The organism is Pediococcus claussenii ATCC BAA-344, from assembly GCF_000237995.1.
GTDB classification, from domain to species: domain Bacteria; phylum Bacillota; class Bacilli; order Lactobacillales; family Lactobacillaceae; genus Pediococcus; species Pediococcus claussenii.
On record NC_016605.1, the window covers coordinates 1,730,142 to 1,829,111 of the forward strand.

At 36.2% G+C, this 98,970-nt stretch carries 87 protein-coding genes, 1 tRNA gene and 2 riboswitches (1 of these 90 cut by a window edge); of the genes, 29 read left to right on the plus strand and 59 right to left on the minus strand.

The window, feature by feature from the left end; all coding sequences use genetic code 11:
- A protein-coding gene (gene nagE / locus PECL_RS08495; RefSeq protein WP_014216184.1) for an N-acetylglucosamine-specific PTS transporter subunit IIBC crosses the window boundary here: on the plus strand, positions 1 to 708 show its final stretch. Its footprint begins 1,299 nt before the window's first position; the window shows 708 of its 2,007 coding nt (coding positions 1,300-2,007); its start codon lies off the left edge, out of view; the stop codon is at positions 706 to 708.
- Between the two features lie 107 nt (positions 709 to 815).
- Here nagE and PECL_RS08500 read toward each other — a convergent pair whose 3' ends face one another.
- From PECL_RS08500 to larA, 6 genes are read right to left on the minus strand one after another with little or no spacing between them, the layout of a single operon-like run.
- Entirely contained in the window at positions 816 to 1,085 is a 270-nt protein-coding gene (locus PECL_RS08500; RefSeq protein WP_014216185.1) for a hypothetical protein, read from the minus strand.
- Between the two features lie 16 nt (positions 1,086 to 1,101).
- The gene (gene larE, locus PECL_RS08505; RefSeq protein ID WP_014216186.1) at positions 1,102 to 1,932 is read right to left on the minus strand and encodes an ATP-dependent sacrificial sulfur transferase LarE; all 831 of its coding nucleotides are present in this window, start codon (positions 1,930 to 1,932) and stop codon (positions 1,102 to 1,104) included.
- Between the two features lie 27 nt (positions 1,933 to 1,959).
- Positions 1,960 to 2,673 carry a D/L-lactic acid transporter LarD gene (larD, locus tag PECL_RS08510; RefSeq protein WP_014216187.1) on the minus strand — a complete coding sequence of 238 codons (714 nt, stop codon included), beginning with the start codon at positions 2,671 to 2,673 and terminating at the stop codon, positions 1,960 to 1,962.
- 20 nt (positions 2,674 to 2,693) lie between these two features.
- Positions 2,694 to 3,914 carry a nickel pincer cofactor biosynthesis protein LarC gene (gene larC, locus PECL_RS08515; RefSeq protein WP_014216188.1) on the minus strand — a complete coding sequence of 407 codons (1,221 nt, stop codon included), beginning with the start codon at positions 3,912 to 3,914 and terminating at the stop codon, positions 2,694 to 2,696.
- A complete protein-coding gene (gene larB / locus PECL_RS08520) occupies positions 3,914 to 4,660 on the minus strand; it encodes a nickel pincer cofactor biosynthesis protein LarB (RefSeq protein WP_014216189.1) in 747 nt (248 codons plus the stop codon). The genes larC and larB overlap by 1 nt, the downstream gene beginning before the upstream one ends.
- A 3-nt stretch (positions 4,661 to 4,663) precedes the next feature.
- Positions 4,664 to 5,944 carry a nickel-dependent lactate racemase gene (gene larA / locus PECL_RS08525; protein WP_014216190.1) on the minus strand — a complete coding sequence of 427 codons (1,281 nt, stop codon included), beginning with the start codon at positions 5,942 to 5,944 and terminating at the stop codon, positions 4,664 to 4,666.
- A gap of 153 nt (positions 5,945 to 6,097) precedes the next feature.
- Between larA and PECL_RS08530 the strand changes: the two genes are divergently transcribed.
- The 6 genes from PECL_RS08530 (at position 6,098) to PECL_RS08555 (ending at position 13,008) form a co-directional block, all read left to right on the plus strand.
- Positions 6,098 to 6,751 carry a Crp/Fnr family transcriptional regulator gene (locus PECL_RS08530; RefSeq protein ID WP_014216191.1) on the plus strand — a complete coding sequence of 218 codons (654 nt, stop codon included), beginning with the start codon at positions 6,098 to 6,100 and terminating at the stop codon, positions 6,749 to 6,751.
- Positions 6,752 to 6,766: 15 nt separating this feature from the next.
- Positions 6,767 to 7,792 (plus strand): HoxN/HupN/NixA family nickel/cobalt transporter, encoded by a 1,026-nt coding sequence (locus PECL_RS08535; RefSeq protein WP_014216192.1) that lies wholly within the window; start codon positions 6,767 to 6,769, stop codon positions 7,790 to 7,792.
- 308 nt (positions 7,793 to 8,100) lie between these two features.
- Positions 8,101 to 9,156, plus strand: a complete 1,056-nt coding sequence (locus tag PECL_RS08540) for an oxidoreductase (RefSeq protein WP_014216193.1) — start codon at positions 8,101 to 8,103, stop codon at positions 9,154 to 9,156.
- A complete protein-coding gene (locus PECL_RS08545; RefSeq protein ID WP_014216194.1) occupies positions 9,146 to 9,508 on the plus strand; it encodes a VOC family protein in 363 nt (120 codons plus the stop codon). The genes PECL_RS08540 and PECL_RS08545 overlap by 11 nt, the downstream gene beginning before the upstream one ends.
- 142 nt (positions 9,509 to 9,650) lie before the next feature.
- On the plus strand, positions 9,651 to 10,244 hold the full coding sequence (locus PECL_RS08550; protein ID WP_014216195.1) for a TetR/AcrR family transcriptional regulator: 594 nt from the start codon (positions 9,651 to 9,653) through the stop codon (positions 10,242 to 10,244).
- A gap of 118 nt (positions 10,245 to 10,362) precedes the next feature.
- On the plus strand, positions 10,363 to 13,008 hold the full coding sequence (locus tag PECL_RS08555; protein ID WP_014216196.1) for an efflux RND transporter permease subunit: 2,646 nt from the start codon (positions 10,363 to 10,365) through the stop codon (positions 13,006 to 13,008).
- Between the two features lie 173 nt (positions 13,009 to 13,181).
- Here PECL_RS08555 and PECL_RS08560 read toward each other — a convergent pair whose 3' ends face one another.
- Complete coding sequence (locus tag PECL_RS08560; protein WP_014216197.1) at positions 13,182 to 15,455, minus strand: HAD-IC family P-type ATPase; 2,274 nt, start codon at positions 15,453 to 15,455, stop codon at positions 13,182 to 13,184.
- Positions 15,456 to 15,503: 48 nt separating this feature from the next.
- A riboswitch (Fluoride riboswitch) is annotated at positions 15,504 to 15,565 on the minus strand.
- A 49-nt stretch (positions 15,566 to 15,614) separates the two neighbouring features.
- The gene (locus tag PECL_RS08565; protein WP_041534669.1) at positions 15,615 to 16,238 is read right to left on the minus strand and encodes an endonuclease III domain-containing protein; all 624 of its coding nucleotides are present in this window, start codon (positions 16,236 to 16,238) and stop codon (positions 15,615 to 15,617) included.
- A 131-nt stretch (positions 16,239 to 16,369) separates the two neighbouring features.
- Here PECL_RS08565 and PECL_RS08570 point away from each other — a divergent pair, with 131 nt between their 5' ends.
- The 3 genes from PECL_RS08570 (at position 16,370) to PECL_RS08580 (ending at position 19,167) form a co-directional block, all read left to right on the plus strand.
- Complete coding sequence (locus tag PECL_RS08570; protein ID WP_014216199.1) at positions 16,370 to 17,791, plus strand: C69 family dipeptidase; 1,422 nt, start codon at positions 16,370 to 16,372, stop codon at positions 17,789 to 17,791.
- A 212-nt stretch (positions 17,792 to 18,003) separates the two neighbouring features.
- Positions 18,004 to 18,732, plus strand: a complete 729-nt coding sequence (locus PECL_RS08575) for an SDR family NAD(P)-dependent oxidoreductase (RefSeq protein ID WP_014216200.1) — start codon at positions 18,004 to 18,006, stop codon at positions 18,730 to 18,732.
- Between the two features lie 15 nt (positions 18,733 to 18,747).
- Positions 18,748 to 19,167 carry a MarR family winged helix-turn-helix transcriptional regulator gene (locus PECL_RS08580; RefSeq protein ID WP_014216201.1) on the plus strand — a complete coding sequence of 140 codons (420 nt, stop codon included), beginning with the start codon at positions 18,748 to 18,750 and terminating at the stop codon, positions 19,165 to 19,167.
- 265 nt (positions 19,168 to 19,432) lie between these two features.
- On the opposite strand, the gene PECL_RS08585 is transcribed toward PECL_RS08580, so the two are convergent.
- Positions 19,433 to 19,744 carry a helix-turn-helix domain-containing protein gene (locus tag PECL_RS08585; RefSeq protein ID WP_014216202.1) on the minus strand — a complete coding sequence of 104 codons (312 nt, stop codon included), beginning with the start codon at positions 19,742 to 19,744 and terminating at the stop codon, positions 19,433 to 19,435.
- A gap of 360 nt (positions 19,745 to 20,104) precedes the next feature.
- On the opposite strand from PECL_RS08585, the gene PECL_RS08590 reads away from it, so the two are divergent.
- Positions 20,105 to 23,032, plus strand: coding sequence for a SpaA isopeptide-forming pilin-related protein (locus tag PECL_RS08590; RefSeq protein WP_014216203.1), 2,928 nt, complete (start codon positions 20,105 to 20,107; stop codon positions 23,030 to 23,032).
- A 92-nt stretch (positions 23,033 to 23,124) separates the two neighbouring features.
- Here the strand turns inward: PECL_RS08590 and PECL_RS08595 are convergent, their stop codons facing one another.
- Both PECL_RS08595 and PECL_RS08600 read right to left on the minus strand, forming a co-directional pair.
- On the minus strand, positions 23,125 to 23,367 hold the full coding sequence (locus PECL_RS08595) for a DUF2922 domain-containing protein (protein ID WP_014216204.1): 243 nt from the start codon (positions 23,365 to 23,367) through the stop codon (positions 23,125 to 23,127).
- A gap of 18 nt (positions 23,368 to 23,385) precedes the next feature.
- Positions 23,386 to 23,604: a hypothetical protein gene (locus PECL_RS08600; protein WP_014216205.1), complete on the minus strand. Its 219-nt coding sequence runs from the start codon at positions 23,602 to 23,604 to the stop codon at positions 23,386 to 23,388.
- A 149-nt stretch (positions 23,605 to 23,753) separates the two neighbouring features.
- Between PECL_RS08600 and PECL_RS08605 the strand changes: the two genes are divergently transcribed.
- Positions 23,754 to 24,758 carry a TMEM175 family protein gene (locus PECL_RS08605; RefSeq protein ID WP_014216206.1) on the plus strand — a complete coding sequence of 335 codons (1,005 nt, stop codon included), beginning with the start codon at positions 23,754 to 23,756 and terminating at the stop codon, positions 24,756 to 24,758.
- Between the two features lie 130 nt (positions 24,759 to 24,888).
- Here the strand turns inward: PECL_RS08605 and PECL_RS08610 are convergent, their stop codons facing one another.
- The 6 genes from PECL_RS08610 to PECL_RS08635 all read right to left on the minus strand — a co-directional run bounded on the left by PECL_RS08610 (position 24,889) and on the right by PECL_RS08635 (position 30,815).
- Entirely contained in the window at positions 24,889 to 25,584 is a 696-nt protein-coding gene (locus PECL_RS08610) for an SDR family NAD(P)-dependent oxidoreductase (RefSeq protein ID WP_014216207.1), read from the minus strand.
- 120 nt (positions 25,585 to 25,704) lie between these two features.
- On the minus strand, positions 25,705 to 26,511 hold the full coding sequence (locus PECL_RS08615; RefSeq protein WP_014216208.1) for a PHP domain-containing protein: 807 nt from the start codon (positions 26,509 to 26,511) through the stop codon (positions 25,705 to 25,707).
- A 78-nt stretch (positions 26,512 to 26,589) separates the two neighbouring features.
- Positions 26,590 to 27,504, minus strand: coding sequence for an ROK family protein (locus PECL_RS08620; RefSeq protein ID WP_014216209.1), 915 nt, complete (start codon positions 27,502 to 27,504; stop codon positions 26,590 to 26,592).
- Positions 27,504 to 28,946, minus strand: a complete 1,443-nt coding sequence (locus PECL_RS08625) for a 6-phospho-beta-glucosidase (protein WP_014216210.1) — start codon at positions 28,944 to 28,946, stop codon at positions 27,504 to 27,506. The genes PECL_RS08620 and PECL_RS08625 overlap by 1 nt, the downstream gene beginning before the upstream one ends.
- Positions 28,947 to 29,029: 83 nt before the next feature.
- Positions 29,030 to 30,409 carry a PTS sugar transporter subunit IIC gene (locus PECL_RS08630; protein WP_014216211.1) on the minus strand — a complete coding sequence of 460 codons (1,380 nt, stop codon included), beginning with the start codon at positions 30,407 to 30,409 and terminating at the stop codon, positions 29,030 to 29,032.
- Between the two features lie 208 nt (positions 30,410 to 30,617).
- Positions 30,618 to 30,815 carry a hypothetical protein gene (locus tag PECL_RS08635; protein ID WP_014216212.1) on the minus strand — a complete coding sequence of 66 codons (198 nt, stop codon included), beginning with the start codon at positions 30,813 to 30,815 and terminating at the stop codon, positions 30,618 to 30,620.
- Positions 30,816 to 30,989: 174 nt separating this feature from the next.
- Here PECL_RS08635 and PECL_RS08640 point away from each other — a divergent pair, with 174 nt between their 5' ends.
- Positions 30,990 to 32,069, plus strand: a complete 1,080-nt coding sequence (locus PECL_RS08640; protein ID WP_014216213.1) for a hypothetical protein — start codon at positions 30,990 to 30,992, stop codon at positions 32,067 to 32,069.
- Positions 32,070 to 32,128: 59 nt separating this feature from the next.
- On the opposite strand, the gene PECL_RS08645 is transcribed toward PECL_RS08640, so the two are convergent.
- The 6 genes from PECL_RS08645 to PECL_RS08670 all read right to left on the minus strand — a co-directional run bounded on the left by PECL_RS08645 (position 32,129) and on the right by PECL_RS08670 (position 38,773).
- The gene (locus PECL_RS08645) at positions 32,129 to 32,530 is read right to left on the minus strand and encodes a DUF805 domain-containing protein (RefSeq protein ID WP_014216214.1); all 402 of its coding nucleotides are present in this window, start codon (positions 32,528 to 32,530) and stop codon (positions 32,129 to 32,131) included.
- Positions 32,531 to 32,631: 101 nt separating this feature from the next.
- A complete protein-coding gene (locus PECL_RS08650) occupies positions 32,632 to 36,222 on the minus strand; it encodes a YhgE/Pip domain-containing protein (protein WP_014216215.1) in 3,591 nt (1,196 codons plus the stop codon).
- A 76-nt stretch (positions 36,223 to 36,298) separates the two neighbouring features.
- Entirely contained in the window at positions 36,299 to 36,628 is a 330-nt protein-coding gene (locus PECL_RS08655; RefSeq protein WP_014216216.1) for an ArsR/SmtB family transcription factor, read from the minus strand.
- A 91-nt stretch (positions 36,629 to 36,719) separates the two neighbouring features.
- Positions 36,720 to 37,580: a DegV family protein gene (locus PECL_RS08660; protein ID WP_014216217.1), complete on the minus strand. Its 861-nt coding sequence runs from the start codon at positions 37,578 to 37,580 to the stop codon at positions 36,720 to 36,722.
- A 297-nt stretch (positions 37,581 to 37,877) separates the two neighbouring features.
- Positions 37,878 to 38,195, minus strand: coding sequence for an HIT family protein (locus PECL_RS08665; RefSeq protein WP_014216218.1), 318 nt, complete (start codon positions 38,193 to 38,195; stop codon positions 37,878 to 37,880).
- Positions 38,196 to 38,212: 17 nt separating this feature from the next.
- Positions 38,213 to 38,773 (minus strand): TetR/AcrR family transcriptional regulator, encoded by a 561-nt coding sequence (locus tag PECL_RS08670; protein ID WP_014216219.1) that lies wholly within the window; start codon positions 38,771 to 38,773, stop codon positions 38,213 to 38,215.
- 81 nt (positions 38,774 to 38,854) lie between these two features.
- On the opposite strand from PECL_RS08670, the gene PECL_RS08675 reads away from it, so the two are divergent.
- Both PECL_RS08675 and PECL_RS08680 read left to right on the plus strand, forming a co-directional pair.
- Positions 38,855 to 39,397 carry a YbhB/YbcL family Raf kinase inhibitor-like protein gene (locus tag PECL_RS08675; protein ID WP_014216220.1) on the plus strand — a complete coding sequence of 181 codons (543 nt, stop codon included), beginning with the start codon at positions 38,855 to 38,857 and terminating at the stop codon, positions 39,395 to 39,397.
- 5 nt (positions 39,398 to 39,402) lie between these two features.
- Positions 39,403 to 40,155: a sulfite exporter TauE/SafE family protein gene (locus PECL_RS08680; protein WP_014216221.1), complete on the plus strand. Its 753-nt coding sequence runs from the start codon at positions 39,403 to 39,405 to the stop codon at positions 40,153 to 40,155.
- 108 nt (positions 40,156 to 40,263) lie between these two features.
- On the opposite strand, the gene PECL_RS08685 is transcribed toward PECL_RS08680, so the two are convergent.
- Complete coding sequence (locus tag PECL_RS08685; protein WP_014216222.1) at positions 40,264 to 40,593, minus strand: nuclear transport factor 2 family protein; 330 nt, start codon at positions 40,591 to 40,593, stop codon at positions 40,264 to 40,266.
- A gap of 265 nt (positions 40,594 to 40,858) precedes the next feature.
- Between PECL_RS08685 and yaaA the strand changes: the two genes are divergently transcribed.
- Positions 40,859 to 41,602 (plus strand): peroxide stress protein YaaA, encoded by a 744-nt coding sequence (gene yaaA, locus PECL_RS08690; protein WP_014216223.1) that lies wholly within the window; start codon positions 40,859 to 40,861, stop codon positions 41,600 to 41,602.
- Here yaaA and PECL_RS08695 read toward each other — a convergent pair.
- From PECL_RS08695 to PECL_RS08710, 4 genes are all read right to left on the minus strand, one after another.
- A complete protein-coding gene (locus PECL_RS08695) occupies positions 41,599 to 42,261 on the minus strand; it encodes an SDR family NAD(P)-dependent oxidoreductase (RefSeq protein ID WP_014216224.1) in 663 nt (220 codons plus the stop codon). The genes yaaA and PECL_RS08695 overlap by 4 nt on opposite strands.
- A gap of 151 nt (positions 42,262 to 42,412) precedes the next feature.
- On the minus strand, positions 42,413 to 42,982 hold the full coding sequence (locus PECL_RS08700; RefSeq protein WP_014216225.1) for a histidine phosphatase family protein: 570 nt from the start codon (positions 42,980 to 42,982) through the stop codon (positions 42,413 to 42,415).
- 767 nt (positions 42,983 to 43,749) lie between these two features.
- Positions 43,750 to 45,315 (minus strand): BCCT family transporter, encoded by a 1,566-nt coding sequence (locus PECL_RS08705; RefSeq protein WP_014216227.1) that lies wholly within the window; start codon positions 45,313 to 45,315, stop codon positions 43,750 to 43,752.
- Positions 45,316 to 45,526: 211 nt separating this feature from the next.
- Positions 45,527 to 46,090 carry a sugar O-acetyltransferase gene (locus PECL_RS08710; RefSeq protein ID WP_014216228.1) on the minus strand — a complete coding sequence of 188 codons (564 nt, stop codon included), beginning with the start codon at positions 46,088 to 46,090 and terminating at the stop codon, positions 45,527 to 45,529.
- A gap of 266 nt (positions 46,091 to 46,356) precedes the next feature.
- On the opposite strand from PECL_RS08710, the gene PECL_RS08715 reads away from it, so the two are divergent.
- Complete coding sequence (locus PECL_RS08715; RefSeq protein WP_014216229.1) at positions 46,357 to 47,202, plus strand: chitosanase; 846 nt, start codon at positions 46,357 to 46,359, stop codon at positions 47,200 to 47,202.
- Positions 47,203 to 47,317: 115 nt separating this feature from the next.
- On the opposite strand, the gene PECL_RS08720 is transcribed toward PECL_RS08715, so the two are convergent.
- From PECL_RS08720 to PECL_RS08760, 9 genes are all read right to left on the minus strand, one after another.
- A complete protein-coding gene (locus PECL_RS08720; protein ID WP_041534670.1) occupies positions 47,318 to 49,711 on the minus strand; it encodes a sigma factor-like helix-turn-helix DNA-binding protein in 2,394 nt (797 codons plus the stop codon).
- A gap of 68 nt (positions 49,712 to 49,779) precedes the next feature.
- Positions 49,780 to 50,259, minus strand: a complete 480-nt coding sequence (gene rlmH / locus PECL_RS08725) for a 23S rRNA (pseudouridine(1915)-N(3))-methyltransferase RlmH (protein WP_014216231.1) — start codon at positions 50,257 to 50,259, stop codon at positions 49,780 to 49,782.
- Positions 50,260 to 50,814: 555 nt separating this feature from the next.
- Positions 50,815 to 52,068, minus strand: a complete 1,254-nt coding sequence (locus PECL_RS08730; RefSeq protein WP_014216232.1) for a S1C family serine protease — start codon at positions 52,066 to 52,068, stop codon at positions 50,815 to 50,817.
- A gap of 93 nt (positions 52,069 to 52,161) precedes the next feature.
- Positions 52,162 to 52,968 (minus strand): MBL fold metallo-hydrolase, encoded by an 807-nt coding sequence (locus PECL_RS08735; protein ID WP_014216233.1) that lies wholly within the window; start codon positions 52,966 to 52,968, stop codon positions 52,162 to 52,164.
- A gap of 64 nt (positions 52,969 to 53,032) precedes the next feature.
- Positions 53,033 to 53,995 (minus strand): two-component system regulatory protein YycI, encoded by a 963-nt coding sequence (locus PECL_RS08740; protein WP_014216234.1) that lies wholly within the window; start codon positions 53,993 to 53,995, stop codon positions 53,033 to 53,035.
- 17 nt (positions 53,996 to 54,012) lie between these two features.
- The gene (locus PECL_RS08745; RefSeq protein ID WP_014216235.1) at positions 54,013 to 55,314 is read right to left on the minus strand and encodes a YycH family regulatory protein; all 1,302 of its coding nucleotides are present in this window, start codon (positions 55,312 to 55,314) and stop codon (positions 54,013 to 54,015) included.
- Complete coding sequence (gene walK / locus PECL_RS08750) at positions 55,311 to 57,158, minus strand: cell wall metabolism sensor histidine kinase WalK (RefSeq protein WP_014216236.1); 1,848 nt, start codon at positions 57,156 to 57,158, stop codon at positions 55,311 to 55,313. The genes PECL_RS08745 and walK overlap by 4 nt, the downstream gene beginning before the upstream one ends.
- A gap of 39 nt (positions 57,159 to 57,197) precedes the next feature.
- The gene (gene yycF / locus PECL_RS08755; RefSeq protein ID WP_014216237.1) at positions 57,198 to 57,896 is read right to left on the minus strand and encodes a response regulator YycF; all 699 of its coding nucleotides are present in this window, start codon (positions 57,894 to 57,896) and stop codon (positions 57,198 to 57,200) included.
- Positions 57,897 to 58,132: 236 nt separating this feature from the next.
- Positions 58,133 to 60,670 (minus strand): M1 family metallopeptidase, encoded by a 2,538-nt coding sequence (locus tag PECL_RS08760; protein WP_014216238.1) that lies wholly within the window; start codon positions 60,668 to 60,670, stop codon positions 58,133 to 58,135.
- A gap of 196 nt (positions 60,671 to 60,866) precedes the next feature.
- On the opposite strand from PECL_RS08760, the gene PECL_RS08765 reads away from it, so the two are divergent.
- Positions 60,867 to 60,939 (plus strand) — tRNA-Lys (locus PECL_RS08765).
- Between the two features lie 213 nt (positions 60,940 to 61,152).
- Here PECL_RS08765 and PECL_RS08770 read toward each other — a convergent pair.
- Positions 61,153 to 61,965 carry a fumarylacetoacetate hydrolase family protein gene (locus PECL_RS08770; protein ID WP_014216239.1) on the minus strand — a complete coding sequence of 271 codons (813 nt, stop codon included), beginning with the start codon at positions 61,963 to 61,965 and terminating at the stop codon, positions 61,153 to 61,155.
- 378 nt (positions 61,966 to 62,343) lie between these two features.
- On the opposite strand from PECL_RS08770, the gene PECL_RS08775 reads away from it, so the two are divergent.
- Complete coding sequence (locus tag PECL_RS08775) at positions 62,344 to 62,700, plus strand: YxeA family protein (protein ID WP_014216241.1); 357 nt, start codon at positions 62,344 to 62,346, stop codon at positions 62,698 to 62,700.
- 108 nt (positions 62,701 to 62,808) lie between these two features.
- Here the strand turns inward: PECL_RS08775 and PECL_RS08780 are convergent, their stop codons facing one another.
- Genes PECL_RS08780 through PECL_RS08795 form a run of 4 tightly spaced genes read right to left on the minus strand, consistent with a single transcriptional unit; the run spans position 62,809 to position 67,554 of the window.
- Positions 62,809 to 64,719, minus strand: a complete 1,911-nt coding sequence (locus PECL_RS08780) for a CDP-glycerol glycerophosphotransferase family protein (RefSeq protein WP_014216242.1) — start codon at positions 64,717 to 64,719, stop codon at positions 62,809 to 62,811.
- A 15-nt stretch (positions 64,720 to 64,734) separates the two neighbouring features.
- Positions 64,735 to 65,838 (minus strand): CDP-glycerol glycerophosphotransferase family protein, encoded by a 1,104-nt coding sequence (locus PECL_RS08785; RefSeq protein ID WP_041534672.1) that lies wholly within the window; start codon positions 65,836 to 65,838, stop codon positions 64,735 to 64,737.
- Positions 65,826 to 66,851 (minus strand): ribitol-5-phosphate dehydrogenase, encoded by a 1,026-nt coding sequence (locus PECL_RS08790; protein ID WP_014216244.1) that lies wholly within the window; start codon positions 66,849 to 66,851, stop codon positions 65,826 to 65,828. Before PECL_RS08790 ends, PECL_RS08785 begins: the two co-directional genes overlap by 13 nt.
- A gap of 1 nt (position 66,852) precedes the next feature.
- On the minus strand, positions 66,853 to 67,554 hold the full coding sequence (locus PECL_RS08795) for an IspD/TarI family cytidylyltransferase (protein ID WP_014216245.1): 702 nt from the start codon (positions 67,552 to 67,554) through the stop codon (positions 66,853 to 66,855).
- 189 nt (positions 67,555 to 67,743) lie between these two features.
- Here PECL_RS08795 and PECL_RS08800 point away from each other — a divergent pair, with 189 nt between their 5' ends.
- From PECL_RS08800 to PECL_RS08820, 6 genes are all read left to right on the plus strand, one after another.
- Positions 67,744 to 68,304, plus strand: coding sequence for a cysteine hydrolase family protein (locus PECL_RS08800; RefSeq protein WP_014216246.1), 561 nt, complete (start codon positions 67,744 to 67,746; stop codon positions 68,302 to 68,304).
- A 105-nt stretch (positions 68,305 to 68,409) separates the two neighbouring features.
- Complete coding sequence (locus tag PECL_RS08805) at positions 68,410 to 68,862, plus strand: GNAT family N-acetyltransferase (RefSeq protein ID WP_014216247.1); 453 nt, start codon at positions 68,410 to 68,412, stop codon at positions 68,860 to 68,862.
- 78 nt (positions 68,863 to 68,940) lie between these two features.
- Positions 68,941 to 69,468 carry a CvpA family protein gene (locus PECL_RS08810; RefSeq protein WP_014216248.1) on the plus strand — a complete coding sequence of 176 codons (528 nt, stop codon included), beginning with the start codon at positions 68,941 to 68,943 and terminating at the stop codon, positions 69,466 to 69,468.
- A gap of 11 nt (positions 69,469 to 69,479) precedes the next feature.
- A complete protein-coding gene (locus PECL_RS08815; RefSeq protein ID WP_014216249.1) occupies positions 69,480 to 69,719 on the plus strand; it encodes a hypothetical protein in 240 nt (79 codons plus the stop codon).
- 10 nt (positions 69,720 to 69,729) lie between these two features.
- Positions 69,730 to 69,885 carry a hypothetical protein gene (locus tag PECL_RS10180; protein WP_014216250.1) on the plus strand — a complete coding sequence of 52 codons (156 nt, stop codon included), beginning with the start codon at positions 69,730 to 69,732 and terminating at the stop codon, positions 69,883 to 69,885.
- 279 nt (positions 69,886 to 70,164) lie between these two features.
- Positions 70,165 to 71,961 (plus strand): glycerophosphoryl diester phosphodiesterase membrane domain-containing protein, encoded by a 1,797-nt coding sequence (locus PECL_RS08820; protein ID WP_014216251.1) that lies wholly within the window; start codon positions 70,165 to 70,167, stop codon positions 71,959 to 71,961.
- Positions 71,962 to 72,107: 146 nt separating this feature from the next.
- On the opposite strand, the gene PECL_RS08825 is transcribed toward PECL_RS08820, so the two are convergent.
- Positions 72,108 to 72,944, minus strand: a complete 837-nt coding sequence (locus PECL_RS08825) for an alpha/beta hydrolase (RefSeq protein WP_014216252.1) — start codon at positions 72,942 to 72,944, stop codon at positions 72,108 to 72,110.
- 127 nt (positions 72,945 to 73,071) lie between these two features.
- Between PECL_RS08825 and PECL_RS08830 the strand changes: the two genes are divergently transcribed.
- On the plus strand, positions 73,072 to 73,605 hold the full coding sequence (locus tag PECL_RS08830) for a GNAT family N-acetyltransferase (protein ID WP_014216253.1): 534 nt from the start codon (positions 73,072 to 73,074) through the stop codon (positions 73,603 to 73,605).
- A gap of 87 nt (positions 73,606 to 73,692) precedes the next feature.
- On the opposite strand, the gene addA is transcribed toward PECL_RS08830, so the two are convergent.
- Genes addA through PECL_RS08845 form a run of 3 tightly spaced genes read right to left on the minus strand, consistent with a single transcriptional unit; the run spans position 73,693 to position 81,477 of the window.
- On the minus strand, positions 73,693 to 77,394 hold the full coding sequence (gene addA / locus PECL_RS08835; RefSeq protein WP_014216254.1) for a helicase-exonuclease AddAB subunit AddA: 3,702 nt from the start codon (positions 77,392 to 77,394) through the stop codon (positions 73,693 to 73,695).
- The gene (locus tag PECL_RS08840) at positions 77,387 to 80,935 is read right to left on the minus strand and encodes a PD-(D/E)XK nuclease family protein (RefSeq protein WP_014216255.1); all 3,549 of its coding nucleotides are present in this window, start codon (positions 80,933 to 80,935) and stop codon (positions 77,387 to 77,389) included. Before PECL_RS08840 ends, addA begins: the two co-directional genes overlap by 8 nt.
- Positions 80,936 to 80,943: 8 nt before the next feature.
- Positions 80,944 to 81,477, minus strand: a complete 534-nt coding sequence (locus PECL_RS08845; protein ID WP_014216256.1) for an NAD(P)H-binding protein — start codon at positions 81,475 to 81,477, stop codon at positions 80,944 to 80,946.
- 101 nt (positions 81,478 to 81,578) lie between these two features.
- Positions 81,579 to 81,677, plus strand: a riboswitch (purine riboswitch).
- 70 nt (positions 81,678 to 81,747) lie between these two features.
- On the opposite strand from PECL_RS08845, the gene PECL_RS08850 reads away from it, so the two are divergent.
- From PECL_RS08850 to PECL_RS08860, 3 genes are all read left to right on the plus strand, one after another.
- Positions 81,748 to 83,064, plus strand: a complete 1,317-nt coding sequence (locus PECL_RS08850; protein WP_014216257.1) for a nucleobase:cation symporter-2 family protein — start codon at positions 81,748 to 81,750, stop codon at positions 83,062 to 83,064.
- 99 nt (positions 83,065 to 83,163) lie between these two features.
- Positions 83,164 to 83,733 carry a DNA-3-methyladenine glycosylase I gene (locus PECL_RS08855; RefSeq protein WP_014216258.1) on the plus strand — a complete coding sequence of 190 codons (570 nt, stop codon included), beginning with the start codon at positions 83,164 to 83,166 and terminating at the stop codon, positions 83,731 to 83,733.
- 11 nt (positions 83,734 to 83,744) lie between these two features.
- Positions 83,745 to 84,719, plus strand: coding sequence for an SGNH/GDSL hydrolase family protein (locus tag PECL_RS08860; RefSeq protein ID WP_014216259.1), 975 nt, complete (start codon positions 83,745 to 83,747; stop codon positions 84,717 to 84,719).
- An 86-nt stretch (positions 84,720 to 84,805) separates the two neighbouring features.
- On the opposite strand, the gene PECL_RS08865 is transcribed toward PECL_RS08860, so the two are convergent.
- The 13 genes from PECL_RS08865 to rnpA form a co-directional block, all read right to left on the minus strand.
- A complete protein-coding gene (locus PECL_RS08865) occupies positions 84,806 to 85,363 on the minus strand; it encodes a GNAT family N-acetyltransferase (protein WP_014216260.1) in 558 nt (185 codons plus the stop codon).
- Between the two features lie 91 nt (positions 85,364 to 85,454).
- Positions 85,455 to 86,834, minus strand: coding sequence for a Na+/H+ antiporter NhaC (gene nhaC, locus PECL_RS08870; protein ID WP_014216261.1), 1,380 nt, complete (start codon positions 86,832 to 86,834; stop codon positions 85,455 to 85,457).
- Positions 86,835 to 87,231: 397 nt separating this feature from the next.
- Entirely contained in the window at positions 87,232 to 88,689 is a 1,458-nt protein-coding gene (gene cls / locus PECL_RS08875) for a cardiolipin synthase (RefSeq protein ID WP_014216262.1), read from the minus strand.
- 335 nt (positions 88,690 to 89,024) lie between these two features.
- The gene (locus tag PECL_RS08880; protein WP_014216263.1) at positions 89,025 to 89,534 is read right to left on the minus strand and encodes a hypothetical protein; all 510 of its coding nucleotides are present in this window, start codon (positions 89,532 to 89,534) and stop codon (positions 89,025 to 89,027) included.
- Positions 89,535 to 89,537: 3 nt separating this feature from the next.
- Complete coding sequence (locus PECL_RS08885) at positions 89,538 to 89,933, minus strand: HIT family protein (RefSeq protein WP_014216264.1); 396 nt, start codon at positions 89,931 to 89,933, stop codon at positions 89,538 to 89,540.
- An 11-nt stretch (positions 89,934 to 89,944) separates the two neighbouring features.
- On the minus strand, positions 89,945 to 91,261 hold the full coding sequence (locus PECL_RS08890; protein ID WP_014216265.1) for a C1 family peptidase: 1,317 nt from the start codon (positions 91,259 to 91,261) through the stop codon (positions 89,945 to 89,947).
- Between the two features lie 157 nt (positions 91,262 to 91,418).
- Positions 91,419 to 92,006 carry a signal peptidase I gene (lepB, locus tag PECL_RS08895; protein WP_014216266.1) on the minus strand — a complete coding sequence of 196 codons (588 nt, stop codon included), beginning with the start codon at positions 92,004 to 92,006 and terminating at the stop codon, positions 91,419 to 91,421.
- Between the two features lie 176 nt (positions 92,007 to 92,182).
- Entirely contained in the window at positions 92,183 to 93,142 is a 960-nt protein-coding gene (locus tag PECL_RS08900) for a DMT family transporter (protein ID WP_014216267.1), read from the minus strand.
- A gap of 55 nt (positions 93,143 to 93,197) precedes the next feature.
- On the minus strand, positions 93,198 to 93,752 hold the full coding sequence (locus PECL_RS08905) for a TMEM175 family protein (RefSeq protein WP_014216268.1): 555 nt from the start codon (positions 93,750 to 93,752) through the stop codon (positions 93,198 to 93,200).
- Positions 93,753 to 94,271: 519 nt separating this feature from the next.
- On the minus strand, positions 94,272 to 96,179 hold the full coding sequence (gene mnmG / locus PECL_RS08910) for a tRNA uridine-5-carboxymethylaminomethyl(34) synthesis enzyme MnmG (protein WP_014216269.1): 1,908 nt from the start codon (positions 96,177 to 96,179) through the stop codon (positions 94,272 to 94,274).
- Positions 96,180 to 96,194: 15 nt separating this feature from the next.
- Positions 96,195 to 97,589 (minus strand): tRNA uridine-5-carboxymethylaminomethyl(34) synthesis GTPase MnmE, encoded by a 1,395-nt coding sequence (mnmE, locus tag PECL_RS08915; protein WP_014216270.1) that lies wholly within the window; start codon positions 97,587 to 97,589, stop codon positions 96,195 to 96,197.
- Positions 97,590 to 97,775: 186 nt separating this feature from the next.
- Positions 97,776 to 98,609 (minus strand): membrane protein insertase YidC, encoded by an 834-nt coding sequence (gene yidC / locus PECL_RS08920; RefSeq protein ID WP_014216271.1) that lies wholly within the window; start codon positions 98,607 to 98,609, stop codon positions 97,776 to 97,778.
- 1 nt (position 98,610) lies between these two features.
- Positions 98,611 to 98,970, minus strand: coding sequence for a ribonuclease P protein component (rnpA, locus tag PECL_RS08925; protein WP_014216272.1), 360 nt, complete (start codon positions 98,968 to 98,970; stop codon positions 98,611 to 98,613).

Consider the following 98,970-nt stretch of genomic DNA (forward strand, 5'->3'; position numbering starts at 1 on the left):
ACTCGTCTTCGTTTGACTTTGAAAGATACAGATAAGATCAACGAAAATGCCATCAAACGAAGTGGTGCTGCAGGTCTCAATAAGATTGATAAGTCTAATCTCCAAATCATTATTGGTACCGAAGTTCAATTCGTTGCTGATGCCCTTTCGAAGTTAGAAGATTCAAAGGCTCCTCTTGCAACTGCTAAACAAGAAACGACTGAAGAAAAGGAAACAACTCCAGTTGACTCCGACATTGAAAGTGGCGTAACTAGCCAATTTTATAGCGTTGCTGAAGGTCAATACATGGATATTGAAGATGTCCCAGACACCGCATTTGCACAAAAAATGTTGGGCGATGGATTTGCTATTGATCCAGCAAACGGAACGATTACTGCTCCAGTTGATGGAACAATTTCCACTGTATTTCCAACGAAACATGCCATTGGATTCAAAACTAAGAGTGGACTTGAGATTCTCCTTCATATGGGCATTGATACCGTTCAATTAAAAGGTGAAGGATTCGATATTAAGGTTACTGAAGGTCAAGAAGTTAAACATGGCGATATCGTCGCTAACGTTGACTTGGATTCATTAAAGAATGCAGGAAAACAGACACCAATGATTGTTATTATTACAAACATGGATGCTGTTAGCATGTTGAAGTTCAAAGCCGTTAACGGCAAAGTTCAACCAACTACAGAAGTTTTGGAAGCAACTACAAAATAATTGTTGCGTCCTAAAAAGCTCCCGAAATCAAAAATGATTTCAGGGAGCTTTTATTATGCCTTTTTAAAACAAGCTACTATTGATATAGTTATTACATAATCATAATATCAATCACATGATTGCATATCCTTAATAAGTTCTTCAATAACTGCTCGATATTCCATTTGTTTTGTATTAAATCTATTATCAGATAACTCAATTAAGTCTTTATTAACTGAATAAAAACGCTCTAGTAACTTTTTTTCTGAATCCTTTTTTAAGCTGGGTCGGATTGAAAGACTCTCTTGATAAGCCTGAATTAGAAATGCTCGGCACTGTGCTCCATCATAAATAACCCGACTAGCATTTTGAAGTTGTTCGATTAAATATTTAAACATCTTTCATCCTCGATTTTTAACTTAGGGCTACTTTTTCTTTAACATCCAACACTTTATTCATACGTCCTGATTCAAAACCATCAATATCAATTGTCACGTAATTAAATCCAATACTCTTTAGGAAGGAAGACATTTCATCCTTTCGAGCTAGAAGTTCAATGATTTTTCCCTCAGGAACCTCAACACGGGCTAAGTCTCCATGAACTCGTACTCTGACAACTGGAAATCCGGCATTACGTAACCATTTTTCTCCCTCAAAAACTTCGTTAACTGCTGCCATTGTCAGTTTAGTTCCGTAGGGGAAACGAGAAGCCACACTACACGAAGCAACCTTGTTCCAGTTTGAGATGCTTCTTAACTTAGCAAGCTCGCGTATTTCCTTTTTATACAATTCTACTTCTTGCAATGGGCTTATAACATTCTCTTCGGTGCGTGCTTTTAGTCCTGGTCTGAAATCATCATTATCATCTGCAATCATTCCATCAAGAATTGTTTCAAATCCTTTATCCGTTGCAGCTGATCTAATCGTTTTATAAAGTAGCTTTTTACTGTAATACCAACTCTTAGGAGTATTGGCTGCAATTCTTGCATCAGCCAATTCTTGCATTTGAACTCCTACTGCATTGGCATCCAATTCTTTAGCTAATTTCAACGCTTTACGATATTCTTCATCAGAAAACAATTCTGAATTTACAACCACCGCTAAAACATTTTCTTTTCCTAACTCGTCAATAGCAACTTTAAGTAAATATGTACTATCAATACCACCAGAATATGCAATAGCAACCTTTTTTTCGCTCTCTAAAACGTTAATTAATTTATTTTCTTTTTCTTCTGCACTAGTCATTATATTTTTCTCCCTAATTAAATGTTTTTAATAAATGTGTAAATAAAATCGAACAAAAGCTGCAGCTAGAATCGCTCCAACAAAGGGTGATGTTCCTGGTACAATAAGACCATATTGCCAATCGTTATTAGCTTTATTTTTTATTGGTAACAATTGAAAAGCCAGTCGTGGGCCCAAATCACGAGCCTGATTCATTGCAAATCCGGTGGTTCCACCTAAACCCATACCTACTGCCCAAACCAACAGGCCAACACCCACAGGAGTGATTGCCGCATATGTATGAACAATAGCCAAAATCCCCGTCAAAAAAATAAACGTGGCAAATGTTTCCACAAAATAATTTCTAGGTAAGTTTCGCAAATTAGGGTTGGTAGAAAAAATATTTCTGATTGCTATTGGATCGACTTTTCCGTCAGATGCTTTAAAATGATCGGCATACATTACGTAAATAATCATTGCCCCTACCATTCCGCCGGCAACCTCAGCAATTGAATAGGGTATAAAATAGCTCCATGGTATCATCCCTAAAATTGCCTGCGTCAGTGCCATGGCGGGATTAATACAAACACCTCCAAAAATAAATAAAACCACGCTAATTCCAAAAGCCCAGGTTGTAATCGCAAATAGATGCCCCGCAGCTTCATATTTTGTTTTTTTCAAAACATCATCACAATGAACCCCGACACCAAACATAATCATAAGAGCAGTACCCATAAATTCTGCTAGCAAGTGATTTAACATAAAACAAAACTCCCCTTAATTTAAAATAAATTCTGTAATTTTTTATATGTGCTATACAAAGACCAACCACGTTTTTCCGCAACACTTGCACAATCCTCGTATTCCAACTTTCTTCTTGTAATGTCTTTGTACTTATATTCTTTGGCACGAACAACATCATGTTCAAATTCAACAGATTTAAATTCTCGTTTCATAACCTCACGTTTCATTGTTTGGTATCGAAATCCCGCCGTATTAGTATGCTTGAATACGAGATACGCAATTTTATTAAAGTTTGTAGTTTTTAATAAAACCGTCATCAAAACTCCCGGCCTATTTTTCTTCATTTGAATTGGTGTACAAAATACGTCTAACGCACCATTTTCAAATAGTTTATCTACTGCAAATCCAATTTGTTCCGCAGTCTGATCATCAATATTCACTTCAATTTTGATAACCTCGTCGTTATTGGATCTAACTTCCTGTTTACTATGCTTTGAAGTCAGCAATGAGCCCCGTAAAGCATTAAACTTACCTGTATTTCTTTTTCCAAATCCATATCCCACCTTACTAACATACATATCGGTAGGACTAATAAATATCGGAGCGATTTCTTTAAAAAGAGCCAGACCCGTGGGCGTTACCAATTCAGTTTTTACTTCAAAATCTTGAATTATTTTTAAAGGGTAGTTCTTACGTAATTGCATAACTGCTGGAACCGGCACTGGCATCTCTCCGTGTGCAACATGGATTGTTCCACTGCCTTCTGTAATAGGAGTTGAATAAACCTTATCAATATCAAGTTGTTCCCAAAGAATAAAAAAACTAACAATATCAACAATAGAATCAATTGCACCTATTTCATGAAAATGAATTTCTTTCATTCCAACGTTATGAACAGTTGCTTCGGCTTTTGCAATGTCGTTAAACACATTAATGCTATGTTCTTTAACCGTTCCCGACAGTCCACTACCATTGATCATATTGACGATTTCTACTAATCCCCTACTTTCATGATGGTGGTGATGTGCAAAATCATTCTTTATTCCGGTATCTTTACCATGATTTTTTATGCATACGTCAAAATCAATTCCGTAGATACTACTTTTTTCTGTACGTTCAACATTAACTTTGTATTCTCCAATCGAAAAATCCTGCAATGCCAATCTTAGTTTGTCCGCATCCCCACCAAGATCTATTAGTAAACCGTTCAGCATGTCCCCACTCAAACCAGAAAACGGTTCTAGAAATAATGATGTCATCAGCCACGTACCTCACTTTTGATGCGATTAATCATACTAGCGTTGTATGCTGCGCCAAAACCGTTATCGATATTAACCACACTAACTCCAGAAGAGCAGCTGTTTAGCATACTGAACAAAGCTGTAATCCCTTCTAGGTTAGTGCCATATCCAACACTTGTTGGGACAGCAATTACAGGTTTATCAACCAATCCACCAATCACACTGACTAGTGCGCCTTCCATCCCTGCTATTGCGATAATCACGGATGCGTTTTTAATAACATCTATATTCGCAAATAACCTATGAATTCCGGCGACTCCCACATCGTATATTCGTTCGACTTTATTCCCATACGTTTCAGCTGTAACTGCCGCCTCTTCAGCAACATCAATATCAGATGTTCCAGCCGTAACAACTGCAATATATTCATCAGAATTAGTTTTAATGGGATTTATCACAAAGCATCTTGCTTCCTCATGATATACGCCAAAAGGAAACTTCAACATTAAATCCTTAGCCTTAACAGTAGAAACTCTGGTAGCCAAAATCGTTCTTTTATCAGTGTATAGATCTTCTATAATAGAAATGATTTGCTTAGAATTTTTGCCTTCCCCATAGATCACTTCGGGATATCCATTTCGTGCTTTGCGTTGTGTATCAACCTTTGCAAATCCTAACTCCGAGAAACCAACCAGTTGTTTCTTTGCTTCACTAATTGAAACTCTATTATCCTTAACGTCTTGAAGTATTCTTTTTACATCCATTTGTTAACCTTCTTCAACAATTACTGATAATCCATCTCGAATAACCGTTACCTTCGCATTTTCGTTTTCAATTTCAAACGCTCTATGCAAGGCCTCGTCAAAAGTAGTTGCAAGTTCCATATGCATATCGCGAATTAAAGCAGGCTCTACTAAATCTGAAACAAAAATAACATGATGATGAACCAAGATACGAGCTAAAATTTGAGAAGTCCATTGATCGGGAACAGTTTTTGACCTAGGTGTATTGATCGCTTTTTCTAAAAATTCTTTTGGATCGCTAACATCAGCCAAATTATGATAAAATCCTTCACCACCATGTCCGTCACTGGCACCAGCAACCATAATAATTACCCCACCATCTTTGTTAGTTGCTTCAGCCGCTGTCATACCTTTAACAGCTTGATATATGTTTTGGTCTAGCGGAAACCCTCCGTTAGTTGAAATTGCAATATCACTAGGTATTTCCTTTACACTAGCCAACTGCTTAACAAATTTGCATCCAACCTCATGAGCCTCTTCAACATCTCCAGCAAACGAACCAATGATTTTTTTATCCCCGTCCAGAACAACATTAACAATAAAAGCGAGTTTTGCTGTCCGAGCCGCATAAACCATATCCTTATGAATTGGATTATGCATTAAATTACCTGTACGAGCTTTATTTGAATTAATGAATTCTCCTGAATGGTTGGCCATAATTGTTTTGTACGAGGCAACACCTGGTAAAACGGCTTTTCTTCCGCCAGAAAATCCTGCAAAAAAGTGTGATTCAATAAATCCCTCTGCCAACAATAAATCAGCTTCTGCAGCAACTTTATTAATTATGCAATCGCCACCTGATGGCAATTGCCCAATCTTAACCATTGAATTGTCATCTGTAGAAACGTGCATAACAATCTCTTCGTTTTCCACAATTTCAGATCCGTATTTATTAATTAGCTCTTCCTTTGTGGATGGTCGGTGAAACCCAGTGGCTACTAAAATTCGAATTCTTGCTTCAGGAGCAACCGAACGAATCCGTTTTAAAATTATCGGCGTAATAATGTGAGAAGGAACCGGTCTAGTATGATCAGAACTAATTAGAACAATGTTCTTTTTTCCTTTGGCCAATTCCTCTAAACTTGGACTTCCAATTGGGTTATCCAAGGACTTTTCTACCGTTTCTTCTTCACTCAGCGGATTACGAAAACTCTCTGCCTTTGATTCTAATATCCCCGCAAAATTTTTATCCGGAATACTAGCCTTGATACTTCTTTTATCATATGGCAAATTAATTTCTACCATGACTCTCATCACTCTCCTATTTCTTGGCGCTATACAACATGTTAGGAAAGATAAGTGGTCGTGGATACAACAATTAGGTGTAACATTTGTTACAGTGCGCGTATCGGAATTTAAAGATAATAAAACACATAAGTGCAGGGGGATTATATAAAAATGGGTACAAGCTATTTGATAGATTTTTTAGAAAAAAAGCATGTCTCTACTGTAAAAAAAGCAAAGCATACTTATTTGACTTATCACGGATTGGAGGAGGGATATACGTACGTTCTAAAAGAAGGCATCGTTAAAACTAGTATGATTTTAAAGGATGGTCGCGAATTCAATCTTTCATACATAAATACCACCGATATAATTTCTCTTTTAAGAGACGAAATATCAGCATATACAGCCTCCCCTCTCAATGTACGAATTGAATCCGAAGACGCAATTTTTTACCGCATTCCACGCAAAACATTTTGGGGATATGTTAACAGTGATGCAAACCTACAGGATTATGTAAAGGACTATTATCGAATTAAACTCACCCAAAACATTAAATCACTGCAATGGATGACTATGAATGGAAAGAAAGGAGCAGTTTGCGCTTTTATTTATAAGTTGATCAGTATTTTTGGAAATCACGGTGCCACTGGCATACTAATTGATTTTCCAATAACCAATGAAGATATAGCTAATTTTTGTGGAATATCTACTAGAAACAGTGTTAACCGTATTATTCATTCTCTGAAAGAAGACAAAATAATTGATATCAAAAATCAACGTATATTTATCTATGATGTGAGTTATTTACAATCATTTACCATATAGAAGGGAATTTTATTCTTGAAGAAAAAATTATTTTTGGGATCTTTACCATATTATTCAGCAAGTATCTTGATGCATCTCTGTGGTTTAATACTTGTACTAATTACAGTACCAAAGTATCCTAGTTTTTGGGCTTTAAGCTTTCTTGCGTACACATTAGGCATGCGTCATGCTTTTGATGCCGATCATATTGCGGCAATTGATAACACAGTTCGCTTGTTAGTTCATCAAAAAAAATCTTCATACGGCGTTGGATTCTTCTTTTCGTTAGGACATTCCACTGTCGTATTTTTAATGGCAATTGTTGTCGGAATTTCTGCAAAGTGGGCCAAAGTAAAATTACCATTATTAGAAAAAATCGGTGGTCACGTTGGTACATTAGTGTCGGGTGTATTTCTGATTGGAATAGCAATTTTCAATCTCCTAATATTGATTAAGTTGTATCGTTCTTTTAAAGCAAACAAAAAGGAAATTAGCGAAAAGCAGTTAGATAAATTACTATTATCGCGTGGAATAATCACCAAATTCACGGCTCCACTGTTCAGAGGCATTAATCGTTCTTGGCAAATGTACCCAATTGGTTTTTTATTCGGTTTAGGTTTTGATACAGCCACTGAAATTGCTTTGATTGCTCTATCGGCAACAACTGCGCAAACAGGTACTCCCCTAATTGGCATCATTGCACTACCTATTTTGTTTGCTGCTGGCATGAATATCATGGATACGACTGATTCTGTCATGATGTCTGGAGCTTATTCATGGGCTTTTGATACTCCCAAGAGAAAGGCTTACTACAATATTGTGGTAACTACAATCTCCGTAATTGCTGCATTCTCAATTGGAATAATTGAATTGAGTAACATTTTATCTGATCTTCTCAATCAAAAATCTGGATTTATTAATTGGATTCAGTCTATTGATTTAAACTATTTAGGCTACGGATTAGTTATTACCTTTGTATTATTATGGACAATAACCTATATATTTGAGCAAGTTAAAAACAAACGAAATACATTATTTCAATATGAAGAAAAGCACCAATAAATAGGCGATCTAGCTTCCTAATAAAAAAGGAATCTAAATCGTCTATTTTTATACATTTAAATGTATAATTTTTAGTTACTTGTCTGGAAATAGGTCTCTATGTATTCTTAAAATGCATCGAAGCCTTGGTGCTATTAGGAATTTTAACATTCAATAATACCTTTAAACATGCCTGATTATTTGGCCATTTACTAAAACTGCCATTTTAAAATGAATACTTATCTTTATTTTAAAACTTGCTTTATTTGCATTATCACTAGTAACTTCCATATAATGGAAGCGGATTCATTATATTGAGGAGGAAACATATGACATTTAAAATGGCAATCATTGGATTTGGTAAAAGTGCTAATCGTTATCATATTCCATACATTAAACAACGAGATATTCAAATCAAGTATATTCAGTATCGGACTCGCAAGCCTGAATTAGAAGCATCTTTTTATGACCAAAACACAATTTTCACAACTGATTTACAGGAGGTTTTGAACGACAATGAAGTTAAACTTGTCACGCTTTGCACTCCACCAAGTACTCACTTCGAATTAGGTAAACAAGTACTGAATAGTGGCAAAAATGTTTTAATCGAAAAACCTTTTGTAAATGACGTTGCCGAGGCAAAAGAGTTATTTCAACTTGCTAACCAAAAGGGATTAATTGCAATGCCATACCAAAATCGCCGTTTTGATAGTGATTTTTTGACATTAAAAAAAGTTCTTAGTCGTGGTTACGTGGGTAAACCTCTTTTTCTTGAATCACACTTCGATAAATACCGTCCAGATTCATCCGTCCATACAGGAAAAGCAATCGATGGTAGCTTTTTCGGCCTTGGTGTTCATCTAATCGATCAAATGATCGCCTTGTTTGGTCTTCCAAGTAAAGCTGGATATGATATTCGTCCAATTCAAAATAGTCAAAGTACTCTTGATGACTATTCTGAAACCGATCTATTTTATTCGGGCTTTAAGGCAACAGTGACAACTCATCCCCTAGCAGCAACACCATATCCACGATTCGTTTTACACGGAACACAGGGATCATACGTTAAATTCGACATTGATCAACAAGAAAATGATTTGAAGCTTGGTATTATGCCTGATGATCCTGACTTTGGTCATGACACACCTGATCAATTTGGTATCGTCAAGTACCGTAATCAAAATAACGATTGGATAGAGAGACAGATACCAACTGTTAATGGGGATTACGGATTAGTTTACGACTCCTTGATTGACTCCATCGAAAACGATCAACCCAAGCTTGTCAGTGATACAGAGGCCATTGCCAATATACAAATTTTAGAAAATGGAATTGCAATCGGTGGACCGCATATTTCAGATTTGGAGCAAACCAATGATAAATAAAACCAGAATTATGCTTTACGTCGATAACGTAAAAGAAATTAGCCGCTTTTGGCAGGATAACGTTGATGCTGAAATTACCGAAGATAATCGTTTAGACAAAGGTTTTCAAAATCTCGTTCTTGAGATCTCGCCAGAGGTTGAGCTTTCATTATTTCCCAAGGAATTCATTAAAGAGTTTTCACCCGAGGTCCTAGGCTCCACACCGTCTATCATGTTCTTTTCAAATAAATTTGAGGAATTACATGTTCGCCTTAATCCCACGACCGCTGTTACCAACGTTAACGGAACCAAAACCTTTAATTTTCCCGATCCAGAAGGGAACTACTTTGTGGTTGCAAAATCCGAGGATTAGCCGCAGGCAGCGAGTGCCACATGCTAAAGTTCATCGAAAATTTACAGGTGTTTTCTCCATGTGTTAAAGCAGTGGTTCACCTTGTGAAATGCTATCCATATGTTCTATAATCAATCTTCAGAACGTTGAAATGGAGATATAAATGGGTACTCAAATTAAATTAAAACGAACTCAAATGGATCTGGTACGGGCATTATGGTCTCTCCTTAACCATAAAACTCTAGAAAAAATAACAATTGATGACTTATGCCAAGAAGCAATGATACACCGCAGCACTTTTTATCGCTACTACCATAGTAAGTATGACCTTGTTCGTGATATGCTCGCCTATATGACCTTTAAACATTTTAAATCTAACGAAAACATCAAAGATGATCGCGATATTATCCAAGGATTAATTTCTCTGGTTACATCTGATCCAGTCGCACTTCGGAACATCACTATCAACAATGAATATTACGATTCTTACACGACTCTTGTGGATATCGTTAGTAGCATCGTTCAAGAAGAATTGCTGGAAAGTGACCATTCAGATGAAGCTTTGACTGACTTTCCAATGTTTAAGTCTATGGTGCATTCACCCAATCCCGTTTTGGCAATTCATATTTTTAGTGGAGCAATTTTGACGGTAATTGTTGAATGGCTCAAGATTGAAAATACTAGTACCAAAGAATTGAATGACATGGTTCATGATGTTATGTGTCAATTCAATATCGTTGAAGAAGAGGAATCGTAAAAAGACATTTTATTAAAAATGTCTTTTTTTGGTACAAACGCCTTAAATTAATTCTTCAAAAAAACTTTATTCTGTTCTATACTCAATCAGCATATTAGATAAATTTGTGCATAGGAGAGTGAGTATTTTGCAAAAGTTATTCAGCAAAATTGGACGAGCAATTCATGACCATGCTATGTTGAGCATTATTATCACAATGGTGTTAACCGTGGTTATTGGCTTTGGGTTGCCTAAGATTAAGATGGACATGAGTAATGCCATGTTTGTTGATAAAAATTCAACACTTTACAAAAACTCTGACGAATACCAAAAGAATTTTGGTGGTCAGGCGTTTATTGTTTCGGTCAAGAGTAAAAATGGAGACGTTGCCAATAAGGAAACTTTCCAGAAGATTAATGATTTTACCAACGATATTAACAAGAACGGCAAGGTCTATACCACAACAAGTATTGTTAATATTTTGAACCAACAGCTTGATAAAGCTAAGTCATCAAACAGCAGTTCATCTAGCAATAGTTTTGGTAATAACGCCGATCTTCAAAAGGCGATTAATAATCAGTTAAGCAACTCTCAAAAGAGGGACATTCAAACTGATGTACAGAATTCCTTTACTAAGGGACAAAAGGCTAAAATTCAAAGTTATAGTCAAAGTATTTTAACTGATCAGCAAAAAATGCAGGCACAACAAGCAATGCAGGCTGCAGTTGCTAAGGGTGCTAATCCTGCAGAATTGCAAGCTCATCCAGAAGCTTTAATGAGTAAGATTAAACTTTCTGATGATCAAAACAAAAAGATTCAAGCATACTCTATGAGTCTGTTAACTAGCGACCAAAAGGCCGCAGTATCAAAAGACACTTTAAAGATGCTCCCAGATGTTCAAAATATGAACAATGAATTAATTCATCAGTTAGTATATAGCGATCATGGTCGCATTAATAAGGCTATGAAACAGTTATTGCCAAAAGATGGTAAATACATGATTGTTTCCGTTACATCCGCTAATGGTGCAACTATGAACGACTATCAAAGCCTTTACAAGGCAATTAACCATGATTTAAACAAACACAACTTAAAGACTGGTAACTACCAAACTAAACTAGCTGGTATGCCTGCAGTTTCAGGTACAGTCGGTGGTGAAATGCAACACAGTATGATGGTCATGCTTGGTATTGCAGTCATCATCATGATTCTAATTTTGGCCCTTATTTTTCCAGTTCGTCGTCGTTTACTTCCGCTATTATTCGTTCTCTTTGGTTTGATTTGGACCTTTGGTTTAATGGGATGGATGGGAATTAGTCTTACTATGGCTACTATGGCTACATTGCCTATCATTGTTGGTTTAGGAACCGACTTTGGTGTCCAATTCTTGAATCGATATGAAGAAGAATTTAGACAAGATCACGATGTCATGAGAGCTACGACTGAAACCATCACCCATACTGGTCCTGCCGTTGGAACAGCCGTTATAGTTATGATTTTCAGTTTCTTAACAATGTATCTAGCAAAGGCTCCAATGATGCACTTCTTTGGCTTAACCCTTGCAATCGGTGTATTTGTTAGTTACATCGTTGAATTAGTCTTAATGTTTAGTGTATTAGCGTTGCGCGATAGAAAAGCAGATGAATCAAAACTCAATAAGATTAATTCAAATGCTTCTGCCCTTTCTCGTTTCCTTACAAAATACGCTACATGGGTTGCACATCATGCTGTACCCGTACTTATTATTGGTGTAATTTTAGGAGCTCTCGGTTTTTACGTTGAAGGTTCAATTCCAGTTGAAACTGACATGATTAAAATGATCCCTCAAGATATGACTGCCGTTAAGGATAATAAGAGTGTCCAAAAACAAGTTGGCTCAACAACCAGCCTAACTTATCTCGTGCGCAGTGATCACAAGTTGACACCAAGCGATGTAAAATACATTGATAGGTTTGGCAAGGATGAAAAGAGCAAATATTCAAGTAAGATTCTCTCCACAACAAGTGTTGCAACAACGCTTCGTGATACAAGTGGAAACGATTCATTACCAAGTAAGGAATCCGATATTAATAGTTCTGTAAATAATCTGCCAAAGATTATGAAACAAACTTTAATCACAGATAATCAAAAATACTCAACAATTTCATTTAAATTAGATCCCGATTTAGGTTCAAACACTTCGTACAACTTGATGAATGACATTAATAAGGACGTTAAAAACGCCCCTAAAGGTGTCAGCATTGTTGCTGCCGGTGACCAAGCCATGGCTCTTCAAGGTGTTAAGAACATGACTGCAAATCGTGGCTTAATTATTATTGCTGGTTTGGCAATTATCTTCGTAGTTCTACTACTGGTATACCGTAATCTACGTGACGCCTTCTATCCATTAATGCCAATCGTCGTCGTTCTTGGTTTATCACCATTGACATTAAAACTGTTGAACACTTCATATAACCCAGTTACGATTGCACTAAGTTCACTAGTTCTTGGTATTGGTACTGAATTTACAATCTTAATTTTGGAACGTTTTATGGAAGAAGAACGCAAGAACATGGATACCTTAACTGCTATCCAGACCGCTATTGGATCAGTTGGACAGGCTATTACTGTTTCTGGTTTGACCGTTGTTGGTGGGTTCTCTGCACTGTTATTCATTTCATTTCCAGTTCTACGTTCATTTGGGATGATTACCGTGCTTGATACCTTGTACTCACTGATCTGTGCATTAACGATTTTGCCAGCTATGATGTACTTGTTTAGAAAGAGAAGCACAGATAAAAAATAGGTTACCGATAATACTAATGCTTTAATTACCATGTTTATAGCCAAAATAAAATTCTGAATTTGCGTTGAACTAAACATTGTTCATGTTAGCGCAATTCGGAATTTTTTTATGCAATAAATTTATATTTTAAAATGCACACCGCTACACAGCCAAATTAAGAGCTCAATAAATATTTAAATGGAATTTTCTACCAATTGATAAATTAAATCTAAAACAGCACTGGTAATTACAACTAGTATTCCTATTTCGCTAACCGTTAATAACGGAATTGCAGCAACTCCAATCCCTGAAAGCGATAAAACAATAGTCAATACAACATTTCCACTGGTTGCCGACAAAATCAACGTACTAGCCCTACTTTGCCAAAAGTTTCTACTAGTTCTAGTAATAAAAATTGTCATCATTGCGCTGAAAATTAAATAATTATACAAAATAGTACTAATTTGGTTAACTGAAAATCCATTTTGTACCGACACCGTCAACAATCCCAATCCTACGAGTGTCCATCCAAATGCCAATATACCAGCCATTTTGCCTAACTTTAGAATGTTCCATCTTTCTGGTTGCTTAGTTATCACTGTATTATCCGTTCCAAGTACTAAAGTTACCATGTCATTTAAAATCGCTACTAAAATCATGGCATTGATCGTCAGCGGAATAACATGGAAGAATAAATATCCAATGGTCAATAATAAGGTTAATTCCGACGTCCTTGATAACTTAGTAATTGTCCACGTCATCATTCGCTGATAAACTCGATGCCCACTATCCAAAACTTGGACAATCGGAGCCAACCCTTCGGTCATTAAAACTATTTTAGCGGACCTCTTAGCTAAATCAGTTGCATTTTGGACTGCAATACCAACATCCGCCTGTTTCAAAGCTGACGCATCATTCACACCGTCTCCTGTCATTCCAACAATGTACCCATTCTTTTGAAAATGTTCTACAATCTCTAATTTATTTTCTGGACGAACATTTGCAACTCCTGCTGTTTTTGTTAAATCATTATGCCCAATCAACTTCTCCAAACTAACAAAATCACCAGATAGTCCAACCTGTTTTGCAATTGCAGCAGCGGTCAGTTGATTATCACCAGTTAGCATAATCACCTTTACACCACGCTTTTGAATTTCCTGCAACGCTTTCAAACTATCACTTCTTGGTTGATCCTGTAGTATGAATATTCCAATTAGTTGATCTCCAAGAGATAGTGCTACTGAACGCCCTAATTCAAAATTAACATCACTTAAATCAACCACATTGCTTGTCAAACTATTTAATCGATCAAACGAACCTAATTTAACTTCAGCTTTGCCACTGTCAGAGTTAACCCAGTTAGCCGAATACCCCTGTTCTGGCGAAAAAGGTGTAAAGTCATTGTCATTTTTGGGTTCAACTGTTTTCTGCTCATAGTTTTGAATTGCCCTGTCTATCACACTTGGACTTTGAAAGTCGGTCGCGTGTACTGCCCAATCAACCACAATTTGATCAGGATACTTCGATAAATTTTTAAACAACACCACCTCTGGCTTATTAGTTGTTATCGTACCAGTTTTATCCACCAATAATAAATTCACGTTTGCAGCTTCCTGAATACCTACCAAATCGCTGACAAGTATTGCATGCTTACTGAGTTCCTTTGCTTCAACGGAATTTGCCACAGCAAAGCTCGATGGCATTGCAATTGGAATGGTGGCAATAAATAACATTGCCAGAAATGGTAGCATTTCAATTATATTTTCGTGTCGAAGTATTGCCATTACAATCAAAATCACTGCTAGAACGGCATCAAGAATCGCTAAATATCCAATAACTTTTCCTAATAAAACCTGTAAATGTCCGGGTGCGCTCGAACGCTTAATTAGTGAAACAGTCTTTCCGTATCTACTGTTGCTACCCACAGCTGTAACGATTGCAAATGAATGACCACTAATAACCTCTGTTCCAGCAGAAACGACTTGCCCAACTTCATAATGAACTTCCTTGGACTCACCGGTAACCGAGCTCTCATCCAAATCAAGCATTTCTGATATCAGCTGAGCATCTGCCGGAACTAGGTCACCCTGCTTTAAGTTTATCAAATCACCAACCACCAGCTCTTTAGAGGAAATTTGTTGCCAACAATTATCCCGTTTAACGGAAACGATTGGTTCTAGTTGCTCTGATAATGATCCCAACACGATGTTAGCCCTTCTGGACTGAATAGCGCCATTAATAGCTGCAAAGAGTAACATTAGTACAATAAAGCCTGCTTGGACACCTTTCCCTAAAAAAAATTCGATTAATAAAGCCGCTTCTAAAACCCAGGCTGACGGTTCCCATAAACGCTTTCCAATAGCATTCCAAAACTTAAATATTGGTAATTTAACCTCGTTCAATCCATTTTGATCCAATAGTTTCTGAGCCTCTTTTTGTGATAGCCCTGTATTTTTAATACTTTTCACCCTTTCCACTCTCCTTAACTAAAAAAACGTCTACCATAAGCCGTTATGCTTGTGGTAGACGTCATCAATTAAATTATAATTTTGTGGCGAACGTCATCGCCGATTCGATTGCCTTCATTTTACAACCAGGAATCGTCATTTTCAACTTCTAGAATCACTTTATTCAATACCCATGAATTCTTGAAAATCTTGAACCTCTTTCCATTGCTTGCCCGCATTCACGATTAAAGCGTGAAACTCCTTCCACTCATTTTCAGATAAATACACGCTGCTTTCAACACTTGTTTTAATATCATCATATTTAGTTCCAACTGCAATCCCCATCCATTCAAAAATCCGTCTTGAATATTTGTCTGCAATAAATCCAGGCATGTCAAAAGCGTACATCAACACATAGTCAGCGGTTTCGGGCCCAATCCCACTCAAATTCAAAAGTTCCGATCGAATCTTCGCTTGATTACTAGACTTGATTTCAGCTACGGAAAAATGGTGACCGGCCGCCCATTCACTTACATTACGCAGTGTCTGTGCCTTACGGGTGTAAAACCCACTTGGGCGCACCAAATTTTGAAGTTCAATTGTAGTTAGTTGCAATAGTTTATTTGGATCAAATCCAGTTCTTTCTTTTAAATTATTTAAACTTGGTTCAACATTCCGCCAAGTAGTGTTCTGAACCAGCACCCCTCCAAATACGATCTCCCAAGGGGACTCTCTCCAGTCCTCTAACCAAGGCTGGGGCCCCATCTTCGTTTCCATTAAATTAAATGCTTCTCCAACTTTCATTTTTCTACTCCCAAACATTTATTATCCATAATCTATTTTAAAGTTTTTTCTGATTTTTGACCAAAAATAACCATTAAGAGTTAGAATTAACTCTACGGCATTTGAAATATTTATACTAAGGAGTCTCAAACATGTTAATTGAAAAAGCTTGTACAACTGTTTTAGTCGGAAAAAAAGCTTCTATCGACGGATCAACCATGATCGCTCGCAATGATGATACTTTTTTGCCATTAGCTCCACATCGCTTCTACATGCATCAAGCAGAACAAAATATTGATGAAACTATCACTTCTTCTCAAAATGGATTTACTGCTAAACTACCGGCCAATGGTTACCGTCATAGTGCTGTACCAAATATCAATCCTGATAAAGACGGTATCTACGACGAAAGTGGATTTAACGAAAAAAACGTTGCCATGAGTGCAACCGAAAGTGTTTATGGTAATCCCAAGGCCTTAGCCTATGATCCTCTAGTTCCTAACGGCTTAGCAGAAGATACGATGCCAACAATGGTTTTGCCTTACATTGATTCTGCACAAGATGGTGTTAAATATCTTGGTAAGTTAATTGCTAAATATGGCTCACCCGAGGGTAACGGCGTTATTTTTAGTGATAAAAACGACGTTTGGTACATGGAAATTGTCACTGGTCACCACTGGGTTGCACAGCGAATTCCTGATGATAGTTACGCCGTTATCGCCAACCAATCAGCAATTCAACAAGTTGATTTTGATGATCCTATCAACTTTATGTGGTCAGACGGAATTCAAGACTTTGTGGCAAAACATCATTTAAACTCTGCTAATGAAGGCTGGGATTTTCGGCGCATCTTTGGAACTGATACTGAAAAAGACCGCCATTACAATACACCTCGTGTTTGGTTCGGTCAGCGTTATCTGAATCCAGAGATTAAACAAGATCCTCAATCATCAGATTTACCGTTCGTTCGTAAAGCTAGTCGTAAAATCTCGGTTGAAGATGTTGAATACATTTTAAGTTCACATTACAATGAAACACAGTACGATCCCTTTGGCCATGCTGCTGATGAAGATCGCTTGAAGTTCAGACCTATTTCAATGAATCGAACGCAGAACTCACACGTTCTTCAAGTAAGAAATGATGTTCCTGCTGCCCAATCTGCTATCTTCTGGTTAAATTTTGGGGTTCCAGCATTCAGCCCATATGTTCCATTTTTTGCAAACGCAACTGATACTGACCCAAGTTATAGCAATACTAAGCCAATGATGAACCTCGATGACGCATATTGGATGTATCGTGCCGTTGGCTCCGTTGTTGAAGGCCACTATAGTCAATTCGTGCAATCAAATACCGACTACATTACTTCTTCACAGGAATATTTACGCGGAAGAGTAGCCGAAATTGATAACGCAGCTCATGACTTAACAGATGACGATTTAACAAATTATCTAACAGACGCAAATCACTCGACCGTAAAAGCAATGCGAGTTCGAACGATGGACCATTTTAATAGCTTACTAGCAACAGGATTAACACTATCGAAGTTAACATTTAACATGGATAAAAATTTATAGGAAATGCTCCAGTACCATTCAATTTAATATTTGCCCTTTAAAAATAGGGACTCATACCCTCAGAAGATAAGTTTAAAACATTAGCTTCTAGGGTATTTTTATGTGAAAATTTCACCCCCTTCAAATAACAAGTAAAATATTTTCACTTTAGTTGTATGTACAATCAATTTAAAAGATGATACCATGTAGTCAAAAGAAAGAGGAATAAACATATGAAAAATATTTTAATCACTGGCGGTACTTCTGGAATTGGATTAGCAACTGCTTTAGAAATGAATAACCCCACTACAAACGTAATTGTGGTTGGTCGCAATCCCGAAAAAAATGCTACGGTACAGGCAAAATATCCTGCTTTAACAGTTTTACCAGCCGACCTTTCCAATAACGATGATATAAAAAAATTAATTTGCGAGATTAAATCTCGTTTTGGAACAATTGACACATTATTTTCAAATGCCGGTTATGGTATTTTCAAGCCATTTACAGATATTACAGAGCAAGACTTTGACAACATGGTTAATACAAACTACAAAGGAACTTTTTTTATGATTCAAAACGCCCTTTCGATTTTAAAAGACGGCGGTAACATTGTTATTAATACTTCTTGGACGTATAGACGTGGCCTTGCCGATTCTAGTTTGTACTCGTCAACCAAGGCCGCACTTGCCTATCTTGTAAAATCACTGTCTTTAGAATTATCAACTAGAAATATTCGTGTAAATGCGGTCAGTCCGGGTTATACTAATACAGAACAATTTAACGAAAACCAAATTGAGAATACTCATTTAGAACATATGCTTCACACTGTACCACTGCATCGTTTTGCAAATGCTAGTGAAATTGCAAAGGTGGTTTCGTTCTTATCTTCTGAAGCATCTAGTTATGTTAATGGGCAAGATATTCTAATTGATGGTGGCCTAACAAGTGTTCAAACTGACTAATAGTGGGGAACTCCAATGAATACAATTAACTTTTCAGAATGTTTGTATTTCTCAAGTGCACGATTTAACCGTGTTATTGCTCAAATTAGTGATACACAATTCAAAAAAATTGGTTTATCTTCAACTGCCGCATTTATACTGATGAAACTTGATGAAGACGACATGCTAAATCCATCGCAAATTGCAGACGACCTTTCGCTAGATCGCTCTACGATTACTCGTTTTTTAGACAAACTTGAACGTGATGAAATGATTACACGAACCCCAAAAGGACGATCTGTTCAAGTTCAATTAAGTTCAGCCGGAAAGCGACTACAGCCTAAATTAAAACAAATCTGGTTCAACTTAAATAAAACGTATCAAACCGTTTTAGGAAAAAAATTTGAAAATGAACTTCGAGAAAACCTAAACAAAGCGTTCGAGGAAACTAAATAGCAGGTATTTGAATCGCGCTTCAAAAATAAAAAAAGGAACATAAGTAAGTATGTGATACAAGCATTACATGTAAAACCTAAGTGGTACGTTTAAGTTTTGCATCTAAGCAGCGTCACTGACTTTATGTTCCTTTTTTTTATTATCCCGAAATCATTCTGGAAACCAGAATTCCTTCCTTTAAGTATTTATATGGTCACATTAAAATCCACTTAATCCGCTAATGTACTTATCAAGTATCTTTAAAAAACCGTATGCCAAAAAAGCATCATTTGTTTAATTCAAGAATTTCAAGAAAAATAGTAGCATATTGTCTTTGGTTAGTCTCATTCATTTGCAAAAATTTTGTTACGAACTTATCGCTTATATCGTCTAACTTACTACGACCAAAAATATCGCCCAATTCCAAATTAAAGGCGTTCATTATTTTTTCTAATCGAACAACAGAAATGTCATTCCTGTCTCCTCGTTCCAATCGAGAAATTAAATCAACGGAAACATTGGCTTTCTCAGCAAGCTCCTCAATTGTCAAATTTTGTTCATTTCTTAAAGCTCTTATAAAATCAAATCGATTTGTCATGTAGCTTACCACCTTTCAAACTCAAAACTACATGGCTGAGTATTATATTAACATGGCTGTTTAACTATATTTTCATATAAAACATTGCTAAACAGTAATACTTGTTTTATCATTTAATCGAGTAGTACACCTTTACTTCTGTAGGCAAAACGACGGCTTGTCTTAATGAATTTATATTAATTACTTAGCCCCTTGTTGTATCTCTCAGAATTAATACGATTTGCACTACTTTATATACCTTAATTGGGTTTCTTGACTTACACATGTGGTTCTTCAGGTTACTCAAGTTCTATATTTTGAAAATGGAGGGAGGCCTTAATTCTTAAGGATTAATAATTTTGTACAAAGGAGGAGAAAAGAATGGATATTACTTTACCCAAAAAAGCCAACTGGTTATTTACTGTTTTAACTGTTTTACTTGCTAGTTTTATTGCACTGTTCATTTTTAGTGGAACTGCTTCCGCTGACACATCGACCACTGCAAATAGCCAAACTACTGTTGTAAATTCAAATGTTGGTACCAACAGCACTACTACCTCTAGTAGTGTTCAATCAACAAGTACCAATCCTAGCAGTAGTACTAGCCAAGCTACAGTAGATAAAAAAGCTACTAGTTCCTCAGATAACTCAAATAAATCCGAAGTATCTGACGTAACAGAACCTGCTACTTCAAATGCTAACCAACAGGTTAGTTCATCGTCAGCTACTAGTTCTGAAACAAAACCTTCTAACAACACGGCCGTTACTACTACCTCTCAGGGGGCAGCTATGAATAGCTCAAGTAATAGCAATGTAAAATCTACTGCAACAAGCACGCCACAACCGAAATTATCCATGGCAAAGGCACTCGTTTCAACGCAATCTAACTCTGTTTCAGTTTCTGGATTAGATGCAAATAGTGCTGTTATCAAGGACGATCAAGGCAACGTTGTTAGTAATTCTTCAACGTTAAGTGCCTATAACAGTTACGTCGTTAACTATAATTGGTCTATTCCCGACGGAAGTAACATCAAGTCTGGTGACACTACAACAGTCACTTTACCAAGTAACGTTAAGTTCAATACAGATACCAGTTTTCCTGTCACTAATAGTGTAGGAGATACGATTGGTACATTTACTGCCAGCCAAGATGCACAGTCCGGATTACTAACATTCAGTAATTATTTTGAAAATAATACTATTAACCGTTCCGGAACTTTGAGTTTTAACGTTTCTGGCACACAAACTTCAACGGGTGATAATAATCGGGACTGGCTTTCAAATAAGATCGGCTGGTGGACTAATTCAAACATGGTAGATGGGCATCCAGCTTCCGCAACTTGGAACATTGCCTTTAACCCAAACAACCAAACGCTAAGCAAGGTTGTTCTTGTTGATACTATTGGCGCTAACCAAACCTTTAACAACGACATTGTCGCTAATACTGGCTCTTACGATGATAATGGCAAGTTTAATTCAAATGGTACCATTACACCCGTTGTAAGTATTAATGGGCAAGTTGTAACCATGACCTTTACAAACGTCACACAAGCCGTCAACTTAACATACACCACTACAATCACTGGTATCAATAGTGGAAATATCTACACGAATGGCGTTAGTTATTCTGGAACTGGCACAAACGGCGAAGGTAATGCTGAAGTTAACACCAGCAACAATACCGCAAAATTAACCTTTGGGGGAACTGGTAACGGTGATGGGACAATTGGTTCTGTTACACTTACCAAAGAAAACGCTGATGGCTCAGTAAAGTTAGCCGGTGCAGTATTCAAATTAGTTGATGCTAATGGTTCTTTAGTTGAAAGTAACCTAGTTACAGACGCCAACGGAAACATTACTGTCAATAATTTAGGAGCTGGGTCTTACCAATTTATAGAAACTTCAGCACCTACTGGATATATTTTAAATAATAATCCAATCAACTTTACAATTAGTAACAGTAATGTTAATGCGACTGTTTCTGCTGTCAATACGGCTATTGCTAAAACCAATATTAAAGTTGTTAAGACTTGGGATGGTGTTCCTACGAACGTAAAGACCCCTGCTATCACCGTTGTTTTAAATGCCAATGGTCAACCAACTGGTCAATCATTGACTTTAGACAGCTCAAACAATTACCAAGCTTCATTTACTGGATTAGATCAAACTGATTCAAATGGTAATCCAATTAATTACACAGTAACTGAGAACATTCCCGCAGGTTATACTAGTTCTACAGCTGGTGCACAGTCACCAAACAATGGAACAGTTAACTTGGTTAATAATTACATCCCAGTTCCTGGATCCGTTACTTTAACTAAAGAAGATTCTAAAACTGCTACAAAGTTGGCTGGTGCAACATTTAAATTAGTTGCAGCTAACGGAGAAGTTGTAAAAGATAATTTAATTACAGATGCTAACGGTACAATTGAAGTTGCAGATTTAAACCAGGGAACTTATCAATTTATTGAAACAGCAGCACCAAATGGTTACGTTTTAAACAGTTCACCAATTAACTTTACAATAGATGGAACCGGAACTAACGTAAATGTTTCAGCTATCAACACAGCTATTGCTAAAACTAATATTAAAGTTATCAAAACTTGGGATGGTGTTCCTACGAACGTAAAGACCCCTGCTATCACCGTTGTTTTAAATGCCAATGGTCAACCAACTGGTCAATCATTGACTTTAGACAGCTCAAACAATTACCAAGCTTCATTTACTGGATTAGATCAAACTGATTCAAATGGTAATCCAATTAATTACACAGTAACTGAGAATATGCCTGCAGGTTACACTAGTTCTACAGCTGGTGCACAGATGCCAAATGTTAATGGAATTGTAAACTTAGTAAATACGTATATTCCAGCGACACCTGGTAAACCAGTTACACCCGGTAAACCAGTTACACCTAGCAAGCCAGTCACACCTAGCAAGCCAGTTACGCCTAGCAAACCAGTTACACCTAGCAAGCCAGTTACGCCTAGCAAACCAGTTACACCTAGCAAACCAGTTACACCTAGCAAACCAGTTACGCCTAGCAAGCCAGTTACACCTAGCAAGCCAGTTACACCTAGCAAGCCAAATGTTCCTACTAAAACAGTGGTTCCTGACAAGCCAGTTGTTCCAGACAAATCAACAGAACCTGCTAAAGCTAACTCGAAAAAGGTCACATACAGTAATAAGGCAAAGATCTTGCCCCAAACTGGTGAAACTGAAAATAGTTTACTAATTTTGTTAGGATTATTATTAATGGGATTTGTTGTATTAATTGTTTTCACAAGAGTACGTAAGAACAATTATTAATATCCATTTTATTATGGATACTATATGTACAATTTAATATGTTCCAAAAAGGAGGTCGAGCATTTTGCTCGGCCTCCTTTTCACTTAAGTTATTAAACTTCGGTTACTTTTTCTGCCTTATCTTCAAAAATAGACTGATGAATTGTTTCAACATAACGCGCTGCAATGGGCTTCGCATACATTTCAATATCATCTTTTTCAAACAGTTTCAATCCTGACAAATCGGTCATTGCGTTGCGCACAGTTTCCTCTACCAAGTTTTCATTTACATATTTTAATTTAATGTGCTGAACCTTGCCAGCACCACTTAAAAATTCTAAATCTAATTGTTTCATATTTTTTCCTCCAATTTTTTACTTTGATTGATTTTCAACTTTTTCAGTTGTTGTCACAGTTCCATTGCTGAACTTCCCATCTGAAATACTTTCCAAAATTTTACCAAGTCCCTCTACCTGCTCAGCAGACACGTTTTTTACTGCATTAGTAAATCCTCTGCGTAAAACCTTTTCTCCTTCTGCAGTTTGGACCGTCATTTTAATATTAATTCCAGTTTTAACCCAAGTTTTTAACATCTAAGATCTTCCTCTTTTCATTATTTTGTAAGGTCGCGACTGCTTACATAATTAATAACGATCCTTAACCTTAAATGTAAACCTACTTTTTATTCTTCTTTTTTCGAGATATAATATAGAAAGCACAAAAGAAAGGTACCTTATTAATTATGATGGATAAACTAAAAACACGCTTAGATGCGTTTAGTGACGCTATTATCGCAATTATTATTACTATTATTGTTTTGGAACTTCCAATTCCACTTCATAACTCTATTTCAGAATATCTCCAGTTTGGAAAAGGCATTGGCATTTACTTTATTAGTTTTATTTTTGTGGCTAATATCTGGTATCAACATTCCAATCTATTTAATGATGCCGAAACTATGAATGAACGGGTTTTCATTATGGAGTTCATATTTCTAGCCTTTCTCTCGTTAGTCCCACTTTTCACTCGAATGGTTACGCAAGATACTAACCGTTGGACTGTTATGGCATATGGTATTCTAACCCTTATCGTTAACATTCTATTCATCATTTTATGTAATATTGTCATTAAATTAAAATATACTGAACACAAAGATATCCAACGAATCTTCACTCGAGTTTATGGCAGCCAGAATAATCTAATTACTGGTACCAGTATCGCCCTAATTATTCTAGCTTATTTTCAACCTAACTGGGCTCTGATTTTCTATTTAGCACTTCCAATTATCTCTTTTCTTAGGACGGATGATCAAGCTGACTTGGACGATATTACACAACTTTCAACCACAGAACAAAGTGATTATTTCAAGCTTTCACCAACTGACATGCGAACATTTCGTAAACAACAAGACGAAATTCGTAACAAGTATGTTCAGCAACGTAAAACTAATCCTAATTGGAAACAAGATATGCGCAATGAGATGGGGGATCTTCTAAAAGATGGCATTACAACCGCAGATGGCCAAAAAATTGATGGATCTACCATTCGTAATTTTTACAATAGATTTCACCAACAACAAGACGAACGCAAACAAAATAATCATCAACGTTGGCAAGATCATACCCAATATGTCCAAAACACTTCTCATAATAGACGTAAAGACATTAATACCAACGAAAGGCCCAATCGCACCTCAAATAACGCCAACCACAAAGTTGAAAATACAAAAAAAGAAAATAGGAAATAGTTTGTTAGGCAACAAATACTAAAAAGGCATCCCAATTGATGATCTACTCACCGTTTGAGATGCTTTTTTATTTAATATAGAATTCACAGAACAGCCCATTCTCTACGTTTCTACTATTTTAATTTTCACTCTAAAATAATTCGCCATATATCTCTAACATTTCACCTTGATGTGATTTTCCATCGTTAATGATTGTTACTATTTTCTCCGCAACGTCATCTGCTGTATGAAAACCTTCACCCTCCATATTTCCATTTAAATCAGTTGTAGTAGGACCTGGATGAATGCTAAAAATCTCAACGTTACGGGACTCTTTTTCAAAATCAATTGCTAGCGAGCTCATCATAACGTTCTGTGCCGCCTTAGACGATTTATACGACAACGGATTCCAATTTGGATTGGGTCCAGTTGGAATCGTAATGTTGATAATCCTGCCATGACTTTTTTCCAATAGAGGAACTAATCCTTGAGTCAGCTGAAAAGTACCAAAGAAATTTACATCCATGGTGGCTCGTAAGTCATCAACGGTCTCCTCCAAGTTTGGTCCAAAAGCTCCTGGAACCCCAGCGTTATTAATCAACAAATTTAGCTGTGAAAACCTTTGACCAATATCACCAGTCGCACGATCAATCATTTCAGGAATACTTAGATCAATCTGTACAAAATCAGTTTTCTTTACGCCTGCATCTTTTAACTTTTGTATAGCTTCAAGCCCACGTTCTTCATTTCTAGCCCCAATTAAAATGTGCCATCCCTGTTTTCCTAGCGCCAAGGCAGTTGAATATCCAATTCCTTTATTACCACCTGTAATCAATACTGTTTTCATGTTGCTGTCAACCTTCTTCTCTTTTGAGGTATTATATTATAAATCAGAAGAGGCTGTAACGATGTGGGGCAATCCACACTATTACAGCCTCTACAGCACTGGAATCAGTGCCTGTAAATATTAATATTTAATTCGTTCATCCACATCATCTAAAGGTACAATTGTCATTGAATTTTTCCTAAATACATTTACATGGTGAATATCATGTGCCTGTAAAAATGCAATTGCATCACTAAAATGATTTTCAAATTGGTCAACTTTATGTGCATCTGAGCCAATTGTGTATCGTTTTCCACCGAGTTGTTTATAAATTTCAATTGCGTAATCATACAAGCCAATATTATGGTAACGGTACATACTCTTCGTATTAACCTCAAAAGCAAGGTCATAGCGAATAGCCAATTTAAAAATATTAGTTAGCAGAACACCAGCCGTTGTTGCAAATTGACCAGAAGTTAAATTTAATTGTCGTACACCGTAATCAAAATGGGCTAGTACATCACCATCATGAAATGCATTAATTTCTTTCCACATATTACGATAATATAAATCTGTAACTTCAACTGGGTCCATATGTTTAACCTTATCATCCATGAAGTCGAACTGACCATTTTGATGAAAACTCAGCAATTTAATATCAAATTCATGGTTACTTAAATACTCTCGAATCTTGTCTTCCTGTCCAAGCGATACGCCGACTTCAACACCCTTGTAAATTCGTTTACCAGTTACTGATTTCAATCGGTCAATTTCACGTGTATAAGCATCGTAATCTAGTAATGAATCCTGATCCTTTTCGTCCGGATTATGAAATTCTAAATGTTCCGTTGTAACGAAGTCATCACCGGCTAACCTCATATAGTGTTCCATTTTTTCTTGCGAATCAAATGAAAAATCGGTATGCACGTGCTGATCATAATATTTCATTACTGATTACCCCCAGTTAAATTTTATACATTAATACTAACACAGATTGGTTAATTTTAAATGAGTGAGCTAAAGGCACTATTCAGCGTTTGCTTCTTGTAACGCTCTGTACGTTGCACCAATAATACCTGCGTCATTTCGTAATTCGGCAGCTTCAACTGGTGGAAAAGTTAAATCTTTCAAATCATTATTAATCTGTTTTAACTCGGCAATCTTTTGATTTAATCCATTGATAAATTGCTCATTAGCGGAGATTCCACCACCAATTAATATTTTTTCAGGATCCAAAGAAACAATTAAATTCATAATGCCACGCGCCAGAGCCGTATAAAAGAAATCCAAACTTTCTAATGCAAGGTAATCTTGTTTAGAGGCTAGATCATATATTACACGTGCATCTTCCAACTTTTCACCATTATGATGTTCATTATAAAAACGCAATAAACCACCAACTGTTGCTGCGGTAAAGCTCATAGTGTCACGTTCAATATCTTCTTCAAAATGCCGATCCATGACCGACATCATTCCTAATTCACCGGCCATTCCGTGTCCACCACGATATATCCGATCATTAATTATGATTCCGCCACCGATACCTGTTCCAACAACCATACAAAGATAATTGTGGAGTCCTTGCGCGTTCCCCTTCCATTTCTCAGCGTAGGCTGCCGCGTTAGCATCATTTTCAATTGTAGTAGTTATTCCTGTAAGCTTTTCGATTTTTTCTTTTAAATTAATTCCATAGAAATCACGAATCGCCCCACCAGTTGTCATAAAACCATTTTGTTGTACAATTCCAGGTGCACTTACTCCAATACTTAAAATTGGTTGTTCTTTCTGATATTGTTCCACAATTTTACGAATATTTTCTAAAATTTCACTTCCGACAATACCGGTCTTAACGCTTCCCTTTTGCAGAATCGTACCGTTTTCATCTACCAATCCATGTTTTATTGTTGTTCCACCTATATCAATACCAACAAAATATGTCATTATTCTTCACCTAAATCTTCACCATTAGTCTTAATCACTTCTTGATACCATTCAAAGGAATCTTTCTTGGAACGTTTCAAAGTTCCGTTACCGTCATCATCTTTATCAACGTAAATAAATCCATAACGTTTCGACATTTGACCCGTTCCGGCGGAAACAAGATCAATAAATCCCCATGGTGTGTATCCCATTAAGTTAACGCCGTCCAAATCAACGGCTTTCTCCATTTCCTCAATGTGCGCTCTAAGATAAGCAACTCGATATGGGTCATGAATACTGCCGTCACTTTCAACCTTGTCATAGGCGCCTAACCCATTTTCAACGATAAACAATGGCAAATGATAACGGTCATTCAACCAGTTCAGTGAGAAACGTAGTCCAGTTGGATCAATTGGCCAGTCCCAATCACTGACCTTAACATATGGATTTTGTACTACTAATTCATCAGGTTGTAGGTCGCCATCAATACTTTCTCCGTCTGGAAGGGCAACAGTCATTGAGTTATAATAGCTGAACCCCACGTAGTCAACCGTACCTTCTTTTAAAGCTACACGGTCCTCATCAGTAATATCTTTACGGAACCCCTTTCGGATAACGTATTTTTCAATATTTTCTGGATAAACACCGTTTACATGAACATCAGAGAACCAGTATCGACGTTGCATCAAACGTTCTGAAAGCATGACGTTATCTGGTGCGGAATTCAATGGATACAGCGGGGTAAAGTTAATCATGCAACCAATTTTAAAATCTGGATTAATCTCATGTCCTAACTTCACAGCTTTGGCACTTGCCACTAGTTCATAATGTGCTGCTTGGTACATTGCTGCTTCACGATCTTCATCATCATGGAAAATCAAGCCTGAGTTAGTCGCCATTAAAAAATCATTATCGTACGAACTCTGATTATCAATCTCGTTAAATGTCATCCAGTATTTAACTTTATCCTTATACCGTCTGAAGCAAACTTCGGCGAAGCGAACAAAATAGTCGATCACTTTACGATCAGAAAAACCATTATATTTTTTCACCAAATTATATGGCATTTCAAAATGAGCAAGCGTAATGACTGGTTCAATTCCATACTTTAAGCATTCATCAAATAAGTCATCATAGAATTTTAATCCCTCTTCATTTGGTTCTGCATCATCGCCATTTGGAAAGATACGTGTCCATGCAATTGAGGTTCTAAAACACTTTAAGCCAAGTTCAGCGAATAACTTAACATCCTCTTTATAATGATGGTAAAAATCAATTGCATCATGGTTAGGGTAATTCTTACCAGGAAGAACACCATCTGTTATTTCACGTTCAACTCCGTTTGCACCAGCAGTCATAATGTCAGCTACACTAACACCTTTCCCACCTTCTTGCCATCCTCCTTCTAATTGATGTGCAGCAACAGCGCCACCCCACAAAAAGTTTTTTGGTAATTTTGACATAATATATTTCCTCCTTTTACATTAAAAGAGCACCAGAATCAAACGTTGAAGTTCAATTCCAGCCCCCTTTATAGTTTTAAATATTAAACAGTAGCATTTTCGTTTGATGCAGCAGCTTCTGCTTCTTTAGCATGTTCTGCATTCCCAGCTTCTTGTTCTGCCTTGTACAAGATTTGGTCTTGTGCACGAGCAAAGAAGAAGTATACAAAGAATGAAAGAATAATCATTAAAGCCTGCCAAATCATTATCTTCCATCCACCTACTAAGAACCCTGAAAGGATAGGCGGAGTTGTCCAAGGAACTTGAACACCTGTTAGATAAGGTAGAACACCCAACTTTATGAGTAAATATGTTGAACCCATTGAAAACATTGGCATAATCATAAATGGAATAACCATCAGTGGATTCAAAACCACAGGAACTCCAAACAAGACTGGTTCATTAATGTTAAATATTCCTGGTAAAAATGCCAATCGACCAATACTCTTCATTTGAACCGACTTAGCAAAGAATGCCATAAATACAACTAATCCAAGTGTCATACCTGATCCAGTGACAGTACCAAATTGATCCATTAATGATTGTGTAAAGATATGTCCACCATTTGCAGCAGTTACAACACCATGTGCTTTATAAATTGCAGCATTTTGAAGTGCATTAGCACCTAAGATAGGTCCCATGATACCGCCGACAATAACAGCACCGTGAACACCGAAGAACCAGAAGAATGGTACCAAGAGTGCAATAATAATAACTCCACCAAATGAATCTGTTATACCTTGTAATGGTGTTTGAATAACTTTGTAGATCCATTCAACCATTGTGACATGAGCACTTGCATCAAATCCCATGTAAACAATTAACCAACCGGTTACAATTGCAGCCGCTGGTACAAGAGCCGTAAATGAACCCGCAACTGCAGGAGGAACTTGTTCAGGAAGTTTGATAGTAATCTTATTACGAACAAAGTATGTGTAAGCCCAACCAGTAATTAAGCCAATAATGATGGCAGCAATCATACCTTGCCCACCGAGCCAAGTACGGTCAATAAAACCACCTAAAAGTTGTGGTGCCTTACCAGCAGCAATAACGGTTTTTGTTCCATTCATTACGGCTGTTGAAGGGCGGATTACAACAAAGAAACTTACCAATGATGTTAATCCAGCTGGTAACGGATCAAATCCATCATTCTTTACCCAACTATAGGCAATTCCAATTACTGCAAAAATAGCCATAACACCCATTGAAGCATTATATGCTTGCGTCCAATAAGGAGTTAATCCCACTTTTAACATCCATGCTGCCCATGAAGGCACGGGCAACGCACTCAAAAGCAAGAACACCGAACCAATCATGATGAACGGTAATCCAAAAAGCATACCATCACGTAATGCAACAATCGCTTTTGTATTAACGAACTTCATAATAGGAGGTAAAATCTTGTTATTAATGAAATCATTCATAAAATTCACCCCGTTAAAATTTTGAAAAATAATTGCTAATCAACAAAAAATATGTTCCATCTTCGGCCAAAGAAGAATTTTGATTTCCTGAAAGCGTATCAAGAAATCGCTTACAAATTGATTATGCTACATATATTTAAATTTGTACAGACGAATTTTAAATAAAAAACATGTTCAAAAAATGGTTCAAAATACTCATTATTATATTTTAAAATCCACCCCTAAGAGCCATGACACCCAGTAATAAGAAGATGATACCAATAAAAGCTCCAAACCAAATTGCATATAACATAAATGGGTTAGCATTTTTTGAACCTGACTCCTTATATCCATTAAAAGATTTATACGCAGCCCTAATTTGCCAAAGCCCTATGCCAATCGCACCCAGTCCAATTAATAATGACATTTTTCCTCCCTCATAAAAGCGTTTCCTTAAAATACTCACATCGTAACACAGAAATAGTTCCATAAATATTGCGCGAAGCAAAAGTTACTGGAATAATTTGTATTCAAAAAGCTTCCTCAGGGTATTTCATTCATGCTAAAATGAAGCTTAGATGAGTTGTTCGGGGGGATTTATATGAAAAAAATCACAAAATGGTTTCACCATATTTTTACTAGCATAAGGGATTATTTAAATCCAAATGAGGCAAATCCCCATGACGGCTATGTGGATGATGAACTTTATCAAAATAGAAGATCCGTTCGTCGCCGTCAGAGTACCTTACGTGAATCCCATTACATTATATTTGGGACAAGCGTTGTTGGAATTCTAATCGTCTTTTTTGGCCTTTTGTCTCTGGGACACTATACTGTTAATTCTGTAAGGAACGCCAATGCGGCTACACAAGTTAATCAACTATTTACCAGTGATACACGTTCAAACGTTAAGTCTTCAACAACCTCTACAAAGGTTGCACAAACAAGGGTAACCGTTAAAAAGTTACACACTAGTTCTGATAAAAAACGAATGCTAGTTGATTTGAATAATGCAGACCATATGATTAGCATTCGCCAAAAATATGCAGCTTTTTATAACTCAAAAGGTCTATTAAACTCAAACATTTCAGTTAAGAAAATTGATACATTAAAATCATCCCTCAATAAATATAAATTACCTAGGGAATTTAACAGTAAATATCAGCGTTACTTAAAAAACACCAAAGTAATTGCAAAAAAAGCTGATAGCTATGACAAACAATTTAAAGCAATTAAGAAAAATCAATTACTCGGTATTCCTGTATCCTCAGAATCTGTAGCAAAACTTATTAAAAAAATGGACAATAATTCCAAATCACAAAAGACTGTTACCCAACAAAAGCAGTTAATAAAATTGAAAAAAGCACTTATTCTGGAGGAAAAAGCCCAACAAGCTGCCCTCGTTGCTCAACAACAAGCAGAACAGGAAGAGATTGCTGCTGCTCAACAACAAAAAGCCGCAAAAAAGGCTGCTAATGAAGCAAAAAAGCAACAAGAGGCTGAAAAAAAGGCTCAGGAACAGCAAGCCCAAGCAGATGCTGCGAGTGAGAGTCAAGCAGAAGCAGAGTCCCAACAGGAAGCTAATTCTGCTGCTCAACAGCAAGCAGATCAGAATCAACAAGCCGGTGAACCTGGTTCATCTACAAATCCTTCGGATAGTACCGGAGGATATGACCAATAGAATCAATCAAAAAAGCATTTTGGATTTTTCCAAAATGCTTTTAATTTGCAAAACAACCATTAAAACTCTGACTGATTTCTTGTCCAACGACTATTCGGATTACTTGGTAAAACTGTAAATATAAATATCACTATGTAGCCAACTACAGGAATAAATTCCAAAATAATCCACCAGTTACTCCGATTCACATCATGCAAGCGTCGCGCCGTTAAAGTAAAAGTAGCAACATAATATAAAAGCATAAAAATTGAAAATACCACGGAACCCGTTGATATATTATTAGTTAAAACCGTACCTTGGCTTAATAGAATTGACTTTAATTGATTTACTTGGCCCGTTGCAGCAGACACTAAAAATAAAACAACTGCATTAATTAAGACTGGCCACCAATACTGCGCCCTCGTTGCAGTGGCATTCCATGTAAATATGTTTCGCCAAAACTCTTGATATATCTCAATCATATTAATTCCCCCAAACAACTAACTTATCATTTAAACAAGTATATCATTATTACAAATAAAAAAGGGCCAGCCCCATTGATTAGGAAGCTAAACCCCTATAATTATTTTTCTACTGCCTGTAGTTCTTGGTTATTATCAAGTTGTGACTTACCCTGCATATGCTTATTCTGCAACATTACCATACTAATCCAAAGTAATCCTAATGCTAATATCGAGAAACCAGCTAAGGCCGCCATTGATTGTGTGAACGTTACTGAACCAAGACCTGAAGAAATTGCTTCACGGAATGACATGATTGAGTAAGTTAACGGCAAGAATGGATGAATAGCATTATAGAAACCATTGGTAATTTGCATTGGGAACGTACCACCTGAACCACCAAGTTGCAACATTAACAGAATCATCGCAATAAAGCGCCCAGGATTATCAAACGCCATTGATAAGAACATGACTATATACATTGATGCTAACGCAATCATAATCGATGTAACGTAATATTGGCCAACATGATCTGGGTGAATTCCAGCCCACATCATAATAGTTGCTTCAATAATTGCCATCGCAACAGCAACGGCCGTACCAACTGATACTTTACTCAAGAACCATTGTGTAGCGGATTTACCACGTTCTGCAATCTTACGAATAGGATATGCAAAGTTGAAGACGATTGCTCCTACGTAAAGCGCTAATGACAAGACATAAGGCGCTAATGCATGCCCATAATTTGGAACGTAACTATAACTACTATGACTTAACTTAGTAGGTGCTGCAAACATATTAGCATTTGCATTATCCAAATGCTGTCCGTCAACTTTTTCTGCACCCGCTTCAAGTTTTGTACCAAGTTCGCTATTTCCCTTAGCAAGCTGATTGGCACCATCTTCAATTTCGCCAGACTTAGAATCAAGTTGAGCTGCACCATCATTAAGTTGGTTTACCCCAGATACTAGTGCCGGCACCTTGCTGTTTAAGGTTTGAATTCCACCGTTAAGTTGATGTGCTCCATTATCTAGCTGGCTTACTCCAGAAACTAATGCTGGAATTTGCGATTGCATTTGTGCCAAACCAGCATCCAATCGTTGCGCACCACTAGTTACCTGTGAAGAGCCACTATAGAGTTGTCCAAGTCCTGAGCTTAAGGCACTGTTTCCACTACTTACTTGGTTAGCACCATTGGTTACTTGTGAAGAACCGTTATAAAGTTTTTGAACTCCAGCCGTCAATTGTGGCATTTGGCCCTGCATTTGGCTTAAACCACCACTCACTTGTTGAGCTCCGTTAGTTACTTTAGATGAACCACCCGTTAATAGTTGGACTCCACCAACGAATTGTGGCATTTGTGATTGCATTTGGCCTAAACCGTTAGACAAATCACTTGCTCCACCATTCAAAACAGGGCCGTTATTAGATAACTGACTTCCACCCTGGGCAATTTGACTCATACCACTTTGTAATTCAGGCATTTGTGATTGCATCTGTGACAATCCCGTATTTAATTGAGCGGCACCTGTATTAATTTTATTGGAGTTTTGGTTCAGTGCATTAGTTCCAACGGCCAAAGCATTAGCCCCATCCACTGCCGAAGTAACTCCAGTTGTCAGCGCAGATGCCTTCCCGGAAAAATCATTAATTTGGGTAGATAACGTGTTCGAACCTGCCGCAAGTTGCTGAATACTACTTGTAATTTTTTGAGAACCTGCCGATAATTCTTTTACAGTCTCTGCTAGCTCAGTATTTTGTGATCCCATGCTACCAACACCATTTTGTACGGAACTTAATTGTTGACTCAAGCTATTTAGCTTTTGATTTAAATCTGATTGCTGTTTTGAGATTGATCCTATTTTATCAACTTCACCTTGAGCCGTTGAGATATCGTTCTGTAACTGACTCAGCTTGCTTTGATCAACAGTCGTTGAAGTATTGCTTGCCTGTGTTGCGGAGGAAGATGTGCTGTCAGCCACTCCGGCTAATGCAGCTTTCGCCTTTTGAGCATCTTCAGCACTTAACCCAGCCGCATCAATTTTACTGTTAATTTCAGCTTGGCTAATTGCAGCTTTACTTGTTGTTGGTGTAGAAGAAGTTGTCGTTTTAGTTGTAGTTAGATCACTGGCTTCACTCTTTATTGTCGCCAATTGTGAAGATAAATCACTAGTACTTACATCTCCACCAGTTGATTTAGCTAAATCAGATAATTGAGTGCTAATACTTCCCATTTGATCCTGTAACTGCTTTACCTCACTAGCTGTCTTGGAATCACCAAGCGAGTTATATAAATTATTTAATCCAGCAGTCAGGGTTTGACTAGGTTCTGTCAACTGACTCAAACCATTATTAATAGCCTTTGCACCGTTATTTAATGCAGCAGTACCATCTTGTAGCGGATCTGTTTGTTCTTTTAACTCTTTTAGCCCAGCAGCTAAATTATTACTACCCGCTCCTGCCTTGGCAACTCCAGCTGTGTATTCGTGCACTCCATTATTTAACTCAGCAGCGCCAGCAGACAATTGTGTTACACCACCAATTAACGAACCAGTTTTTCCATTAATAAGTTGAATACCATCGTTTACTTTGTAAACACCGTCAACGTATTGGGCAGTCTTAACTTTTAATTGAATTGAACCGTTTGATAGTTTAGTGATTCCGGTTACAATTGCATTGGATTTATTCTGTAACTGTTCTAATCCTTTTGTAACCGCGTCCGACCCGGTAGCCACTTGCGAAGCGCCACTGGACAATTGATTTACCCCACTAGCCAATGTACCTGCTTTTCCATTAAGCACACCTAATCCTGCGGTGACTTGTCCAGAACCGCCCGCTACTTGTGAGGCTCCATTTGCTAACTTGGCAGCACTACTTTGGGCAGTGCCTAATCCATTGGTTACTTTACTTGAGCCACCTGCCAACTGTGAGGCTCCATTAGCAAGTTGGTTTACTCCGCCCGCTAATTGACCAGTTTTTCCATTCAAAGTGTCAAGTCCATTAGCAAGTTGACCTGAGCCACTCGCTAACTGTGCAACACCAGCCTGCAAAGGTTGAACTTGAACCGCCATTGTTGCGATTCCGTTATGTAGCTTAGAAACGCCCGCTGTATACTGTTTCAAGCCATCATCAAGTTTAAACGCACCATCTGATAGTTTTGTAGCACCGTCTGCTGCCTTCTTTACGTCCTTACCAGTCGACTTGATAGTGTCAAACATTGTTGTTGCATATGCCTTAGTTACACTAGCCCGAACCTGTGACAATAGTTTATCTGTTCCAACTTCACTGATAACTTTACCAATATAGTTTAACGAATCATTTGTTTTATATTTAATTTGCATCTGTTTTGGATCAGATGAAGTTACCGTTGAGGCATTTTTAGAAAAGTTTTTAGGAATCGTGACAATCGTGTAATACTTCTTGTCCTTCATACCTTCCATTGCTTTATCTTTTGATACAAAATGCCACCCAAGTTGCTTGTTGTGCTTCAAATTCTTGATCATCTGATTACCGACATCAAAGGTCTTCCCCTGATATTTAACCGATTGATCTTCATTAACAACCGCCACTGGTAAATTTTTGGTATCCCCATATGGATCCCAGACTGATTTTAGAAAGAAAATACTATATAGGAAAGGAATAAAAATAATAGCTAAAACGGACATTAAAATCAATCTGTTATGCCCAATAAACTTCCACTCTTTACGAATCATAAAAAATAAAACTCCTTTATAAACTTTAGAATCTATTCATTCGAATACATAAATAAATACGCAAAAAAACAAAAGACTACTCCCTTGTTAATTTTTTGTCTTCCCGAAGTACATTGATCAAACGTTGCACTTGATCCAACGCATCCCCAATTGTCAAACGATAAATATTACTTGTCCCGCGTCGTTCAACTGATACTAAACTTAAGTCCTTAAGCTGTTTGAGGTGATGGGAAATGGCTGGTTGCGAAAGATTCATCATATTTGTCAGTTCTCCAACCGTTAACCCTTCGTCACTTTCGCCTAAGAAAATTATCATCTGTTGGCGACGCTCATCGGATAACACATCTAATAACGGAATATTTTTTTTAAACTCCGTTAACACAGCAGTCTTACTATCTGTATCCATGGCAAACTCCTTTTAAATTCTAGCATTCGAATAATTAAATACATCAAACATATTACTACATTTGAAATTAATATCAAGTGTAGTACTCTTGCTAATCCAGTACCTGAACCCCGACCCCAATTAAGCCTGGACCTGTATGAACTCCCAAAGCAGGCGAAATGTCTCCTTTAAATATATTCTTAAAGCCATCAAAGCTCTCTTTGAATTCTTCATACACATTTTCCATTAAAGTTGGGTTGCTACCGTGAACTACTGCTAAATTATAATTTTTAGATTCTCCAATTAATTCACTTATTGTTCTTTTAATTTTCGAAATTGCAGATTTTTCACTACGAGCCTTTGCTACTGGATAATAAACACCATCAGAATCACAAGAGATAATTGGTTTGATTTTTAGAATTGATCCAACCATTCCAGAAACACGGCCTATCCTGCCACCTGCAATTAAATAATCAAGTGTTGGTACATAGAAAAACACCTTCGTTTTCAGTGCCGACCTTTCAAGCTCAGTGATTAATTCTTCAAAATTTATTCCATTGTCAATCAATTGTGAAGCATAAACAGCTGTAAGTCCGCTTCCAATTCCAATGTTTTTAGTGTTAATAACATTAGTAATTATATCAGGGAATTCTTCAGAAATAATTGAAACCTGCTGTGCCGTGCCAGATAATGCACTGGATATACAGATTGCAATAATTTGATTATATCCGCGATCAATCAAGCTTTGAAATGCACTGTGGATACTTTCTCCCGTGGGACTCGAAGTTGAAGGCAACTTATTCGCTTTTTTTAAACGTTCATAGAATTCATCTGGTTCAATGTCCACACGATCTCGTAAACTTTCTTGTCCAAAGTAAACTTCCATTGGAATCATTTCTATATAATCTTTTTCCATTATCGCTGCTGGTACATCCGAACACGAATCTACAAGTATAGCTATTTTATTATCCATTTCATAACCTCAACCTTTGTTATACAAACCTTAAAGTACCACATACATGGCTTAAATACTACTGTTAAGCTTAAAGTATAGTATAATTCCGATATCAAAAAGTAGAAATTATTATGAATTTCGTTCCATTTTTTAACCTTCAATGGGCAAGTAGAAGCTACACTGTTGTTCTATCAAGGTATTTTGGGCAACAAATTACATATTCAATGAACAAAAGAACTTTTTTAAGATGTTACAAATACGAATATTGGTAACCTCATTATCCACAACGTTTGGGGCATCAACCGTAAATAATGATTAATACGCCGGAACTAAATGCCAATGTGCGTGCATTACCTTTTGTCCAGCGCGCTTTCCAACATGTACAAAAATGTTATATCCAGCTGGATGATACATTTCATCCAGCATTTTTTTGGCTTCTACTAATAATTTATCCATCGCTCTCTTTTGTTGGTCCGATAAATCAAAAAACGTTTCTTCATGATCCTTCGGTATTATTAATAAGTGTCCTTTTGTCATCGGATGAATATCCCAAAACGCCACTGCTAAATCATTTTCCAATAAATATTCTTGTGAGTTTTTTTCACAAAAAACGCACCCAACTTTTTTACCCACATTCTTACTCCTTATTTTTAATTTACATTCATGATCTGCCTTAGGTTCCACGTGAAACTATCATCTTGCGTGATCATCGGATTCTTAAACCAGCCAACACTCTCATTAATTACTTCACCAAGAATTAGATCTCGAACCCCTCTAGCGATAACTAATATTTCTCGTTCGTCTTTAACGAAATCTCCGATATATTTTTTTAAAGTATTGGAAATTTCTTTAAAAATCAGCTCTGTTTCTGGATCTTCAGTAATCTTAGGTATCCTGAAGACTGCCACACCAACATTCTTGTGCTTAAGCGAAAAATCTTTAATCGTCAAAGCTAATTCAATAATCGCTTCATCGCCAATTAATCCCACACAACTTCGCCCTATTTCTGCATTCATTTCCTTAAAATAAGTTTGGGCAACCCCAATCAACAAGTCGCGATTATTTTTAAAATAAAAATATAGCGCCTGCGTTTTACACTCTAAAACGTCTGCAATGTTCCGAAAGGTTGCGGCTTCTGCTCCCCTTTTCTCAATTATTTTAATCGTTGCTTGAATTATTTTTTCTGATGATAGATCTCGCTTTTGCTTCAAAATAAGCACCTCCACATTTGACATTTTACAACTTGTAAAATATAATCTCCATATTGTTTTGAAAGGACGAAACGCTAAACTATGAACGTAACTACAACATTTAATAACAATATTATACCTGATCAATTCGGCATGAATACGGATACTCAAAATCTCACAAATGGTATAAACCAACATTCATTTCCATTTAATATTTCAAACTTAGGTTCTGAAACACACTATTTAGCTTGGACATTGATTGATTACGACACTATTCCATTAATTGGCTTTGCTTGGATCCATTGGCAACTCGCCAACTATCCTGTTACTTACGATGAAGTTCAAATTGAAGCGGATTTAAGTTTAAAAGTGGATTATCCTCAAGGAAAAAACAGTCTTATTTCCATTATTCAACGAATTCGCAAACCTCTTTGGAAGTTAAAATCAACTCACGAAAATTTAGAATCGCACTATCAAGGTCCCAGACCCCGTTCTGGAATTCATCACTACCGTTTAACAGTTTACGGTTTACGACATCCACTTGTCATTCAAAAGGGGTTTTACCAATCTGATTTAATGAATCAACTTGACACAAGCGTTGTAACCGAATCAGTATCTAAAAACTTACTCTATGAAAGAAAGTGATTTAAATGTCTCAAATTCTTTTAATTCTAATTGGCTTTCTCGTTGGTTTTATCGTAATTGCAATGGGAGGTGGCGGTGCCGCTATATATCTTGGTATCCTAACCAGTGGATTTGGACTTTCCGCAGTTTCTGCTGCCGCAACCTCATTATTTACTGCTATTCCAGCTTTAATTGTAGGTGCTTACAGTCAATATCGATCCGGTAATATTAACTTTAAAATTGGTAATCGTATGCTACTGTCCGCACTTCCCGCCACAATTGTTGGTTCACTAATTTCACACTACATCCCTGCGAATATTTATACTTGGATTGTGGCACTTATTTTAATACTATTAGGCGCCCAAGTTTTATGGCAAACACATTCGTCTAAAAATGATGAAACACAGGATAGGTCCTCTTCAACTGGCAAAGCAATTTTCTTTGGTATTTTAAGCGGCTTAATGGTTGGTATTGCCGGATTAAGTGGTGGAGGACCGATTGTAGCTGGTCTTTTACTAATGGGGTTAGATATGATTCAGGCGGCCGCAACTTCTGCATATGTTTTAGTTTTTAATACCTTAGTAGGGTTACTGTTTCATATGTCAGCGGGAAATATTAATTGGAACTTTGGAATTTACTTAATGATCGGTTCTGTTATTGGCGCAGCGTTTACACCTTTTCTATTAAAGAAAATGAGTACTCCTGGAAGAACTAATAGTATTTTACGTCCTCTTATGGGAATTATATTAATCTTCATGGGAGCCAAAATGTTATTCTAACCATGGGTTATTAAAAAATAAAAAAACGAGATATAAGCTATTACGATGAGCGTCAATGCCTACCAGTCCTAACTTATACCTCGCCTTTTATTTCAATTTGAACTTCAATTAATCTGGTGAAATCACCATTGATTTAATCTTTGCGCCTTCAATTTCAAATGTAAATGGACTCGTTCCGTTAAACCCATTCCCCGTAACCTTCAAATTTACAAGCCATTTATTAGCACCTTGATCTTTAAAATTAACTAATTCAAAGTGGGATTGTTTTCCAATGTTATCAGTTTGGTTCCAACGAGCAATTCTATCAGTTCCGTCATACTCGTTTCCCCAATCATTGATTGAACCATCAGTCGTAAATACTGACACAAATCCCTCTGAATCAGCATTATTAGTTGTATCAATAAACTTTTGAATTGCAGTTGGTAATTGTTCAGCCATAATATAATTGCCTCCATTAATTATTCATACATGCAATATGACACTATGCAGATTGCTTGTCAAAAATAACTCACACCTAAATTTATGATTATGAATCGAACCACTCACAATCGTGACAACCTGGACTGATAAATTCAGCATAATTAAAATGACATTCAATAAGTTTTATTCTAAGGCGTATCACAAAACATTAGTATTTCATCGTTTTTTACTTTTCAATAATCACTTGTATAATATATGCATAAATATTTTTGAAAGGCCTACTATGAAAATCATTATTTCTCCAGCTAAAAAAATGCAAGTTGATACCGATAGCTTTTCTAATAATGCGTTACCTCAATATTTAGATGAAGCCAATCAAATTTTAGACGTATTAACCCAAAAAAGTTACACCGAATTGAAAAATCTTTGGAATTGTAGTGATAAAATCGCACAAGAAAACTACTTGATTTTACAAAAAACGGACCTTTATCAAAATTTAACGCCAGCAATCATCGCATATTCCGGAATTCAGTATCAATACATGGCTCCCGATCTTTTTACATCAAAAGCACTGAACTATGTACAGAGTAATCTTCGTATCTTGTCTGGATTTTATGGGATCTTACGTCCTTTTGATGGTGTAGTGCCCTACCGTTTAGAAATGCAAGCACCTCTTAAGATGGGTAATAACAATAATCTGTATGAATTTTGGGGAGATAAATTATATACAGCCCTCGATAATTCGGATCAATCCATTATCAACCTCGCATCCCAAGAATACTCTAAAATTATCCGGCGTTATTTAAATAACCAAAATCAACTTGTTGACATCGTATTTGGACAAATAATTGACGGTAAAATAAAAACGCGAGCCACTTTAGCAAAAATGGCTCGCGGTGAAATGGTCCGATTTATGGCGGAAAATAACGTTCATGAACTGACAGGGCTAACTAAATTTAACCGTTTAAATTATCATTATGTGTCAGAACTATCTACAGATTCAAAACTCACCTTTTTAAAGAGCTAATTTGATTTTCCATACACAAACTCAACTTCATCCCGTTTTTGTACTAAATCATAATATGCTTGGGCAATATTAAGTGGATTCTGTTTTCCAAGTTTCCCTTCACGAATATAAGTCCAAATATTCACTAATCCAGCAAAAACTCCATCCTTTTTCAAGTCCTTATTGAGTGACAGTGCGAAGTTGTGGACTGCTGCTTTTCCAATTGATTGCGATGTATCAGTTGTACCAGGTTTTGATGCCACTACACTGTTAGTAAATAAAATAGCACCCTTATTCTGTTTTAAGATGGGAATTGTTTGACTGGCAATTTCCACGGCGCTACCCAGGTTCACTGCCATATCCTCCATTATTTCATCACCAGTAAACGTGCTTGGGCGACCTTTTCTCCTTACCGTTGCGTTAAATACCACTGTATCTAAGTCGCCCAACTTAGAGATAGCTCTAACAGAATCATCAACGCTCTTAAAATCTGCTAAATCAACAGGAATCGATTCAGTTTTAATCCCATCTTTTTCCAGATTAGCTTTAACTTGATTCAAATGATCTTGATTTCGCTCCAGCAAAGCAATTGTGTAACCATTTTTACCAAAAACTGAACCTAATGCCTCTCCCAATCCAGATTTTCCAACCCCATACACTGCCAATATTTTTTCAGCCATGCCATCACCTCATTAGATATTTTGAGGTAATTGTAAGTCCTTATAGTATAAAAAGGAATTAATTCTACTCGCAAACCCTATTTCAAATACTTGCTAACTAGAAAGTAATTGTAATTCTGCGCATCCAGAAGTTTTCATTAATAAAAGTAGGTCAAAAATCGTGGTTAATAACCTCTAATAATTGAAAATCAGTTCCATCGAAAGAATATTTTAAAATAGCACAATTCCCCAAATGTTCCTCTTGGTATACATCACTAGTGTGACGCCAAACGCGCATAAACTGGCGAAGCGCTCCAGCATGCGAAACCATCAAAATCGTATTCGCATCAGTATTACTTACAATATCTAAAATAGTTTTAGACATTCTTCTTTGCAGATCTATTTCCGATTCACCACCATAAGGTACAAAAAACTCGCCATATGGCTTGGCAGGATTTAATGTTTCGGATTCTCCCTCAAATACTCCAAAATTCCATTCCTTCAACCCTTTAACCCTTGTATAAGGTGTATCAGTCACTAATTCCAATGTATCACTTGCACGCTCAGAAGTTGAAGAAAAAGCGGCATCAAATTGGATATTATGTTCTTTAAAATATTTACCTGCGATCTGTGCTTGTTGTCTACCAAACTCAGTTAAAGGCGAATCACACCAACCTTGAATTTTATGCTGTTTGTTAAATTCTGTTTCACCGTGTCGCATAAGATATAGTATCTGTGTCATATTTTTCATCCTCGTCTTCGCAAGTTATAACTTTAAATTTCTAAGAGCATTAAATAATTCCAACAATATTTTACACCTTATCAGTGTGTCTAATTGCACAAATTTTAAAAACATGATATTTGCTCAAATCCATACAAAAAGGAGCTGTAACATAACTAAAATCTAAATTTATTTTCCAAACTAAATAGCAAAAACGTAAGAAATAGGTCAGATAATTCCGCTGTTCACGAGCTAGTGCCAGTTCCTATGTGGCGCTCTTGGCCCATAGGAATGGACAACGTATGAGTATCTACGTTTTGTGGAACAAAACATCTACTATTCACGAACTAGTGCCAGTTCCTATGTGGCGTTCTTGGCCCATAGGAATGGACAACGTATGAGTATCTACGTTTTGTGGAACAAAACATCTACTATTCACGAACTAGTGCCAGTTCCTATGTGGCGTTCTTGGCCCATAGGAATGGACAACGTATGAGTATCTACGTTTTGTGGAACAAAACATCTACTATTCACGAACTAGTGCCAGTTCCTATGTGGCAACCTTTCCCGACTTATGTCTCGCCTTCATTTGACGCTCTTTTCCTAAATGAGGACCCTAAGTTCCAGAAAGCTTGATCGATTTTAACTTCATCTTCAGCCTGACCAAAAAATCCAGTAAGATTCAAATTTAATTGAATCTTACTGGATCTAATTTTAAATTGTTTAATTTACATAAGTTGACCGCTTAAATTCACTTTGAACCTTAAGAAGTATAGTTTGTAATCCAGCTAGTTATTTTCATTATAACCATTGAAAACACCAAACGTTCGTGAAAGCATCATAAAAATTCGACTGCTCAATCTTGGTAATTGTAATAAGTCCAAGGCTGGAACCCGAAGATCGCTTTGTTCTGTTATTTCTTGGAAAATTGAATAAAGCAATAACATGCAAACAAAAATCAGGGGAAATCCCGCGATTGTACAAATCGCCTGAATTGTTTCAAATCCACCTACGATAACAATTCCTAATGAAAATAAAATGAATACAAAAACCCATGCCATACGGTTCCAACGGCTAGGCTGTCTATTACCAGATAAATCCAAACTCGTAAACGATGAGACAATAAACGCCGATGATGATATTGTTGTTGCTAAAAATACAAAGCATGATACACAAAAAATAATTAACATCAACTTACTCATTGGGAGTGTTGTAATCAGGGCTGCTAGAACTGCAGCTTGTCCCTGTGTATTTAGAATATGGACTAAGTTAACAACACCTGATTGTTGTAACCAAAGCGCATATCCTCCTAGGACGGCGTAGAATGCTAAACAGCCTCCAACTCCATAAGTCATCATTCCAAGAACAACCTGTCGAATTGTTTTTCCATGCGAAATTCTGGCAATAAATAATCCCATTACAGGCATGTATGATAACCACCAGCCCCAGTAAAACAGAGTTTGATGTTGGGCATAACTGTTAGACCCCGCACTAGCTTTATTAAAGGATAAACTAACAAAGTTTTTAAACATTCCACCCAAAGTCTGTACTTCGCCACCGATAAGTCTAAATGTGGGTCCAATTAATAGCACAATTAACAAAAAACCAATTGCCAAGTAAATGTGCCAAGCCGATATTTTCTTTATTCCTTTGTTTAGACCCGCATAAACTGTTAAAGAAAATAAAACTAGTAAAACCATAAAAAGAGCTAATTTTAAATATATAGTATCCGGAACACCAAGAATCAAGCTCAATACCTTAGCTATAACTGGAATCTCCATCCCGATGGATGAACCAATTCCTCCCATAATTCCAAAAATGACGAGAAAATCAATTATTTGTCGTATAAACTTCTTATCCCATCTTTTTCCCTGAATTATTGGAATAACCGTACTTAATCGTTTAACAGGAACTTTTTTAACATACATCGTATAAGCAATCGCAATAGTCGCAGTCGCAAACATCATCCAAGCCATTGGTCCCCAATTAAATTCTCCACAAATGTTGGCATATATGTATGCTGCTTTCGAAAGAGGACGTGCTCCAAATGCTGGATGTTGTAAATAAAGTAATGGATCAGTGGCACTTAACATTAGAATACTAGCATCAATTCCCGTTGCAAAAACCATGCTGCCCCACTGAAAACTACTAAAATCCCTTTTCTTATCTGGAGTTCCAAAACGAATTTTACCAAACTTACTCATAATCAGAACTATGAAAAAGATAAAATTAAGGACATAAACCAAAACATACAACCACTCATACTTAGTTGTAATGAATGACAACAACGCGTTCATAAATTGCTGAACGGCTGGACCGCCAATAATTAAAACTGCTGAAACTATCCCAAACAAAGTTACCGTTGGAATAAATACGGCCCGATCGACATTCTTACTGTGTAAGATAAAAAATTCCTCCCATGTGTTCTCTCTTATATTCAGGCAATAAAAAAAGCAACGTATGCTGGTTTAACACCTGCATAGCGTCGCTTAATCAATGTTTTTATTGAAAAACGTCATACCTGTCACTACTAATCATATACTTAATTAACGATTTGTTAAGTCATTATTTTGATGAAAGCGGTATCTTTTTTATTACTCTGGCGGGGTTCCCCACAATCACGACATTATCACCAAAACTTTTAGTAACTACTGATCCTGCTCCAACCACAACATTATTTCCTAGAGTAACACCAGGCAAAACAGTCACTCTTCCACCAAACCAACAACTGTTACCAATACTAATAGGTGCTCCCATCTCTACATCAGCATTTCGTTGCATAGGATCGAGAGGATGGATAGGGGTATATAAACCAACATTGGGACCAAAATAACAATGCTCGCCAATCGTGATCGGACAAGTATCTAAAAAAGTCATGTCATAGTTCCCATAAAAATGATCTCCAATATGAATATTCCATCCATAATCAAATTTAAAGTTACTCTCCACAAAAAAGTTTTCACCAACTTCATCTAGTAAATGCTTTATTCCATTATTTCTCTCATCATTATCAGATTTGTTATTCCAGATTAATAATTGTTCTCGAATGTACTTTCGTCGCTCTATTAGTTCCTTATCAAATTGCTGATACGGTTCCCCGCTGGTCATTATTTCTCTTTGTGTTTTCATATCTTTATGTTAGCACTGATTGTGTTCAAATAAGATTACAAAATATAATGCATATAAATCGCTTTGCATTTGGCACTTCATAAACAGGACTACACATTATTTGAAGGTACTTTGTTCATCATTTATCCGAACAACCGAATGAATTTATTCTAAGGGTATTATGATATGCTTAGTCTAGACATGGTTTGTTGCAAAACGTAAAAGTTTACTTGATACTGATAAATTATGCCCTTTATCCTTAATATTTATGAATTGGAGTACTTACAATGAAACACTACATTAAATTATTCTCCACTATTTTATTATTAGGATTGATTCTTGCCGGCTGTATGTCTAACGATAACCAATCCAAAGACAAGATGGGTACGATTAAGACGGGAATAGCTCGTTCAACTGTATTTGCTTTAGTTTCAAGTGCAGAAAATTCAACAACTGATTATACAAAACAGTACTCCTATATTGAAGATATTGGCGACGGACGAGGCTATACTGGTGGTATTATTGGCTTCACCTCTGGAACTGGAGATATGTTAGCAGTCGTTAAAAAATATACCCACCTGCGCCCAAGGAATAATATTTTAGCAAAGTATCTACTCGCTCTGAAAAAAGTTAACGGTTCAGCTTCCCACAAAGGTTTGGGTAAAAACTTTATAGTTGCATGGAAAAAGGCCGCTGATGATTCAAGGTTTATTAAAGCTCAAGATGCTATTTTAAATGAACAATATATGCAGCCCGCACTAAAGTATTCAAAAAAAGACCATTTAGGTCAATTAGGCCAATATATTTATTATGATGCACTTGTTGTACATGGCCCAGGCACTCCCAAGGAAAAGAATACTTTCCAAGGAATTCGACACCAAGCACTTAAATATGCAAAGTCCCCCAGTGAAGGTGGTTCTCAGCATGCATATTTATTGGCCTTTCTTAGAGCCAGAAAACCCATAATGCGTGAAGAACAAGCACATCATGACTTATCTCGATTAAATACACAGCGTCAATTTATTGAAGACAAAAATTATTCTTTAAAGCTTCCATTGAAGTGGAAAATGTACGGTGACACTTACTCATTAACAAAAAAACAGGCCGCCGATTTTTTGCAAAAAACACAATAGACATACTAGTTTAGTCTTAAAAATAAGGCCGTCATTATATACACAACCCAAAATAAGCCTCTGATATTGGATCAATATCCAAATCAGAAGTCTATTCTTGTTAACAATTCCCCATCTACTTTAAATTAAATTGGCTATCGTTAACCATAATTGACTTATCACGATAAATTAAATCTAGTTGCGGAGAATATATAGTTCCGCCAATTTGATTTACTTTTCCTAGTAATTTTTCACGGCTAAACTTGAGTCCATAATAATTTCGAAGTACTTGCAGTAGATCATCGACGAACATTACATCTTCGGGCATTGCTTGTACTAAAAAATCGCTAATCCTAGTTCTAACAGTACTGTTAGAACTTAGTTTAATAAAAAGCGGTTCTCTAGTGATGATTTTAGTGAATTCTCCAGTTGAAAATAAAATATTCTGGTAAAATTCATTTTTTAAATTTAGGTCACTTAATGGTGACTCAAATCCGTCATTCTTCAAAGATGTCCAGCTAAAAAATTGATTCAAATTTACTTTTTCATTCACTTGATCTAAAAATTCTTGAATCGTTGCTTTTGTGATCCCGACCTTTTCTAACTGATCTATTCGCTTAAAATGCTCATTATCTACCAAAACTAATTGGTGCGTTCGTTCCAATTCACGTAATCGGACATTAACTGCCAGGTTATTCAGTGATTTAACTTCTGAAACACTAATTTGGGCCTGATCTAACATTGCATCAATAGCTTCACCTTGTTTTGAGTATTGTTCCTTAACATATAATATTTCACGTTGAATATACCCTAATTGAATAGCCAATCTAGGGTTTAACCGCGCCTGCTCATCAATACGCCTAATTATCTGAGTAAATTTTTCTTCACTATAGATTGGTTGCTTTAATTCACGCCGAACTCGATCAAAGAAAACCGGATTTTGAGGTTCCCAATACTCATTGACAACAACATTATCTTTGAAAAATAACCGATAATCTCTTAATAAAGTCGTTCGAGTCGTACTTGAACTAAACGCATACTCATCACTAAAATAATCTACAACCTCATCTAATGTTTTGCCGGATAATTGTTGTAAAGCATTGATATAAAAGTCGTCTTGATGCCCAATACCTATCCACACCTGAGATTGACGAACAATTTTGAAAATATGTGGAAATTTAGAAATTCCCAGTTGCTTAATCACATTAGCAAGTTCTGTTCCATTATGAATATCCAATAATTCCATTAAATCTGGATTTAACTTATAGAAATAATTCACACCATAAATACCCGGAAACACATCAAATAATTGATCTAATTCCTCAATAAAATCTTTAGCATCATCAATTTGATATTGTCGAAAATGGCCATGACCACGATAAACAACTGGTAAACGCTGAATTGCAGCTTCTAACGCATGACTCTTTGATATCAAATATTCCGACGGTAAATTTTTTGTTTTAACATACTCATTTACACTTGTTATAAATTCTGTCTCAGATACAGTTTTATTTGCAAGTAGGTTCAAAACATCTTCATAAATTGCCCGACTACTTAAGGCTTGAACCGTACCATTACTTGCTAACAATAATTTATGTTCAACCGCATACTGCTGCTTTTCCGCTTCTGAAATATCACTAGCACCAGAAATGAATTCATAACTGGTTCGACCTTCACCTGCTCCATCAAGTAACCGAATATATCTAAATATATAGCCTGGTTTTTTAGTAAACCATTCGAAATCTTCTAAACTAAAGTCATAGTGGGCTAATAGGTTTCGATATGGTTGTACATCTTCAAAGACAGGCAATTTTTTTATGATTTTTGTCGTAATTTGGCGGACTCTTTCACGCGATAGGTCGTTTTTTTCGCCAATTTCTTGTAAAGTACACCCGTTTAAACGATCCACAAAGAGCTTTTTTTGGTAAAAATCCTGTTTTATAAATTCTGATAATGTACTTGGAATCTTTTTAACCTTTAAAAGTTTAAGTGTTTTTTGTTTCTGTTTTTCTTCGGGTGTTACAACATCTTGTTCAGTTAATCTTTTCCACTGTTTTCTCAAAATTTCGGCACGTTCAATTAACTTATCATCATCAGGCGTAAAAGTTTTTATTGCATCCTCAGTATTTTGCCAATCTGTCCATTTTTCGACTATTTCCGTAATTTCTTCACTTCGTTGGTCAAAAATTGTTGGGTCATTCTGAAACGCTTTTTTAATCATTAAAATATCAAAACCTTCAGGCATTTTTTTACGAAGTGCATTCATACCAACTGCTGTTAATCCAAAACCAAATAGTAATTGGGCGTCAGTAACCTTAAGGTCCTTAAGGTTCAACTGTTTTGCTTTCTGTATCTGAGTAATTAATCGGTTGGCCTTCCTTGCGGGTGACACGAGTGCCGCTAATTGTTCCGCGTCTATCAACGGATTTAAAATATCAATCAATGCTAGATTAGATTCTGAAAAACGTTCTATGTCTCGCTCCTTAATTTGTACATTTAATAGTTCATACAATGATGGATCTTTAATCATCCAAATCTCCTCCAATAGAATCCTCATAATTCCTTTTTACAATGTTTCAGTTATTTGAATAAACTGCATCACTTATGATAAGTGCTTCCTGCGTTAATCATATTCGCACGGTAAATTTGTTCCGTTAACACCAAACGCATTAATTGATGCGGCAAAGTGAATTTTCCGAATGAAATATGCGCATCTGCCCTTTTAATAACCTCTTTACTCAATCCCAATGATCCGCCAATCACAAACGTAATATCAGAGTGCCCGTATGTAGTTAAATTAGCAATCTCCTTTGCCAATTCTTCTGATGTTCGCTCTTTTCCTAAGATCTCCAAAGTATAAACATACTCTCGTTCTTTGATATGATCTAAAATTCGTTTTCCCTCACGAATTTTTACCTCGTTCATCTCTGCATCACTGAGTTTCTCTGGAGCTTTTTCATCACTTACTTCTACTATCTCAAATTTGCAGAAACGTTGTAGCCTTTTGGAATATTCTGCGATTCCCAGCTTTAAATATTTCTCTTTTAACTTTCCCACACCAATAATCTTAATATTCAAATTATCCACACCTCATTTGAGTTATTCACAAAGTTATCCACAGGTTATACCCAGTTATGAACACCCTGATTTTTTAAAATCCCATTTTAATGGGCTTCCTTTTTCTGTTAAAATGTCAATAGTTTTTTAGTTATCCACAATTTTTTCTCAAATATTTTGTTTCAATCCACAAGCAACTATCGCCTATATATCAGCATTTATGAACTTAAATTTCAGTTAGCAATTTTTTTATCCACACAATTCACACCAACCTGTGGATAACTTATTAAGAAGTTCTTAAGGGCGACATAACAGTATTTGTGAATAACTCCTGAACACTTGTTCAAGTTATCCACAAAGTTATCCACAGATTGGCAAAAAATTGTAAACTGAGCTTCAATCTCTTAAAAAGTTATCCACTCTATAACCCTCTCCTCAGATTATAAAATAAATTTATGGCTAACCGCAGACAGTGACATCTTTTTTCTTTTATAAATCCCATTATATCAGTATATGCCAAAATAAAAATCCACTTTATATAGTAAAGTGGATTTGACAAATTAAATTAAATTGAAGCTATTTCGCTTGTTCAGTTAACTTATTTGAAGTTTCAGTCAAGGTCACATTAGCGGTTTTATAGTTACCATTACGATAGTATCCAACCGTGATCTTATCCCCAACCTTATATTTATACAACGTATCCCTTAAACCTGATAAACCAGATATTTTGTGGTTATCAACCTTAGTCACAACATCATATTTCTTTAATCCCGCATTTGATGCAGGAGAACTGCCAAATACTTGCATTATCACGGCGCCATCTTGAATATTTGATGGTAATTTTAATACCGATTTTTGTTGACTAGCTGAAACCTGAGTTAAATCAACGGTTGCAACTCCCAGAGCTGGGCGCGTAATTTTACCATTCTTAACTAACTGATCAATAATTGAAACAACCTCATTGGAAGGAATTGCAAATCCCATTCCTTCGACACTAGTTCCACTACTATCACCAGTACTAGCCAATTTCATGGAATTTATTCCAACTACCTGCCCAGCTAAATTAATCAAAGGTCCACCTGAGTTACCGGGATTAATGGCTGCGTCTGTTTGAATAACAGTAGCCTCGCCAGCAGCTTGCCCATCCTCTGCTGCAGTTGAAACAGTTCTCTTCTTTGCAGAGATAATTCCTTGTGTGAGTGAAGTAGCATATTCTGATCCCAGCGGTGAACCAATTGCAAGTGCAGTCTCACCAACCTTAATATCGTCAGAATCACCAAAACTTGCGACCTTTTGCACATCAGAAGCATTGATCTTTAAAACTGCTAAATCAGTAATTGAATCTTTACCAACTAACTCAGCGGGAAGTTTCTTTCCATCACTCATAATGATTTCCAACGAATTAGATCCAGAAACAACATGGTTATTAGTTACAATATAAGCAGTATTCCCGTTCTTTTTATAGATTACACCAGAGCCCTCCGAAGCGGTCTCAAGTTGACTTGAATCGCTCTTACTTTGCGATTTAGATCCACTACCAAATATTGATCCAATTACGCCTTGACCCGATGATGAATTTGATGCTTTTTGTAAATTAATAACAGAAACAACCGAATCTTTAATTGTATTAAAAGCTTTTTCGGACTGCGTATCAACGTTAACCTTGACGTCACTAACCTTTGTGGTACCACCCGAATTAGAACCAGTTGGAACTGCAGTAGAGCTATCATCAATTCTTTGTTGCACAAAACTGGCTCCACCAAATGCAACTCCACCACCGATTAATCCAGCAATTGCTGCCGTTAAAATTAGCTTATTGTTTTTGTTCATTGATCTACATTCCCTTCCGAGCTTTATTATCAAAATAATACACTTTAAATTCGAACAAATTATGAAAAAGTAACACAATTAAATACATGTTGTTTAAATAAGTGTTAATTTATCTGCTTTTTCGTGGTCAGTGTCCAAAACCTCAAAATCATGTCCCACACCTAAATCATTATTTTGCATCATTGAAGTAACAGTTAGGTGCGCCAACTCTTTCATATTGTTATGTAAACTTAAATGTCCAAGATAGATTTTTTTGGTCCGATTTCCCATCACATTCATCAAGGCATTAGCACCATCTTCATTAGATAAATGACCATGACCTCCCAAAATACGTTGCTTTAATGGCCATGGATACTCACCCATTCGCAACATTTCCATATCATGATTAACCTCAAATAAGTAACCATCGGCGTTGTTAATTGTTCCCGCAACCCGATCGGATACGTAGCCAGTATCAGTTAGAATTACAAAAGATTTTCCATCATGATGAAATTCATAGAACTGCGGTTCAGCAGCGTCATGAGAAACTGAAAAACTTTCGACATCCAAATCACCTAGTGTTTTTACCGTATTGGCATCAAAAATAAATTTTTGTGCATTATCTAATTTTCCGATCTTACTACCAATTGCAGCCCAAGTACCCTTATTGGCATAAACATTCAAATTATATTTGCGAGCAAGGACACCAGCCCCCTTGATATGGTCCGTATGCTCATGTGTAATAAATAGAGAATCGACATCATTTAAATCTCGGCCGATACTATCCATCAACCCAGCAATCTTCTTTCCGCTCAATCCTGCATCCACCAATACCTTGTGTTCTGGTGTCTCAATATACGTAACGTTTCCCGTACTACCACTAGCAAGTACACTAACTTTTAATCCCTTATCTGATGACAAAATATTACTCCCCATACTATTAAATTTAACTTCATTTAATAAACTGCTTAACTTAAAATGAAACTCAGCGAACGCTATTCATTCGTTCACTCCGGCTTCTCACAACAGTATTCGACGACGATGTAGCGTTATCCGAAGCAACCGTTGAAGTTGCTGAAGATCCGGCCGGCGCTCCAATTGTCTCTGTCACATCTGACGCTGCTGAATTTTCGTTCTCAGAATCAGTAACAGTTGTCTGACTATCATGTTTCATAATCATACCTGTGAATGCATCAATACGTTTAATTTGGACATTGGGATTATTCTTACTTTTAACACCAATCACCCATGTTGGGACATATACTAAACCATTATTACCATCAAGTAAATGAGTATACCCTAGGTCTGCCCATTCAATTTTAGAATCATTTGGAATTTCGTTATACTGATAAAGCCATGTAACAGCTCGTGCTTGACTAATTAAATCTGATTCTTCCCTCAGAGGTGCTACATTAGATATATATCCCTGGGTGTAACCCGTGACTAATCCATTATTATTAACATTGAAAACTAGCTCACCAAAATGGGAATAGACTGAATGACCATCGACATGTTGCGTATAAACAACCTGACTTCCATTTGAAAGATGACTGTTATATCGATATTTCGAACCAAGAATAATATTACTTGGATTATCAACAAAGTCATCTAGGGTCTGACTCGGGTTTTTAATCGAAATTGATATTGGAGTTGATAAATTACTCGTCAAAATACCGTTTGAAACACGTGTTGTTTGTCCTGCTAATTGTTTAGTATCACGAAATACATTATCAATTTCTCCACTAGCATAGTAACCCCTTAACGTTTTATTAGAAAGAGGGGAAAATGAAATTTGGTCATTCCGCATTTCGCTTAGAATTGTAGCATTTTTATCAGAGTTCGATGAAGTTCTAATTCCTGACTCATTTTGCCAAAAAGAAAACACCAAAAATGCATCCAAAAATGCAAAAACAATGATAAAGATTATTTCAATCCTTTTAAAATTCATTTCCTACTCCCCTCCTCTTAGTTATTTGAATTTTGTACTACTACCCACTTATTCTTATAGTGTACGTACCAACTCGGAACTAAATTAACGCTAGAGTCGGTCTTTACATTGCCTTCCCATGTATATCCAATTTGAATACCATCTACCTCATCCATGTCAAATCCACTTGCCTGTAACTGGTTCAATGTTGTCTTAGTATCTGGTAGGCTAACACTCTTTTTCTGCGCTGGCATTGGTATTTCTAGGTTATATATTGAAAAATCGGTTTGGCGATCATTATTATTTCCACTAACTCTCACCGTACCAAGGTCGTCTTTATTAAAAATAGGGTATCCTTCTACAAAGCTTCGAAAAACTATTTGGTTATCGTTGCTAATATAATTAAAATATCTCATGTTATCCAATGGTACTCCCAATTCCCGTAACTGAGAAAAACTGTTCTCAATTCGTGTGCGCAAATCATTGGAGGAATTAGTTCCCCGAGTTGAGTCGTTAAACTGAACTGTTCCATTATCTCTTATAACTAATCGTTTACTGTTTCTACCGTCAGTATAAACTGTTCCCTCTTTTGTTTTCTTACTGTTAGTTGAACCTGAATCAGCAGCCGATAACAAGTTTGAAACGAATAAATTACTATTCAACTTATTCAACTGATAACTATAATAAGGAGCGTCCACTGTATCTTGGTACATGGTAATCAAACTATGATTTAATATCTCTTCTTTAACATTGTTTCGAATATTTGCCTTTTTTACCAATGACTTAATCGAAGTTAAATCTTGATTGGTAACATCAATTTGATAAACATTGTAGTTTTCATCGTTCAATAAATAAATCTGTCCCCCTCTATCAAGCGGGATTAATATCCTACCAAACTGGTCTGACATTTTTAAACTTTGATTAAATGTTTCATTAAAAATATCGCCAGTAATGTTGTCTTCATACTTAAGCATCACACTTTTCGCATCAGTTGCATAATCCAAATAACGTTCTTTGTTGCCCTTAACCACCAAACGAATATTTTTCATTTTCCAGGTTCCAACTTTACTGGCAATCATATGTGATAAATTAATTTTTGTATTACTAACTGTACTCTGTTTTTGTTCACCATTGGAATACACCACTTGTGTTGGAGTTACCACATCGCTCATTTCACGCGTTGCTTGATCAGATTGTACTTTCTCGCTAGTAACTTGTTGATGTGATCTCTCATAACGTGCTGGATTAGTCCATATTAGCCATGAAAGGGCCATACTTGCCAGTGCTAATACCGTTAAAAAAGCATGTCTAAAGAATACCCTAAATCTAGTTCTTCTCATTCCCAAGCATCCCCTTCCTCAAACGGTTCATATGGTAATGAAATATAGAAGGTAGATCCAACCTCTTCTTTACTCTCAACCCAGATTCTACCACCATGCATCTGAATAACCTCTTTTGAAATAGCTAGCCCTAAACCGGTTCCTCCCTGAGCACGAGAACGTGCCTTATCAACACGGTAGAATCGATCAAATACGTGTGGCAAGGCATCCTTTGGTATTCCAAGTCCTTGATCTGAAATACTCAAAATAACGTGATTATGGGTTTCAAGGAGTCGACATGTTATGACACCACCATCGGGAGAATACTTGATTGCGTTATTCATTATATTATCAAGAACCTGTTGAATCTTATCCGTATCTACTTCAACCCAAATATCGCGCTTAGTAAAGTCACGCTTAATTGAATACATTTTCTCCGGCTTATCGCTACTCTTTAGAATCATATCGAAGCGATCTAAAATATGACTAAATAATTCATTTAGGTTAACAAACTCCAAATCTAACTTAGCGGTACCTGAATCCATACGTGATAAATTCAGTAAGTCATTAATCATTCGCATCATTCGATCGGTTTCATCTTGCGTAACTTTCAAAAAATTAGGAGCAACTTCAGGATCTTTCCAAGCACCATCAACAAGCGCTTCAATGTAGCTCTTCATGCTAGTTAAAGGTGTACGTAATTCGTGTGAAACATTGGAAACAAATTGCTTTCGATCTTCATCAATCTTTTGCTGTTCAGTAACATCATGTAACACACAAACCAATCCACTAATAAACCCAGACTCACGTTGAATCAAAGCAAATGATGCATGCAAAATAAGATCTTTTCCTTCTTCAGAAAGATCTAATACTTCTTGTTCTTGATTTTCAAATAAGTCTCGCAAATTGTATTTATCACGTAACTTTAAAACATCCAAAATAGACTGACCTATTACTTGATCGGCATTGACATCTAGAAAATCCGTTGCCATCTCATTAACAATTGTTATTTTGCCACGACGATCAGCTGCAATAACACCATCAGTCATATAACCCAATACTGAGTCTAATCTTCGCCGCTCTGATTCAGTAGACTCTTGCGCCTCTTCAACTCGAACAGAAAGATTATTAACTGCCTCAGCCAATTGACCTAATTCATCGTCACCATAAATTTGAACGTGACCTGAATAATCACCTCGAGCAATTTGCATCGTCCTCTGTCGCATTTCTTCAATTGGTCGGGTAATCGCTCCAGCAATTAAGATTGCTAAAATCAAACCAACAGTAATCGCAATCAATGCAGCTACCACAAAAATAAGGGTAATGTTATTAACATTTTGATATACAGATTCCAAATGAGCGCGCAAATAAACAACACCTACTAAATTATTTGTCGTACCCTGCGTATTAATTAGTGGGACGATTGAAATAAAGTAACGGGTATTATTGGCGCGATTATACGAAACTTGTTGGTAAGTTCTCGTATTATAAATTACACTTTTGACATTTCGATCAGTTGATTTTTGCCCAACAATTGCCTGATCATTGGCATCACTCGTACCACGAATAATTCCTTTATTATCAATAACTCTTATTTCTGAAATATTTTGATTATTTCCACTACTAATAATTTGTTGAATTTGATGGTTAGCTTTACCAGTATTACTGCGTTCAAGCTGGTCAATGATCGCATTATCAACATATGGTTGTAACTGTACTTGGCTTTTAAACTGATTTAAATTTTGAGTTTCAAGTTGGCGCACAAAAATAACCCCAAAGACTTCCAACGTTACAACTAATAACATTGCAAACACTAGAGCTATTTTAAAATTAATTGACTTAAAAAATGGTGTTCTTTTTTTCATTGACGCTACAAAGCTCCCAAACGTATTTCAAATTTGAAATTAAGCATTATCAGGGTTTCTTAGGTAATAACCAACTCCACGTCGTGTGACCAAGATTTGGGGATTACCTGGTGTCTCTTCAATTTTTTCACGTAATCTTCGAACCGTAACATCGACTGTACGAACATCACCAAAATAATCATATCCCCACACAGTCTGAAGTAGATGCTCTCGTGTCATTACTTGACCAATATGTTTTGCCAAATAATGCAATAACTCAAACTCACGATGCGTTAAATCTAATTGGTTGCCATCCCGCGTAACAGAATACGAATCGGCGTTGATTAATAATGGGCCAATTTTCAAATTGTTATTTTCAGTTTGCTCAGTTTGCAGTTGGTCTTGGCGACGTAAATTGGCCTTTACTCGAGCAACCAGTTCACGATTTGAAAATGGTTTAGTAACGTAATCATCGGCACCGAGTTCCAGTCCAACAACTTTATCTAATTCTGAATCCTTTGCCGTTACCATAATGATTGGAATGTTATGTTTTGCTCGAACCTGACGAGCAACCTCAAGCCCATCTATTTTAGGTAACATTAAATCTAATAAAATCAAATCTGGTTTTTCACTTTCAACTAAAGCGAGCGCTTCTTCACCATCGTAAGCGGTCACAACATCATAACCTTCTTTGGTTAAATTAAATTTAACAATATCTGAAATAGGTTTTTCATCATCTACTACTAAAATCTTTGGCATATTTGTCCTCCTCTGGAGACGGTCTAAACTTTTTCGGCATAAATAAAGCTTAATGTCGATGTTAATTCATGCTGAAACAATTATACCACATGCGGTCTAATTGCAATTTTACGTAAATTTAAAACCATTAATTGCACGAGGTTAACTGAACTTCATTTTGGTTAACATTGAAGCCTCTAACAAAAAACTTGTCTATCATTCAGTTAAGATAGACAAGTTTTAGTATTTTTAATATATTATTTTGCGGTTATCCGTCGAATCGCAGCATTAACAGCCTGTTTTTCTGCCTCTACAAGGGCTACTCGGCTTTCAATTACGCGAATATCCATTGTGATTTCACGGGTTAATCCTGGTACATTCAATCTAGGTTCAAAGAATGCTTTGAATTCGGCAAGGCGTTTTGAGGTGTTAAAAATACCAGTGATAACCGTAATGAAAGTTGTAAATTCCATATCACCACCAACTGTATCTTCCAACCATTGCCAATCATTTCGAATCCAGTCCCAAGCAGCTTGTTCACCATATTCATTAGCTAGTGTACCTCTAAACCATGATCTTAAATCCTGTGGTTTAATTGTGCCAGCATCCTCGAATTTAGTAATTAAAGTTGCAATCAATTCAGGATCCTTAGTACTTGTCAAAGCGCTACTTATATCAGATTTAAAGCTTGCATCAGAAGTCTTTCTGTATTCTGATAACAAACTCTCAAACAAATCGGACGTACCAAAGTTTTTAACTTCGTTGACCAAAACATATACGCGAATATCAGCAGGTAAACTTGCTAGATTATTGTTGTTAGCGGTGAACAACTTATGAGCTGCAGCAATTGCGTCAGAATTTTCAGCATACAACGCTGCATTTAGGACATACGGCCGTGTTAACTGATCATCGTTTGATTCGTTTTCAGTTGGTATCCATCCCAAACGTTCAACCTGTTTAACACTTAGTTGATTAAATAATGCCTTTAATTCTTTTTCTTCATCTGAATTTGCCGAAACAAACTTTTTCAGGTTATTTGCAACTCTATACAATGCAGCATTAACCACATTTGATTTACTGTCTGCAAATTTTGATAACAATGGCACTACGCTTGCATACGAAATTTGACGTCCTTCAGCTAATAGTCGTAGATCCTGCAATAGTTGCAATTGAGCAATTGGATTTAAAGTACTGATATTATTTAAAATATCATTTAGAAGTTCATCATCATATTTAACAATGAAATGTGATTCATTTCCCACATTAACTTGAAAAGGAGTTCCATTTTCAGAACGTAAATCAGCGTAATTTCCAAGCGTTACAGTTTTATCCTTCAAAATCTTTGGTGCAATTGCATAATTACTGTTAAGTGGAATTTGCCATTCACGTCCCACTTCTTTCCCATCACCAATAAAGAATTGTTGTTGAGTTAATTTTAATTGACCATTTTCAACTTGAGCACTTACTACTGGATAGCCGGGTTGTTCCAACCATGAATTCATAATTGAGCCTACATCGAGGCCAGAAGCATCTCCAAGTGCTTTCCATAAATCAGCGCCAGTAGCGTTCCCATATTTATGCGCTTTAAAATAGGCCTTAAGTCCCTTTTGAAGAGCTTGATCACCGATTAAGGAGCGAACCATAACCAGCATTCTTGAACCTTTAGCGTACACGATTGCACTATCGAACAACGCATCAATTTCGGCTGGATTGGAAACCTGAACATGGACAGATTGAACACCATCAGTTGCATCACGCTGTAGAGCCGCTGCAGCTTCTGACGTTTGGAATAATTCCCAAATGTGCCAACTTGGTTCGATTGCATCGATTGCTACATATTCCATCATGTTAGCAAAGCTTTCGTTTAGCCATAAATCATCCCACCACTTCATAGTTACCAGGTCGCCGAACCATTGGTGTGCCAATTCATGTGCAATCACAGTTGCAACTAACTGTTTTGTATCTAAAGATGTGTTTTCTGGATCTAAAAGTAAGTATGCTTCACGATATGTGACAAGTCCCCAATTCTCCATTGCCCCAGCAGAAAAATCAGGTAATGCTAACTGCCATGAATGTGGTAGTGGATATGGTGTCTGATAGAAATCTTCGTAGAATTCAATAGATCTTTTAGCAATATCTACCGCGAAATCAAGTTCATTTGCTTTATGGGCTTTAGTAGCATAAACACCGACCTCAACTCCACTTTTAGTTTTTGCATGCTTACTTTGCAAATCCCCAAACGCGAACGCAATAAGGTAAGTTGACATACGCACGGTTGTATCAAAATAATGAACACCATTCTCAACTCGCACTTCGGGCATATTACTTAAAACAGTTTCCCCAGGTTGTTCATCAAACTTAATTGCTAAATCAAAAGTTGCCTTTGCTTCGGGTTCATCGATGCTTGGAAAGGCTTGTCGAGCAAAGTTAGTTTCAAATTGCGTTCCAATAATTTGCTTCTTCACACCATCAACTTCGTAATATGAAGGGTAAATGCCCATCATGCTATCAGTGAGTGGTGCGCTGTACTCGATCGTTAATTGTGTTTTCCCGGTGCTTTCAAGAGTGACTTTAAGTTCATCATTATTTCCATCTAGTTCAAAAGGAACATTAGTCCCATTTGCCTTAACTGATGTTACATCTAAATATTTTTGATGAATACTAATCGAAGCCGATGCTGCGACTCCTTCAATTGTTGTTTTTCCCTTAATCAACTTGGATTGGCGATTAATATCCAAAAAAACGTCATAGTGTTCTGGTTGAAATGTCTCAAAAAATCTTTTAATCTCTGCCATGCTACATTCCTCACTTTATTTTAATATTTTTAATTATACGACATTTAAACCCTTATTGTATAAATAAGTTACTAAATTTATTTTCTAATATTAATCTGTATTCAAAAAAAAATTCCATCTTTTTTAAACTTTTTACCCAAAACCTGTTGTCAGACCTCGTTTTTCATGGTACTATATTTTAGTCGATTGATCACATGGGTGGTTAGCTCAGCTGGCAGAGCAACGGACTCTTAATCCGTGGGTCCAGGGTTCGATCCCCTGACCACCCATCATATAGACGCCACTAATCAGTAGTTACGATGCTTAAACGCCGTGATTGCTGATTTTTTTGTTTTTTAATTACTCAGTGTCTATCCTCAAAATTCCGCATTAATAATCATTAAATTTAATAATAAACTTATCATAATTAGACTTATCGTTTCCCCTTAATCAACACAATATAAAAAACGGAAACCTAAATGCCAGTTTCCATTCTCAATATTTTATTCAGTTATTTCAATATGCAATTGACCAAGACCTTCTATTTCACTTATTAGATCATCCCCCGACCGCAAGAACACTTTAGGATCCCTTCCAAGTCCGACACCACTTGGCGTTCCGGTGAAAATAATATCTCCAGACTTTAATTCAACAATTGAAGACAGATAACTTACCAACGTCGGAGTATCAAAAATCATATTTTTCAGTTGCGAATGTTGCATCACGATTCCATTAACCCTAGTTTCAATCTCTAGGTCCCCTAAATCTTTAATATCATCTGGGGTTGTTAACCATGGACCAACTGGACCATATTTTTCAAATGACTTTCCCATTGAAAATTGAGGCGCATCTGTATTCTCAAGTTGGACAAAACGGTCGGATAAATCTTGCCCTACCATGTATCCTGCAATAAACTGATCAACATTTTCTTTGGCAATATTACGACCATCTTTGCCAATAACAATAACTAATTCTGTTTCCCAATCCGTTTGATTCCCATGCTTTTTTACTGTTACATTTGGATCTGTCAAACTGCTTTGGAACTTTGTAAAGATACTTGGTACCTTTGGAAGTGCGATATTAATTTCACGGGAATGATCTGTATAGTTCATCCCAACCGCGAAAACTTGCCTAGGTTCAGGAACTGGCATTTGAAGTTCTTTTTGATTCACTTCAAATTTTTCTGACAATTCTAGATTTGATCTATTTGAAATCGCATCAAAAATTGTATCAGTATTTCGAACCATCTGTCCCAGCAAATGATCATCTTGTCTTGTTAAAAGTGTCACTTGATTATTCACAATTCCTAACTTCATAACCAATATCCTCCAAATTTAATTTTTGAATATTCACGTATTATAATTCTAACAAGTTGCCATAAACAGATACAATTTAAAAACTGTTACATTAAATTTAAAACCGGTATAAAATTATAATGAAAACACACCATCAATCCGCGTTAACTGAAGTTCAACGTTCTTCCGCAATTAATGGCATAATGGATGCGTTATTGATAATTGATTTTGAAATAGTCCTGCGACCACAAGCACATGAATACTGTCACTAATTGGTTTCGTGTTTTTACACGACTAAGAATGTTAACTTATTAAAACTAGTTTAAACACCACTTGCACTTTAACATCTTATATTTTAAACTTATTGTCAGTAAAGTCGTTCACAATGGGGAGATTATAATGGAATATATTACTAAAAAATGGACCGAACTAAGCATTCTTTTGCTTTTAGTATTATTTATTATCGGTAATGTTGGCTGGTTTGTTTACAGATATTCAGGGGAACATTACTATATGAGAATTACAAAATCAGTCAGTACTCATCCAGTCACATTAGCTGTAAGTATACCTAGTAATGGCTATACTTACCAAGGAGAGGCCCGCACAGCTTCTGGCAAAGAAAAATTTCTAACTTTAAAAACAACCTCAGCAAATCCAGGGCCCTTTAAAAAGGGTCAAATTGTTCGCGTCACTGTTAACCAAAATTTTGGAAATACTAATTACAAGGTAGTTAGCAGTATGCCTAATACAAAATAACACTTTTTACTAGACATTTAGATTATTATTCAATTAACTTATTTTCAACCAACCTATTTAAAAAGCCTTTGAAAATTGAAATTTTCAAAGGCTTTTTTAGTTAAATAATTATTTTCTAGATTGTTCGGCTTTTTTACCCCATTCAGGAATATATTTACCATCTTCGGAATATCTTTCATCCTCTAAATCAAGCTTATCGTCTTCACCAAAGTTTGACTTAAGTGCATGCACAAATCGTTGCGTCGACTTTCCATCAAGATCATCAAAGAAATAATCCACAAATGCATCCAATTTAGGTTTATCAACCTTTGGATTCTCCAATTGATAAAGCAGTTCATCCATACTTTCTGCCAATTGTCCGGGAATAAAATCAAAATAGTCATAGTAAAAACTACGGCTCTTCATATATTCAGCCAAGTCCGGTGCAAAGAATACCATTGGTCGTTTCAATAAAGCGTACTCGAAACAAACGGATGAATAATCAGTAATCAATTGATCTGCTATCAGTAATAAATCGTTAATCTCACGATAATCAGAAACATCATAGAAGAAATCCGTGTATTCATAAGGAATAGTTGGCTTATTCTGAACAAAAGGATGGATCTTTAACAAGAACACATAATCCTCATGTAAACTATCATATAACTTCTTGAAGTTCAAAGTTTCAAAAGGATAGTCAGCAGATTGTTGTCCGTTTCCACGGAACGTTGGAGCAAACAAAATTACTTTTTTTCCATTTATGAAGGGTAGTTCTTCCTTTAAGCGCGTTTTAATCGAATCTTGTTTAGCAGTGTCAAAGAAAATATCTGTTCGTGGAATTCCCAATGGCAACACGTTCTCAGGATCAATACCAAATCCTTCAGCATATTTAGGCGCAATACTGGTAGCCGAAACTAAGACTTTAGTATAATTTCTGTGGTTCAGTGAAGTTAATTTAGGGCCACCAGGCATTCCCACTCGGCTATATCCAAATGTTTTAAATGCACCAACAGCATGCCAAACCTGTATTAAATCCGCATTATCTCTAATTTTTAACGGATAAATCAATGGGTAAAAATCATCCAAAATAATAAAACGACTTGTCGCCAATGCTTTGGCTAAAGTGCGCACCTCATGCCAACTCTTTTTAGCCTTGATATTTGGCTTAAGGTAAAAGCTAGCTTGTAACTCTGGTGCCTCTTTTTGCATATCTTCATAGATAAACTCAAAATTGCCTGATATTGAGGTACGACTATCTGAAACAAAAGAAACCTTATTAGATTTGATTGGTCGTAAGCTGTACCAACGATACCACCAGTGTAATGCCGTTCGTTTCAAACGCCTGCCAACTGCTGAATCAAGTTCATAATCACTTGTAAATTCATTTTCAAGTGGATTTATATCACTTAATTTATGCGAACTAACGTGCATAGATTGCTCTGCAAGATTATACTCAAAAATTAAACTATATGTTTTGTTGCTTTGGGCAGAATAACTAGTCATCTTCGTTGTGTAATTCAGATTCTTATGAGTATTTTTAATTTGTCCCAAAGAAGTTTGCCGAATTAGCCATCCTTGACTCAAATATTGGCGCATACGTAGTCTGATCTCATAACGTCCAGGATCCAGCGGACCACCATTGTTAATCTTAGAAAAATTGATTGAACCGTAATACCCTGCTTGTGGATAGCCCGGTAAATCTACCTTACTATTATTTAAAGCAATAACAGTCTCTCTACCATCCTCATTAATCAACACCAAACTTTTCACAATCTTTTCAGGATCTTTCTCTGGAAAGCTTTCAAACCAAGCCATTCCTTCAATTGAAAAGTAGGAATTATTAAAATCAATATTGGTTACTTGCCGTTTAATCAATGAATCAACATCCATCGCAAGATGTGGCGTACTAATCACTTGTTGGATTGGATCAACAATGATTTCTTTATTATTCTCACCTACTACCGCTGTTTTTTGGGGTCTGTTTTTCCTACGAAAAGCATTCCTTACACGACGCGCTGTGCGTCTTAAACCTTGCAACATAAACTTCTTCCTCGTTTATTCTAATTTATTTAAAAAATCAAAAACCCGTTGGCTATTTTTTCCGTCCTGAAATGGAAATGTATTAGTTTTAAGCTTTTTTACATATTTCAAATCCATGGTTTCCAAATTTTGATTAATATCAAAAATAACTTGATCAGCTGTATCAAAATGAGGAGCCCCTAAATATTGATAATAATTAACGTAAAAGCCATTTTGATCTACATATTGCTTATAGTCCGGCGTAAACAACAAGATTGGTCGTTCAAAATAGCTAAAATTCAGCGATAAAGACGAGTAATCCGTTATAAAGACGTCCACTCCTGGCAGTAGTGTTTTAACTTTTTCAGCATCTTGAAAAATATGAACATTACTTGGTAAATCCTTGAAATCCGGCAATTTTAAATAAGGATGCAGTGAAATGTATATTTCCCATTTGCCAGTAAGACTATGACTGGATTTTATCATATCATTTACCAAACTTAAAACTAGTTTTGGATTTCCAGCTCTATATGTAGGAGAGTACAACATCCACTGTACTCCTGTATGAGTTGGAATTTGAGCTGTCATTAACTCATCCATCATAGGCTCCCCAAATGCTAAAATATGACTGGGTTCAACATCAAACGCTTCTTCGTATGCCGGCTTGTCGATTTCAGCATTAATAAAAACCCAATCATAGTTTGTATGTGGCTTAATTACGCTCTTAGCGGCACTTGGTAAACTAAGTCCGAACTGTTTTAAAGATCCAATTGCATGCCACAATTGTACAACTGTATTTTCACTATGCTTATTAATCGCATACAATGGGAAATAATAATCGTCAATAATAAATAGCTCCGCAGTTGCCATGTAATACAACGAACGCCATGATGTCCATAAAAACCGTAGTTTACTGGTAAGAGTACGATCATAATGAAACAATAATAATTTGATTTCATATGATCCATCTTTTTCAAATTCCTTATATAAAAATTTGAGATTATCTGCCAGTTTGTCATTTCTCATACTCGCAAAAACGACCCGTCTTTTACGAGGGCCGATTAAGTGAAAAATTATTTGATATACCACATTGAAAGTAACTCGAAGAATATTGAGTCGTAATACTTTTACACCTTCCAATGCATCACCGCCTTACCCCAACTGTTGGCAAGGTCCATATCAAAGAAATCGATAATTTCTGGAATTGTAGTTACTGTTTTAGTGATACCAATCAAATTTTGTAAATATGACTGTGCTTCAGGACTAGCTGACAGAATTTCAATGGCCTTTTCAAAATCTTCACGACCACTTCTACTTGTTCCCTGCAAAATTAATCCCTTAGCAAGAACGTCCCTTGTATTGATATCGACAGGTTCCTCTGTAACGCCCATTAGAATAGCTGTTCCCATAGGCTTTATGTGATTAATAATCTGATCAATAGCAATTGCACTTCCAGCGCCACCAGTACATTCAATGGCCTGACTAATTGTTAAGTCGTCCGGAATACTATCAACAACGTACGTTTCATCCGCAAATGAGAAATATGCTAGTTTCTCCTGATGACGCCCAAAAATGTACAACTTCGTATCAGGAAATATTGACTTAGCAAGAACAGCGGTAATATAGCCTAAATTACCGTCACCCCAAATGCCTAAACTTTGGTCATCGGCATCCATCGTTTCTTTCAATTGCATTAAAGCACGAACACCAACCGATACCATTTCAAGGAATGCTGACATCTCAAGATTAAAATCGTCAGGAACCTTAACAGCACGATCACGCCGCAAATACACGTACTCCTGCATGAAACCATCATAGCCACTAGAACGGAACTTCGTGGTTGGTAGGTAGTTCTCACGTATAATTGGATCCTTTTCAAAAGGTGTATCCGGAATCATAGCAACCGTATCACCAACTTTAAAGATTCCCTGAGGATCGCGAACCACCGTACCAATTGCTTCATGAATCAATGCCATCGGTAATTTTTTGCTTAACACTTGGGGTGGTCGTTGCCCCGTAAAATAACGTTGATCAGCATGACATACTGACAAATAGGTTGGACGGACAATAATGTCATCTGTACCTAAATTCTCGTTTACAGTTTGCGTTTCAATCTGACGCGGACTCACTAAGCGATAAACTTGATTTAACATCTTATTCTCCTATTTCTACTAAAGCATTAGCCATCTTCAAGTCGTATGGTGTTGTGATTTTAAAGTTAAAGCTTTCTCCCCGAACCATTTTAACTTTCTCACCAGCTAGTAAACAAATTTTAGCTGAGTCCGATAGAATTGCCTTTTGGTCTTCTGTTAACTGATTGTAAGCACTCATTAGCGCCTTGATATTAAAACTTTGTGGTGTTTGGCCTTGATACATCTTGTCGCGTACAGGAATATCTTCAACTTCTTCATTTTCACCTTGAACAATCGTATCAATAGCTGGAATAACAGTATCAACAGCCTTATTTTTTAATGCTGCTTCAATATTGTCGCTTATAATTCTTTCTGTAATAAATGGACGTACAGCATCATGTGTAACGACGATATCGTCATCGTTCAATCCGAAGTTATCCTGAATATATTCGATTCCCTTCATCAAGGTTTCATTACGTTCGCTACCACCAACCACTACTTTCACGCGTTCATCAGCAATGTAACGATCAATAAGCGTTTGGGTATGACTTACCCAGTCAGAAGGACAAACTACTAGAATCGCATCAAACCGATTCTCAAGCACAAACTTTTCAACAGTATGAATTAGAATTGGTTTGTCAGCCAATGAAAGGAACTGTTTTGGCATTTTAACATTACCCATTCGAGTACCTTTTCCACCAGCTAAGATCTGTGCATAAATCATATTTACTTACCTCATTATTCTTTTTAAGCTTAATTATACCGTCTTATCATTATATTTGTAAAAATAATTAACATTTTTGCAACAATTCTTTCCTAATAATTAATGAATTAATTTACATCCCATAGCATTTTTAACGCTAATCAACCAATTTATTATATAATCAAATCAACACAAAAGGGAGATGAGCTTATGGCTATAAATGAAGCGCTTTTAATTATTGACTATACAAACGATTTTGTTGATGAAAAGGGAGCATTGACCTGCGGAGAACCTGGTCAGCTAATCGAACCAGCAATTATTCACTATGCAAATGAAGCTTTAAAAGACGACAGTTGGGTATTACTTCCAACTGATGTTCACGTACCGAATGACCCTTATCATCCTGAAACAAAACTATTCCCACCACATAATGTTCGTGGAACTTGGGGACGCAAATATTACGGCGAACTTGAGGGCTGGTATAACGAGCAAGAATCCAACCCACATGTTTGGGCTTTCGACAAAACGCGATACAGCTCGTTTGCTGGTACTGATTTAGATATTCGGCTACGTGAGCGACATATTGATACCTTACATTTAGTTGGTGTATGCACAGATATTTGCGTTCTCCATACTGCCGTGGATGCTTATAATTTAGGATATAACCTTGTGATTCATAAAAATGGAGTCGCAACTTTTACTGAACATGGACAAGAATGGGCCTTAGATCACTTTAAAAACAGTTTAGGAGCCAAAATAGTTACCAATTAAGCACCCGTGAAATGAGGTTAACTAACTATCAAAATTAAACTTATAACTGCTGAAAATCAGAACGCGCTTAATTTAAAAAACGAACCATTTGAATTAATTGGAAGAATGATTGTCACCCGATCGCTTAATACTTGGGAACACACAGAAGATCTCCTTTTAAAATCACAAATTATAAAACAAACTTTTCCTGACGAGCATTATTGCTTAGATAAAATCAATACGTCAGGCTTTGCAGTTGCTGCGTTTACCAATGACAACTTGCCAATTGGCTTAGCGATTTTTGAAAATCAAATGTTTAAATACATGATGCTTGTAGATTTAAAAGTTAACCAAAAATATCGTGGTATGCATATTGCCTCTCAAATGTTGGACTTTGCTGAACCACTGATCAAGCAGCGTAATTACTTGGGAATTTGCGTCCTTTGTCAAGATAACAATTTACACGCCTGTCGTTTTTATTTAAATAATAGGTTTGAGATTGGTGGCTTAAACACGAATAACTATAATTTCACTTCCCAAATGGGGAAGCAAGATATTTATTTTTATAGGGATATTTAAAGAATTTCGAAAAAGTTTGCCCTTCCCATTTTGCAACTGTAGAATTGACTACAACTTTACAGGGGGAATTCTAATTTTATGTTACTTTCAATTATTATAGTTCTAATTTTATTATCCGCAATTTTTAGAGGTTATCGTCGTGGTTTTATTCTTGAACTTCTCTACACAATTGGATATATTGCCGTATTCATTTTTGCACGTTTTTATACCACACCACTGTCTACTTTTTTGACTAACTCATTTGGTGGTTGGACCAAAGACGCACTCGAAAATCTGACAATAATGCATTCTCTTTCATTCATTATTCTAATGTCTTTTGGATGGATTATCATTCGTGCAATTGGTCGTGCTTCAAAAATGATTACCTGGTTACCTGTAATTAAACAAGTTAATGGCTTGGCTGGAGGAGCTGTAGCTTTCATTATTAGTTACGCAGTTGTTTTTATTATACTGTCTGTAAGTCAGTTTATTCCTAACAATTTTTACCAATCTCAGCTTTCAGAATCACCCATTGCGCAAGGGATTATAAGTAAAACTCCAGGAATATCATCCCAGATTTTAAATGATTATGTTCTCCATACTAACCAAACTAAAAAAGCCCTTTAGGAGCAACTCCAATGAACTTCAAATTAATTAAAATATATATCGCTTCACATCTTGCAAGTGCAAACACAAGGCTTGAGGAAGTTAACGAACCTCAACCTGGATTATTAGTTACCATTGACGATGAAACTAGTTTCTTTTATGCTAGTTCTGAGAACAGGAACGAATTTTGGGAGAAGTATGATGGAAAAGTTTTCTATCATACTTTCAATCCCACTGATCGGACCTTTGAATCAAAGGAAATTTCTCACTAAGGAGAATATAATGGACCAATTTTATACAGTCACACTTTTTATAACTCGCTGGATTTTTATTTTATTTACTATCTCAGCCATTTGTGGAGGCCTGTTTGTTGCCGTAAAAATTTTAACAGATCATCCACAAACTAAAAACGACAGTAAACCAACCTCAAATAAGTAGTTAACTGAATTCATATTTGAATATGTCTTTTAGTTTTTCGCATACTAAGACACTCCACTATGAATGACTTGAAATATACTATAAAAAGTAAGTCGGGTAATTCACTTAAAAACGAAGGGCAAATGATTTTAAGCTTAAAATCATTTGTCCTTCGTTACTTTTCTATGGTGATCAACATCACACTTAACTACAAACTTATAATTTTAAATCATACAAAATAGCTTAGTCCTACACTTTTTCATATTAAATGTTCATAATATAGATCAGGGGGAGCTTATTATGTTTCATAAAAGTATCACTTTTTTTAGACAAATTATGCGCCATATCTTCAGCTACATCATGCTTTTTGTAATTAGTAACATAGCTATTCAGTTCATTTTGATTCCTATTTTTACTTTAATTGGGGCTATCTTACTCCGCATAAACGGAGTTCAATACTTGTCAAATACTAATCTCATTCAAACCATTATTTCAAAGCCACTATTGGACATAGAAATATTAATTCTAATAGCACTAATTATTCTTGCAATTTACTGGCAGGTCACTTTTTTGATTTTAGGTATTCTTCAGATTAATTCTGGACAACGCCTAACTATTGATACCCTATTCAAACGTTCATCTCAAAGAGTACGCCATACCTTCTTACAAACTGTGTGGTTTCTACTTATTTATACTATCCTGATTTTACCTTTTGGTGGGATAGGTTTTTCAACTCCGCTCTTAAATAAAATTAAAATTCCTAGTTTTTTGATTGATTATGTTTTTCATGATCATCCTTTACTACTTTTAACCTTAATTAGTATTTATTTGATCACATTTTACTTTGGAATTCGCTTTTTACTCGTGATACCTCTCGTTATTATAAATAGATTACCTATCCGACAGGCTATCAAAAAAAGTTGGTCGATGACTCATTCAAATATTAAAAATCTATTTTTACTTTTAGTTTTTACATTCGCCACAATTTTCATTACCGTAGCCATTGTCATCATACTGTTAGTCTTTGAACAGACCCTGGTTGACAGCATTTCTGCAACATGGATTCCATATACCAATGCCGTATTTATGCTTTTGTTAATCGAAGGAACATTATTATTTTCCAACATAGCCATTGGTGCATCGTCCATCATGATTATGCTTGACTTACTAAAATCCGATCAAGATTTTAGTGTCCATCATGATCAACTTGTTTCAGAATTAATCCGATTAAGTAATGTACCAAAAAATCACGTTCTAACTCGGGTGGGAGTCGTTGTTGTCATACTTGGCGCTGTGGTGTTTAACGTGCTTTATCTTAACGGAGTATTCAATTCTCAGCCCATTACTGTCTCACATCGTGGTGTAAATGATGCCAATGGTGTTCAAAATACAATTCCCTCACTTGAAAATACTAGTCGCTTAAAACCCGATTACGTTGAAATGGATATCCATGAAACCAAGGATCGCAAATTTGTTGTAATGCATGACGAAAATTTAAAGATCCTTACTGGGGTCAATAAAGCTCCCTATCAACTGACATTAAAACAGTTAACACGTTTAACTGCTCGCGAAAATGGATCAAGTGCTAAAGTCGCTAGCTTCGATGACTACTTCAAAACTGCTCATAAGCTCCACCAAAAATTAATCATTGAAATAAAAACAACTTCACATGATGATCCACGACTTGTTGAACGATTCAATCAAAAATATAGTGCTAGGATACTAAAATATCATGACATGATTCATACATTAAATTTTAACGTTGTACAAAAGCTAAAAACTATTAATCCGAAACTAACGGTCGGTTATATTTTACCGTTTAATTTCGTTGGTGTTCCTCAATCCAAAGCCAATTTCTATACAATGGAGTACTCAACCCTAAATCATTCTTTCTTGCTCACAGCACAATTAACGGGCAAAAAAGTGTTTGCTTGGACCGTAAATGACGATGATCAAATGTCAAAAATGATTTTTATGGGAGTTAACGGAATTATCACTGATAACCTTGCAACTTTGCAAAATACAGAAAAGCAAATGAACAACCACCCCAGCTTCAGCCAGCGATTAATTAACTTCACGACAGAAGCTCCGTTTTAGTTATTAATCTTCTGCTATGCGAATAAAAACTAAATAACGAGGATACAACGCCTTATTAAAAAAGCTTCTGAATTTATTATTCAGAAGCTTTTTCTTACTATTTGCTCTCTGTTTCACAATTTAAAATGAAGTTAAATTAAATACAATTATTTATTTCTCCACAAAAAATCAATTATCATATCATCAATCCGTTCATTTTCATGCATCTCAAAATGAGATAAATCTTCCACTAAGGCTTCACGATATTCCTTTACCGTATCGCGCACCAAATATGCTAATGATTGCGACGAAACATTAGGCACACTGCCATCTGTTTTTCTGTTTTTCCTATTACTATAAACATTTAAAATTTGCGCAGTCTCGGGAAAATACTTTCGATTAATCTCCATAAATTTAAAAGAACTATCACCCTTTTGTGAACTTCCATCAGGATTTAAGTGGTTCCATTTATGTAATGCGTTATTAATTGGTGCTGCAAGTAATACAAACTTATTAATCTCGGGAACATCCTTATCCTGTCCATTTGCAAACCCCATGTAAACCAGCGAACCGCTTCCCCATGAATGGGCAACAGCATTATACTTTTCTACTCCAAATTTGAACTTCAAAACATGTAGTATCTGATTTATCCATTCGGCCTCCCTCTTATAAGAGACACCTATATTCCGTTCAAAAATCACTTGAATAAGAGGATTGTTATCTAACCTCGCATCCCAATCACCAATAAATCGTAATTTACCGGTAAAAGTTACAATTACCAGTAATACTTTTTCTCCCGCAAACTTTGCATTAAGCCGTTTTAGCATGTTATTAAAGGAAAGTGCCCCACCCATCGAGCCATGAATAAACAAGGTTGGAATATTTGAATATTTCAAATCACTTCGACGTGCTTCCAATCGTTTACATGATACATCATGAATTAAAATTCCTTCTAAAAACCTTTTTCGCTTTGCCATATTAATTGGAAATTGTATTTGATCCATTGCCGTGCCCTCTCCATCATTGTCGTAGTTATTATAGACCATTTGCCTAACTTCAAAAAACATTAGACATCGAAATTTATATGCGGTAAAATACAACTTTATTTCGAAAGTATAGGAGAACAGAGAAATGACAACATCATATTTGCGCAAGGCTACTAAGGCTGATTTACCAGCAATTTTAGCTATTATTGGTGAAGCCAAAGAATATCTTAAGGAACAGGGAATTGATCAGTGGCAGGCCGGCTATCCAACCAACGATGATATCGAAAAAGATATTGACAACAAAATCAGTTACGTCTTAATGGTCGATGGTAAAATAGCTGCTACAGCTGCCTTATGGCCTGGACAGGATATCAACTATAAAAATATGGTAGAAGGAAGTTGGCGTGGTAATCCTGAGGACCAGTATACTTCAATTCACAGAATTGCGATGTCTTCCAAGTTTCGAGGTCAGCGGTTGTCTGAGAAAATGATTTCTGGGCTACTAACAATTTCCACTGAAACTGGATTTAATGAAGTTCGCGTGGATACTCATCCAGAAAATATTGCTATGCAAAAAGTTATCTTAAACAATGGTTTTGAATATCGAGGTATTATCGACTTTGAAGACCCAAACGAATCTACTACGACTCGTTACGCCTACCAGCTATATTTGGATTAAAAATATTTTTAAACTAAAAAACCATAAATTGTGATTATTTAAAATCATAATTTATGGTTTTACTTTTAACCAACATCAATAATTCCATTAATTAACTGAAACAAGTTGACCTGTAGAAAGCAAATAAATATATTTCTCATTAACTTTCATTTTTAAAATATCCTGTAATGCAATTCCATACATATTGATTTGACCTCGATACTTATCAACAATTGAAGCAACCCCATGATCTGGACTCCCTGGTAAAATAAAATCAGTTTTATAGTCCAAAACAATCACTCGTCCCTCAATCACAATGTATGCATCAATAATTCCGTGAATTAATAACTTTTGATCACCTTTAACCTGACTAAAAATCCGTTTAGCTGGAATTAATAATGAAAATGGTTCTTCTCGATGTACCTGACTAGCATGCCCTAACATTAAACGACCTAACTCTGTGTCGAAAAAGTTCAAAATTGATTTAATTTTAATTTTTTGTGCGATTTCAGAACTTAAAATTCGATTTTCAACTAAATCTGCAATCAACTCTTCAATCGATTCTTGAGTGACAGGCCGGTTTAGGTCAATCTTCTGTAAAACTAAATGAGTTGCCGTTCCGATTTCACTTGCTACTGGCTGCTTCGTATCTTGCAAAAATTTAGGCTTGGCTAACTCTGTATTCAAATAACGATTAACCGATTTAAATTGCTGGTTTTCTTCAACTTCACTGAAGTTCATCAAAAGCTTATCAGGATCATCAAATTGTCTTTTAACTTCTGATACTGACTGGTAAGCAGCCGTTGTCGTTGCACCTTGATCATGATACTCAAAATCCAGAACATCGGAAATCCATTGTAAATCTTTACTTGATGCAACTTGTTTATTAACAACACTCTGTGCCTTTGGTTTGTTAACCACCACTGAACCTTCGTTCCCCAACTCTTCATCGCTAAAAATTTGCAAGGAAACATTTGCTTTTCGACTAACCCCTGGTGCTAAATTAACATCATATTTTTCAGCAACTTGTTCATCTCTTAAAATTGCGGGACCAATCCAATCCATAAACGATTTTGCAAGAGCACGTGTTTTTTCATCTAGAAGTTCATTTCTTCCACTTGCCACCGCTTTCCAATTTTCAATCATTTTTTCAGCATTATCAGTTGAACCAGTAATAATGAGTTTTTGTTGAGCACGTGTTAACGCCACGTACAAAACCCTCATTTCTTCAGCAAGCGATTCAGTTAATTTGCTTCTTTGGATGATCATTTTTTGGGGAGTATCAATTAATAGATGCCGAGTAAGATCCTTCAATGTAATTCCAATACCCAAACTCCGATCTAAAACTGTACCACTATTGACGTCTCGCAAATTAAACCTATGCGTTGCATCAATTAAAAACACTATAGGAAACTCCAACCCCTTGCTTCCATGTATCGTCATGACTGCAACAGCCTCATCATCAGTTTTTACCGGATTCTCAGATAAATCGTCATCCCTTTGACGCATCTTTTCAACAAATCTAACAAACTGGAACAATCCTTTAAAACTACTTTGTTCATAGTCACGAGCACGCTCATACAATGCATGTAAATTATTTTGTCTCTGAGGCCCATCTGGCATCCCACCGACATAATCCAAGTACCCCGTGTCATTGAAAATAGTCCACAGAAGATTTGAAACACTATCTGTTCGTGCCAACATTCGTAATTTTTCAAGTTCCGTAATAAACATTACAACTTTGTTTTTTAACTTCATTTTAAATTCATTATTAACTTCATTTTGAGGTTCATTGTAAAACTTCAAAACCGCCTCGTAGTAATTTCCATTCTTTTTCCCAATCCTAAGAAATGCCAATTCATTTTCATTTAATCCAACTATTGGTGATCGTAAAACGGCTGCAAGTGGAATATCTTGATACGGATTATCAATAACTTTCAAGAAGTCCATTACAATTGAAATTTCAGTTGTTTGAAAATAATCGTTCGCATCCCCGACATCAATTGGAATTCCATATTCTTTAAATATTTCTACTAGTTTCAAATTTAGATTACGATTAGACTCTAATAGCGCTATATCGCTATATCGGATGGATCTCATATCTTGAGAACCCTTATCGTACACTTGAGTATCATCTTGAATCATTTTCTGAATTTTTTCAGCAATCATTCGAATTTGGGAATCAGCTTTATCAACTACTTGTCCGCTATTAGTATTTTTTTCATAAATAAGTACCTCTGTTGAGTTTTTGAAATTTTCTGGATAATATGCTGCACCATACTTAAGCTGAGCATCTTCGTCATACTCAATTTGTCCAACCTTTTCGTCCATAATTTGGTTAAAGACAAAGTTTGTAAACATATCAATGTTTTGCATAGATCGAAAGTTTTCAGCTAAAATTATTCGTTGGTTAGGATTATCATCCTCTTTAAATTGATTATTCTTTTTCAGAAATAGTCCTGGTTCAGCCATCCGAAAAGCGTAAATTGACTGTTTTACATCCCCGACCATAAACATGTTTCCAGGCTCAGGTCGTGAAACGGTTGTTAAAATTGTCTCTTGGAGAGGATTAATGTCCTGATATTCATCAACAATAACTTCATTAAATTTATTTTGAAAACTTTCGCGGACCATCCGACTATTGTCATTATCACTAGTAAGAATTTGTAATGCAAAATGTTCAAAATCACTGAACTCAAGTACATGTCTTCTCTTTTTCTCTTCAGCAAATTTAGTCATAAAAATCTTTACCACGCTAACTAGCTCCGCTACGATTGATTGGCTGTCCTTCAAAACATCAATTAGTTCTTCTTCATTAAACTTTATAAATCCGCCCTTTAATTGATTAAATGAATCTCGATAACCATTCTTAAAATCACCAGTGCCACCCCTTAAGGGCTTCACTTCTTGATTGAACGTTTTAGTTATTTCATCTTTTTTTTGTGACAATCGACCACTAAAATCCACATTTTCCATTGCGGCCTTAAAAGAATTCCAATTCTGATTCATGTTACTGAGAACTGCTTCAACACTATCTTTTTCTGCTTGAATTACATTGCGACTCTTTTCTAGAATTGCTCCACCTTCGTTGGCTAAGTCTAATGCGTCTTGAATCTGGTTCAACATTAAATGAAGTTCATGTTCAAAAAAAGGAATAACTTTATTTTTAATAAAAGGCGAATTCATAACATCATTTTCAACCACTTCATAATTCTTACTAAGTTGATTTAACCATTCAATCGGGTCAGGATTAGCATCTGCAAAATTAATTAATTCCATTACTAAATCTTCCATACCTTGATCTGAACGATCATTCGAGAAATTTCTTGTGATTCTTGAAAAGGTTTCTTGCCTGGACTGATAAAAATTCTCACGTAAATCTTCCCAAACTGTTTCTTTTAATAATTCACTCTCCGTTTGATCTGACATAACCCTAAAAGCTGGGTCCAGATCAATTACGTAGTAGTACGTTTGAATAATGGACAAACAAAATGAATGTAAAGTACTAATGCTAGCGTTAGCCAGGTTATCCAGCTGTTGTAGCAGATGCTGTCTTTGCTCCATGTCGGTTGCAACGTTGATTTGATCTGTTATTGCCTTCCGAATTCGGTCCTTCATTTCTTTGGCAGCTGCATCGGTAAATGTAACCACTAATAACCGATCTACATCTTCGCCTTTTAATACTTTTTGAATAACTCTTTCAACTAGCACTGAGGTTTTCCCGGATCCAGCAGATGCAGACACCAAAATATTTCTTCCGTCATCTTCAATTGCGTGTTGCTGACTTTCAGTATACTGTCTTTTATTCATCTTCTTCATCCTTTAACTTATTCAAAACGTCTTTTTTATTCATATTGGGAATATCTCTATAGGAGTTTTCTGGTAACATTGCGTCAAATTGCATGATATCCTTGTACGGCGTGTATGACAGTGCAGTGTCTTTATCCCCCAAACGGACTGGGTTCAAGTTAACTTCACCAGAAAAAATACGTTTTCCAGCCTCAATTACCCGTTTTTCTGCATTTCTAATCAGCCGATCTATGTCTTCTTCGGACGTGATTGCCTCTGCATTTTTATTTGGTGCACCAGCCTTAGTTAACTTAATAGGAAATATTTCCGAACTTAAATGACCTTCATCAATTGATGGATCTATCTCTTCCAATAAATCTAAATCATCTAGAATAATCCCCTTAAGTCCGTACTCACTAAAGACCAACTGGTTAATTTTTTCTTCTTCAAGAGTTGTAACTTTTTTGTCCTTTGCGCGTAAAAGTGGGTTTTGGATATGCATATATAATGCATCGGAAATACCTACTTGCTGTCCTGGTAAAATTATTGAACTATTTCGCCGTACCACGTCCAAATATAATAACATTTGCATAGTCAGACCATAATATGCTTCTTTGAAACTAAATTTCGCCTTATTAGCGCTAGATTTATAGTCAACAATTCCTAAATAAGTCCCTTTATTAGCATCAATTCGATCAATCCGGTCTATTTTTCCTCTAACTTGGACACTTTGGGTGTCACTTATATTAAATACCAAAGGTGGTAACCCACTGCTACCCCCTTCAATTTGACCAAACATTTGCTCAGAAACGATCGGTCGCATTTTGGTTCTCATCATCTGTATCAAAACTGCTCGTGTCATTTCCTTAATAGTATTATCCAATTCATTTCTGAGATATTGTAAACGATTTGTCCTCGTAAAGGTACTAAATTGGTTGTCAGCTTCTAACTTTCGAATAACTATTTGTTGCATATTTTTAATTTCATTTGAAGTTAAATTTTCAAAATCAATCTTCTTATCGGTAATTTCCTTAATTAAAGTATCAAAGGCTGCGTGAAAATAAACACCCGTGTCTGCTGGTGTTAAATCTGCTGTTTCTCGCTCACGTAGTCTTAATCCAAATTCCAAAAAATATGCATATTCATTTTGAAAGAATTTTTCCAACTTAGAAACCGAGGCCAGTATTGTATTGCCGTACAGTCCTTGTACTATCTCAGGTCGTAACTGCGTTGGCGTGTTTTTATAGTTCAAACTTTCAAGTAGTTGATTTACTAAATCACCATACTGACTGTTATTTAATATTGAATAAATATACTGCCATTCTTCAAGGTTTTCATCCATACCGGAACGTTTCAAATCACGAGCATATTGTACTAGATGACTTAGGGTATTGCGTTTTGATCCCACGAATCGACTGATTTCACTTTCTCCAACACTTGGTCGACTTTCAACTTGTTCAATACTAATATTGAAATGCTCAGCAATCCTTTTTACATACGGGGAAAGTTCATGTAGCGTTCCAGCGTGATCAGAAGTGGCATATGAAAAGTGAAGTTCATCTGAGCCCATCAAAAAATTTAAATAGTTTAAAAAAGGTTGCTCTTTCATCTGCCTCTGTAAGCTAGTAGATAAATATTGATCATCTTCTAAATTTTTCTCGATCTCAGTTTGACCATCAACATCAAAAAATGAATTACTATCTGGTTGAGTGGGAAGCTTTTGGTCATCCGCTCCAATAATATAAACAAATTTTTTATCAGCCATCTGAACCATGCCACTTTCTGAAATCAAAACTTGATCTAAAGTAGATGGTACTTGTGAAAATTGTGCTGAAGAAAATCCAACTTCAATTAAACCAATAAAATCCTCTAGTTTAAATTCAGAATCCCCCAAAACATCAACAAATTCATCTAATAATTGCATTAACGTTTGCCATGTTTGACTCATCTCTGCGGCTGAACTTAGCTTTCCAGCTGCAGTTAGGTTTGCTATTTCTTTTTTAATTTTCGTATCAATTCTTTGTTGAATCAAAAAATCGTAAACCTTTGAAACTGCTTCACGTCCCGTAACGGCTTCATCTAAGCTTTTAAAAATTGGGACTAACGTTGACGCTACAAAATCCTTAATTAAATTGACTTGATCTTCTTTTACTTTATCAACTTCACTCAGTTCGCCGTCATTTCCAAAAGTTGGTGTTATTCTCCAACGCTTTTTAGAGATCCAATCTCTACCAAGCACCCCTTCTTTAATGACATAGTTCTCAGTTATATCAAGCGCATCAAAAAAATTTTCACTGTCAACATCATCAGGTATTAAATATCCGAGTTTTAGTAAACGCATAACATTTTCATACTGAAAGTAACTTGTTTTAACATCAAATAATGCTCGTAAAAATTCAACAAAAGAATGATCTTTCATCATAATCTGCAAATCACAAAAATATGGTGTTTTAAACTGCTCAAATAGCGGACGAATAACCATATCGTAATCGCTTAATTGACTAGTTAAAATTGCAAAGTCACTAAACCTTAACTTCGAGTTTTTAGCCATCTTTTGTCGTATTTCAGTTAATATGCTTTCAACTTCTGAGAAACGACTATTCATTTGTTTTATATCCACACCATTTAAGGCGTAGCTATTTGTTTCAAAACGTCCCCCTTTACCGGAAGATTCAAGCCAGTAATTTTCCAGAGATAATAAATCATCTTTAACCCTAACTTGGTGTAGCTTAACTTCAGATTTAAGTTCAATATGATTATCTTCAGCTTGCTTTTTTAGTTGTTGAGCTAACTTTTTTGTCTCATAAAAAAAATCGTTCACATCTATATCCGCAGTGAGAGAGTCCGTCACTAAATCAATCGTAATTGAGGCATTAGATTTAATCAACGTTTCAACTAAACGTAACTCCTCCGCACTAAAAGAAGAAAAGCCACTGAAAACAAATGCGTCTTCGGATAACTCTGAATCAGTCAGAATTTCGTTTAAATTACGTAAAATATCACTGTTATCAATAAACCGAGACTGAACTTCATTTTCAAATGCTGCGTAAATGATATTTAAATCGTGAGTCTTAGCTTTTAAGTCCATACTTATGTCAGATCTTTCACTGAATCTGCTGCTTAATTCTTCTAAATTATCAGGAGATATGTTTCCACGTTTAAACACAGTAAGCTGAGAGGCAATTTTGCTTACTAATCCAAACTGATTATCAATATCTTTAAATAAAGTCAACTCATCGATATGTTCCTTAATAATCTTATACAAAATCATACTAGTACTTGAAGTAGTTAAACGAGGATACTGATAAATATTTGAGTCTTTTAAATAAAACCATGCCAATCGTGAAATCGAAAGAACCTGAACTTGACTCTCTGCATTAAATTCGTTATTTACATCACTTATCTTTGATAATAATTGAATTTCAGATTGAAACTTAATATGGTTGGGAACTATATAATAGATATGTTTATATTTGTTCTCATTTTTTAGGTCTAATATTCTTTGTGCAACTCCTTGAAGATGATCAGCACTAGCTAATCCCGTTATGAATTTTAATGCCATGGGGCCTCCTAGTTAGATATACCAATTGAAGTATTATCGAATTTATTTTCAAAAATTGCTTGGTTAATCACTTCCAGCAACCCATTTCTACCGATCGTTTGTGTTTTCATTTTTGTCCCTTCTGAACTTAATTTAATTTCACTGTTGTTCCCATCCACAATTTTAACCGGCCTTAAGATGACGTATGGGATCTCTAACTCATCAATTAATTTATTAAAATACCTTGACTCTAATAATAGCTCTCCTCTTTCTTTTTCGCTTGTACCAATCCATTTTGGTGTGATTTCTTGATCAATTCCAGCTGTTGAAATAACTACAATTTTTTTAGTACTTATATCCCCAGACTGGATTGAATCTGCCAGACGATTTCCAAAATCATCCATTCCCGATTTCATAATGTCCGTTACAATTACGTCGTAAGAGCCATTAAACTCACTTAAATTAAATGTCGGATCTAATAATTTAGCAGTCGTCACCTTTTTCCCATCTCCAAAAATTTTATTTTCAATTTCTCTACTGTTCCCTAATTCTAAAATACGCATTTTATCTACCCTTTTCTTTTAATCATTATAAGACATCTACTTGTTTAACATCATTTTAAAAGTAAATTTGTTTTATTACTATAATTATGCTAAAATTTGCAACACATTCAAATATTTTCGCCTATATAATGTCAAAATGTGGTTGACGAGTATCTACCCAACGCCGTAAACGTTGGACTATAGGATTCTTTTAATCGACACTATAGTAGGCCTTTCGTTTTTGACGAGGGTCTTTTTTGCACATCTATATTTGGTGAACAGGAGGTAATTATGGAAAGTACTAACCGTTCTGATTCCCCAATCTCAGTTGAGCCTAAATTAACACATGGTAAGGCCGCCATTCTTGGTTTCCAGCATCTCCTCGCTATGTACTCAGGTGATGTGATTGTTCCATTACTAATTGGAGCATATTTACATTTTACAGCCATGCAAATGACCTATCTAGTTTCTGTCGATATATTCATGTGTGGTATTGCAACCTTGCTTCAAGTTAAAAGAACTCCACTAACAGGTGTCGGTTTGCCTGTCGTACTTGGTTGTGCTATTCAAGCCGTCCAGCACCTTCAACAAATTGGTGGTACTTTGGGAATTGCCTCTATGTACGGTGCTATTATCTCCTCTGGTATCTTTGTGCTTTTGATTAGTAGCCTTTTCGCTAAAATTCGTGGACTTTTTCCTCCTGTAGTTACTGGATCTATCATTGCCATTATTGGATTCACACTTGTACCTGTTGCATTTGAAAATATGGGTGGTGGCAACCTCGCCTCTAAAAATTTTGGAGATCCCAAAGCACTTATCGTTGCATTTTCAACAGTTGCTATCATTGTGGCCGTTAACGTGTGGGGACGTGGATTTATTCATTCTATTGCAATTTTAATCGGTATTCTTGCTGGAACAATCATCGCTAGTCTATTAGGTTTAGTGTCACTTACACCAGTCTCCGAAGCCAGCTGGTTCCGAATTCCACAACCTTTTTACTTCGGTGTTCCTACTTTTCATTGGTCCGCTATCCTAACAATGATCATGGTTACATTAACTACCATGATTGAATCAACTGGTGTCTTTTTTGCCCTTGGTGATTTAGTAGGCAAGAGCATCTCACAAGACGATTTAAAACGTGGTTACCGTTCTGAAGGTATTGCCGCTATTCTTGGTGGGATCTTTAACACATTCCCATATTCTACTTTCTCTGAAAATGTTGGTGTTTTACAATTATCAGGTGTAAAAAGCCGTAAGCCAATATACTATGCTGCAGGTTTCTTAATTTTTCTAGGTTTATTACCAAAAGTCGGTGCACTTGCAACGGTTATTCCCTCCAGTGTACTTGGTGGAGCCATGCTAGTTATGTTTGGTATTGTTGGCGTACAAGGTGTTCGTGTTCTTCAACAAGTTGATTTTAATCAGAACAAAAATATTCTAATTGCCACAATTTCAATTGGAATGGGGCTTGGATCAACGGTTTACCCTCAGCTATTCCATACGTTACCACAAGTTATTAGGATGTTATGTACTAACGGTATCGTTATCGCCAGTATTTCTGCTGTCATACTAAATTTCTTGTTCAATGGTTATAACCACGAACTATAAGTATCAATATGAATCCATATTTTAGCAGTTTTGTTATACTACAAAACTGCTTTTTTGATATGATTAGAATAACTTTAAATTGAACAAGGGGAAGTCATTATGTTAAGGCAAAATTTTATTTGCACATGGGCACAAAACACCAGTCCATTAATGCAGGAGTATCATGCTAAAGAATGGTGTCAAGTTAGTCATGCAGATCAGTATATTTTTGAAATGCTTTGTTTGGAAGGATACCAGGCTGGATTAAGTTGGAACACAATCATTGAAAAAAGGGCCGCTTTTCGGGAAGATTTTTATAACTACGATGTTGAACGAGTTTCTGCCATGACATCAGATGATATTGAAAAACTAATGGGTGATGAACGAATCATCCGTCATCGTGGTAAATTAATGGCCACTGTATCAAATTCCAAATCATTCATTGAAGTTCAGAATGAATTTGGTAGTTTTGATAAATATATTTGGTCTTTCGTGAATAATCGTCAAATCAATGATCATATTCGAATTCCCGAGGAGATTCATGCTAAAACACCACTTTCTGAAAAAATATCCAATGACCTCAAAAAACGTGGTTTCAAATTTGTTGGTCCAGTTATAGTATACTCATTCATGCAAGCTATTGGTCTCGTCAATGATCATGAAATTGACTGCATGTACAATCCTGGATAGGGGGTTCTTTTATGGATTCGCGCTACGTAGTAACCGCATCTAACTCTAATCTTATTAATGCCTATTTTATGGGACGCTGGGTCGAAAAAAGTATTGGCCAAAAATCGGCCATGTATACCACCAATCTCGGGGCCCAAATTATTTTTGAACTTCATTCCGCTTCTGCTTTTACAATTGAAGTTCAAAGAACTCTACCTAAAACCTTCATCCCCCAAACACTAAATGTATATATCGATGATCAATTAAAATCGATTCAACTATCTAAAAATACTTTCGATTTTAAAATTACACCTGAAGAAAAACATGTTGTTCGTATCTTTTTTGCCAGAAATACTGATAAAGATGAGGTTTGGCAGGCACAACAGGGCTTAGCTATTACAAAAATCAATAGTAATGGAGTGATGCAGCCTATTAAACCTTCTGGTAAAACAATCGCTTTTATTGGCGACTCTATTACGGCAGGTTGCTGGTTAAGAAGTTCAGCGCTACCTTCAATTGGTTATGGAGCTGACATTAACTATGCCTCCCTAACTGCACAACGTCTAAATGCTATCGATTATAGAATCGCGTATAGCGCAACAGGCATTATTCGTTTCGGAACGGGTGGTGTTCCAGCTGCACCAAGATTCTTAAACTTTATTGATATAAACACATCGGCGCCCACTATCAAACCCGACGTACTTATTATTAATCTGGGAACTAATGATTCAAAATTTGATCAAGACGTTTTTGAATTCTACCTATCCAATTTCATTTCGGAACTAAAAACCAAATTTGACTCTATCCCAATAGTAATAATGGTTCCTTTTAACCAAACCTTTGCAGACGTTTTTCGAACCTTACCTGTTAATGATAAACAAATAAAGGTCGTCGAAACTAAAAACTGGAACATAACCTCAACTGATGGAACACATCCTGATGCTCGAGGATCTGTTATAGCTGCTGATCATCTGATAAAGTTTTTAACAACAAATAACATCATATAAAGACATATAACAAAAAGTAGGAAATAAGAAGATGACTTAATATTAAACGATATCATCAAACATCTTATTTCCTACTTTTTAGTATTTTATTTTTCTTTCCTAAGCTGCTCATCCGTTACAGAAAACGAACCAACTCTGAACTTCAGCCCATCATGCTCATGGTTCATAACCTCTGAATCTGCAATCATTCCCATCTTTTTCATTGCACGACCTGAACGTGGATTTTTATCAAATTCATAATGTCCAACAATTCGTGTAAAACCGAAATGGTCAAACGCATAACCGATTAACTTCTTTCCAACTTCTGTCATAATTCCATATCCCCAAAAATCAGAGTCAAGTATATACGTAATAGTTGCCTCATCCTCAATTTCTTCAGCATTATGAAATTCAAAAAAACCGATCAGCCTACCACCATCCTTATTTTCGATACCAAATGCCATTGAGTTATCAATAAAATTTTGCTTAATAAACTCTTTTGTATCTTCAAGTGTTTTAGGGATACTATAGCGTAGATACCTCATCGCCTCAGAATTCTTCATAATTTGATTTAGATCAACTGTATCAGTCTCTTGTATTGGTCTTAGAATAGTTCTTTCCGTCATTATCTCAGTCATACCAATTATTTTTCTCCAGCTAGCCATCTGAGAAGCATCCTAATCTAATATCCAGCTGCTTCTGTTTTATTTAAACCACAAAGAGGATTGTAAAACTTAAATGAATGAAATTCAAAAACTATGATTCCGGCTTCACGTGTTTTATCCCCCAGCCAGTAAATCCACTGATAATTGAAAAAATGGGTGATAGTAAACTAAAGAAAACAAATGGCAAGAAATGCAAAGTTGGAACATGGAATGTATTAGCAGCAAAAACACCAGCTACACCCCATGGAACTAAGTAATTAATAACCGTTCCACCATCTTCCAAAGCCCTACTTAACGCTACGTTGGCCAGCCCAGCTTCAGCAAATGTTTTCTTAAATGCTTTCCCTGGTAAAATTACTGATAAAAATTGTTCCCCTATAAAAATGTTAACCCCAATTGCACTTAAAACTACAGCTGTAATTAGTTTACCGTCACTATTTAATCGTTTAGCCAAGGGCTCCATCACCGTATCAATTAATCCTAAATGTACCAAAAGGCCACCCAAAGACAGTGTTAGTACTATCAAGGACACGGTCCCCATCATACTTGCAATCCCACCACGGCTCAACAGTAAATCAACATTTTGATTACCTGTTTTTGACACAAATCCAGTTTCGATAACACCAGCAATCTGCTTAATAGAAGTACTAGGATGCTCTATAAATATCATAACTACTGAAACACCAATATTAAAAAATAAAGTTGGAATAGCTGGAATTCTGCGCCACGCACAGACAAACATTAATAAGATTGGAATGATCGCCCAAAATGATACATTAAATTGATGTTCAAGTATATCCACGGTTTGGTTTATTTTTCCTAAATTAGCAGTTACCGCCTCGTTGTGACCAAAGAAACCAAATAGGATAAGAGAGACAACAAACGCCGGAATTGTTGACCACATTAAATTCTTTATATGATCAAACAAATCCGCGTCAACTACTGCAGATGCAAGGTTTGTTGATTCTGAGAGTGGTGAACACTTGTCTCCAAATATTGCTCCAGAAATAATTGCACCAGCTACAAGAGCAGGATTAATATTCATTGTCATTCCCATTCCAAAAAACGCGATACCAACTGTTGACATAACTGTGAATGCGGATCCAACGGAGGTCCCAACAAGTGCACACACAATAAATACCGATGGAACAAACCACTGTACACTAATTAATTTAAAGCCAACTACCATTAAAGAAGGAATGATACCTGCTGCAATCCAAGTACTAATTAATGCACCAACTAGAATAAATATAAAAATTGGAATAATTCCAGTTTCAATTCCATCCTTAATTCCTTTATTGATATCTTCCCACTGAAACCCACGCATTCGTGCCCAAATAGTAATAATCCCCATCACTAACATAACTGGTGTTTGAGGAGAAATTCCAAAGTGAATAACTCCTAAACCCATCACGATTAACATTACAATCAATACAATACTTGCTTCTAATAAACTTACTTTTTTACGCATACTTCCCACCTCAAATTAAGTTAATTTTTTGCTCTAGCTAACTTAATTTGATATCGTGCTTTTCCGCCGTTTGACGTTTTCATAGTCTCCAACTTCTTTCCATAAAAAAATCCCTGCTGTATATAAAATACAACAGGGACGACATTTAGACCGTGGTACCACCCAGCTTAGGACTATCCAAATAACGCAAAAATCCTCACTCACTAGATGGTAACGGCTCTAGTTATTATCCGTTCATTAGAAACTATTCCACGGTATTTCACTAAATTATCCTGATCGGTTCGCAGCAACCACCGACTTCCTGACTCCCAAATAATTTGCTACTTAGTGTGAAAGTTAAAATGCTTTAATTAATTGTTCATAACAATATCATGCAAAAAATAATTAGTCAACTAAATTATAAAATGGGTGATAATAATCTCGAAAAAATTTGTTTGAATTTCAGCCAACTTGATTGCTTTTCAAACATTTCAGCTGTTTGTAAAGTAGACTCTAAAATGTCACGTCGGTAAATTTTTTCCAATCGATGAGCAATATTGGCATCATACATAAATGAATTAACTTCAAAGTTAAGTTTGAAGCTTCGGAAATCCATATTAGCTGAACCGACTGAAGATATTTTACCATCAACTACCATGGTTTTAGCATGGAGAAATCCGTTGTTGTAGTAATATACTTTAATACCCCATTTAGCACATTGCCATGCATAATATTGAGTAGCACGATAAACAAATGCATGATCTGGCATATGGGGTACCATTATTCGCACATCCACTCCGGATGCTGCGGCAATTCTTAAAGCATCCAAAACACTATCATCAGGGATAAGATATGGGCTTTGAATCCAAATTGATCTCTTAGCAGCATTAATCATTTTTAAATATCCCATTTTAATCTTTTGGACATCTGAATCTGGACCACTGCTTACTACCTGCAGACTAGTATTACCTTTACCTTCAATGAAAGGAAAATACTTTGAACCTGGTTCAAATATTTCATCAATTTGATCAACTTTACTTGTTGCATTCCAATCTAAAACAAACCGCGATTGTAACCCATAAACTCCAGGGCCTTTAATTCTAATATGTGTGTCCCGCCAATTTCCAAATTTTTTCTTTCTTCCTAGGTACTGATCACCAACATTAAATCCACCAACATAACCGACCTTACCATCAATCACCACGATTTTCCGGTGATCTCTGAAGTTCAAGCGAAAGTCAGTTAAGGCGGATCTAGTTCCCAAGAAAGGGTATGCTTGTCCACCTAATTCAATTAAACGATTGAAAAAACTTCGCCTAGTCCCCAAGGACCCCCACGAATCCCAGATAACTTTAACTTCAATGCCTTCTGATGCCTTCTGTTCAAGTAACTTAATCAGCTCATTTCCGATTGAATCATTATAAATTGTGTAAAATTCAATATGAACATGGTGTTTAGCCCGTTTTATTGATTCAAACATATTTGTAAATAATTCATTACCATCAGTAATAATTTCAACTTCATTTCTTCGAGTCAAAAAAGCATGATCCGCATTACCAAAAAAGCGAACCATTCCCTCCGCACCTTCAGCAATGATATCCGAAGAAGTTCGTTCATCATATAATTCCTTAGATTGCTGAGCAATGATTTGATTTAATTCAAGCCTTGTCTTTTGTTTCAGGGGGAATAGTTTATTTTCAGGTAACTTTCTTCCCACAAAAGCATAAGCAATAAAACCCACAATTGGCAAAAAATATAATACTAGAAGCCATGCCCACGTTGCAGCAATATCTCTTCGTTGCCTAAAAACAGTGATAGACGCTCCAATGATATTAATAATTAATATCATTTCAAAAATAAACTTAACCCAATTCATCGCTCTCTCCTCCGTATATCAACTATCATACTTTAAGAATGATAATTTGACACTACCAACATAAGAACAATTATAAAATATGCCGGCTATTTGTGCTTTTTGTTTGTTTCTAATGTTTTTTTGTTGGAATGTAACAATTTGGCAAAGTTATCTTCACAAATTATTCACATTTTATTCATATCATAATCATATAAATAACTTTTTCATTTACTCCCCCCATAAGGTGAATGAGGTCATATGACCAGTTACTTATTACTTGTAGTCATCGTTTGCGATGGCTTTTTTTTTGTAAATAAAAGGCCAAAACCGATAACTGGTCTTGGCTCCAATTAATTTTATACTTTCTCTAATAAAAAACCGTACCCTAACACTGTAGCCTCTTTGCTAGTTGAAAATCTATCAAAATCATAGCGTTCAAAACTTTCTTCCTTGTTCCACTGATAATTGTCAAGTTGCTCACACTGCTTAATAGCATTCCAACTCATCATTAGAGGGATATCACCGTATAATTCACCATTTTGAGGATTGCCACTAATTTCAGCATAACCAACTTTATCCGCTACAAATGATACTTCTTCGAAACCATAAGGTGCAATTGCTCCTGGAATAAAAAATTGGCCAATCCAGTATTCAAAAACATCTGACTTTAAAATAATCAATCCAATGGCTGCATCATCTGCAAGCTCATTATCTTCTTCAATTAATTCAAACCAATTGTTTCGATTCCATTCCTCCCAAATTGGTGCAAAACTTCCAAACTCATTTCGATCACTGTGATCATACTTTTTACCAATGAAAGTTACTTTGTTAAAGTCTTTTAACGTCGTTCTTTGAACTTCTACCATAAATTAATCCATTCCCTTAAATTGTGGTCGTTCGTGCGGTACCATGAATTGACCTGGAACCGGCTTTCTTTTTACATCTGAATCCCAATATCTCGGTATCAAATGAACATGACAATGAAAGACACTCTGTCCCGCTGCGGCTCCAGAATTAACAGCAATGTTATAACCATCGGGATGATACTTTTCGTCTAAAACCACTTTTGTCTCTTCAACTAAATCAAAAACAGCTTTACGTTCCTCTTTTGATAATTCCCAAATTTGCTTAATATGATTTTTAGGCGTTATTAAAGTGTGCCCTTCACTAACCGGAAATAGATCTGGAAATGCACAAGCTAAATTGTTTTCCGCGACATAATCTTCTTCTGTCTTTTGACAAAAAACACAGTTCGGATCTTTCATAATGTCTTCTCCTAACGTAATGGATCCCATGCCGACAAGGGCTCTGGCACCCCATCATTTACCTTCAATTGTTCTTCAGTTAAATATTGGCGATGAACAACTACCTCATAGACAAAGTCTTCAAACCAGTTATCACCCATTGCAAAATAACCATCCTTGCCGTTTTTGTCACCCCAACTATTTTCTACTTTCCATTTAGTAGGTCGATCATCAATCAAATCAACCCCAGTTAATGTCATAGCGTGCGAAACTTCCGCTTCACCAAACTTAAAACGTTCCGCTTTGCTCATACTTAAATCAACTCCGAAAAGCTCATCTTTTTTGAAAAGTTCACTATCTAAAATTCCTTCGGTACGACTCATTTGCTTCAGCACATCATTACCAAACCAAACTGTTTCTCCATCTTTGAGTTGTTGAATAGCTGCCTTTTTTAAATATTCCATGTCAACATTTAAAAATGTAATTGGTTTCCCTCCAATCACGTTGTCTTGTGAAGGTAAACTGTACAATTTGTTATAGGGTTTATCGGGAGAATTAGTGAGAACAACATAATCATCTAAATCAGTTCCAATATATTTTTGATAGAATTCCTGCGGAGTTAATCCACGATCAACATGATATTCTTTATCATCATCTCGGTATTCTAAATCAAACTTAACAGGTGGTTCCCCAACCGCTATAGAAGTCATTCGGTATACTTCCTTCAATAATTCATCCCGCTTATTTTGAAGTTCATCATCAGTTGCACCATCATTTTTTAATTCACGTAACTGAATTGCATCTCTTCTAAGCTTTAAATTCAAAGCATCTGCAAATCCTGTAGTATCTTTAGTATTGAAAGTTTCTGGCATCACCGAAATTGGTACAACACCATATTTTTGAACTAAAGCTGCTGCCATTGCCCATTGACCGCCATCTTCTCCGGGCATACTTAAGTATAATTGAAGTTCACGTTCTAATGGATTTTGATTTGCGAGTTTAATTATTCGATCATAAAAGATGTTGGCACGTTCAATCTTGTCCCAAAAATAAATATACGATTGCGAAAGTTCAAAATCTTTCACGTTATACTTCTTAGCAAAAGTGTGTCGCAAAGTGTTTAATAGCGAAAACATCCAGCACCTGCCACTATGAAGCTGGTTTGTTACCTTCCCCGTTTCAACTTCAACTGAAAAAGTACGATTTAACTTTGATAATACTTCATTATTCTCACTAACTGCATTAACACCATTCTTTGTAACTGCACGTCTTAATACGTCCACTTCTTTATGGTTCTCTAAATCAAGTTGTAACGCGTTGATCAAATCACTATCAATTTCTAATCCCATGGCGTTTCCTCCTCACAATAATGAATTAAGTTAATTTTAAGTCATGTTTAATAGATAGTAAATAAATTTCAGTTCTACTTGGAATAGAAAAATACGAGAAATAAGTAAAATAATTCCACTTATATCTCGCATTTTTTCACGCTATTCTGATCTCTTACTAGTTATCCTGTGCTAAGTCATTAACATTATTTTTGGCCTTATTATTATCCCAAAATGGCACCTTAACCACTCCCATAATCTTATCTTTATGGACAAATCCCCAGTAACGGCTGTCATTGGAAACACTACGATGATCACCTAATACAAAGTATGAATTAGCAGGTACCTTCTGTGGATCATTACCCCAATTATACTTCTTAGCAATTGATTCTAGGGTCCAATTACCAGTCCCCTTTGTTCGTTGTTCCTCGTTAATAAAGCTCTGAGGAACCTTTTTATCATTTACATATAAGTTGCCATCATGATATTTAATTGTATCTCCTGGCAAACCGATCACCCGTTTTACATAGTCAACTGGCTGAGTTGCAGCTGGATACTCGCCATGAGCATCAAATACGATAACACTCATTCGCTTGATTGTTGCAGGCTTCCACACAACAACCCTCTCGTTATTCTCCAAATTAGGTTGCATAGAGGTTCCATCAACTCTAACAATTTGAAAAAGGTATGATCTAACTAATAACGCTATTAATAGTCCTACCACAATCGGGATAACCCAGCTTAATATATTTCTTACAGTTTTCATTATCTTTCCCTCATTTATGTATTTGCACTAACAGATATTCTATCCTAAACCGTTTCGAATGTCCTTAAAAGCTAGAAAATGAAATAAAATTTTCATAATATTTAAACATTACCAATATATCGAACTAATCTGATTAAAGAAATACCCGAACCAATCAAGTTTCACGTGGAACAATTCTATATTTTAGTATCTTTTTGTGGACTCCATTCATGTGCCTGAACCACTCTATTAAGAACATTGTTCATAATAATTGCAAATACTGTAATAATGGCTCCTGCGAGCTCTACACCTGACAAATGATATCCTTGTGCAACCTCGACAATTAGCGTTACGATTGGCGCCAGATTCATGAAAAGAGAACCATTTTGTGGTGTCAACAATGTGTTACCGATGTTCCACATTAAAACACCTAAAACTCCAGCAATTAAACTCATGTACCCAAGCTGAAATTTAATATCTACAATTGTTTGCAGTGTAGGTACCTTAACCATGCCTACCCCTGTCATAATTATAATTACGATGATTGATGCTATATTTCCAAATAGGCAGCTAATCGTTGTATATTTTAAGGGAGACCACATAGCAAATTGTGACTCTCCAATCGTGTAAAATACCCAGGCTAAAACACTAATAATCATTAAAAGCATAGGAAGGAGCATATGCGAGTCTTGTCTAATAACCTGTAAACTTCCTTTTGTTATAACTAGTAGCACTCCTACCAATGAAATCACCGCAAGTATAAGGGTGTAGCTACGTGGACGTTCTTTGGTAATTACCCATAGAACCAGTACTGATATCATTGGAACCAAAGTCATCAACAGTGAGGCTAAAATTGTTCCACTTGTTCCAGCCATTTGTTGTCCGGCAAACACGAAAAAATTAAATACACAAAACGCCAAAGTTCCCATGAAAAAAATAGGTAATAGCTGTTTTTTCTCAACCTTAAAACCTTTTTTACCCTCTGAAATCAATAAAATCATCGCTAAAATAACTGCAACAATTCCATACCGTAAGAGCGTAAAATAATATGGATCAATTAACTTCAATGCACTACCTGCAACTGGCCACTGTGCCCCAAACGCAACACCAGCAATAGTGCATGCTATAACTCCTTTTACAATTTTATTCTTCACCATTACTCTTCTTTCCATATACACTTAATTTATAATTTAACACAATCTACCTTACATCTTAAAAATGAATTTTTCTAAAATCTCTAAATGACATTCCTAATCCAATTAATATTGCATTCCCTAAGATTCCTATGATTGGGATAAATAACGTGGATAGTAACAAAATAGTTAATGTTGAAAATAAAATTACTCGGTAAGTTACTGTTCCTAATTCAATATTTGAATTATGCTTCGAAACCAAAAGCTCTAATAAGTTGAACGTAATAGACCAAAGTAAAAATAAAAACGTTTCAAAGAATTCCGGTTGCCAATGATTAGGATACCTTGCTGCCCATGAGGCCGCAAACGGAATTAATGACATGCTTAACAACCAAATACTGTTTGCCCAATAAATTGATGTAGTTATTACCTTTACTTTTTGAAATAAATTATGATGATTTAGCCAAACCTCCATAATAATAACGAACGTTAAAATATAAACTGCGATACTTTGCCATTTCGCGAACAAAGACAAAAAAGTATACGAGTTTGGTCGAGGCAACTCCAATACTAGAATGGTAACGATGATCGCGATAATTGCATCCGTGTATGCTTCTAAACGACCTTTATTCATCCTGTATGCCTCTTACTTTTCAAGTTTTGTCTCGGTAAATTCATATTTTACTTCGTTTCAATCATTATTTAATATGTTGTCACTATCGGCTGCACTCAATATAATCAAAGTGCTAGCTTTCTAAAAGTAATCCACTTTAGAATTAACATTGTAGAAGACAGGTTAACAGTGAGAAAAATAAATTCTCTACAGAAGAACTTGCAAATCAATTGTACATTTCTCGTCAAGCCGTTTCAAAATAGTCTGCAATACCTGACTTAGATAAGCTGGTTCAGTTAACTCGAATATTTGATGTTAGTACGGATGAACTGATATTTGCTCGACACTTACCATAAAGTTTAGTACCTACACTACTGGCATCATGAATGTTTAGGACTTTCTGGCGCGTTACTGATGAGCAGTTATCGCTTTACCCGTCGTTTTTGGTGATTTAGTACCCCAAATAGTGTTGGAGCTTAAGTAAAAAGAGACTGCTACAAAGCAATATTTGTAGCAGTCTCTTAATTTTTTCATGTTTATCTAAACTTTAGCAATTCTTCCCTGTTGAATATAAACTGACAATATTGCAATATCAGCCGGTGTGACACCACTAATTCTTGAGGCTTGCGCAATTGTTTCTGGTCTAATTTTTTCGAGTTTCTGACGTCCCTCTGTTGCAAGGCCGTTAATTGCTTCAAAATCAATTCGATCAGGAATCACCTTGGCTTCCATTTTCTTCAAACGGTCAACCCGGTCTTGGGCCTTTTTAATATACCCAGCATATTTAACTTCAATTTCAACTTGCTCAACAACCCGTCGGTCCAATGGCTTTTCGGGAGACTCAATGAACTTCAACAGATCTTCGTATGATACTTCTGGTCTGCGCAAAAATTCAGCAGCCAACACGCCATCTTTTAACCCAGATGATCCTTTGTCTTCCAAAAACTCCTGAACTTGACTGGGTTTAATTCTAATCGATTCCAAGCGCTGAAGTTCAGCTTCAATGTCAGCCTTCTTATTTAAAAATGCCTGATAATCATCGTTGCTTACCAATCCCAAATCATGTCCCATCTCAGTTAGGCGTAAATCTGCGTTATCATGACGCAAAATCAAACGGTATTCTGCACGACTTGTCAACAAACGATATGGCTCCTTTGTACCCTTAGTAACTAAATCATCAATCATAACTCCGATATATGCATCACTTCGTTTTAAAGTAAATGGTTCTAAACCTAATGCACGACGACCAGCATTTATACCAGCAATTAATCCTTGCCCGGCTGCTTCCTCATATCCAGAAGTACCATTAGTTTGACCAGCAGTATATAAATTTTTAATTAACTTAGTTTCTAAAGTTGGTTTCAATTGATATGGGGCAACAACATCATATTCAATTGCATAACCTGGACGCATCATTTCGACATTTTCTAATCCTTTAATTGAGTGCAAAATTTGTTGTTGTACTTCCTCTGGCATAGAAGTTGATAGTCCTTGAACATACCATTCCTCTGTCTTTCGACCTTCTGGTTCAAGGAACAGCTGATGGCGATCTTTGTCAGCGAAGCGAACAATTTTATCTTCAATTGAAGGGCAATAACGTGGTCCTACGCCTTCGATCATTCCAGAAAACATTGGAGCACGATCTAAATTTTCACGAATAATTTCGTGCGTTTTTTTATTTGTATATGTTAACCAGCATGACAACTGATTCTTAACATCAATATATTGATCGTCTGGGGTTGAAAAGCTGAAATGATTTGGCTTTTCGTCACCTGGTTGCTCTTCAGTTTCTGAGTAATTAATTGTACCTCCATCAACCCGAGGAGGTGTACCTGTCTTAAAACGTTCAAGATCAAAATTATATTTTTCAGTTAAGTTCTTCGTTAGCTCAAGAGCGGACTGCGAATTATTGGGACCAGATGAATATTGAAGTTCACCAATAATAATCTTTCCTCTCGCAGCTGTTCCCAATGTTAATACCACACTCTTAGCTTGGTACCGCGCTCCTGTATTTGTGATGACACCTTTACAAATACCATCTTCAACGATTAAATCATCAACAACACCCTGTCGCAAAGTTAAATTAGGTTCTTCTTCAATTGTCTTTTTCATCTCGTCGTGATAAGCATGCTTATCAGCCTGCGCACGTAACGCTCTAACTGCTGGGCCTTTTCCCGTATTTAACATACGCATCTGAACATAAGTCTTATCAATATTACGTCCCATTTCTCCACCAAGAGCATCAATCTCGCGGACTACTATTCCCTTAGCTGGTCCCCCGATTGACGGGTTACATGGCATAAATGCGACCATATCAAGATTAATCGTCATTAAAAGAGTCTTGTTACCCATTCTCGCAGCTGCTAAAGCCGCTTCGGAACCAGCATGTCCTGCACCGACAACGATTACATCATAACTTTTACCCTCATATTGCTTAATCTCTGTCATAATTTTCTCCAACCTTTATTTTCCTAAACAAAACTGACTAAATAATTGATCTAACAGTTCATCTTGATAGCTATCACCGGTAATTTCTCCTAATAGATCCCACGCTCTGGTCATATCAATCTGTAGTAAGTCGACTGGCATTCCCATTTCAATTCCTGATAAAACAGAATTTAGAGCTTCTTCTGACTGTTTCAATAGTCCTATATGACGCGCATTAGTGACCATGATATTATTTCCAGAATTCTCAATGCTACCTGCAAAAAACAGCTTAGCAATTCGTTCCTCTAGATCCTTTGTCCCCAATGGATTAACCGCCGACGAATGTACAATCTCAGTCGAATCAACATAACTTTGAAGTTCATTTTGATCAATTTTTGAAGTTAAATCCGATTTATTTAAAACAACAATTCTTTTCATTCCCGATGTTTGCTTTAGTAATTTTCGATCTTCGTCACGTAATTCTACGCTACTGTCAAGAACCAAAATCACCAAATCGGCGACTTCTAATGCTTTTTGACTTCGTTCAACACCAATTTTTTCAACTTTATCATTTGTTTCGTGAATCCCCGCTGTATCAACTAATTTAAGAGGGACGCCTTGAACATTCACATATTCCTCTATTACATCACGGGTCGTTCCAGCAACATCAGTTACAATAGCCTTATCTTCATGTAGTAGAAGGTTTAAAATACTAGATTTTCCAACATTAGGATGTCCAACAATGGCTGTAGCTAAGCCGTCACGCAAAACCTTACCCTGTTTAGCCGTTTTAAGTAATTGCTGAACTTCACTTTTAACTTCAACAGCTTTTTCTTTTAACAATTTAGTTGTCATGGTTTCGACATCATCATATTCTGGATAATCAATATTAACCTCAACTTGAGCTAACACGTCTAGAATATCTTGCCTTAAATTGGCAATTAAATGCGATAAATTCCCATCTAATTGATTTAATGCAACTTTCATCGACTGGTCAGTTTTAGCACGAATTAAATCCATAACAGCCTCGGCCTGGGACAAGTCAATTCTGCCGTTTAGAAAAGCTCTCTCTGTAAATTCGCCTGGTTTTGCTAGTCTAACTCCAAGTCCCAATATCAACTGTAAAATTCGGTTTGTGGCAACAATACCGCCATGACAGTTAATTTCAATTATGTTTTCCTTGGTATACGTTCTAGGAGCTCTCATAACGGACACCATTACCTCATCAACCTCTTCGTCAGAATCAGGATCATAAACGTGACCATAATTAATAGTGTTTCCGGCAACCTTTCGTAGATCCTTCCCACGATATAATTTTGAGGCGGCGTCAATTGCCTTTGAACCGCTTATTCGGATAATTGAAATTCCACCCTCCCCAGGAGGAGTGGAGATCGCTGCAATAGTATCAAATTCCGTTGCAACATTTTGCATAACAGTACTTCCTTTCAATTCAATAAAAAAAGCGCCACTCCACCCAAAAAATAATTCGGGTGGACAAAGCACTTTCACTACTTTATCTATATTCGTTTATTTACCACAACATACTAAAAGGTTCTTCAATAAAAGTCAACGATTTATTCTTGACAGTATTTATATTGAACTTAATTGAAGGTAAAGCTACTTTCTCTTACTCTTGGTAGCCTTACGCTTTGCTTTTTCAATTGCTTTTTTTCGATCACGTTCAGCTTGTATCTTAGCCTCTCGTTCTCGATTAATCTTAAAGGGATTTTGAATTACTAATGTTTGACCCACTTGGAATAAGTTTGTTGTAACCCAATATAGGGAAACGGCTGATGGCACGTTCAGCGCCGTAATGAAAATGATAACCGGCATACCAAACGTCATTGCCGTTGTCATACCGTTATTAGTGGGTTGTGACTTCATTGAAAGCCAGGTACTAATTAACGTAAATAACGCTGCCAAAATCGGAAGAACAAAGAATGGATCTTTGTCACCAAGATGCAACCATAAAAATGAGCCAGCCTTCAGTACCTGTGTTCGGCTAACTGCCGCATACAACGCGTACAGCACTGGTAACTGAATAACTAATGGTAAGCATCCAGCAACCGGGTTTACACCTGCTTCAGCATATAGCTTTTGTTGTTCTTCACGTAACTTTTGCTGTGTTTCGGTATCCTTTGATGAATACTTCTTTTGAAGTGCCTGCACCTTAGGCTGCAATTCAGCAGTTTTCATTGACGTTCTAGTCTGATATATCATCAATGGTAAAATGATGATCCGAATAATAATAGTAAAGACGATAATTCCCCAACCATAATTATTATCAAACAATTTTGACAAGTAAATAATGAACCGGGAGAAATTATAAACAACCATCCCATCCCAAAATCCCTTACTGTGACTCGTAATTGGTGACGTACCACACGCCGTTAAGATTAGGGCCAATCCGGCCAAACTAACCAAAGTAATGTTTCTCTTTAAATGTTTCACACTATTTGTCCTCGCTTCGATTATCATTCAACAAGCCTGCCAACCGCAATACATGACCTAACTGTTGCTTGATTTCAGTCATTGGTAACCCTGAAACTTGGGGTCTTGCAATCACTAAGAAATCAACATCTGACCTTAAATCTGGTTTGTATTCCAAAAGACTCTGTCGAATGCGTCGTTTTACGTAATTACGCATAACAGCATTTCCGACTTTTTTCCCAACTGAAATTCCAACTCGAAAATGTGGTTGCTTTGGCTTATCCATGAAGTAAACAACAAACTTTCGATTTGCAAATGAGTTATGAGTTTCAAAAACCTTTTGGAACTCTAATTCTTTTTTTATTCGATAAGACTTTCGCAT

What these genes read in the sequence shown, in the direction of transcription:
- rnpA (WP_014216272.1), bottom strand. Translation starts at nt 98,970, where the DNA reads ATGCGAAAGTCTTATCGAATAAAAAAAGAATTAGAGTTCCAAAAGGTT.
- lepB (WP_014216266.1), bottom strand. Translation starts at nt 92,006, where the DNA reads ATGAAAACTGTAAGAAATATATTAAGCTGGGTTATCCCGATTGTGGTA.
- larD (WP_014216187.1), bottom strand. Translation starts at nt 2,673, where the DNA reads ATGTTAAATCACTTGCTAGCAGAATTTATGGGTACTGCTCTTATGATT.
- larC (WP_014216188.1), bottom strand. Translation starts at nt 3,914, where the DNA reads ATGACATCATTATTTCTAGAACCGTTTTCTGGTTTGAGTGGGGACATG.
- PECL_RS08575 (WP_014216200.1), top strand. Translation starts at nt 18,004, where the DNA reads ATGAAAAATATTTTAATCACTGGCGGTACTTCTGGAATTGGATTAGCA.
- PECL_RS08680 (WP_014216221.1), top strand. Translation starts at nt 39,403, where the DNA reads ATGTCTCAAATTCTTTTAATTCTAATTGGCTTTCTCGTTGGTTTTATC.
- PECL_RS08540 (WP_014216193.1), top strand. Translation starts at nt 8,101, where the DNA reads ATGACATTTAAAATGGCAATCATTGGATTTGGTAAAAGTGCTAATCGT.
- PECL_RS08550 (WP_014216195.1), top strand. Translation starts at nt 9,651, where the DNA reads ATGGGTACTCAAATTAAATTAAAACGAACTCAAATGGATCTGGTACGG.
- PECL_RS08775 (WP_014216241.1), top strand. Translation starts at nt 62,344, where the DNA reads ATGGAATATATTACTAAAAAATGGACCGAACTAAGCATTCTTTTGCTT.
- PECL_RS08890 (WP_014216265.1), bottom strand. Translation starts at nt 91,261, where the DNA reads ATGGGATTAGAAATTGATAGTGATTTGATCAACGCGTTACAACTTGAT.
- PECL_RS08595 (WP_014216204.1), bottom strand. Translation starts at nt 23,367, where the DNA reads ATGAAACAATTAGATTTAGAATTTTTAAGTGGTGCTGGCAAGGTTCAG.
- walK (WP_014216236.1), bottom strand. Translation starts at nt 57,158, where the DNA reads ATGAAAAAAAGAACACCATTTTTTAAGTCAATTAATTTTAAAATAGCT.
- PECL_RS08830 (WP_014216253.1), top strand. Translation starts at nt 73,072, where the DNA reads ATGACAACATCATATTTGCGCAAGGCTACTAAGGCTGATTTACCAGCA.
- PECL_RS08760 (WP_014216238.1), bottom strand. Translation starts at nt 60,670, where the DNA reads ATGGCAGAGATTAAAAGATTTTTTGAGACATTTCAACCAGAACACTAT.
- PECL_RS08660 (WP_014216217.1), bottom strand. Translation starts at nt 37,580, where the DNA reads ATGGATAATAAAATAGCTATACTTGTAGATTCGTGTTCGGATGTACCA.
- PECL_RS08565 (WP_041534669.1), bottom strand. Translation starts at nt 16,238, where the DNA reads ATGAAAGTTGGAGAAGCATTTAATTTAATGGAAACGAAGATGGGGCCC.
- yaaA (WP_014216223.1), top strand. Translation starts at nt 40,859, where the DNA reads ATGAAAATCATTATTTCTCCAGCTAAAAAAATGCAAGTTGATACCGAT.
- PECL_RS08740 (WP_014216234.1), bottom strand. Translation starts at nt 53,995, where the DNA reads ATGAATTTTAAAAGGATTGAAATAATCTTTATCATTGTTTTTGCATTT.
- mnmG (WP_014216269.1), bottom strand. Translation starts at nt 96,179, where the DNA reads ATGACAGAGATTAAGCAATATGAGGGTAAAAGTTATGATGTAATCGTT.
- PECL_RS08625 (WP_014216210.1), bottom strand. Translation starts at nt 28,946, where the DNA reads ATGTCAAAATTACCAAAAAACTTTTTGTGGGGTGGCGCTGTTGCTGCA.
- PECL_RS08500 (WP_014216185.1), bottom strand. Translation starts at nt 1,085, where the DNA reads ATGTTTAAATATTTAATCGAACAACTTCAAAATGCTAGTCGGGTTATT.
- PECL_RS08600 (WP_014216205.1), bottom strand. Translation starts at nt 23,604, where the DNA reads ATGTTAAAAACTTGGGTTAAAACTGGAATTAATATTAAAATGACGGTC.
- PECL_RS08745 (WP_014216235.1), bottom strand. Translation starts at nt 55,314, where the DNA reads ATGAGAAGAACTAGATTTAGGGTATTCTTTAGACATGCTTTTTTAACG.
- PECL_RS08700 (WP_014216225.1), bottom strand. Translation starts at nt 42,982, where the DNA reads ATGACACAGATACTATATCTTATGCGACACGGTGAAACAGAATTTAAC.
- PECL_RS08885 (WP_014216264.1), bottom strand. Translation starts at nt 89,933, where the DNA reads ATGAAAGATCCGAACTGTGTTTTTTGTCAAAAGACAGAAGAAGATTAT.
- PECL_RS08860 (WP_014216259.1), top strand. Translation starts at nt 83,745, where the DNA reads ATGGATTCGCGCTACGTAGTAACCGCATCTAACTCTAATCTTATTAAT.
- PECL_RS08605 (WP_014216206.1), top strand. Translation starts at nt 23,754, where the DNA reads ATGATGGATAAACTAAAAACACGCTTAGATGCGTTTAGTGACGCTATT.
- PECL_RS08900 (WP_014216267.1), bottom strand. Translation starts at nt 93,142, where the DNA reads ATGGTGAAGAATAAAATTGTAAAAGGAGTTATAGCATGCACTATTGCT.
- PECL_RS08590 (WP_014216203.1), top strand. Translation starts at nt 20,105, where the DNA reads ATGGATATTACTTTACCCAAAAAAGCCAACTGGTTATTTACTGTTTTA.
- PECL_RS08685 (WP_014216222.1), bottom strand. Translation starts at nt 40,593, where the DNA reads ATGGCTGAACAATTACCAACTGCAATTCAAAAGTTTATTGATACAACT.
- PECL_RS08630 (WP_014216211.1), bottom strand. Translation starts at nt 30,409, where the DNA reads ATGAATGATTTCATTAATAACAAGATTTTACCTCCTATTATGAAGTTC.
- larE (WP_014216186.1), bottom strand. Translation starts at nt 1,932, where the DNA reads ATGACTAGTGCAGAAGAAAAAGAAAATAAATTAATTAACGTTTTAGAG.
- PECL_RS08790 (WP_014216244.1), bottom strand. Translation starts at nt 66,851, where the DNA reads ATGTTAAATCAAGTTTATCGCTTAGTGAGTCCGCGTCAGATTGAAACG.
- PECL_RS08800 (WP_014216246.1), top strand. Translation starts at nt 67,744, where the DNA reads ATGGCTATAAATGAAGCGCTTTTAATTATTGACTATACAAACGATTTT.
- PECL_RS08815 (WP_014216249.1), top strand. Translation starts at nt 69,480, where the DNA reads ATGAACTTCAAATTAATTAAAATATATATCGCTTCACATCTTGCAAGT.
- PECL_RS08585 (WP_014216202.1), bottom strand. Translation starts at nt 19,744, where the DNA reads ATGACAAATCGATTTGATTTTATAAGAGCTTTAAGAAATGAACAAAAT.
- PECL_RS08825 (WP_014216252.1), bottom strand. Translation starts at nt 72,944, where the DNA reads ATGGATCAAATACAATTTCCAATTAATATGGCAAAGCGAAAAAGGTTT.
- PECL_RS08845 (WP_014216256.1), bottom strand. Translation starts at nt 81,477, where the DNA reads ATGCGTATTTTAGAATTAGGGAACAGTAGAGAAATTGAAAATAAAATT.
- PECL_RS08710 (WP_014216228.1), bottom strand. Translation starts at nt 46,090, where the DNA reads ATGAAAACACAAAGAGAAATAATGACCAGCGGGGAACCGTATCAGCAA.
- PECL_RS08855 (WP_014216258.1), top strand. Translation starts at nt 83,164, where the DNA reads ATGTTAAGGCAAAATTTTATTTGCACATGGGCACAAAACACCAGTCCA.
- PECL_RS08635 (WP_014216212.1), bottom strand. Translation starts at nt 30,815, where the DNA reads ATGTCATTATTAATTGGACTGGGTGCGATTGGCATAGGGCTTTGGCAA.
- PECL_RS08905 (WP_014216268.1), bottom strand. Translation starts at nt 93,752, where the DNA reads ATGAATAAAGGTCGTTTAGAAGCATACACGGATGCAATTATCGCGATC.
- PECL_RS08640 (WP_014216213.1), top strand. Translation starts at nt 30,990, where the DNA reads ATGAAAAAAATCACAAAATGGTTTCACCATATTTTTACTAGCATAAGG.
- PECL_RS08850 (WP_014216257.1), top strand. Translation starts at nt 81,748, where the DNA reads ATGGAAAGTACTAACCGTTCTGATTCCCCAATCTCAGTTGAGCCTAAA.
- PECL_RS08570 (WP_014216199.1), top strand. Translation starts at nt 16,370, where the DNA reads ATGTTAATTGAAAAAGCTTGTACAACTGTTTTAGTCGGAAAAAAAGCT.
- PECL_RS08880 (WP_014216263.1), bottom strand. Translation starts at nt 89,534, where the DNA reads ATGGTAGAAGTTCAAAGAACGACGTTAAAAGACTTTAACAAAGTAACT.
- PECL_RS08730 (WP_014216232.1), bottom strand. Translation starts at nt 52,068, where the DNA reads ATGAACAAAAACAATAAGCTAATTTTAACGGCAGCAATTGCTGGATTA.
- PECL_RS08675 (WP_014216220.1), top strand. Translation starts at nt 38,855, where the DNA reads ATGAACGTAACTACAACATTTAATAACAATATTATACCTGATCAATTC.
- larB (WP_014216189.1), bottom strand. Translation starts at nt 4,660, where the DNA reads ATGGATGTAAAAAGAATACTTCAAGACGTTAAGGATAATAGAGTTTCA.
- PECL_RS08545 (WP_014216194.1), top strand. Translation starts at nt 9,146, where the DNA reads ATGATAAATAAAACCAGAATTATGCTTTACGTCGATAACGTAAAAGAA.
- PECL_RS08615 (WP_014216208.1), bottom strand. Translation starts at nt 26,511, where the DNA reads ATGAAATATTATGATCAGCACGTGCATACCGATTTTTCATTTGATTCG.
- nhaC (WP_014216261.1), bottom strand. Translation starts at nt 86,834, where the DNA reads ATGCGTAAAAAAGTAAGTTTATTAGAAGCAAGTATTGTATTGATTGTA.
- larA (WP_014216190.1), bottom strand. Translation starts at nt 5,944, where the DNA reads ATGGTAGAAATTAATTTGCCATATGATAAAAGAAGTATCAAGGCTAGT.
- PECL_RS08810 (WP_014216248.1), top strand. Translation starts at nt 68,941, where the DNA reads ATGTTACTTTCAATTATTATAGTTCTAATTTTATTATCCGCAATTTTT.
- PECL_RS08770 (WP_014216239.1), bottom strand. Translation starts at nt 61,965, where the DNA reads ATGAAGTTAGGAATTGTGAATAATCAAGTGACACTTTTAACAAGACAA.
- PECL_RS08645 (WP_014216214.1), bottom strand. Translation starts at nt 32,530, where the DNA reads ATGATTGAGATATATCAAGAGTTTTGGCGAAACATATTTACATGGAAT.
- PECL_RS08620 (WP_014216209.1), bottom strand. Translation starts at nt 27,504, where the DNA reads ATGACATATTTTGTTGGTATTGATATAGGTGGAACAACAATAAAACAT.
- PECL_RS08840 (WP_014216255.1), bottom strand. Translation starts at nt 80,935, where the DNA reads ATGGCATTAAAATTCATAACGGGATTAGCTAGTGCTGATCATCTTCAA.
- mnmE (WP_014216270.1), bottom strand. Translation starts at nt 97,589, where the DNA reads ATGCAAAATGTTGCAACGGAATTTGATACTATTGCAGCGATCTCCACT.
- addA (WP_014216254.1), bottom strand. Translation starts at nt 77,394, where the DNA reads ATGAATAAAAGACAGTATACTGAAAGTCAGCAACACGCAATTGAAGAT.
- PECL_RS08795 (WP_014216245.1), bottom strand. Translation starts at nt 67,554, where the DNA reads ATGATTTATGCACAGATCTTAGCTGGTGGAAAAGGTACTCGAATGGGT.
- PECL_RS08780 (WP_014216242.1), bottom strand. Translation starts at nt 64,719, where the DNA reads ATGTTGCAAGGTTTAAGACGCACAGCGCGTCGTGTAAGGAATGCTTTT.
- PECL_RS08650 (WP_014216215.1), bottom strand. Translation starts at nt 36,222, where the DNA reads ATGATTCGTAAAGAGTGGAAGTTTATTGGGCATAACAGATTGATTTTA.
- cls (WP_014216262.1), bottom strand. Translation starts at nt 88,689, where the DNA reads ATGAATTGGGTTAAGTTTATTTTTGAAATGATATTAATTATTAATATC.
- PECL_RS08655 (WP_014216216.1), bottom strand. Translation starts at nt 36,628, where the DNA reads ATGGATACAGATAGTAAGACTGCTGTGTTAACGGAGTTTAAAAAAAAT.
- yycF (WP_014216237.1), bottom strand. Translation starts at nt 57,896, where the DNA reads ATGCCAAAGATTTTAGTAGTAGATGATGAAAAACCTATTTCAGATATT.
- PECL_RS08720 (WP_041534670.1), bottom strand. Translation starts at nt 49,711, where the DNA reads ATGATTAAAGATCCATCATTGTATGAACTATTAAATGTACAAATTAAG.
- PECL_RS08805 (WP_014216247.1), top strand. Translation starts at nt 68,410, where the DNA reads ATGATTGTCACCCGATCGCTTAATACTTGGGAACACACAGAAGATCTC.
- PECL_RS08580 (WP_014216201.1), top strand. Translation starts at nt 18,748, where the DNA reads ATGAATACAATTAACTTTTCAGAATGTTTGTATTTCTCAAGTGCACGA.
- PECL_RS08695 (WP_014216224.1), bottom strand. Translation starts at nt 42,261, where the DNA reads ATGGCTGAAAAAATATTGGCAGTGTATGGGGTTGGAAAATCTGGATTG.
- PECL_RS08610 (WP_014216207.1), bottom strand. Translation starts at nt 25,584, where the DNA reads ATGAAAACAGTATTGATTACAGGTGGTAATAAAGGAATTGGATATTCA.
- PECL_RS10180 (WP_014216250.1), top strand. Translation starts at nt 69,730, where the DNA reads ATGGACCAATTTTATACAGTCACACTTTTTATAACTCGCTGGATTTTT.
- PECL_RS08820 (WP_014216251.1), top strand. Translation starts at nt 70,165, where the DNA reads ATGTTTCATAAAAGTATCACTTTTTTTAGACAAATTATGCGCCATATC.
- PECL_RS08715 (WP_014216229.1), top strand. Translation starts at nt 46,357, where the DNA reads ATGAAACACTACATTAAATTATTCTCCACTATTTTATTATTAGGATTG.
- PECL_RS08530 (WP_014216191.1), top strand. Translation starts at nt 6,098, where the DNA reads ATGGGTACAAGCTATTTGATAGATTTTTTAGAAAAAAAGCATGTCTCT.
- PECL_RS08865 (WP_014216260.1), bottom strand. Translation starts at nt 85,363, where the DNA reads ATGGCTAGCTGGAGAAAAATAATTGGTATGACTGAGATAATGACGGAA.